This window comes from Mesorhizobium sp. P2_F7 (genome assembly GCF_056403695.1).
Map to the genome: position 1 here is coordinate 607,984 of NZ_JBFUFA010000002.1, position 110,657 is coordinate 718,640.

Annotated in this window: 108 protein-coding genes, 1 tRNA gene and 1 riboswitch (2 of these 110 only partly in view); of the genes, 58 read left to right on the forward strand and 51 right to left on the reverse strand. The window is 63.6% G+C overall.

Translation table 11 applies throughout. From position 1 onward, the window contains the following. The 5 genes from AC1DZ8_RS08335 to AC1DZ8_RS08355 all read left to right on the forward strand — a co-directional run. Positions 1–173 carry the final stretch of a class I SAM-dependent methyltransferase gene (locus tag AC1DZ8_RS08335; RefSeq protein WP_477305825.1) on the forward strand. 628 nt of this gene lie to the left of the window's left edge, so 173 of the gene's 801 nt are visible here — the last part of the coding sequence; the start codon falls outside the window, past its left edge; it ends in the stop codon at positions 171–173. A gap of 27 nt (positions 174–200) precedes the next feature. Continuing rightward, on the forward strand, positions 201–866 hold the full coding sequence (gene betI, locus AC1DZ8_RS08340) for a transcriptional regulator BetI (RefSeq protein ID WP_477305823.1): 666 nt from the start codon (positions 201–203) through the stop codon (positions 864–866). Between the two features lie 51 nt (positions 867–917). Further along, positions 918–2,000: an ABC transporter substrate-binding protein gene (locus AC1DZ8_RS08345; RefSeq protein ID WP_477305821.1), complete on the forward strand. Its 1,083-nt coding sequence runs from the start codon at positions 918–920 to the stop codon at positions 1,998–2,000. 116 nt (positions 2,001–2,116) lie between these two features. After that, positions 2,117–3,193 (forward strand): extracellular solute-binding protein, encoded by a 1,077-nt coding sequence (locus AC1DZ8_RS08350; protein ID WP_477305819.1) that lies wholly within the window; start codon positions 2,117–2,119, stop codon positions 3,191–3,193. Further along, positions 3,190–4,500: a flavin monoamine oxidase family protein gene (locus AC1DZ8_RS08355; RefSeq protein ID WP_477305817.1), complete on the forward strand. Its 1,311-nt coding sequence runs from the start codon at positions 3,190–3,192 to the stop codon at positions 4,498–4,500. The genes AC1DZ8_RS08350 and AC1DZ8_RS08355 overlap by 4 nt, the downstream gene beginning before the upstream one ends. On the opposite strand, the gene AC1DZ8_RS08360 is transcribed toward AC1DZ8_RS08355, so the two are convergent. From AC1DZ8_RS08360 to AC1DZ8_RS08370, 3 genes are read right to left on the reverse strand one after another with little or no spacing between them, the layout of a single operon-like run. Continuing rightward, positions 4,464–5,537 carry an ABC transporter ATP-binding protein gene (locus AC1DZ8_RS08360; RefSeq protein WP_477305815.1) on the reverse strand — a complete coding sequence of 358 codons (1,074 nt, stop codon included), beginning with the start codon at positions 5,535–5,537 and terminating at the stop codon, positions 4,464–4,466. The genes AC1DZ8_RS08355 and AC1DZ8_RS08360 overlap by 37 nt on opposite strands. A 46-nt stretch (positions 5,538–5,583) precedes the next feature. Beyond that, positions 5,584–6,408 carry an ABC transporter permease gene (locus AC1DZ8_RS08365; RefSeq protein ID WP_477305813.1) on the reverse strand — a complete coding sequence of 275 codons (825 nt, stop codon included), beginning with the start codon at positions 6,406–6,408 and terminating at the stop codon, positions 5,584–5,586. Further along, the gene (locus AC1DZ8_RS08370) at positions 6,405–7,322 is read right to left on the reverse strand and encodes an ABC transporter permease (protein ID WP_477305811.1); all 918 of its coding nucleotides are present in this window, start codon (positions 7,320–7,322) and stop codon (positions 6,405–6,407) included. The genes AC1DZ8_RS08365 and AC1DZ8_RS08370 overlap by 4 nt, the downstream gene beginning before the upstream one ends. 292 nt (positions 7,323–7,614) lie before the next feature. Between AC1DZ8_RS08370 and AC1DZ8_RS08375 the strand changes: the two genes are divergently transcribed. Next, complete coding sequence (locus AC1DZ8_RS08375) at positions 7,615–9,027, forward strand: aminotransferase (protein ID WP_477305809.1); 1,413 nt, start codon at positions 7,615–7,617, stop codon at positions 9,025–9,027. 204 nt (positions 9,028–9,231) lie between these two features. On the opposite strand, the gene AC1DZ8_RS08380 is transcribed toward AC1DZ8_RS08375, so the two are convergent. Continuing rightward, on the reverse strand, positions 9,232–10,434 hold the full coding sequence (locus AC1DZ8_RS08380) for an aromatic ring-hydroxylating oxygenase subunit alpha (RefSeq protein ID WP_477305807.1): 1,203 nt from the start codon (positions 10,432–10,434) through the stop codon (positions 9,232–9,234). 515 nt (positions 10,435–10,949) lie between these two features. Between AC1DZ8_RS08380 and AC1DZ8_RS08385 the strand changes: the two genes are divergently transcribed. Then, positions 10,950–11,330, forward strand: coding sequence for a hypothetical protein (locus tag AC1DZ8_RS08385; protein WP_477305803.1), 381 nt, complete (start codon positions 10,950–10,952; stop codon positions 11,328–11,330). Between the two features lie 257 nt (positions 11,331–11,587). Here AC1DZ8_RS08385 and AC1DZ8_RS08390 read toward each other — a convergent pair whose 3' ends face one another. Both AC1DZ8_RS08390 and AC1DZ8_RS08395 read right to left on the reverse strand, forming a co-directional pair. After that, on the reverse strand, positions 11,588–13,675 hold the full coding sequence (locus tag AC1DZ8_RS08390) for a GAF domain-containing sensor histidine kinase (RefSeq protein ID WP_477305801.1): 2,088 nt from the start codon (positions 13,673–13,675) through the stop codon (positions 11,588–11,590). 115 nt (positions 13,676–13,790) lie between these two features. Continuing rightward, positions 13,791–14,567 (reverse strand): response regulator, encoded by a 777-nt coding sequence (locus tag AC1DZ8_RS08395; RefSeq protein ID WP_477305799.1) that lies wholly within the window; start codon positions 14,565–14,567, stop codon positions 13,791–13,793. Positions 14,568–14,612: 45 nt separating this feature from the next. Here AC1DZ8_RS08395 and AC1DZ8_RS08400 point away from each other — a divergent pair, with 45 nt between their 5' ends. Next, positions 14,613–15,317, forward strand: a complete 705-nt coding sequence (locus AC1DZ8_RS08400; protein WP_352766275.1) for a response regulator transcription factor — start codon at positions 14,613–14,615, stop codon at positions 15,315–15,317. Between the two features lie 71 nt (positions 15,318–15,388). Here the strand turns inward: AC1DZ8_RS08400 and AC1DZ8_RS08405 are convergent, their stop codons facing one another. Further along, a complete protein-coding gene (locus tag AC1DZ8_RS08405) occupies positions 15,389–15,559 on the reverse strand; it encodes a hypothetical protein (protein WP_477305797.1) in 171 nt (56 codons plus the stop codon). 34 nt (positions 15,560–15,593) lie between these two features. Beyond that, positions 15,594–15,926 carry a hypothetical protein gene (locus AC1DZ8_RS08410; RefSeq protein WP_477305795.1) on the reverse strand — a complete coding sequence of 111 codons (333 nt, stop codon included), beginning with the start codon at positions 15,924–15,926 and terminating at the stop codon, positions 15,594–15,596. Between the two features lie 345 nt (positions 15,927–16,271). Here AC1DZ8_RS08410 and AC1DZ8_RS08415 point away from each other — a divergent pair, with 345 nt between their 5' ends. Next, entirely contained in the window at positions 16,272–16,733 is a 462-nt protein-coding gene (locus AC1DZ8_RS08415; protein ID WP_477305793.1) for a L,D-transpeptidase, read from the forward strand. A 163-nt stretch (positions 16,734–16,896) separates the two neighbouring features. On the opposite strand, the gene AC1DZ8_RS08420 is transcribed toward AC1DZ8_RS08415, so the two are convergent. Then, positions 16,897–19,980, reverse strand: coding sequence for an efflux RND transporter permease subunit (locus AC1DZ8_RS08420; protein ID WP_477305791.1), 3,084 nt, complete (start codon positions 19,978–19,980; stop codon positions 16,897–16,899). Continuing rightward, positions 19,977–21,281 carry an efflux RND transporter periplasmic adaptor subunit gene (locus tag AC1DZ8_RS08425; RefSeq protein ID WP_477305789.1) on the reverse strand — a complete coding sequence of 435 codons (1,305 nt, stop codon included), beginning with the start codon at positions 21,279–21,281 and terminating at the stop codon, positions 19,977–19,979. Before AC1DZ8_RS08425 ends, AC1DZ8_RS08420 begins: the two co-directional genes overlap by 4 nt. 150 nt (positions 21,282–21,431) lie before the next feature. Between AC1DZ8_RS08425 and AC1DZ8_RS08430 the strand changes: the two genes are divergently transcribed. Beyond that, positions 21,432–21,968 carry a TetR/AcrR family transcriptional regulator gene (locus tag AC1DZ8_RS08430; protein ID WP_477305787.1) on the forward strand — a complete coding sequence of 179 codons (537 nt, stop codon included), beginning with the start codon at positions 21,432–21,434 and terminating at the stop codon, positions 21,966–21,968. Between the two features lie 229 nt (positions 21,969–22,197). Continuing rightward, positions 22,198–23,799 (forward strand): inorganic phosphate transporter, encoded by a 1,602-nt coding sequence (locus AC1DZ8_RS08435; protein WP_477305785.1) that lies wholly within the window; start codon positions 22,198–22,200, stop codon positions 23,797–23,799. A gap of 323 nt (positions 23,800–24,122) precedes the next feature. On the opposite strand, the gene AC1DZ8_RS08440 is transcribed toward AC1DZ8_RS08435, so the two are convergent. Together AC1DZ8_RS08440 and AC1DZ8_RS08445 are read right to left on the reverse strand one after the other, a co-directional pair. After that, the gene (locus tag AC1DZ8_RS08440; protein WP_477400678.1) at positions 24,123–25,283 is read right to left on the reverse strand and encodes a patatin-like phospholipase family protein; all 1,161 of its coding nucleotides are present in this window, start codon (positions 25,281–25,283) and stop codon (positions 24,123–24,125) included. Continuing rightward, entirely contained in the window at positions 25,276–26,058 is a 783-nt protein-coding gene (locus AC1DZ8_RS08445) for an acetoacetate decarboxylase (protein WP_477305949.1), read from the reverse strand. The genes AC1DZ8_RS08440 and AC1DZ8_RS08445 overlap by 8 nt, the downstream gene beginning before the upstream one ends. 220 nt (positions 26,059–26,278) lie before the next feature. On the opposite strand from AC1DZ8_RS08445, the gene AC1DZ8_RS08450 reads away from it, so the two are divergent. The 5 genes from AC1DZ8_RS08450 to AC1DZ8_RS08470 all read left to right on the forward strand — a co-directional run bounded on the left by AC1DZ8_RS08450 (position 26,279) and on the right by AC1DZ8_RS08470 (position 31,536). Further along, positions 26,279–27,067 (forward strand): 3-hydroxybutyrate dehydrogenase, encoded by a 789-nt coding sequence (locus tag AC1DZ8_RS08450; RefSeq protein ID WP_477305783.1) that lies wholly within the window; start codon positions 26,279–26,281, stop codon positions 27,065–27,067. A 142-nt stretch (positions 27,068–27,209) separates the two neighbouring features. Then, entirely contained in the window at positions 27,210–28,028 is an 819-nt protein-coding gene (locus tag AC1DZ8_RS08455; RefSeq protein ID WP_477400680.1) for a chromate resistance protein ChrB domain-containing protein, read from the forward strand. Then, complete coding sequence (chrA, locus tag AC1DZ8_RS08460; protein ID WP_477305780.1) at positions 28,025–29,425, forward strand: chromate efflux transporter; 1,401 nt, start codon at positions 28,025–28,027, stop codon at positions 29,423–29,425. The genes AC1DZ8_RS08455 and chrA overlap by 4 nt, the downstream gene beginning before the upstream one ends. Before the next feature lie 71 nt (positions 29,426–29,496). After that, entirely contained in the window at positions 29,497–30,423 is a 927-nt protein-coding gene (locus AC1DZ8_RS08465; protein ID WP_477400682.1) for a hypothetical protein, read from the forward strand. 126 nt (positions 30,424–30,549) lie between these two features. Next, on the forward strand, positions 30,550–31,536 hold the full coding sequence (locus tag AC1DZ8_RS08470) for a methyltransferase (protein ID WP_477305776.1): 987 nt from the start codon (positions 30,550–30,552) through the stop codon (positions 31,534–31,536). A gap of 45 nt (positions 31,537–31,581) precedes the next feature. Here AC1DZ8_RS08470 and AC1DZ8_RS08475 read toward each other — a convergent pair whose 3' ends face one another. The 3 genes from AC1DZ8_RS08475 to AC1DZ8_RS08485 all read right to left on the reverse strand — a co-directional run bounded on the left by AC1DZ8_RS08475 (position 31,582) and on the right by AC1DZ8_RS08485 (position 33,746). Next, a complete protein-coding gene (locus AC1DZ8_RS08475; RefSeq protein WP_477400684.1) occupies positions 31,582–32,307 on the reverse strand; it encodes a class I SAM-dependent methyltransferase in 726 nt (241 codons plus the stop codon). 92 nt (positions 32,308–32,399) lie between these two features. Continuing rightward, positions 32,400–32,476 (reverse strand) — tRNA-Arg (locus AC1DZ8_RS08480). 106 nt (positions 32,477–32,582) lie between these two features. Next, positions 32,583–33,746 carry a M20 aminoacylase family protein gene (locus AC1DZ8_RS08485; protein WP_454573183.1) on the reverse strand — a complete coding sequence of 388 codons (1,164 nt, stop codon included), beginning with the start codon at positions 33,744–33,746 and terminating at the stop codon, positions 32,583–32,585. Positions 33,747–33,964: 218 nt separating this feature from the next. Between AC1DZ8_RS08485 and AC1DZ8_RS08490 the strand changes: the two genes are divergently transcribed. Then, complete coding sequence (locus AC1DZ8_RS08490) at positions 33,965–35,143, forward strand: D-alanyl-D-alanine carboxypeptidase family protein (protein ID WP_477400686.1); 1,179 nt, start codon at positions 33,965–33,967, stop codon at positions 35,141–35,143. 1 nt (position 35,144) lies between these two features. Next, a complete protein-coding gene (locus AC1DZ8_RS08495) occupies positions 35,145–36,266 on the forward strand; it encodes a CobW family GTP-binding protein (RefSeq protein WP_477305772.1) in 1,122 nt (373 codons plus the stop codon). A 3-nt stretch (positions 36,267–36,269) separates the two neighbouring features. Here AC1DZ8_RS08495 and AC1DZ8_RS08500 read toward each other — a convergent pair whose 3' ends face one another. From AC1DZ8_RS08500 to AC1DZ8_RS08520, 5 genes are all read right to left on the reverse strand, one after another. Next, the gene (locus tag AC1DZ8_RS08500; protein WP_477305770.1) at positions 36,270–36,503 is read right to left on the reverse strand and encodes a sulfurtransferase TusA family protein; all 234 of its coding nucleotides are present in this window, start codon (positions 36,501–36,503) and stop codon (positions 36,270–36,272) included. Positions 36,504–36,512: 9 nt separating this feature from the next. Continuing rightward, positions 36,513–37,808, reverse strand: coding sequence for a L,D-transpeptidase family protein (locus AC1DZ8_RS08505; RefSeq protein WP_477305768.1), 1,296 nt, complete (start codon positions 37,806–37,808; stop codon positions 36,513–36,515). A 235-nt stretch (positions 37,809–38,043) separates the two neighbouring features. Continuing rightward, positions 38,044–38,994, reverse strand: coding sequence for an acetyl-CoA carboxylase carboxyltransferase subunit alpha (locus AC1DZ8_RS08510; protein WP_112562192.1), 951 nt, complete (start codon positions 38,992–38,994; stop codon positions 38,044–38,046). A 99-nt stretch (positions 38,995–39,093) separates the two neighbouring features. Continuing rightward, entirely contained in the window at positions 39,094–40,005 is a 912-nt protein-coding gene (locus tag AC1DZ8_RS08515; protein WP_477400689.1) for a site-specific tyrosine recombinase XerD, read from the reverse strand. A gap of 24 nt (positions 40,006–40,029) precedes the next feature. Next, positions 40,030–40,182 carry a histidine kinase gene (locus AC1DZ8_RS08520; protein ID WP_112562194.1) on the reverse strand — a complete coding sequence of 51 codons (153 nt, stop codon included), beginning with the start codon at positions 40,180–40,182 and terminating at the stop codon, positions 40,030–40,032. 215 nt (positions 40,183–40,397) lie between these two features. Between AC1DZ8_RS08520 and AC1DZ8_RS08525 the strand changes: the two genes are divergently transcribed. From AC1DZ8_RS08525 to AC1DZ8_RS08545, 5 genes are all read left to right on the forward strand, one after another. Beyond that, on the forward strand, positions 40,398–41,009 hold the full coding sequence (locus tag AC1DZ8_RS08525) for a shikimate kinase (protein WP_477305753.1): 612 nt from the start codon (positions 40,398–40,400) through the stop codon (positions 41,007–41,009). Next, complete coding sequence (aroB, locus tag AC1DZ8_RS08530) at positions 41,006–42,136, forward strand: 3-dehydroquinate synthase (protein ID WP_477305751.1); 1,131 nt, start codon at positions 41,006–41,008, stop codon at positions 42,134–42,136. Before AC1DZ8_RS08525 ends, aroB begins: the two co-directional genes overlap by 4 nt. 1 nt (position 42,137) lies before the next feature. Further along, positions 42,138–43,028 (forward strand): HlyC/CorC family transporter, encoded by an 891-nt coding sequence (locus AC1DZ8_RS08535; protein ID WP_477305749.1) that lies wholly within the window; start codon positions 42,138–42,140, stop codon positions 43,026–43,028. 79 nt (positions 43,029–43,107) lie between these two features. Next, the gene (locus AC1DZ8_RS08540; protein WP_477305747.1) at positions 43,108–43,908 is read left to right on the forward strand and encodes an alpha/beta hydrolase; all 801 of its coding nucleotides are present in this window, start codon (positions 43,108–43,110) and stop codon (positions 43,906–43,908) included. Positions 43,909–44,013: 105 nt separating this feature from the next. Continuing rightward, positions 44,014–45,567: an acetolactate synthase large subunit gene (locus tag AC1DZ8_RS08545; RefSeq protein WP_477400692.1), complete on the forward strand. Its 1,554-nt coding sequence runs from the start codon at positions 44,014–44,016 to the stop codon at positions 45,565–45,567. A gap of 6 nt (positions 45,568–45,573) precedes the next feature. On the opposite strand, the gene AC1DZ8_RS08550 is transcribed toward AC1DZ8_RS08545, so the two are convergent. Then, entirely contained in the window at positions 45,574–45,876 is a 303-nt protein-coding gene (locus AC1DZ8_RS08550; protein ID WP_192258319.1) for a BolA family protein, read from the reverse strand. A 168-nt stretch (positions 45,877–46,044) separates the two neighbouring features. Here AC1DZ8_RS08550 and AC1DZ8_RS08555 point away from each other — a divergent pair, with 168 nt between their 5' ends. From AC1DZ8_RS08555 to AC1DZ8_RS08585, 7 genes are all read left to right on the forward strand, one after another. Beyond that, complete coding sequence (locus tag AC1DZ8_RS08555; protein ID WP_112562202.1) at positions 46,045–46,674, forward strand: J domain-containing protein; 630 nt, start codon at positions 46,045–46,047, stop codon at positions 46,672–46,674. Between the two features lie 123 nt (positions 46,675–46,797). After that, positions 46,798–47,784, forward strand: a complete 987-nt coding sequence (gene cobS, locus AC1DZ8_RS08560; protein ID WP_023776798.1) for a cobaltochelatase subunit CobS — start codon at positions 46,798–46,800, stop codon at positions 47,782–47,784. A 442-nt stretch (positions 47,785–48,226) separates the two neighbouring features. After that, on the forward strand, positions 48,227–50,125 hold the full coding sequence (gene cobT, locus AC1DZ8_RS08565; protein WP_477305742.1) for a cobaltochelatase subunit CobT: 1,899 nt from the start codon (positions 48,227–48,229) through the stop codon (positions 50,123–50,125). Next, on the forward strand, positions 50,122–51,147 hold the full coding sequence (locus AC1DZ8_RS08570) for an esterase-like activity of phytase family protein (protein ID WP_477305740.1): 1,026 nt from the start codon (positions 50,122–50,124) through the stop codon (positions 51,145–51,147). The genes cobT and AC1DZ8_RS08570 overlap by 4 nt, the downstream gene beginning before the upstream one ends. A 133-nt stretch (positions 51,148–51,280) precedes the next feature. Further along, the gene (locus tag AC1DZ8_RS08575; RefSeq protein WP_477305738.1) at positions 51,281–52,585 is read left to right on the forward strand and encodes a calcium-binding protein; all 1,305 of its coding nucleotides are present in this window, start codon (positions 51,281–51,283) and stop codon (positions 52,583–52,585) included. A gap of 178 nt (positions 52,586–52,763) precedes the next feature. After that, positions 52,764–53,132: an ArsR/SmtB family transcription factor gene (locus tag AC1DZ8_RS08580; protein WP_477305736.1), complete on the forward strand. Its 369-nt coding sequence runs from the start codon at positions 52,764–52,766 to the stop codon at positions 53,130–53,132. Beyond that, positions 53,129–53,605, forward strand: a complete 477-nt coding sequence (locus AC1DZ8_RS08585) for an SRPBCC family protein (protein ID WP_477305734.1) — start codon at positions 53,129–53,131, stop codon at positions 53,603–53,605. Before AC1DZ8_RS08580 ends, AC1DZ8_RS08585 begins: the two co-directional genes overlap by 4 nt. 54 nt (positions 53,606–53,659) lie before the next feature. Here the strand turns inward: AC1DZ8_RS08585 and AC1DZ8_RS08590 are convergent, their stop codons facing one another. From AC1DZ8_RS08590 to rpmB, 3 genes are all read right to left on the reverse strand, one after another. Continuing rightward, on the reverse strand, positions 53,660–54,337 hold the full coding sequence (locus tag AC1DZ8_RS08590; protein WP_477305732.1) for a hypothetical protein: 678 nt from the start codon (positions 54,335–54,337) through the stop codon (positions 53,660–53,662). A gap of 2 nt (positions 54,338–54,339) precedes the next feature. Next, positions 54,340–55,020, reverse strand: a complete 681-nt coding sequence (locus AC1DZ8_RS08595; RefSeq protein WP_477400696.1) for a queuosine precursor transporter — start codon at positions 55,018–55,020, stop codon at positions 54,340–54,342. 123 nt (positions 55,021–55,143) lie between these two features. Beyond that, positions 55,144–55,440 carry a 50S ribosomal protein L28 gene (gene rpmB, locus AC1DZ8_RS08600; RefSeq protein ID WP_023670682.1) on the reverse strand — a complete coding sequence of 99 codons (297 nt, stop codon included), beginning with the start codon at positions 55,438–55,440 and terminating at the stop codon, positions 55,144–55,146. A 262-nt stretch (positions 55,441–55,702) separates the two neighbouring features. Here rpmB and AC1DZ8_RS08605 point away from each other — a divergent pair, with 262 nt between their 5' ends. The 3 genes from AC1DZ8_RS08605 to AC1DZ8_RS08615 are packed head-to-tail and all read left to right on the forward strand — an operon-like array spanning position 55,703 to position 58,108. Beyond that, complete coding sequence (locus tag AC1DZ8_RS08605) at positions 55,703–56,503, forward strand: DUF3108 domain-containing protein (protein WP_477305728.1); 801 nt, start codon at positions 55,703–55,705, stop codon at positions 56,501–56,503. 43 nt (positions 56,504–56,546) lie between these two features. Further along, entirely contained in the window at positions 56,547–57,434 is an 888-nt protein-coding gene (yddG, locus tag AC1DZ8_RS08610; RefSeq protein ID WP_477305726.1) for an aromatic amino acid exporter YddG, read from the forward strand. Continuing rightward, positions 57,431–58,108 (forward strand): lysoplasmalogenase, encoded by a 678-nt coding sequence (locus AC1DZ8_RS08615; RefSeq protein ID WP_477305724.1) that lies wholly within the window; start codon positions 57,431–57,433, stop codon positions 58,106–58,108. Before yddG ends, AC1DZ8_RS08615 begins: the two co-directional genes overlap by 4 nt. 119 nt (positions 58,109–58,227) lie before the next feature. On the opposite strand, the gene AC1DZ8_RS08620 is transcribed toward AC1DZ8_RS08615, so the two are convergent. Together AC1DZ8_RS08620 and gloB are read right to left on the reverse strand one after the other, a co-directional pair. Next, entirely contained in the window at positions 58,228–58,656 is a 429-nt protein-coding gene (locus AC1DZ8_RS08620; RefSeq protein WP_477305722.1) for a cupin domain-containing protein, read from the reverse strand. Between the two features lie 24 nt (positions 58,657–58,680). Beyond that, a complete protein-coding gene (gene gloB, locus AC1DZ8_RS08625) occupies positions 58,681–59,448 on the reverse strand; it encodes a hydroxyacylglutathione hydrolase (RefSeq protein ID WP_477305720.1) in 768 nt (255 codons plus the stop codon). Between the two features lie 134 nt (positions 59,449–59,582). Here gloB and AC1DZ8_RS08630 point away from each other — a divergent pair, with 134 nt between their 5' ends. From AC1DZ8_RS08630 to AC1DZ8_RS08640, 3 genes are all read left to right on the forward strand, one after another. Then, entirely contained in the window at positions 59,583–60,365 is a 783-nt protein-coding gene (locus AC1DZ8_RS08630; RefSeq protein ID WP_477400787.1) for a class I SAM-dependent methyltransferase, read from the forward strand. A gap of 129 nt (positions 60,366–60,494) precedes the next feature. Beyond that, positions 60,495–62,318 carry an ABC transporter ATP-binding protein/permease gene (locus AC1DZ8_RS08635; RefSeq protein WP_477305718.1) on the forward strand — a complete coding sequence of 608 codons (1,824 nt, stop codon included), beginning with the start codon at positions 60,495–60,497 and terminating at the stop codon, positions 62,316–62,318. Between the two features lie 62 nt (positions 62,319–62,380). Beyond that, positions 62,381–63,175: a DUF1194 domain-containing protein gene (locus tag AC1DZ8_RS08640; RefSeq protein WP_477305761.1), complete on the forward strand. Its 795-nt coding sequence runs from the start codon at positions 62,381–62,383 to the stop codon at positions 63,173–63,175. A 28-nt stretch (positions 63,176–63,203) separates the two neighbouring features. On the opposite strand, the gene AC1DZ8_RS08645 is transcribed toward AC1DZ8_RS08640, so the two are convergent. Together AC1DZ8_RS08645 and AC1DZ8_RS08650 are read right to left on the reverse strand one after the other, a co-directional pair. Further along, positions 63,204–64,139 (reverse strand): glycosyltransferase family 2 protein, encoded by a 936-nt coding sequence (locus tag AC1DZ8_RS08645; protein WP_477305716.1) that lies wholly within the window; start codon positions 64,137–64,139, stop codon positions 63,204–63,206. Position 64,140: 1 nt separating this feature from the next. Further along, positions 64,141–65,136: a glycosyltransferase family 2 protein gene (locus tag AC1DZ8_RS08650; protein ID WP_477305714.1), complete on the reverse strand. Its 996-nt coding sequence runs from the start codon at positions 65,134–65,136 to the stop codon at positions 64,141–64,143. 279 nt (positions 65,137–65,415) lie between these two features. On the opposite strand from AC1DZ8_RS08650, the gene AC1DZ8_RS08655 reads away from it, so the two are divergent. Further along, positions 65,416–65,736, forward strand: coding sequence for a DUF1330 domain-containing protein (locus AC1DZ8_RS08655; RefSeq protein ID WP_477305713.1), 321 nt, complete (start codon positions 65,416–65,418; stop codon positions 65,734–65,736). A gap of 8 nt (positions 65,737–65,744) precedes the next feature. On the opposite strand, the gene metW is transcribed toward AC1DZ8_RS08655, so the two are convergent. Together metW and metX are read right to left on the reverse strand one after the other, a co-directional pair. Continuing rightward, the gene (gene metW / locus AC1DZ8_RS08660; protein ID WP_112562220.1) at positions 65,745–66,359 is read right to left on the reverse strand and encodes a methionine biosynthesis protein MetW; all 615 of its coding nucleotides are present in this window, start codon (positions 66,357–66,359) and stop codon (positions 65,745–65,747) included. Positions 66,360–66,417: 58 nt separating this feature from the next. Further along, entirely contained in the window at positions 66,418–67,587 is a 1,170-nt protein-coding gene (gene metX / locus AC1DZ8_RS08665) for a homoserine O-acetyltransferase MetX (RefSeq protein ID WP_477305711.1), read from the reverse strand. A 60-nt stretch (positions 67,588–67,647) separates the two neighbouring features. Next, positions 67,648–67,725: riboswitch (SAM riboswitch) on the reverse strand. 134 nt (positions 67,726–67,859) lie between these two features. Between metX and hisC the strand changes: the two genes are divergently transcribed. After that, positions 67,860–68,969, forward strand: coding sequence for a histidinol-phosphate transaminase (hisC, locus tag AC1DZ8_RS08670; protein ID WP_477305709.1), 1,110 nt, complete (start codon positions 67,860–67,862; stop codon positions 68,967–68,969). Between the two features lie 4 nt (positions 68,970–68,973). After that, entirely contained in the window at positions 68,974–69,909 is a 936-nt protein-coding gene (locus AC1DZ8_RS08675; protein ID WP_477305707.1) for a prephenate/arogenate dehydrogenase family protein, read from the forward strand. Between the two features lie 7 nt (positions 69,910–69,916). Here the strand turns inward: AC1DZ8_RS08675 and AC1DZ8_RS08680 are convergent, their stop codons facing one another. Further along, on the reverse strand, positions 69,917–70,840 hold the full coding sequence (locus AC1DZ8_RS08680; protein WP_477400701.1) for a sugar kinase: 924 nt from the start codon (positions 70,838–70,840) through the stop codon (positions 69,917–69,919). Between the two features lie 59 nt (positions 70,841–70,899). Then, the gene (locus tag AC1DZ8_RS08685) at positions 70,900–71,898 is read right to left on the reverse strand and encodes a DUF2125 domain-containing protein (protein WP_477305703.1); all 999 of its coding nucleotides are present in this window, start codon (positions 71,896–71,898) and stop codon (positions 70,900–70,902) included. A gap of 122 nt (positions 71,899–72,020) precedes the next feature. Between AC1DZ8_RS08685 and AC1DZ8_RS08690 the strand changes: the two genes are divergently transcribed. Next, positions 72,021–72,566 carry a gamma-glutamylcyclotransferase gene (locus AC1DZ8_RS08690; protein ID WP_477305701.1) on the forward strand — a complete coding sequence of 182 codons (546 nt, stop codon included), beginning with the start codon at positions 72,021–72,023 and terminating at the stop codon, positions 72,564–72,566. Here the strand turns inward: AC1DZ8_RS08690 and AC1DZ8_RS08695 are convergent. Continuing rightward, positions 72,556–73,536, reverse strand: coding sequence for a quinone oxidoreductase family protein (locus AC1DZ8_RS08695; protein WP_477305699.1), 981 nt, complete (start codon positions 73,534–73,536; stop codon positions 72,556–72,558). The genes AC1DZ8_RS08690 and AC1DZ8_RS08695 overlap by 11 nt on opposite strands. Before the next feature lie 170 nt (positions 73,537–73,706). Here AC1DZ8_RS08695 and AC1DZ8_RS08700 point away from each other — a divergent pair, with 170 nt between their 5' ends. The 3 genes from AC1DZ8_RS08700 (at position 73,707) to AC1DZ8_RS08710 (ending at position 76,478) form a co-directional block, all read left to right on the forward strand. After that, positions 73,707–74,651 (forward strand): GlxA family transcriptional regulator, encoded by a 945-nt coding sequence (locus tag AC1DZ8_RS08700; RefSeq protein WP_477305697.1) that lies wholly within the window; start codon positions 73,707–73,709, stop codon positions 74,649–74,651. A 159-nt stretch (positions 74,652–74,810) separates the two neighbouring features. Then, entirely contained in the window at positions 74,811–75,758 is a 948-nt protein-coding gene (locus AC1DZ8_RS08705; RefSeq protein WP_477305695.1) for an aldo/keto reductase, read from the forward strand. 93 nt (positions 75,759–75,851) lie between these two features. Then, positions 75,852–76,478: a LysE family translocator gene (locus AC1DZ8_RS08710; protein WP_477305693.1), complete on the forward strand. Its 627-nt coding sequence runs from the start codon at positions 75,852–75,854 to the stop codon at positions 76,476–76,478. A gap of 18 nt (positions 76,479–76,496) precedes the next feature. Here AC1DZ8_RS08710 and AC1DZ8_RS08715 read toward each other — a convergent pair whose 3' ends face one another. Both AC1DZ8_RS08715 and AC1DZ8_RS08720 read right to left on the reverse strand, forming a co-directional pair. Then, a complete protein-coding gene (locus AC1DZ8_RS08715; protein WP_477305691.1) occupies positions 76,497–77,297 on the reverse strand; it encodes a lysophospholipid acyltransferase family protein in 801 nt (266 codons plus the stop codon). A gap of 116 nt (positions 77,298–77,413) precedes the next feature. After that, entirely contained in the window at positions 77,414–78,319 is a 906-nt protein-coding gene (locus tag AC1DZ8_RS08720; RefSeq protein WP_477305689.1) for a LysR family transcriptional regulator, read from the reverse strand. 114 nt (positions 78,320–78,433) lie between these two features. On the opposite strand from AC1DZ8_RS08720, the gene AC1DZ8_RS08725 reads away from it, so the two are divergent. Continuing rightward, positions 78,434–79,066 carry a pyridoxamine 5'-phosphate oxidase family protein gene (locus AC1DZ8_RS08725; protein ID WP_477305688.1) on the forward strand — a complete coding sequence of 211 codons (633 nt, stop codon included), beginning with the start codon at positions 78,434–78,436 and terminating at the stop codon, positions 79,064–79,066. Between the two features lie 10 nt (positions 79,067–79,076). Here the strand turns inward: AC1DZ8_RS08725 and AC1DZ8_RS08730 are convergent, their stop codons facing one another. From AC1DZ8_RS08730 to ftsE, 3 genes are all read right to left on the reverse strand, one after another. Next, positions 79,077–79,802 (reverse strand): YdcF family protein, encoded by a 726-nt coding sequence (locus AC1DZ8_RS08730; protein ID WP_477305686.1) that lies wholly within the window; start codon positions 79,800–79,802, stop codon positions 79,077–79,079. Between the two features lie 134 nt (positions 79,803–79,936). After that, complete coding sequence (locus AC1DZ8_RS08735; protein ID WP_477305684.1) at positions 79,937–80,923, reverse strand: cell division protein FtsX; 987 nt, start codon at positions 80,921–80,923, stop codon at positions 79,937–79,939. Then, the gene (ftsE, locus tag AC1DZ8_RS08740; RefSeq protein ID WP_023685344.1) at positions 80,916–81,575 is read right to left on the reverse strand and encodes a cell division ATP-binding protein FtsE; all 660 of its coding nucleotides are present in this window, start codon (positions 81,573–81,575) and stop codon (positions 80,916–80,918) included. Before ftsE ends, AC1DZ8_RS08735 begins: the two co-directional genes overlap by 8 nt. 180 nt (positions 81,576–81,755) lie before the next feature. Between ftsE and AC1DZ8_RS08745 the strand changes: the two genes are divergently transcribed. The 3 genes from AC1DZ8_RS08745 to AC1DZ8_RS08755 all read left to right on the forward strand — a co-directional run bounded on the left by AC1DZ8_RS08745 (position 81,756) and on the right by AC1DZ8_RS08755 (position 83,546). Next, positions 81,756–82,394: a hypothetical protein gene (locus tag AC1DZ8_RS08745; RefSeq protein ID WP_477305682.1), complete on the forward strand. Its 639-nt coding sequence runs from the start codon at positions 81,756–81,758 to the stop codon at positions 82,392–82,394. 172 nt (positions 82,395–82,566) lie between these two features. Further along, a complete protein-coding gene (hpt, locus tag AC1DZ8_RS08750; protein ID WP_477305680.1) occupies positions 82,567–83,109 on the forward strand; it encodes a hypoxanthine phosphoribosyltransferase in 543 nt (180 codons plus the stop codon). A gap of 65 nt (positions 83,110–83,174) precedes the next feature. Then, a complete protein-coding gene (locus AC1DZ8_RS08755; protein ID WP_477305678.1) occupies positions 83,175–83,546 on the forward strand; it encodes a response regulator in 372 nt (123 codons plus the stop codon). Between the two features lie 3 nt (positions 83,547–83,549). Here the strand turns inward: AC1DZ8_RS08755 and AC1DZ8_RS08760 are convergent, their stop codons facing one another. Then, entirely contained in the window at positions 83,550–84,500 is a 951-nt protein-coding gene (locus AC1DZ8_RS08760; protein WP_477305676.1) for a DMT family transporter, read from the reverse strand. Positions 84,501–84,781: 281 nt separating this feature from the next. Here AC1DZ8_RS08760 and AC1DZ8_RS08765 point away from each other — a divergent pair, with 281 nt between their 5' ends. Beyond that, a complete protein-coding gene (locus tag AC1DZ8_RS08765; RefSeq protein WP_112562313.1) occupies positions 84,782–85,645 on the forward strand; it encodes a LysR substrate-binding domain-containing protein in 864 nt (287 codons plus the stop codon). 20 nt (positions 85,646–85,665) lie between these two features. On the opposite strand, the gene AC1DZ8_RS08770 is transcribed toward AC1DZ8_RS08765, so the two are convergent. From AC1DZ8_RS08770 to AC1DZ8_RS08780, 3 genes are all read right to left on the reverse strand, one after another. Beyond that, on the reverse strand, positions 85,666–86,037 hold the full coding sequence (locus AC1DZ8_RS08770) for a glyoxalase superfamily protein (protein WP_477305674.1): 372 nt from the start codon (positions 86,035–86,037) through the stop codon (positions 85,666–85,668). Between the two features lie 41 nt (positions 86,038–86,078). Further along, positions 86,079–88,679: a TIGR02302 family protein gene (locus AC1DZ8_RS08775; protein ID WP_477400707.1), complete on the reverse strand. Its 2,601-nt coding sequence runs from the start codon at positions 88,677–88,679 to the stop codon at positions 86,079–86,081. Positions 88,680–88,816: 137 nt separating this feature from the next. Beyond that, complete coding sequence (locus AC1DZ8_RS08780; protein WP_477305670.1) at positions 88,817–89,758, reverse strand: threonine/serine dehydratase; 942 nt, start codon at positions 89,756–89,758, stop codon at positions 88,817–88,819. 50 nt (positions 89,759–89,808) lie between these two features. Between AC1DZ8_RS08780 and AC1DZ8_RS08785 the strand changes: the two genes are divergently transcribed. Next, positions 89,809–90,111 (forward strand): ArsR/SmtB family transcription factor, encoded by a 303-nt coding sequence (locus tag AC1DZ8_RS08785; RefSeq protein WP_477305668.1) that lies wholly within the window; start codon positions 89,809–89,811, stop codon positions 90,109–90,111. Between the two features lie 21 nt (positions 90,112–90,132). On the opposite strand, the gene lysA is transcribed toward AC1DZ8_RS08785, so the two are convergent. From lysA to argH, 3 genes are all read right to left on the reverse strand, one after another. Then, a complete protein-coding gene (gene lysA / locus AC1DZ8_RS08790; protein WP_477305666.1) occupies positions 90,133–91,401 on the reverse strand; it encodes a diaminopimelate decarboxylase in 1,269 nt (422 codons plus the stop codon). Between the two features lie 65 nt (positions 91,402–91,466). After that, on the reverse strand, positions 91,467–91,673 hold the full coding sequence (locus AC1DZ8_RS08795; protein ID WP_477305664.1) for a hypothetical protein: 207 nt from the start codon (positions 91,671–91,673) through the stop codon (positions 91,467–91,469). Positions 91,674–91,765: 92 nt separating this feature from the next. Further along, entirely contained in the window at positions 91,766–93,166 is a 1,401-nt protein-coding gene (gene argH, locus AC1DZ8_RS08800) for an argininosuccinate lyase (RefSeq protein WP_477305662.1), read from the reverse strand. A gap of 33 nt (positions 93,167–93,199) precedes the next feature. Between argH and tlpA the strand changes: the two genes are divergently transcribed. Next, entirely contained in the window at positions 93,200–93,895 is a 696-nt protein-coding gene (tlpA, locus tag AC1DZ8_RS08805) for a thiol:disulfide interchange protein TlpA (protein ID WP_477305660.1), read from the forward strand. A 98-nt stretch (positions 93,896–93,993) separates the two neighbouring features. On the opposite strand, the gene AC1DZ8_RS08810 is transcribed toward tlpA, so the two are convergent. Beyond that, entirely contained in the window at positions 93,994–96,441 is a 2,448-nt protein-coding gene (locus tag AC1DZ8_RS08810; protein WP_477305658.1) for a bifunctional diguanylate cyclase/phosphodiesterase, read from the reverse strand. Between the two features lie 129 nt (positions 96,442–96,570). Further along, on the reverse strand, positions 96,571–96,738 hold the full coding sequence (locus tag AC1DZ8_RS08815; RefSeq protein WP_477305656.1) for a hypothetical protein: 168 nt from the start codon (positions 96,736–96,738) through the stop codon (positions 96,571–96,573). Positions 96,739–97,030: 292 nt separating this feature from the next. Here AC1DZ8_RS08815 and AC1DZ8_RS08820 point away from each other — a divergent pair, with 292 nt between their 5' ends. The 5 genes from AC1DZ8_RS08820 (at position 97,031) to AC1DZ8_RS08840 (ending at position 102,347) form a co-directional block, all read left to right on the forward strand. Then, positions 97,031–98,383: an extracellular solute-binding protein gene (locus AC1DZ8_RS08820; protein ID WP_477305654.1), complete on the forward strand. Its 1,353-nt coding sequence runs from the start codon at positions 97,031–97,033 to the stop codon at positions 98,381–98,383. A 167-nt stretch (positions 98,384–98,550) separates the two neighbouring features. Next, positions 98,551–99,435 carry a carbohydrate ABC transporter permease gene (locus tag AC1DZ8_RS08825; RefSeq protein ID WP_477305652.1) on the forward strand — a complete coding sequence of 295 codons (885 nt, stop codon included), beginning with the start codon at positions 98,551–98,553 and terminating at the stop codon, positions 99,433–99,435. A 7-nt stretch (positions 99,436–99,442) separates the two neighbouring features. Beyond that, a complete protein-coding gene (locus tag AC1DZ8_RS08830; RefSeq protein ID WP_477305650.1) occupies positions 99,443–100,357 on the forward strand; it encodes an ABC transporter permease subunit in 915 nt (304 codons plus the stop codon). A 10-nt stretch (positions 100,358–100,367) separates the two neighbouring features. Beyond that, on the forward strand, positions 100,368–101,468 hold the full coding sequence (ugpC, locus tag AC1DZ8_RS08835; RefSeq protein ID WP_477305648.1) for a sn-glycerol-3-phosphate ABC transporter ATP-binding protein UgpC: 1,101 nt from the start codon (positions 100,368–100,370) through the stop codon (positions 101,466–101,468). Between the two features lie 75 nt (positions 101,469–101,543). Next, positions 101,544–102,347, forward strand: coding sequence for a phosphodiesterase (locus AC1DZ8_RS08840; RefSeq protein WP_477305646.1), 804 nt, complete (start codon positions 101,544–101,546; stop codon positions 102,345–102,347). Positions 102,348–102,413: 66 nt separating this feature from the next. On the opposite strand, the gene AC1DZ8_RS08845 is transcribed toward AC1DZ8_RS08840, so the two are convergent. The 3 genes from AC1DZ8_RS08845 to AC1DZ8_RS08855 form a co-directional block, all read right to left on the reverse strand. Next, positions 102,414–103,496, reverse strand: a complete 1,083-nt coding sequence (locus AC1DZ8_RS08845; RefSeq protein WP_477305644.1) for an ABC transporter ATP-binding protein — start codon at positions 103,494–103,496, stop codon at positions 102,414–102,416. Next, on the reverse strand, positions 103,493–105,064 hold the full coding sequence (locus tag AC1DZ8_RS08850; RefSeq protein ID WP_477400712.1) for an ABC transporter permease: 1,572 nt from the start codon (positions 105,062–105,064) through the stop codon (positions 103,493–103,495). The genes AC1DZ8_RS08845 and AC1DZ8_RS08850 overlap by 4 nt, the downstream gene beginning before the upstream one ends. 153 nt (positions 105,065–105,217) lie before the next feature. Beyond that, the gene (locus tag AC1DZ8_RS08855; protein ID WP_477305640.1) at positions 105,218–106,225 is read right to left on the reverse strand and encodes an iron ABC transporter substrate-binding protein; all 1,008 of its coding nucleotides are present in this window, start codon (positions 106,223–106,225) and stop codon (positions 105,218–105,220) included. 205 nt (positions 106,226–106,430) lie between these two features. Between AC1DZ8_RS08855 and AC1DZ8_RS08860 the strand changes: the two genes are divergently transcribed. The 3 genes from AC1DZ8_RS08860 to AC1DZ8_RS08870 all read left to right on the forward strand — a co-directional run bounded on the left by AC1DZ8_RS08860 (position 106,431) and on the right by AC1DZ8_RS08870 (position 109,767). Beyond that, complete coding sequence (locus tag AC1DZ8_RS08860) at positions 106,431–106,967, forward strand: sigma-70 family RNA polymerase sigma factor (RefSeq protein ID WP_142866419.1); 537 nt, start codon at positions 106,431–106,433, stop codon at positions 106,965–106,967. Between the two features lies 1 nt (position 106,968). Beyond that, complete coding sequence (locus AC1DZ8_RS08865; RefSeq protein ID WP_477305637.1) at positions 106,969–107,607, forward strand: NrsF family protein; 639 nt, start codon at positions 106,969–106,971, stop codon at positions 107,605–107,607. Between the two features lie 165 nt (positions 107,608–107,772). Beyond that, the gene (locus AC1DZ8_RS08870; RefSeq protein ID WP_477305635.1) at positions 107,773–109,767 is read left to right on the forward strand and encodes a PAS domain S-box protein; all 1,995 of its coding nucleotides are present in this window, start codon (positions 107,773–107,775) and stop codon (positions 109,765–109,767) included. A gap of 29 nt (positions 109,768–109,796) precedes the next feature. Here the strand turns inward: AC1DZ8_RS08870 and AC1DZ8_RS08875 are convergent, their stop codons facing one another. After that, on the reverse strand, positions 109,797–110,657 hold the 3' portion of the coding sequence (locus AC1DZ8_RS08875) for a 3-hydroxybutyryl-CoA dehydrogenase (protein ID WP_477305633.1). Its footprint extends 18 nt past the window's final position; the window shows 861 of its 879 coding nt (coding positions 19–879); its start codon lies off the right edge, out of view; its stop codon occupies positions 109,797–109,799.

The window sequence follows — 110,657 nt, forward strand, 5'->3', positions numbered from 1 at the left end:
GCGGCGAGCTGGAGAGGCTGAAAGGCCCGCTGTATCAGACGGCTGCTGCCGCGGTCGGGGCCGCCTATGTCGACAAGAACATCAAGACCTGGGAAGCCATGCAGAAGGTGCTTGACAGTGGCGAGCACCGTCCCACTCATCTTCGCGGGTGGAAGCCGGCTATGGTGGGGTAGCCGGCAATGTGGAGCATGACGGCACCGATGAAAGCTGCAGCGCGCGACGAGCGATCCTCCGACACGTCTGGAAAAACCGAACCGGAAAAACGCGGCCGCAAGGCGTCGAAGGAGGTCAGGCAGCTGCAACTGATCGAGGCGACCATCGATTCGCTGGCCAAGCGCGGCTACGCGGAGACGACGATGGCCGATGTCGCCGATGGCGCCGGCCTGTCGCGCGGCATCGTCAACTTTCATTTCGAGAGCAAGGAGAAGCTGCTGATCGCCACGCTGCAGCATATGTATGACGAGTATTCGGCGCATTGGCGTGCTTCTCTCCAGAAAGCCGGTGATGATCCAGCCCGACAACTGCAGGTGCTGGTGTGGGCCGACTTCGACCGCTCGATCTGCAACAAGCGCAAGCTCGCCGCCTGGCTCGCTTTCTGGGGCGAGGCCAAGTCGCGGCCGGTCTATCAGGCGCTGAGCAGTTCTCGCGACGCTTACTACCAGCAGGTCTTCATCGATCTTTGTGCGACGCTCAAAGAGAGCGGCGGCTATGGCTATGAGCCGCAGGTCATGGCGCTGGCGCTGTCGGCCATGCTGGAAGGCTTGTGGCTGCGGCTGATGATGGGAACCGAAGACACGACGCGTGAAACCGCGCTGCAAGCGGCGAATGCCTTCCTCGCGGCGGCCTTTCCCAAGCACTACGGATAACCAGAAGCCGGCCAGTCGAGCCGGCAACAACGACAAAGAGGATGGAACAGCATGAAAAGAATAACCCGACGCCTGACGCTGACATTGGCGCTGACAGCAACGCTCGCGGCTTCGGCTGCGGCGCTAGCTGTTGCCGCCGACAAGGATCTGATCGTGTTCGACTGGTCCGGCTATGAAGACCCGAGCTTCCACCCGAAATATGTCGAGAAGAACGGCGACTCGCCGACCTTCGCCTTCTTCGGCGACGAGGACGAAGCCTTCGAGAAGGTGCGCTCCGGCTTCAAGGCCGATCTCGGCCATCCCTGTTCGCAGAGCGTGACGAAGTGGCGTGAGGCAGGCCTGCTGCAGCCGCTCGACACGTCGAAGATCACCGGCTGGAAGGACCTCAATCCCGGCATCATGGCGATGAAGGATCTGGCCACCACATCGGATGGCAAGGCGTGGTTCATGCCCTGGGACTGGGGCAACACCCAGCTCACCTATAACGCCGACAAGATCGACGCCAAGGATGTGCAGTCGCTAAAGGCCTTCGCCGATCCCAAGTTCAAGGGCCGGGTCTCGATCGGCGACAATGTCGACGACGCCTATGCGCTGGCCAGCCTTGCCATCGGACTTAAGGACTGGACCAAAATGACGGACGACCAGTTCAAGCAGGCATCCGACTTCCTGCGCCAGGTGCACAAGAATGTCCGCTCCTACTGGACCGATACAACCGATGTCGTGCAGCTGCTCTCCGGCGGCGAGGTCGATCTTGCCTGGGCGTGGAACGACGCGACGGTGCAGTCGGTCGCTGCCGGTGTACCGATCAAGGCCAAGAAAGACACTGACGAAGGCATCTCGACCTGGGTGTGCGGCTATGTCCTGTTCAAGGACGCGCCCGGCAACATCGATAAGGCCTATGACTATCTGAACGCCATCAACGATCCGGAAACCGCCAAGGTGCTGGTCAAGGACTGGGGCTATGGCCAGGCCAACGCCAAGGGTATGGCCGGTGTCGACCAGGCGATCCTGAAAGAAAAGGGCTATGACGACGTGCAGAAATTCGTCGACAAGACCCTGTTCCAATCGCCGGTCCCGTCTGCGCTCAAGCTCAAGATGATCGCCGAGTTCGAGAAGATCAAAGCGGGCTACTAAAGTCCTGTCCGGCCTCATCCGTCTGCCCGCCACTCAGGCGGGCAGACGGTCTCGCCAAGGTCGCTGAAATTCCGTAACGTCGCCCGGCCGCCTTTAGCGATGAGGAGTTTCGCACCATGAATTCCATGCTTCGCCGCCTTGCCCTTGCCGCTGCCTTAACAGTGGGCGCCGGCGCCGTGCTGGCTTATGCCGAGGGTGGTGGCGACCTCGTCGTGTTCGACTGGTCGGGCTATGAGGATCCGCTGCTGCATCCCGACTACACCGCCAAATACGGCGCCGAGCCGACCTTCGCTTTCTTCGGCGACGAGGAAGAAGCCTTCCAGAAGATGCGGGCCGGCTTCAAGGCCGACATCGCGCATCCCTGTTCGCAGAGCGTGGTCAAGTGGCGCGAGGCCGGCATTCTGCAGCCGCTCGACACCAGCCGCATTGCCGGCTGGAAAGATCTCAATCCCGGCATCATGGCGATGAAGAACCTCGCCACCACCGCCGACGGCAAGGCGTGGTTCATGCCGTTCGACTGGGGCAACACATCGCTGCTCTACCGCACCGACAAGGTGACGGCTGAAGAGGCGCAGTCGCTGAGAATATTCGCCGACCCTAAGTTCAAGGGCCGCGTCACCATAGGCGACAATGTCGACGACGCCTACGCGCTGGCAAGCCTGGTCATCGGCCTCAAGGACTGGACCAAGATGACCGACGCGCAGTTCCAGGAAGCGTCCGCCTTCTTGCGCGACGTGCACAAGAATATCCGCTTCTACTGGACCGACGACACCGATCTCAACCAGGCCTTTACCGGCAATGAGGTCGACCTCGTCTGGGGCTGGAACGAGACCTTCGTGACGCTCAAGGGTCAAGGCATGCCTATCGCCATGAACCGCGACACCAAGGAAGGCATTTCGACCTGGGTGTGCGGCTATGTCCTGATGAAGGACGCGCCGGGCAAGCTTGATCAGGCCTATGATTTCCTCAGCGCGGTCAACGCGCATGCCGTGTCCGACTATCTGGTCAAGACCTTCGGCTACGGTCACGGCAACAGCGCCGGCATGGCGGCGATCGACCACCAGGTGCTGACCGACCGCGGCTTCGACAATCTCGACAAGTTCCTCGACAAAACCCTGTTCCAGCAGCCGGTGCCGCCCGAGCTCAAGCAGCGCATGGTCACGGAGTTCGAGAAGATCAAGGCCGGCTATTGAGCGACAAGATCGAAAGAACCGACGTCGTCATCGTCGGCGCCGGTTTCACCGGCCTGTCGGCGGCGCTTGCGCTGAGAAAGGCCGGCATCGATTTCGTGCTGCTCGAGGCGCGCGACCGTGTCGGCGGCAGGGTCGAAGCGGTTCGCAACGGGCTTGGCGAACGCATCGACAGCGGCGGCCAGTTTTTCTGCGAAGACATGCCGGAGGTGACGGCGCTGGCCGCGGCCCGCGGCAAGGCCTTCGTCGAGACCTATGTGGATGGGGATTTCATCACCCATCCATCACTGTCGGTCGAGCAGGCCGAGCGGACCTATTACGGCGCGATGGCGATCCGCGAGCGCATGAATGCGATCGAGCCGGACGATCCTTCGATCGCCGGCATGAGTGTTGCCGCCTGGCTCGAACGCCAGCCTGATCCCACTGACGCCAAGACGGCTTTCCGGTCGATGATCGAAGGCCTGTGGTGCCTGGCGATGGACAGAGTGCCGCTGTGGCACCTGATCGACAATGACCGCCGTATCACCAACGAGGTGCCTGAGCTGCAGTATTCTTTGCGCGAGACCATGCAGTCGCTGGCCGAGGATCTGGCCGGCGATCTCGGTGACCGGGTGCGGTTGAACGAACCGGTGACGCGCATCGAGCACCGGCCGCAGGGGGTTCGTGTCGTCTCGGCAAGCGGTGCCATCGAAGCACGAAAAGTGCTGGTCGCACTGCCGCCGGTCACGGCCGCAAAGCTCGATTTCGCGCCGGCCTTGCCGGCGGTCCTCGAGAAGGCGCTTGGCGTCTGGGAAAGCGGCGCGGTGATCAAGATTCTCGTGCGCTATGCCAAGCCGTTTTGGCGCGAGCGCGACCTGTGCGGCATGGTGATGTGGCGCGATTTGCCGGGCCTGTTCGCCTGTGACGCCAGCAAGGATATCGACCATGCCGCGCTGGTCGTCTTCGTCGGCGGACCGTTGGCACTGCGCTGGCGCCCACTCGACGATGCTGCGCTGCGCGCGGAAGTGACGGCAAGGCTGGTGAGCGCCCTTGGTCCGGACGCGGTCGACATTATCGATTTCAGCCAGCGCGACTGGATCGATGACCGCTGGAGCGGCGGCGCCTACAGCGACCTCATTGTCGATGTGACGGCACGGGATGCCGAACGCACGATCCGTGCCGGCGCGGCTCCTGTCCATTTCGCATCATCGGAACTGTCGCCGTCCTTTCCGGGCTATGTCGAAGGTGCGATCGTGATGGGGCGCATTGCTGCCAAAGAGATCGTAGCCGAGCTTCAGTCCGCCATAGCCACCAGGGCCTCGGGATCGTAGGCGAGGCGGATGGAGGTGCCGACCGGGATATCATCGGCGCCGAAATCATTGGTCTCGGTCACCGACAGCGGCTTTTCCAGTCCCGGTATCTCGACGATCAGATGGGTGATCTCGCCGAAATAGTGGCGCTCGACCACCTTGCCGGCGACCTCGAATTTGGCCGTCGTATTGTCCCACAGCACACGCAGGCGCTCCGGTCGGATGCCCAGCGTGGCGGCGCCGCCATTGCGCACGAAGGCCTTCGGCTTGTCGGTCCTGACACGGCCGAAGCCCAGCGTGTCGACGACCAGCGAGGCGGCATTCTCCTCGACGATCTGAGCCTTGACGAAATTCATACCGCCGAGGAAGTCGGCGACCTGGCGGTTGACCGGCCGCTGGTAGATTTCCTTGGGCGATGCGACCTGGGCGATCTTGCCGCCGAACATCACCGCGATGCGGTCGGACATGGCCAGCGCCTCATACTGGTCGTGGGTGACCAGCACGAAGGTGATGCCGACCGCCTGCTGCAGGCGGCGCAGCTCGACCTGCATCTGCTCGCGCAGCTTCTTGTCCAGCGCCGACAGCGGCTCGTCGAGCAGCAGCACCTTGGGCCGCATCACCAAGGCGCGGGCGAGCGCCACGCGCTGGCGCTGGCCGCCGGAAAGCTCGGTGGCGAGGCGCTTGCCGAGGCCGGTCAGCGACACCTGCGCCAGCGCCTCCTCCACGCGGCGCTTTTCTTCAACCGCGCCCAGCTTCAGCCGCTTCAGCCCATAGGCGACATTCTGCTCGACGTTGAGATGCGGGAAGATGGCGTAGCTCTGAAAGACCATGTTGGTCGGCCGGCGGTTGGCCGGGATGCCTTCCATCGACTGGCCGCCGACCGAGATCGAACCGCTGGTCGGGTTGTCGAAGCCGGCAATCATGCGCAGCAGCGTTGTCTTGCCGCAGCCGGAGGGGCCGAGCAGCGAAAAGAACTCGCCTTCCCTGATGGTCAGTGTCGCGTCGTCGAGCGCCTTGAAGGCGCCGTAGCTGCGGGTGACGCTGCGAATCTCGATCATCGCTCGGTCAGTTTGGGATCGATCAGATTGGGGCCGCTCGGGCTGATCAGGCATAGAGGCCTCCCTCGTTTTGGGTGCGCCTGGCCGCACGGCGGCGCAGGATCTCGGCAACGGTCATCAAGACAAAGGATGCGACCAAGAGCAGCGTGCCCAGCGCCAGCACGCCCGGCAGCTTGGCGGCAAAGCGCAACTGGCCCCAGATATAGATCGGCAGCGTGGTCTCGGTTCCGGTCAGGAAGAAGGCGATGACGAACTCGTCGAGCGAGATGGTGAAGCAGACCAGCAGGCTGGAAATGATCGCCGGCGCCACCATCGGCAGCGTCACCCGCCGGAAGGTCCCGAAGGCGCTCTCGCCGAGGTCGGCGGAGGCCTCTTCAAGGCTGCGGTCGAAACCTTCGAAGCCCGCGGTCAGCACCGTCATCGAATAGGGGATGCAGATCAGGACGTGGCCCAGCACGACGGTGAACAGCGACAGGCTGAGGCCGAGTTGCAGCATGACCAGCAGCATGGAGATGGCGAGGATGATTTCCGGCAGCACCAGCGGCGCCATGATCAGGCCGTTGATGGTGCGGCGGCCGGGATAGCGGTAGCGTGTGATGGAACGGGCAGCGAGGACGCCCAGCAGCGTCGCCAGCACGGATGCCGAGACGCCGACGATCAGGCTGTTCCAGGCGGCGTCAAGCAGGGCCGGCGTCTTGGGCAGGTCTTGGTACCATTTCAGCGTATAGCCGGTGAGCGGAAACTTCGGCGTCGGCGCCGTGTTGATCGAGAAGATGGGCAGGAAGATTACGGGCAGATAGAGAAAGACGACGTAGAGGAAGGCGTAGGCGGACAGCCAGCCGCCGCCAAGGAAGCGCCGCACCGCCGTCATCGCGCCAACCTCTGCGCTGCGCGGATGATGAGCACCGTGGCGCCAGCCATCAGCGTCACGACCAGCATGGTGGTCACCGACAGTGCCGCGCCGAGCGGCCAGTTGGAAGCTTTGTGAAACTGCGATTCGATGGCATTGGCGATCATCACGCCATCCTTGCCGCCGACCAGCCTCGGGGTGACGTAGTCGCCGACGGTCGGGATCATGACGATGAGCGCGGCCGAAATGACGCCCGGCGCCGACAGCGGCAGCGTCACGCGCAGGAAGGAGCGCAGCGGGCCGTCGCCGAGATCGGTGGCAGCTTCGACCAGAGTGCGGTCGACCTTTTCCAGCGAGACGAAGATCGGCAGGATGGCGAAGGCGGCCCAGGCATGGGTCAGCGTGATGATGACGGCGCTGGAATTGTAGAGCAGTGCTGTCGACGGTTCGTCGATGATGCCGAGGCCCATCAGACCGGAATTCAGCACGCCATTATAGCCGAGGATCACCTTCCACGACATCACGCGCAGCAGATAGCTGGTCCAGAACGGGATGGTGATTAGGAACAGCCACAGGCTCTTGTGGCGGCCACCGTGGAAGGAAATGAAATAGGCGATGGGATAAGCGAGGATGACGGTGAAGAAGCTCACCGTCAGCGAGATGTAGAGCGAGCGCCAGAGCAGATCGCGATAGATCGGCTCGGTCAGCGCGATGCGGTAATTTTCCAGCGTGAATGTGTGGTCGATGGTGAGGTAGTTCTGCGTCCAGAACGAGTGGGCGAACACCACCAGGATCGGCACCAGCAGCAGGATCAAAGCATAGATTAAGGTCGGGCTGATCAGGGCAAGGCCCTGGACGGATTCGGACTGCAGAAGGGCGTTTCGCCTGGCCCGCGTCATGCCGAATACGGGCGACCCTTCGGCCGCCGCCGTCATTGCAGCGCTCCGGGCGTGATCTCGGTTGCTGGCTCGAACTGTCCCGCCATGATGCTCCCATTGACCGGGCCGGCGGCCTGTTCCCAATTTTTGCGGAGCGCGATTTCTGGTCGCGCTCCAAGCTTGCCGGCTTTCTTTCATCATGAGCGCATCCGTGGATTGAAATCAAGCGCTATTTCTGCAATATTGATTGAACGGACATTCAAAATGAAGTGAAGAAAGCCCGCTTTTCAAGGCTTGGCGCTTCGTTTCGGGTCCGGCGAAAATTGCGTTCCAGACCTGCGAGGCAATGATGGCGGCTGCAAGAGACTTAAGAGCGATTGAACTGGCTGGCGACGACGATGCGGTCGAGCTGGCCAAGCGTCACCTTGTCCAGCCCTGGCCCTATGCCGGCTCGGTCGGCAATGAAGCACGCGCGCTGATCGGCGAAGGCGACGGCATCTACATCACCGACGTCACAGGCAAGCGGCTGATCGACGGGCCGGCCGGCATGTGGTGCATCAATGTCGGTCACCGCCGCGAGGAACTCGCCAGGGTCATGTACGACCAGGCGATGATGCTGTCCTATAACACGCCCTGGTACACGATGAATGCGCCTTCGGCCGAACTCGCCAAGCGCATTGCCGACCATGCACCGGGCGATCTCAGCCACACCTTCTTCACCACCGGCGGTTCTTCGGCTGTCGAGACGGCGCTGCGGTTCATGCAGTTCTACAACAATGTGCGCGGACGCCCGGAAAAGAAGCTGTTCCTCAGCCGCGGCGGCGCTTATCACGGCTCGACCTATCTGTCGGCTTCACTCAACGGCCGGCCGCGCGACCGCGACTGGATGGACGGCGCCGACGATTTGGTGGTCAAGCTGTCCTCGCCCGACCCGTTCCGGCGGCCGAAAGGCATGAGCATAGCAGCCTTCACCGATTTCCTGGTCGATCAGTTCCGCGACACGGTCGCCCGCGTCGGACCTGAGAAGATCGGCGCTTTCGTCGGCGAGCCGGTGCAGGCATCGGGTGGCGTCGTGGTGCCCCCGGATGGCTATCTCAAGCGCATCCGCGAGATCTGCCGCGAGAACGATATTCTTTATGTCTCCGACGAGGTGGTGACCGGCTTCGGCCGGCTCGGCCATGTCTTTGCCTCGGGTGACGTGTTCGGTATCGACCCCGACATGATCACCTTCGCCAAGGGCGTCACCTCGGGCTATTTCCCGCTCGGCGGCGTCATCATCTCCGAACGGCTGCTTCAGGACATGCGCCGCTCCAACCATCCCGACGCGCTGTTCGGCCACGGCCTGACTTACACAAGCCATCCGATCGGCTGCGCGGTGGCGCTGAAGAACCTCGACATCCTCGAAGACAGCGTGCTTGCCCATACGCGCGATGTCGCGCCGTATTTCCAGGCGCAGCTGAAGACGCTGGAGGAACTGCCGCTGGTCGGCGAAGTCCGCGGCATGGGGCTGATGGGCTGCGTCGAATGCGTCGCCGACCGCGAAAGCAAGGATCCGCTGCAGCTCGACAAGGATGTCGGCAAGCGCATCGACGCGCACTGCCATGAACTCGGCCTTCTGGTGCGACCGCTGATCAACATGTGCGTGATGTCGCCGCCGCTGATCATTACGCGCGAGCAGATCGACGACATGGTGGCCATCCTGCGCGAGGGGATTTCGCGGACCATGGATGATCTGAGGAAAGAAGGGGTCTGGCAGGGGTGACGGCTAATCTCCCCCCTTGTGGGGGAGATGCCCGGCAGGGCAGAGGGGGGCGCTGTCCCGCCGGCTTCTCTGCTGCTCCACAGCGCATGTTCGCTAGTTCACGAGAGGTCGCAAGGTGGGGAAGGCTCGCGTTCCTTCGCGCCCCCCTCTGTCCTGCCGGACATCTCCCCCACGAGGGGGGAGATTAGCAGCGTCGCCGCCGCCCTACACCTGAGACCGCATCGCCTCGTTGAGGTTCCACATGTCCTTTTCCTCAGGCGCTGTTTCCAGGCCCAGAACCGGGATCTGCTTGCGAAGATGGTCGTGGTGGGTGCGCACGCCATATTCGAGGTCGGAGAGATAAAAACCCTCGAAGGCGTCTGAAATCATCGACTCGTTCGACCACACGGAAAGCTGCACATCCTCGTTCATGGTGTCGCGGTCGATGCGGTAGGCGAGGTAGCGGGCTGCCGCCTGTTCCCTGGTCTCGTCGGGGTAGCGGTAGATGGCGCCGCGCAGCAGCGTCTCGCCGGTCGACAGCGGGAACTCCTGATAGAACTGGACCGATTCCGGCATGATCGACAGCGCGTTGTTGGGGAAGATGCCGTAATAGATCCAGGCCCTGCGCAGATGCTCCGGCAGATGCGACGCATCGGGCGTGAGCTTGATGTATTCGCGCACGCTCCAGCGCCGGCCGGCATGCGGATTGTAGGTGGCGAAGGAGCGCGACACGCCGTTGATGAACGGCTCGTCGAAATAGGTCGCGCCATAGAGATCCTGCAGCGCCGGGTGCGCCATGGCGACGTGGTAGCCTTCATTGTCGACGTCGCGCACCGACTTCCAGTTGACCGGCGACTTCTGCGTCCAGATACCCCAGGACGGCACCATCTCTGCGACATTGTAGTGCGCCATCTCGGCCTCGATCGGCTTCAACAGCTCGGCCACCGAGGGCTGCGGGCCACCCTTGCGGAAGCGGATGAAGATGAAGCCCATCCAGATTTCGAGGTCGAGCGGCATCAGGCCGAATTCGGTCTTGTCGAGTTCGGGGAAGGAGCGCGGGCGGGCGGCGCCGCGCAGCGTGCCGTCGAGATTGTAGACCCAGCCGTGGAATGGGCAGACCAGCGCGTTCTTGCAGGTGCCCTGGCTGTCGGCGACGACGCGGCTGCCGCGATGCCGGCACATATTGTTGAAGGCGCGCACGACGCCGTCCTTGCCGCGCACGATCAGCGCCCGCTCGCCGACCACGTCCATGGTCAGATAGTCGCCGGCATTCGGCACGTCGGAGACGTGTCCGGCGATCTGCCAATGGTTGCGGAAGACGTATTCCTTCTCGAGTTCGAGAAGGGCGTCGGAGTGATAACTCCAGCCCGGCAGACCCCGCCGGTCCCAATCATTGGGGATCGCCACGTCACGGAGGTGCGGGTTCATGGAAAGCTCTTCTTTTGTTGAATACTCATTCAATAAAATCATATTTTGCATTGAAATGCAATGGTTTGTGGAAATAGTGAGCTTTCAGAACAGAGCAATAGCGTCGATCTGAAGTCACCGCGAGGGAAGAAAATCTCGGAAAATCCGGGCGTTAACCAGGGTCGTGAAATGGCCGTCCCGCATGTGGATACGACGGCGCCGCACCGGCAAAACCGGGCCTCGCCCATGACGAAAAATGCCTGCCGTCGCAAATTCAATCCGCAGTGTGAGCTTGTTCATAGTTCAACTGGCCAACAATAGGCTTTGCTGCGTTCACGGCCCGCCTGTCGTCAACGTTTTGATTGCGCGCATGAAACAGCACCGCAAACGAACCCTGCCGTCGGCGCATGACCGGATCTGCCCGGACATGCCCGAATTTCTTGTTTCAAACCTGTTACGCGGGCAAGCCAAGCGCATCATTCGCCCGTTACCAGGCGCGTTTAAGTTCGTTTCATAAGAAAGCGAAGGGGAGCAACATGTATACGAAGGCCGAGATCGCCAGCAATGAACGGCGCGCCAAACTGGCGCTGCGCAAGCGCGCCAGCGACCATCCGGTCGCGATGTTCTCTATGCTGGGCGCCTGCGCCCTTGCCGTCCTGTTCCTGACGCCGGCCTCCGGCCCGGCCTTCGCTTCGCTCAACCCGCCGGCCAATGTCGTCGAGGGCGCGCCGACCACCATCAAGACCGCCCGGCTGCCAGAGCCGGAAATCGATTTTGCCTGCAAGGGCCAGGCCTGGGGCGCCGAGAGCGCGGAGTGCCTGCGCGTCATTGCCGCCCAGTCCGGCGTGCACAAGGCGCGCGCCATCCGCATGATCGCCAACGCTGCGCCGCTGACCACGACACCCAACGTTTTCTGAACCTCCCGAGCGCTTCCTCCCGCGCTCTTTCTTGGCTCCCGACGGCCCCTGCCGGTCGGGAGCCTCTTTTTTGGGGGCAGTCGATATTCAGGTGAGGCCAGGCTGCGAATGGTTGATACCTGCGCTTCCGGTGCTCACGTACTTAAGTACGCTCCGCTCCGGTTCTCGGTATCAACCATTCTCGCCGCGGCCTGACCTGAATCTCGGCTGCCCCCAGTCGGCGCCTCGACAAGAACTCAGCCCGCAGCTCGAAGAGTTCAGCCGGCGGCGGCGACCTGGTCGGCGATGGCGGAGAGCACGCCGCGGACGTCCAGCGTCGAGAACGGCTTTTCCAGGATCTGCGGCCGCTGCTGCACCGGCAAGGCTTCGATCTCGGCCTTGGCGCCGATCAGGTCGCCGGTGACCAACACGAAGCGTTTGGCGAGCGCCGATTGCTCGACCAACAGCTCGCGGTAGATGGCTATGCCGCTGGTGCCGGGCATGCGCAGGTCGGAGAAGACGATGTCGGGTGGCATGTGGCCGGTCAAGGTCGCCGCCGCGGACGTCCAGGCCGGTACGATCCGCGATTTGATGCCCATCAATTCCAGGATGTCGGAGAGCGAGCCGGCGACGTCGGGTTCGTCGTCGATGATCAGCGCATGGCGCAAGCCGCTGGAGCGGGTCGGGCTGTCGCCGACCGCAGCCGCGCCGCTGGTGATCGCCGGCAGCTGGACGACGAAGCGCGCGCCGCGCGGCAGCACCTCCTCGAACCAGACATTGCCATTGTGCCGCTCGATGATCGACTTCGAGATCGACAGGCCGATGCCGGTGCCGACGCCGACCGGCTTGGTGGTGAAATAGGATTCGAAGATGCGGCCGCGGATCGCCTCCGGAATGCCCGGTCCATTGTCCTCGACCGAGAAGCCGGGATTGCCGCGGTCGCTGCGGAATGTACGCACCTTGATCAGGCGGTCGCCGCCGATGCCGGCCAGAGCGTGCTGGGAGTTGATGAGAAAATTCGCGGCCACCTGCGTCACGTGGTCGGCATCGGCCATCGCCAGCAGCGGGCCGGGCGCGAAATCGGTGTCGATGATGATGCCGCTCGAGCGCGCGCCATAGGCGGTCACTTCGAGCGCAGCACGGATCACCTGGTTGAGATCGGTCTCGGCCTGCGCCGCCGGATGCAAGCGCACCATCGACAGGAAGCTCTTGACGATGCGGCCGCAGCGCTCGGCGGCGGCGCGCACTTTTTCGGCGCGCACCTTGGTCTGCGGGTCGGTGGCGAATTCATGCAGCAGCGTCGATTGCGCGACAACCACGGCGAGCGGGTTGTTGAGCTCGTGCGAAACGCCGGCCAGCAGCGAACCCATCGCCGCCATCTTCTCGTTCTGGTGCAGTTTCTCGCGCTGGCGGTTGATCTCCTCTTCGGCGCGCAGCTTGTCGCGCAGGTCGCGGATCGAGCCGAAGATGAGGTGGCGATCGGCAACCCGCATCTCGGTTGCGGTCAGTTCGATCGGAAACACCTCGCCGGCGGCATTCTGGGTCACCGTCTCCAGCCGCTGGCCGACCATCGGTGCGCCGCGGCCGGACATGTACTCGGCCCCCGACACATAGCCCTTGCGGTAATATTCCGGCACCACCGTATCGAGCAGGTCCTTGCCGAGGATGTCGCTGCGCTGGAAGCCGAACATCTTTTCGGCGGCCGGATTGAATTCGATGATCGAGCCGGTCTCGTCGATGACGATGATGGCGTCGAGCGAGGCCTGCAGCATGGTGCGGCGAATGACTTCGCTGGCATGGGCATCCGACGGCGACCGCTCGATGGCGTCGCCGATGGCGAGCGCGATGATGTGCAGCGCCGCCTCTTCCTCGTCGGTCCACTCACGCTCACTGACGCAGTCATTGACCGCAAGCGTGCCCCACAGATGGCCGTGGGCGAACACCGACACCGACAGGAACGATTTGATGTGCTGCTTTTCGAAATCGGTCCTGAGGAAGCCGTCGAGGTTGCGCGTGTGGCCGGCGAAGATCTTGCCTTGCCGCTCGTCCTCGGCAATCCGCTCCAGCAGGGGGTCGTTATCGACGATCGATTGCATGATCACGGTCGGCGAGGCCAGCTCGCCACCGAAGCGCGGGTCGATCCAGTAGGCGGCGACCGACTGGGCAAAACCCTGGCCGGGCAATTCGCGCAGCCTGAACAGAATGCCGCGCTGGCAGTGCATGGCCACGCACAGCGTCTCCAGGATGGTATCCATCTCGCGCTGCCAGTCGCCGGCTTCGCGCAGCCGGCGCACGACACGCACGGCCGCCATCGCCGCGCCCTGGCGAACGCCCTTCAGGTCCATGCGTACTGGGTCAGCAGTCATGTCAGCCATTTGTACAGGGCCGTGGGTGGTAGGGCTCCAGAACGGTGCACCGTTCCATCTCTTTGTTCCGACGCAACTCCGGACAGAAAACCGCTACGCACTTTTCCTGGAATTGCTAGTGTCCGTCGCCGGTCGGCAGCGAAAAGATATAACCTTCGCCGCGCACCGTGCGCAAAAATTTCGGATTGGCCGGGTCGGCCTCGATCTTTTTGCGCAGCCGCATGATGCGGATGTCGACGGCACGCGACGATTCCGGGTCTTCGACAAAGCCGATCGCCTCGGAGATCGCCGCCCGCGTCAACAGCCGGTTGGCGCGGGTCAGGAAAACCTCCAGCACGTCGAACTCGCTCTTGGCCATGTCGATGACGGCGCCATTGGCGCCGGTGACAAGCCTGCCGTCAAGGTCGGCCTGAAATTGACCGAAGCTCAGCCGGCGACCGCCATCGGCTTGCGCCTTCGCGGCCTGCGGCGGGCTCGGTTGCGGAACCCGGCGCAGCACGGAGCGGACCCGGGCCAGCACCTCGCGCAATTCATAGGGCTTGACGATATAGTCGTCGGCGCCAAGCTCCAGCCCGACAATGCGGTCGAGCGCGGTGCCGGCAGCCGTGGCATAGATGATGCCGATCGGCATTTTCGAGCGCAGCCAGCGGCCGAGCGACAGACCGTCCTCGCCGGGCATGGCGATGTCGAGGATGGCCAGATGGAATGATTCGGTCTCCAGCAAGGTGCGCGCCTCGGCAGCGCTTCCGGCCTGGGTCACATCGTAACCATTGGCGCCGAGATACTCGGCGACCGCATCCCTGAGATCGGGCTCGTCCTCGACGATGACAATTCGTGCCCGCACTATGGCCTCGCTCCCGCTTTCAGCAGAAAGTAGATTGGGTATAAACATGATGTCCAGCACTCATATCCGGTTGCAGGGGCAGGGGAAGAAAATATGGCTGCACGATCCGTCATCGCGCTGGTTTCCGTCGCCGATGTGGTGGCCGGCGATCTCGCCGACCATCTCGACCGGCGCGGCCATGACGTGCGTGAGGCGCGGCAACCCTGGGAAGCCGAATCCCTGCTCTCGGCCGGGGGCATAGATGTCGTCATCGTCGGCGACAGCGTCAGTCAGGCGGAGGGGCGGGACCTGCTCAGGCGTTATGGCGGCGGCCAGAGCGTGGACGGGAAGGCCGGACCGGACTTCATCCTGATCTGCCGGCCGGCCGATCTGGTCGACAAGGTGCTGGCGCTCGAGCTTGGCGCCGCCGACGTCGTTGAAAGCCCGCTCAATGTCAGGGAACTTGCCGCGCGCATCGGCGGCCTGCTGACGCGGCGCGGCAGGTCCGCCCAGGAACTGATCGTGCTGGAAAATGCCACCGTCGATTTGCGGTCGGCCATCGTCATGCACCGCTCGGGTGCGGAAGAGCAGCTGTCGCCGGGTCAGGTGGCGCTGCTCAGGCTGTTTCTGGCCAGCCCGCGCAAGGTGCTGACGCGCGACGACATCATTGCGGCGGCGCCGGCTGAAAATGCCGATGCCTTCGACCGCTCGATCGATTCGCGCATCGTGCGGCTGCGCCGCAAGCTCGACACCGAAACCATCATCACCATACGCGGTGCCGGCTACCGTTTCGACCCGCCGACGCAGCGCGCCGACTGAGAGCAGTAAGGCTGGATTGTTTCGCGGCTCGCCCAAAAAAGCTGCGCACTTTTGGGCGGCATGCATAGGCGTCAGCGCACCACCAGAAGCGACGGCCCCGGCGGCAATTCGTTGGCGACCACGATTTCGCTGGAAGCCTGCGCGCGGTCCTTCAGGAGAACCGTGACGAGACCGGCAAAGCCGAGCAGGCCCTGTGCGTAGAGCAGTGCCGAAAGCACCGTGGCAGCAGATTTCGTCTTCATCGGTTATTCCCCCAAAATCAAAACCGCGGGTGCTTCAGGATAAACCCGAAGTGCCCGCGCCGCCCACGGAGCCCCCCGCTGCGGCGCGGGCCTTCGGTCCTCTCGGCAGCAAGTTGCCGGAGGGGCCGCGCATCCACTTCAACCCAGGGCCGACCCGCCAGAAGGCCCGGAGACGGTTGATGCGCAGACTGGAGACGATCCAGACCAAGGCTATGAACAGCGCGGCATGCAGCGTCGAAACCTCACCCGAATTCATGACCGCCAGTTTCGTCATCGGGGTGCCGGCGACTGTGCCGATGCCGCCGACGACAAGTGCGGCAATGCTGATCCTGAAAAGCCAGGACAGGGTGATCGATCTGATGCTCATTTTCGTTTTCGCGCCGGCTGTTCTCGTTGGGATGACTGTGCCGTTGGCCTGTAACCACATCATGCCGCCCGGGCCGCGCTTTGTTGCAGGTGGGTTTCGAGCGAAGCTAAACGGCTGTCATATATGGATATTCGCACTTTCGTTTGGCGGTATGGTCGCAGCCCTGAGTGCCCCCGGACAGACGGGAAGCTCCTCCTTGGCCTCTCCCCTCGACCTCTTGCTCGTTAACCAGAGGAAACAGATTCGAAACACAAACGAGCATCAAGCGAAGTCTGCCTGAAACATGACGCAGGGATAAGGCGGTCATCGAATTGACGCCGGCCGGGCCGGCAAAGGGGAGCCATCATGTACAAAGCCATTTCCGCCAAACTCATCAACGTCACCGCCGCCGCTGCCGGCGCCACGCTCCTGCTTGGCGCCGCCAACAGCACGGCCCATGCCGCGGCAAGCCAGATCGTGGCGCGTGTTTCGCTGTCGCAGCAGACCATGGAAGTGCTGGTCGACGGCCGGCCGACCTTCGCCTGGAAGGTCTCGACCGGCGACAGGGCGCATGTCACACCGACCGGCTCTTTCAAGCCGACCCGCATGCACGAGATGTGGTATTCGAAGAAATACGACAACGCGCCGATGCCGCATTCGGTGTTCTTCAGCGGCGGCTACGCCGTGCATGCGACCAACGCGATCAAGCGGCTGGGACAGCCGGCATCGCATGGCTGCGTGCGGCTGCATCCCGACAATGCCGCCGACTTCTACCAGCTGGTCGAAACCTTCGGGCCGACCAACACCAGCATCGTCATCGTCAAGTAGCAGACTGCGGTTGGAGCAGTTGTGAGGTCTGGCCAACGCCGCGCTTCACCGCAGGCTCCCTGAAGCTCCAGCAGGAGCTTTGCGGTAATCAATCCAGTCAAAAAAAGAGGCCGGAAGTTTCCGGCCTCTTTTTCTTTTTGCACTTGGCAGTTCCACCGAGTGCTTAGTCCACAGGGACCGGCATCAGTTTCGGGTCGGGCTTTTCGGCGTGGTGCGGCAGGTCCTTGCTGGCGATGTAGGTGTAGAACATCGGCACCACGAACAAAGTGAACATGGTTCCGACCAGGATGCCGGTGAAGATCACCAGACCCATCGAATAGCGCGCCGCCGCACCGGCACCGCTGGACACGATCAGCGGCACGACGCCGAGCGCCATCGCCGCCGTCGTCATCAGGATCGGCCGCAGCCGCACCTTGGCTGAGGCGATGATGGCCTCCCTGCGTGACATCTTGTGCTTCTCGCGTTGCTGGTTGGCGAACTCGACCAGCAGAATGCCGTGCTTGGTGATGAGGCCGATCAGTGTGATGAGGCCGACCTGCGTGTAGATGTTGAGCGTTCCAAGCCCCAGATTGAGCGGCACGATGGCGCCGAAGATCGACAGCGGCACCGCCATCATGATGATCAGCGGATCGCGGAAGCTTTCGAACTGCGCCGCCAGCACCAGGTAGATGACGATAACGGCGGCGGCGAACGCGATCAGGATCGTGTTGCCCTGCTCCTTCTCCTGCCGGGACTGGCCGGAATAATCGATGAAGAAGTTTTCGGGCAGGCTCTCCTTGGCAAGGTTCTCCAGGCTCTGCAGCCCGTCGCCAGTGGTGACGCCTGGAAGCGGCAGCGCCGATATCGTCGCCGAATTCAGCTGGTTGAACTGCTCGATCGCGGCCGGCGAGGCGTTGGTCGAAATCTTCACCACGGCCGAAAGCGGCACCATCTCGCCGGTCACGCTGCGCACGAAATACTCGCCGAGCTTTTCGGGATTGGCGCGGAATTCCTTCGGCACCTGCGGGATGATGTCGTAGCTGTTGGAGTCACGGTCGAACTGCGCCACTTCGGCGCCGCCGACCAGCAGCGTCAGCGTCTGCCCGATGTCGGCGATCGGCAGGTTGAGAGCCGCGGCACGGTCGCGGTCGATGGTCACCGTCACCTGTGGCGCGTCAAAGGACATCGAGTTCTGCACGACGATGAAGCGGCCGGAGGCCTGCGCCTTGTTCTTGATCTGCTCTGCCGCCTCGTAGACCTCGGCCGAACCGCCGGTCGAACGCACCACCATGGAGATCGGCAGGCCGCCGCCGGAGCCGGGCAGCGTCGGCGGCGCGAAGACGAAGGCCTCGACGCCGGCAACCTTGGCGAGGCGTCCCTGGATGTCTTCCTGGATTTGCTTCGAGCTGCGCGTGCGTTCGGCCCAGTCCTTGAAGGCGAAGCCGACAAAGGCGCTGTTGGTCGCGCCGCCAAAGGCGACGGCGGAGAACTGCGCCCTGGTTTCGGGAATGTCCTTCACCAGGCCGAGGATTTGGTTGACGTAGGTCTCGGTGTAGTCGGACGTCGCATAGCGCGGCGCTGTCACGATCGACAGCAGGAAGCCCTGGTCCTCTTCCGGCGCCAGTTCGCTCGAGGTCTTGGTGAACATGAAGCCGGTGAGCGCAACCAGTGCCACGACCATCAGCAGTGTCACCGGCCGATTTCTCAAGGAGGCGGTGACCGCCCGCTCGTAGACGTGCTCGACACGGCTGAAGGTGCCGTCGACGATGCGCTGGAAGCGGCCGGGAGCGCCGGCCTTCAGCAGGCGCGCCGACATCATCGGCGTGATGGTGACGGCAATGACGCCGGACAGCACCACCGAGCCGGCCAGCGTGACCGCGAACTCGCGGAACAGCGCACCGGTCAGGCCGCCGGTGAAGGCCAGCGGCGCGAACACGGCGGCCAGCGTGATGGTCATGGCGACGATGGCGGAGAAAATCTCGCGCATGCCGTTGAAGGCCGCCTGCATCGGCGACATGTGGTCTTCCTCCATGTGGCGATGGATGTTCTCCACCACCACGATGGCGTCGTCGACGACAAGGCCGATGGCCAGCACCATTGCCAGCAGGGACAGAAGGTTGATCGAATATCCCACCGCAAACAAAAGGAAGCAGACGCCGACCAGCGACAGCGGGATGGTCACGATCGGCATCATCACCGAACGGAACGAGCCGAGGAACAGCAGGATGACCACGATGACGATGGCGACCGCCTCGGCGATCGTCTTGAACACCTCGTCGATCGAAGCGCTGATCTGCTCGGTGGAATCGTAGACGACCTCGATGGTCATGCCTTTCGGCAGCGTGTCCTGGATCACCGGCACAATCTTGGTGATTGCATCAGCTGTGGTCAGCGGGTTGGCGGCTGGCGTCGGGAAGATGGCGAGGAAGGTGCCGGGCTTGCCGTTGAAGCTCACCCTGGTGTCGGTGCTCTCCGCGCCGAGTTCGACGCGCGCGACGTCGCGCAACCGTACCACCTGGCCATCGACCGAACGCAACGGCAGCTCGGCAAAGGCCTCCGGCGTCTGCAATGTCGAGCGCACGGTGATCGACGACACGACATATTCGTTCTCGGTGTTGCCGGGCGCCGACAGGAAGTTGGAGTTGTTGATCGCGGTCAGCACTTCGGCCGCTGTCACGCCGCGCGCGGCGAGCTTGATCGGGTCGATCCAGACCCGCATCGAATATTCCTCGGCGCCGAAGATCTGCACGTCGGCGACGCCTTCCACCGTCGATATGCGCGGCCGCACCACCCGCTCGATATATTCCGTGAGCTGCTCCTTGCTCATGTTCGGATTCTGCATCGAGATGTACATCATCGCGAATTCTTGACCGGTGCCCTTGACGATGACCGGGTCCTTCGAGGCATCAGGCAAGGTACCGCGCACGCCCTGCACCTTGGACAGCACCTCGGTCAGCGCGACATCGGGGTTGGACCCGAGCTTCATCTGCACGACCACGGTGCTCGAAGACGGCCGGCTCGACGAGGTGACGTAGTCGATGTTTTCGGTTGAGGCGACGGCGCGCGCGATCGGCGCCGAAATGAAGCCCTGGATCAGGTCGGCACTGGCGCCCGGATAGGCGGTCGTGATGGTGATCGCCGTCTCGTCGACCTTGGGATATTGCCGGATCGACAGGTTGAAGATGCCCTGGAAACCCAGGAGCAGGATCATGCACGCCAGCACGGTGGAGAGCACCGGCCGGCGAATGAAGATGTCGGAAACGTTCATTGCTGAGCCTGCTGGTTAGCCGACTTGCTGGGGTCAATGGTGTTGTCGACAGCAACGGACATGCCGTTGAAGAGACGGTTTTGGCCGGCGGTGACGACCTCGTCGCCGGCCTTGATGCCCTCGATGATCTCGACCATGCCGTCGTTGCGGCGGCCGGGCTTCACGAACACCTGCGACAGGACGAGCGCCGGCTTCTCCGGTTCTGCCGCGGACTTCGCGGGGTCGACAGCCGGCTTGTCCGCGGGCTTCGCCGCGGCGTCTTCGGCAGCCGGTTTCGCGTCGGCCGGCTTTGCATCTGCCGCCGGCTTTGCTGCGTCGGTCCCTGCAGCAGGCTGTTCCTCGGGCTTCGCGGCCGGGGCGCCTTCCGCCGGCTTCGCCGGAACGACCACGAAGACGAAGTCGCCGTAGAGGCTCGACGTCAATGCCGTCTGCGGCAAGGACAGGACATTTTTCTCCTGCGGCAGCTCGACGCGAACCTGGACGAACTGGCCGGGTGTCAGCTTGCTGTCAGGATTGGCGACCTCGCCACGGACGGAGACCAGGCGGCTTGAAGCGTCGATCTTGGGATCGATGCCGCGAATGGCGCCGGCAAACGGCATGTCGGCGCCGCCGCCGCTGCCGCCGATGCCGAGCCGCACCGTCTGGCCGATCTTGAGCAGCGGCAGTTGCTGTTCGGGCACCGAGAAGTCGACCCGCATTGTATCCAGATCCTGCAAGGTCACCACGGCCGTGCCGGGCGAGAGATATTGGCCGAGGTCGATCTTGGGAATGCCAACGGTGCCGGCGAACGGCGCCGTCAACTGCTTCTGATCGAGCACGGCCTGCAGCTTGTTGACCTGCGCAGCGGAGGCCGATGCAGCGGCTTGCGCGGTATCGAGCGTGGCGTCCGTGCCGACGCCGCGCCGCTGCAGTTCCAGCGCGCGTTTAAGCGCCGTCTGGTCGGATACGGATTGCGCCTGCGCCGAGGCGAGATCCGCGCGCTCGACGGCGTCGTCAAGCTGCAGCAGGACAGAATCGACAGGCACCTTCTGGTTGGCGTGGAAAAGGATGTCCTTGACGATGCCGCTGGTCTCGACGGTCAGGTCGACGCCGCGCACGGCGCGCACCGTGCCGATCGCCTCGACGCCCGGCGTCCAGTCCGAAGGCTTGACGACAACCGTCGACACGGTCGTCGCCGGTGGCTTCATCGTGGCGAAGAATTCCTTGATCATGTGGTCGCGGAACAGGTTGAAGCCGACAACGCCGGCGCACACCAGAGCGAGTAGAAGCAGAATTGCGGTAATGGTGATAAAGCGCTTCACGAACTGTCCCCTCGGCGGTGTCCGGCAAAATAGCCGTATATCGGGACACCTATCCGCGGGCGGGTCCCGATTACAAATGACGGCGAACTTACTGTACCGTCTGGACGGTCTTGTCAATTCCGCCTAGGCTCTTGCGGGGGGAAGGGATCGATGAAAACCCGAAGGGCAAATTCACGCGAGAAGATACTCGCCGCCGCCGCCGACGTAGCACGCGAGGCCGGCCCCGGCAGCCTGTCGCTGGACGCCGTCGCCAGTCGCGCCGGCGTGTCGAAAGGCGGCCTGCTTTACAACTTTCCGACCAAGGCCAAATTGATGCAGGGCTTGGTGGAGAATTACCTGCGCGCCTTCGAGCTGGCGTTGGAATCGGGCCGCGTCGCCGGCGCCAGCGGCGAGAGCCTGCTTGCCACCTATATCCGGCTCTCGGCGGATGACTGCGAGGAGCCGAAGCCGACGGCCTCGTGGATCTTCTCGGCGATCGCCGAGGATCCGGATTTCCTGACGCCGATAAAAGCCTTCAAGTCGCAGCTGCTGCAGCGGCTGAAGAGCGAGACGCCGGATCTCAAGGCGCTGCTGGTTTGCTTCCTGGCCATCGAAGGGCTGCGCAGCATGAACCTGTTCGATTCCGACGTGCTTTCCGCCGACGAACGCCGCTTGCTCGTATCGGCGCTGCTTGAGATTGCGGGTTAGTCTAGGCCCGCAATCCGGTTCATCCGCCTCTCCGCTGATGAACCGGATCGACGATCCTTCGCTCACTCGTCTTTTGCGCCGGCAAAGAAACGTGATCCGCATCGCGCGCCGGAACAAGGGCTGCAGCGCCCCTTGCGCGATCAAAAGACCATAGCCGTCACACCAGCTTCATCGACCAGCCATAGCGTCATTCCGAGTTCTTTGCTGCAGTGCAAAACGGAGTGAGACGATGGTGGACGTTGTTTCTAGCGAAGCGGGGATTCCGAGACCGGACCATCCGCTCAATCAATCGGGCGGCGCGAAGTGGTTCCTGCCGGCCTTCGGCGTGCTGGTGCTCGTCGGTGTCATCTATGTCGGCTACGCGCTCAGCCAGGATCTGGCGGTGGCCAAGACCGTGCCGTGGATCCTGCTCGGCATTGCCTTGCTGATTGCGTTGGGCTTCGAGTTCGTCAACGGCTTCCACGACACCGCCAATGCGGTGGCAACTGTCATCTACACGCGCTCCATGCCGGCCGAATTTGCCGTCATGTGGTCGGGCGTCTTCAACTTCCTTGGCGTTTTGACCTCGAGCGGCGCGGTTGCGTTCGGCATCCTGTCGCTGCTGCCGGTCGAGCTCATCCTTCAGGTTGGTTCTTCCTCGGGTTTCGCCATGGTGTTCGCGCTGCTCGTCGCGGCGATCCTGTGGAATCTCGGCACCTGGTTCCTCGGCCTCCCGGCGTCCAGCTCGCACACGATGGTCGGCTCGATCATCGGCGTCGGTCTTGCCAATCAGTTCATGGCACCGGCCGGCAGCGCCACCAGCGGCGTCGACTGGGGGCAGGCGACCAATGTCGGCATCACGCTTCTGGTGTCGCCGATCATCGGCTTCTTCGCCGCGTTCGCCCTGCTCTATGTGATGAAGCTGCTGGTCCGCAATCCCGCTCTCTATGAAGCGCCGAAGGGCAACACGCCGCCGCCATGGTGGATCCGTGGCCTGCTGATTTTCACCTGCACCGGCGTCAGCTTCGCGCACGGTTCCAATGACGGTCAGAAGGGCATGGGCCTGATCATGCTGATCCTGATTGGCGTCGTGCCGACGGCCTATGCGCTCAACCGCACGCCCGACATCAACTATCTCGAGGCCTACAAGGCGGCCTCGGTCAGCGTCGAGACGGCGCTCGGCAAATACGCCAAGCCGGGCGTCACCGTCACCGACGCCAAGGCGGCCGTCCAGGATGCCGTACGCACCCGGACCTGGAGCGACCAGACGACCGTTGCGCTGCAGACCTACATCCACAACACCACGACTTCGCTGCAGCCCTATGCCTCGGTCGACAATGTGCCGACGGATCTGGTGAGCAACGCGCGCAACGACATCTATCTGATCGGCGAGGCGCTGAAGCTGATCGACAAGAAGAAGCTGCTGCCGATGGAAGCGGCCGACCTGAAAGCGGTGACGGACTATCACAAGGCGGTCGACAACGCGACGAAGTTCATCCCGCTGTGGGTCAAGATCGCGGTCGCGCTGGCGCTCGGCCTCGGCACCATGGTCGGCTGGAAACGCATCGTCGTCACGGTCGGCGAGAAGATCGGCAAGAGCCACCTGACCTATGGCCAGGGTGCCGCCGCCGAACTCGTTGCGATGATCACCATCGGCATGGCCGACCGTTTCGGCTTGCCGGTGTCGACCACCCATGTGCTCTCCTCGGGCGTTGCCGGCACCATGGCGGCCAACGGGTCGGGCCTGCAATGGTCGACGGTCCGCAACCTGCTGCTGGCCTGGGTGCTGACCCTGCCGTGCTCGATCACGCTTGCCTTCGTGCTGTTCATCATCTTCCGCCAGGTGTTCTGAGCCGAGCAGAGTTTTGACGAGAAAGCAGCGCCGGGCGACCGGCGCTGCTTTTTTGTCGTATGGATGTTCTACGGAGCTTCGAAGTGTGGGAGGGACAGCACCCCCCTCTGGCCTGCCGGCCATCTCCCCCGCAAGGAGGGAGATTAGCAGCTTCGCCGGCCGCTCTCTTCCTGCACCGCTGGTGATTGGCGAAAGCACTCGCGACAGCCAATCTCCCCCCTTGAGGGGGAGATGTCCGGCAGGACAGAGAGGGGTGTGAAGGAACTCGACTGTGGTGATTGCCAATACTGGACAGGCCCGTTCGTGTTTCCTTCTGCCAGGCCTTAGGTCGGATCCTCGCGGTGCAGATCGTGGATGGTGACGCCGTCGGCATTGGTCGGCAGCATCAGCCACTTCTTGTGGCGCAGCGTGCGTTCCGTATCCTCCAGGCCCATCTCCCAGTGCTCGCGCATCGACGTGCCGGAGAATTCATAATCCTTGGCGTGGCCCTCGTAGCCTTTGTGCTGGTAGATCAGGTGGACGATGTTGACGACGCCGGCATCCGAATAGTCGGCGATCAGCTCTTTCTCGCCGTCCTTCAGCTGCTCGGGCGGCACGCGCTTCAGCGCATCGAGCAACTTCATCTTCAGCGCATGGATGCGCTGGAAATTGTCCGTGTTCTGCCGCGTGCGGCTCGAATACATGATGTCCTTGTGGCGCGACAGCACGTCGGCCATGCCGCGCGGCAGCACGCCGCGGGCGCTGAACAGGTCGACCTGGAACACCAGCGAGGAGCGGTCCTCTTCCTGGTCGAGCAGATATTGCAGCGGCGTGTTGGAGACGATGCCGCCGTCCCAGTAGTATTCACCCTCGATGCGGATCGATGGGAAGGCCGGCGGCAGCGCACCGCTGGCCATGATGTGCTCCGGCGCGATGCGCACCTTGTCGGTGTCGAAATAGACGAAATTGCCGGTGCGGACATTGACCGCGCCGACGCTCAGCCGCTTCTTGCCGTCGTTCAGCACATCGAAGTCGATCAGGCTCTCCAGCGTGTCCTTGAGCTCGGCGGTGTCATAGAAGGAGGTGGCGCCTTCGGCGCCCGACAACTGGAGCCAGGGATTGGGCGAGCGCGGCTTGAAGAAGCCGGGCTGGCCCATCGCCATCGTCATGAAGGACGAGGTCTGGTTGCGGATATCGCGATAGATGTCGCCTTCCGGCGTATAGGGCCAGATCTTGCGGCCCGAGACCGTCTGCCAGAACTGTTCCAGCCGCTGCAGCCGGCGGCTCGGCTCGTTGCCGGCAATGATGGCGGCATTGATCGCGCCGATCGAGACGCCGGACAGCCAGGTCGGCTCACAGCCGGCATCGGCCAGCGCCTGATAGACGCCGGCCTGATAGGCGCCGAGCGCACCGCCGCCCTGGAACACTAGGGCGATGCGATCGTATTGCGCGGTGATTTCCGCGATCGTGGCGGCAGCTGCCTTGCTGCGGTTACGCTCAAGCACTGACTTTCTCCAGTCTGGTCGTGCCGGCAGCAGACTGGTCGGCGAGGTAATCATGCACGACTTCGCCCAACCCAAGTGTCAGATCGGCTTTGAAATGAACGGCCGAGACGATGTCGAGGACCGGCAATTTCGCCACGTCGGCCATGACGTGTGGGCGAAGATCGAGCGCAGCCGGCGCCGTCCAGGCTTCCTTCAGCGTGATGTCGGTCAGGTAATAGCGCACCAGCTCGCAGATGCGCGGGCTGCCGTCGACATGCGGGATGATCTTGATCAGGAAGTTGGGCGCGGCGAGCGAGGCGAGCACCTGATCGTGGTCGGCCTCGCGATGCTTGTAGCCCATGGTGCCGGTGGCGCACAGAACGCTGCCGTAATGCAAGGTGCCGACGATAACCTCGCCCTCATGCACGATCTTGGGGTTGGCGAGCTTCTTCGGAAACCCCCAGAGCTCGCGGCCGCCGGCGATCGGCGCATCGTCGTCGAGATACATGGAATGGACGTAGCCGCCATGCTGGCCCTTGTACTTCACCGGGATGACCTGGCCGGTCTCGGTGTAGTCGCCGAAGCCGGTTGAGTCAGGCATGCGGATGAATTCGTATTTGACCAGCGGCTCGTCGATCTCCAGCGGCGCCGGCACCACGGCCTCAAGCGCCTCGCGCGTCGTGCGGTAGGTGATGATGACGTATTCGCGGTCGAAGAAGCGATACGGGCCGGGCGGGAAGGACGGGTTGGTCAGCGGCATCGCATAGGCGCGCTTCACGACATCGGCGATTTCCAAATTGCTCACCCGTCGGTTCAGGAACGATCTTGCGGACGTGCAGGACGATTATGTTGCACGGCAGCATGACAATGCCATGTCGTGTCACTTCGATGCCAGCGCAAGGCGTGCGTGGAGGATCACAACATTGTAATCGCAATGACATATGGTCATGCCATTGTTATGTTGCGGTGCACAAACCATCTGCGTCAAAGCTCCTCCCACCAGTCGCGAGATCTCCATGGGTTCCCTGTCTTCGAAGAATGCGCTCGTCACCGGCTCGACCAGCGGCATCGGCCTGGCCATTGCCCGCGCCTTTGCTGCCGAAGGCGCCAACGTCACCATCAACGGCCTCGGCGATGCCGCCGCGATCGAACAGGAGCGCGCCGGCATCGAGAAGGATTTCGGCGTCAAGTGTCGCTACTCCGGCGCCAACATGATGGACGGCGCGGCCGTGACCGCCATGGTGCATGACGCCGAGGCGGCCTTCGGCAGCCTTGACATTCTGGTCAACAATGCCGGGATACAGCATGTCGCGCCGATAGAAGAATTCCCTGACGACAAATGGGAAGCCATCATCCGCATCAATCTGCTGGCTGCCTTCTATGCCATCAAGGCTGTGGTGCCGGGTATGAAGGCGCGCAAATGGGGCCGCATCATCAACACCGCCTCGGCGCATGCGCTGGTCGCCTCGCCGTTCAAGTCGGCCTATGTCTCGGCCAAGCACGGCATAGCCGGCCTGACCAAGACGGTGGCGCTCGAAGTCGCGCAGGACGGCATCACCGTCAACGCCATCGCGCCCGGCTATGTCTGGACACCGCTGGTCGAAAAGCAGATCCCCGACACCATGAAGGCGCGCGGCATGACCGAGGAACAGGTCAAGCACGACGTGCTCCTGGCGGCGCAGCCAACCAAGGAATTCGTCACCGTCGAGGAGCTTGCGGCGCTGACGCTGTTCCTGTGCTCGGATTCGGCCAGGCAGATCACCGGCACGACCTTGCCGATGGATGGCGGCTGGACGGCGCAGTAGGCGTCCGAGGGCCGAGCGCTGCTCTGTCCTTGACAATCAGCGTCGATCGATCCAGCATCAAGGCAAGGGGTTCCTTCGCGACGACCCCGTGAGGCGTCAGCCCAATGATCGCGTCCAAACTCTCACTCTGGAGGTGGACGCCATGCCGTCAACAACCGCAATCACCGCAGCGCAGCTTTCCCGTCTCATCGGCCTGCCGGAAGCACCTGTTCTTGTCGATGTCCGCATCGACGAGGACTATGACGCCGATCCACGCCTGCTGCCGGCCTCATCCCGGCGCGACTTCAAGTCTGTTTCGACCTGGGCGGCCGAGTTCGCCGGACGCCACGTCGTCGTCATCTGTCAAAAGGGCCAAAAACTCTCGCAAGGCGTTGGCGCATGGCTGCGCCATGAGGGCATCGCCGCTGAATCGCTGGAAGGCGGTTTCGAGGCCTGGCTGGCGGCCAAGGGGGTTCTGGTCACGGCCGAGAAGATGCCGCGCCGCGACGACAAGGGCCGCACCGTCTGGGTGACGCGCGCGCGCCCCAAGGTCGACCGCATCGCTTGCCCGTGGCTGATCCGCCGCTTCATCGATCCTTCGGCGGTGTTCCTGTTCGTCGAACCGGCCGAAGTGCTGGCTGCCGCCGACCGGTTCGCGGCGATCCCCTTCGACATCGACGATGTATTCTGGAGCCATCGCGGCGAGCGCTGCACCTTCGACACCATGATCGAGGAATTCGGGCTGCGCTCCGAAGCGCTCGACCGTCTTGCTTTGATCGTGCGTGCGGCCGACACGGCACGCCTTGATCTCATACCGCAAGCGGCGGGGTTCCTCGCGGCATCGCTCGGCCTGTCGCGCATGTTTCGCGATGATCTCGAACAGCTCGAGGCCGGCATGCTGCTCTACGATGCGTTTTTCAGGTGGTGCCGCGACGCCACCGACGAAACCCATAACTGGCCAAGCGGGGGCAAAACGCCATGAGCGCCCTTGCAGCGGACGACAAGGCGCGTCCTGTCGATGCACCTGCCGCGCCGACCTTCAGGCAAGCCACAAAACTGTGGGCGAAGATCGGCCTGCTCTCCTTCGGCGGGCCGGCAGGGCAGATTGCGCTGATGCACAAGGAACTGGTCGAGGAACGGCGCTGGATCGGCGAGCAGCGTTTTTTGCATGCGCTGAACTATTGCATGCTGTTGCCCGGACCCGAGGCACAGCAGCTGGCGATCTATATCGGCTGGCTGCTGCACCGGACCGCCGGCGGCCTTGTGGCCGGCATCCTGTTCGTGCTGCCCGGCGCCCTGGTCATGCTGTGCCTCAGCACCTTCTATGTGCTCTACAATGATGCGCCTGTCATCGAGGCGCTGTTCTTCGGCATCAAGGCGGCGGTGCTGGCCGTTGTCGTCGAAGCGGTCATCCGCATCGGCAAACGGGCGCTCAAGAACCGGGTGATGGTGGCGATCGCGGTGGTCGCCTTCCTGGCCATCTATGTCGTCGGGCTGCCGTTTCCGCTGATCATCCTGGCTGCGGGGCTGACTGGCTGGATCGGCAATCGCCTGGCGCCGGGGCGGTTTTCCGGAGCCGCACATGGCAAGGACAATTTGCCTGATGTCAGAGGCGCGGTCGACCTGATGTTCGAGCGCGGCGAACTCGCTCATACCAGACCGACGAAATGGCACGCGCCGCGCACCATTGCGATCTGGCTGCCGATCTGGCTCGGACCGGTCGTGCTGATCCTGGCGCTGACCGGCCCTGCCAGTGTGTGGACGCAGCTTGGTGGCTTCTTCAGCCTGATGGCGGTGGTCACATTCGGCGGCGCCTATGCGGTACTCGCCTATGTCGCGCAAGCAGCTGTGACCTCGTTCGGCTGGCTGGCACCCGGTGAAATGGTCGACGGCCTTGGCCTTGCCGAGACGACGCCGGGCCCGCTGATCCTGGTGCTCCAGTTCGTCGGCTTTGTCGCCGCCTATCGACATGCAGGTGCGATGGGTCCGCTCGTCGCCGGATCGCTTGGCGCATTGCTGACGCTCTGGGTGACGTTCGTGCCTTGCTTCTTCTGGATTTTTCTCGGCGCCCCCTACATTGAGGCGCTGCGCGGCAACAAGGCGCTGTCGGCGGCGCTGAGCGCGATCACGGCGGCTGTCGTCGGGGTGGTGATGAACCTTGCGCTGTGGTTCGCGCTGCATGTCGTCTTTGGCGGGGTGCACCGTGTTGGCCTGGGCATGGAGGTGCCGGTGCTGTCGTCGCTGGACTGGCGCGCCGCACTGCTGGCGGCAGCCGCCATGGTCGCAATGCTGAAACTGAAGATCGGCATGCTGCCGACATTAGCCGGCTCAGCACTGGCCGGGCTGGCGCTGCTGGCTTTGGCTGACGTACTGCCCTGAAAGGGGCACCAGTTGTTCGGTAAATTGATTGTCGTCTAATATCGCCGCGATGGGGACGCGGGAGAGCGCCTTTGACGACGGTGGTGTTGGTCGTACCGGACGAGAATCCGAAGACGAAGCAGGATTTTCACCGCATCGCAGAGGCAATCAGGTCGGAGGGAATTTCTGCCCGCCTTGTCCGTCACAAACGATCGGAGCAGATTGCGCTTTTGCCCCTTTGGCTTTCTCAATCCATGTCCGTCGCCATGGTTCGGCGGACCGACCGCAAGTTGCTCCCAGGCAAGTTCTTTTCAGGTGTGAAAGGCAGCAAGATAGACGAGTACAGGACGCTTTCCGCTGCCGGTGTATCGGTGCCACGGTGGGAAGAGCTGCGCCCGGATACCAAACTCGACCCGGCTGAATGGGGGCCTTACGTCGTCGAAAAGCCGTCTGTCGGACGGGCCGGCGCCAATGTCAGGATCAGGAAGATCGGAAGGGTGAAGTTTGCTGACCGCGCTTCATACCCGCCGGACCATCTCGGCCGGCGCGGACCGATGATTGTTCAGAAATTCGTCTACACGGGCGAATGGCCAGTCAGCTATCGTGTGATCACCGTCTTCGGCGAAGTCGTCCTTTGCATCCGGCAAACCACGCGGCGCGGTGAACCGCTGAAGGCGAGATGGGATTTCGGCAAGGGCGGCGGCACGGCCATAGTCTCCAACACCCGAAGTATGGAAGTTGTGTTGGACGCCAATCCGGAGATGATGGAAACCGCCAGGTCAGCCCACCGTTCCGCTTTTCCGGATGTTCCGCTGCTGACCTTCGACATGGCCAGGGACATCGAGACCGGTGAGGTTGGCATATTCGAATGTCATCCGTACTTTCCCTATTGGCCGTTCTCGAGCGCAATCCAGGCCTCGATCCAGAAGGCGAACGGGATCAACTACGAGAATCAGTTCGACATCATGGCAACCATAGGCCGGGCTATCGCCAAGAAGGCGGTTAAAACATTTCCGTGACGGGGGACAGGAGTTTTCGGCATCGACGGCGCGCATCGACTGGCAAAAGCTTGCGGTTGGTGCCGGTTCGGTCGAATCCGATCCGCCGGGTCGCTTTCGGCTCCGGATCGAGGAAAGGGATGTGACATGGTGGATTTTGAGCGGATCGACAAGCTGATCGCAGGGGTGCCTTCTGCCCTCGCGCTTCGCGCCGGGCTGGACCTTGGCATCTTCACCCAGCTCGGCGGCAGTGCAATGACCGCCGGCAGCCTCGGGGTCGCGCTCAAAGTCGAGCCCGATCGTCTGTCGCGGCTCCTCTATGCGCTCGCCAGCGTCGGTCTCCTCGACGTCGAGGATGGTCAATTTCGCAACGGCGCCGAAGCGGCGGAGTTCCTCGACGCGTCCAAGCCGACTTATCGCGGCGGCGATCACGCGCTGCTGCGCGAGCTCTGGGGAGCCGACCTTTTGACCGCAGACTCGCTGCGGCAGAACCGGCCGGCTGCGCTGCACGACTTTGCCGAGGCAGGGCCTGAGTCCGCGGCGGCCTTCAGCCGCATGCTCGCCCCCGGCGGAGTGATTTTCGGCCGACATCTGGCCCGCGCGTTGGACCTCTCGACGATCGGTTCGGTGATCGACATCGGCGGCGGCGCCGGGACGATTCTCGTCGGACTTCGCGAGCGCTGGCCGCATATTGCGTCGACGCTGATGGAACTGCCGACGGTCGCAGCGGTCGCGCCAGCCATCCTGGCGGAATACGGCGCCAGCGACGTGGTTGTCGAAGAAGGCGACATCACGGTCGCGCCATCGGTCGGCCAGCACGATCTGGCGATCCTGAAAGCCGTCGTCCAGGTGCTGCCGCCGGACCAGGCGCGCAGTTCGATCCTGAACGCGGCACGTTGCCTGACACAAGGAGGCGAGATCGCAATTGCCGGGTGGGGTGTCGTCGATGACGACCGTCTCGGCCCGCCTGACGGTGTCTTTCTCAATCTCACCTTCCTGAACCTCTATCGCGCAGGCGAATCCTACACTGAAGGTCAGTATCGCGCGTGGATGACCGAGGCTGGATTCCGGGACATTTCCAGGTCGCGCCTGGCGGACGGCACCACGTTGTTTCGTGGGCGCCTCACGGGCTGATAGGTTTCGGAGCAAGGCTGCCCGACGCACCCGTCGCCGTGGCTCTCAGAGCCAGCCCTGAATGGATTGCACAAAGGTCCTGAGACGGCGTGAGCCGATTTTTCCCCTTACCGGGCAGCGCGGGGTATCGGCAGTCTTCTTCACGATGAGCTGTTTGGTGCGCGAGATCTCTTGAAACTCTTGCGCGTAGGCGACCAGGAAGCCATCGACGGCGGACGTGGGACGCTCCCAATTTGCCTTGTTGTCCTTGTAGTCGGTGTAGTCGTCCCAAATGAGCATGCCGCCGTGCTTGAGCATCCCCCATGCCAGGACACTATCCATCATGACGCTTTCGCGCTCATGACAACCATCGATATAAACAAGGTCAAATTCCGCTCCTGCCTGGCGCAGCCTGATCAGCGCAGGCAGCGAGAAGTCGCGAATCTTCGTCACCCGATCGGCGTAGCGCTTCAAATTCCTGTCGAACCTTTTCTCCCGTTTGTGGAAGGGATCGACGCAGGTGATGATGGCCTTAGGCAAGTAGCTGGCAAAGAAAAGGGCGGAGCGGCCCTCCATGGAACCAATTTCCAGAACTGAAAGCGGCGTATCCCGCAGCGGTTCAAGAATGGGCATCCATATCGAGAGCTTGTTCGTCACATAGTCGCGCTCGGCAAACGACCCTGAAGCGTTGATGCTCTGCCAATCAAAATCCATTCCGATCAGACGCCCCTTCAGTGTAGTCGTGATTGCCGTTCCGGCATCGCTATCATCTCGGATAGTGGCGATTTGCAAGTTCCGAAAGAGGCCGATCAGGTGCCATGAGACGCTCTCGGCCGGTCGGCGATCAGGTGGCCTGAGCTTCGCGGATGCGATCTACCTGTTATTGGTGATCCCGACAGGAATCGAACCTGTGACCTACAGATTAGGAATCTGCCGCTCTATCCTACTGAGCTACGGGACCACGCGGCCCGACACATAGCCGCTTCGGATCGTTTCGCCAAGAGGCTCGCCGAAGGCAATCAAGAGGCCGGCCGAAGGCAATTCGGCCGGCCTCTAGGCGGCATAGGTCAGGCAGCGAGCGCCGTTTCGGCCAGTTTCACCCAGTAGCTCATGCCGTGCGGGATGACTTCGTCGTTGAAGTCATAGGCCGGGTGATGGAGGCCGGCGGTCTCGCCATTGCCGATGAAGATGAAGGCGCCGGGCCGGGCTTCCAGCATGTAGGAGAAATCCTCGCCTCCCATCACCGGCTGGATGGCACGGTGAACCTGGGTGTCACCGGCGACACTCGCCGCGACATCGCTGGCAAAGACGGTTTCTTCCGGATTGTTGAAAGTGACGGGGTAATTGGCGTCATAATCGACAGTGATCGTCGCGCCGAAGGCGGTGGCAATGCCGTCGCAAATGGCGCGGATGCGCTCTTCCGACTTCTTGGCGATCTCCTTCTTCAGCGTGCGCACCGTGCCGGCGATCTCGGCGGTCTCTGGAATGACGTTGTAGGCGTCGCCGGCGTGGAATTTGGTCACCGACACCACCACGGCCTCGACCGGGTCGGTGCTGCGCGAGGCAACCGTCTGCAAGGCGCCGACCAGCTGGCTGGCGATGACGATCGGGTCGATCGTGCCGTGCGGCATAGCCGCATGGCCGCCGCGTCCCTTGACGGTGATGGTGAATTCGGCCGTTGCCGCCATGATCGGGCCCGGCCGGATGGCGAACTGGCCGACCGGCAGGCCCGGCATGTTGTGCATGCCGAACACCCTGGAAATGTCGAAACGCTCCATCATGCCGTCCTTGACCATCTCGTTGCCGCCGCCGCCGCCTTCTTCCGCCGGCTGGAAGATGACCGCCACCGAGCCGGCGAAATTGCGCGTTTCTGTCAGATATTTGGCGGCGCCCAGCAGCATTGCGGTGTGGCCGTCATGGCCGCAAGCGTGCATTTTGCCGGGAACGGTCGAGGCGTAGGGCTTGCCGGTGATCTCGTTGATCGGCAGCGCGTCCATGTCGGCCCGCAAGCCTATGGTCGCGCCTTCGCCCTTGCGGCCATGGATGATGCCGACGACGCCGGTCTTGCCGAGGCCCGTCACCACGTCATCGCAGCCGAATTCCTTCAGCTTCTCGGTGACGAAGGCGGCGGTCTTGAAGACATCGAAGTTCAGTTCTGGCGTCTGGTGCAGATGGCGTCGCCAGCCGGCAACTTCATCCTGCATCTCGGCGGCGCGGTTGAGAATCGGCATTATGGTTCCATCTCGCTGTTGGAGCAGACGGTGTTGGCCCGCTGCTTTGCAATCGTGATTGCCAGGCACTTTGCCATCTTGGCGTCACATAGGGTAAATAGCACCGCAAACAATGTGATCCGGAAATTGAGGGCCGGATCTCATCATGCTGGCCATCGCGTAACGAAATCTTACGGAGCCAGGGGCGACTACGGCAAGAGGTGATTTCGGATTCCATGATGCGGCACAGCCATATCCTCAAATTACTGCTAACGGGAACCCTGGCGCTGCCGATGCTGGCCGGGCCGGCTCTGGCCAATCCGATTGTCCTGTTCGACCTGAACAGCGGCAAGGTCCTGCAGCACCAGGACGCCTTCAGCCGCTGGTATCCGGCTTCGCTGAGCAAGCTGATGACCGCCTATGTCACCTTCCGGGCGATTGCCGCCGGCGAGGTCCAGCTCGACTCGCCGATCAAGGTGACCAAGCATTCGGCCGGCGAGCCGCCCAGCAAGATGGGCTTCAAGCCGGGCTCGGTGATGCGGCTCGACAATGCGCTGAAGATGATGCTGGTCAGATCGGCCAACGACATCGCCATGGCCATCGGCGAGAATATCGGCGGCTCGCAGGCAGGCTTCGCCATCCGCATGAACGCCGAAGCCGCGCGGCTCGGCATGACCGGGACGCATTTCGTCAACCCGAACGGGCTGTTTTCGCCGGAGCAGTATACGACGGCGCGTGACCTTGCCTTGCTGGTGATGGCGATCCGCAAGGAATTCCCGCAATACGCGCCGTGGTTCTCGATCGAAGGCCTTGCCGTCGGCAAGAAGGCGATCCCCAACTACAATCTTCTGATCGGCCGCTATCCCGGCGCCGACGGCATGAAAACCGGGTTCGTCTGTCCATCGGGCTTCAACATGATCGGCTCGGCAACGCGCAATGGTCGCACGCTGGTCGCTGTCGTGCTTGGCGAAAAATCGGCGGTCAGCCGCGCCGAGACCGCGGCAAGGCTGCTCGACCAGGGCTTTGCCACGCCCGATCCGAACGCGATCACGGTCGCGGCCATGCCAACCTATGGCGATGCCGTGTCGACCAACGACATGCATGACGAGATCTGCAAGAAGAAGGCGCCCGAAGAGCAGTCCGAGGCGGCACCGCCGGTCGCCGCGAAGGGCGCCGATGTGCCGAAATCGCCCTATCAGGAAAAGCTGGACCACGTGCCGACGCTGGTCGCCGTCGGTCTTGGCGGCGCCACCGGGCCAGCGCCAAAGGCGATGCTCGACCAGGGCGGCCAGGAATTCGCCGATGTGCCGCTGCCGAGCTGGCGGCCCGACATCCCGGCGCCAAAGGGTTCGGAACCGGTCGTGGTGGGTTCGGCAACCCCGGTGCAGGGCGACCAGTCGGTCAAGGCCGCGAACTAGGATGGCGGGCTTTCCGATACCCGTCACGGTGCTCACCGGCTTCCTCGGCGCCGGCAAGACGACATTGCTCAACCGGTTGCTCAAGGACCCGGCGCTGGTCGATACCGCCGTCATTATCAACGAGTTCGGCGAAGTGGCGATCGACCATCTCTTGGTCGAACAGGCCTCGGACGGCATCATCCAGCTGTCCGATGGCTGCCTGTGCTGCACGGTGCGCGGCGAACTGGTCGACACGCTGGCCGACCTCGTCGACCGGCTGCAGACAGGTCGTATAGCCCGCCTTGCGCGCGTCGTCGTCGAGACCACGGGGCTCGCCGATCCGGCGCCGGTGCTGCAATCGATCATGGCGCATCCCGCCCTGGTCCAGGCGTTCAGGCTCGATGGCGTCATCACGCTGGTCGACGCGGTCAACGGTAATGCCACGCTCGATGGTCATGTCGAGGCGGTCAAGCAGGTTGCGGTCGCCGACCGCATCGTGCTGACCAAGGTCGATCTGGCCGGCGATCCCGCCGATCTCGAGGCCCTGCGGGCGCGGCTGCGTCAGCTCAATCCGGGCGCGAAAGTGCTGGAGGCCGGTGACAGCCAAACCGGCGTCGCGGCGCTGTTCGATTGCGGCCTCTACAATCCGGCGACCAAATCCGCCGACGTCCAGCGCTGGCTGGGCGAAGAAGCCGCGCACGACCACCACCATGATCAGGGCGACCACCATCACGGCCAGCATGAGCACGGCGAGCACGACCATGCGCATCGCCACGATTCCCGCGTGCGCTCCTATTCGCTAGTGCATGACGGGCCGGTGCCGTTTTCGGCGATCGAGATGTTCCTCGACCTGCTGCGCTCGGCGCATGGCGACAAGCTCTTGCGCATGAAGGGCGTCATCGAGCTTGCGGAAGACCCGTCGCGGCCGCTGGTCGTTCACGGCGTGCAGAAGATTCTGCATCCGCCGGCGCGGCTGCCGGCCTGGCCGGACGGTCAGCGCGGCACCAGGCTGGTCCTTATCACCCTCGACATGCCGGAAGACTATGTGCGCCGGCTGTTCGCCGCTTTCACCAACCGGCCGTCGATCGACACACCGGATCGTGCGGCGCTGGAGAGCAATCCGCTGGCGATTGCCGGGGGTTGATACTCAGGGTTGCGGTTCGCCGCGCTCGACCAGAAAGCGATGACCGCCGGTGACGGCCGCTGTTTCAACCAGCTGATGGCCGGCGTCGGCGCAAAAGGCGGGGATGTCGATGACCGCCAGCGGGTCGGTGGTCTCCAGCCACAGCCGGCTGCCCGGCTGCATCGCCGCCAGGCGTTTTTTCGCCTTGAGAACGGGCAGGGGGCAGTTCAGCCCCTTGAGATCGTAGATCGCGGCCAAGGTGAAACCTCAGCCGCCGAACATGCCGAGCAGCTTGTTCTTGATCTTTGACATCCGGCTCTCGTCGGCCGGCGGCTCGGCAGGCGCCGCCTCGACACTCGCAGTGGCGACCGGCTGCTGGGCAGCCTGCTTGGCTGCTTCCTTCTCGGCCAGCGCCTGGGCTTTGGCGGCTTCCTTTTCGGCCAGTGCCTGGGCCTTGGCGGCTTTCGCGGCCTCGATGGCCGCAAGCCGCTGTTCCTCGGCCTTGCGCTTGGCTTCCTTCTCGGCGTCGAGCGCGGCCATCTTGCGGCCGGCGGGCGAATCGATGCGGCCCATGCGCGCCGTCTCGGTCACCGTTCCGTCGGAATTGAGCGACGGCGGGTCGATCGGCACGCGCTCGCCGCGGGCGCGGCGCTTCGACCAGTCGGAAACGATGCTGGCTTCCTTGATGCCGGCAATGGTCGGCTTGGGCGCCGGCACGCTGGCCTTGACCGCGCCGCTGAAGGCCGCGTCATAGCTGCTCTGATAGGCGTTGTAGGCGCTTTTCAGCGAATCCGGCTGCGTGGTTGGAGGGCAGGCGCCCGTCGGATCGAAGGTTGTGCCTTCGGGCGCCACCTGGTTGAAGACATAGCGCTTCTCGCAGACGTCGACCTTCGGCGGCACCTTGGTGATCTCGAAATTGTCGTAGCCGACCTTCAGCATCTTCCAGAACTCGTAGTTCGGGTCGTTGCGATAGCGCGCCATGTTGGCGGCGGTCATGCGGAACGGGAAGGCCTGGATCTGGAACTCGGTCTGGCCACCCTGGAAGGCGTCACGGCCGAAAGCATAGATCTGCTCGATCTGCGGGTCGGTCATCGAATAGCAGCCCGATGATGAGCAGGCGCCGTGCACCATCAGATTGGCGCCGGTGCGGCCATTGGCCCGGTCATAGGCGTTGGGATAGCCGATGTTGAAGGACAGGTGATAGTTCGAGCGCGGATTCATCTGCGATGGGCGAACGGTATAGAACCCTTCCGGCGCCTGGCGGTCGCCCTCGGTGTATTTCGGGCCGAGCTTGCCCGACCATTTGCAAATGTCGTAGCTGGCGACCATCTCGTAGCGGCCGGTGGTCTTGGCCTTCCAGATCTCGAGCTTGCCCTCTTCCTTGAAGATGCGGGCCATCACCGAGGAGGTGCGGACCATGCCCTTGGCCTTCATATCGGCGAGTATCTTGTCCGGCAGCGGCTTGTTGGCCTCCGGCGCGAAATCCTTCATCGAGGAATCGTTGCAGCCGGCAACGCCGAGGGCGGCGATCAGGATTCCGGTGCGGGCAAGCTTGGCGAACATGGTTACGGCTATGTCTTTTTTCTCGGGGCCAGGGCTTCGGCTGCGCCGGCCAGCACACTAAACCTTCACGGACCCTAAGCCCGTTAACCTTGAAAATTCCTTACCGCAAGCTCCGGGCGGCTTCCCCACGGCAATTCGTCCCGTTTCACGGAGTTTTCATTGAACCGAATGCGGCGGCATTTTTGTGGCGAAATTGCTCACTCGCGCCACATTGYGGCGCGCAACCGGTCCGAAATCAGAGGCTGCGGCCCATCGCCAGGTATTTTTCACGGCGCTGCTCGCGAAAATCGGTGTTGGCGCCGGCAAAATCCTTCATCGTCTTTGCGATGAGGTCGCCGGTGGCGGCGATCACCGTTTCGGGCGCGCGCTGGGCGCCGCCGAGCGGTTCGGGGATGATGGCGTCGATGATCTTCATCTCCAGAAGATCCTGGGCGGTGATTTTCATGTTGGTCGCCGCATCCTTGGATCGCGTGGTGTCGCGCCACAGGATCGAGGCGGCGCCCTCCGGCGAGATCACCGAATAAATGGCATGTTCCAGCATGTAGACGCGGTTGGCGGTGGCAATCGCAATGGCGCCGCCCGAGCCGCCTTCGCCGATGACGACCGAGATCGACGGCACTTTGAGGCCGAGGCAGGCCGAGGTCGAACGAGCGATGGCTTCGGCCTGGCCGCGTTCCTCCGCACCGACGCCGGGATAGGCGCCGGCGGTGTCGACCAGCGTCAGAAGCGGGATCTTGAAGCGGTCGGCAAGCTCCATCAGCCGCACCGCCTTGCGGTAACCTTCAGGGCGCACCGAACCGAAATTGTGCTTGAGCCGGCTCGCCGTGTCCGAACCCTTTTCCTGGCCGATGACGGCCACCGGTTCGCCGCGGAAGCGGGCGAAGCCGCCGATGATCGCCTGGTCCTCGCCGAAATTGCGGTCGCCGGCGAGTGGCGTGAAATCGCTGAACAGGCCCTTGATGTAGTCGAGGCAATGCGGCCTGTCGGTGTGGCGCGCGACCTGCACCTTCTGCCACGGCGTCAGCGCCTTGTAGATGTCGCGCAGCGCGTCGCGCACGCGTTTCTCGAGCCGGCTGATTTCGTCACCGACATCGACCGCCTCGCCATTCTCGGCAAGCTTCTTCAGCTCGAGGATCTTGAGTTCAAGGTCCTGCACCGGCTTTTCGAAATCGAGGTAATTGTACATTCTTGAGCGGACCGATGCGTCGGAAGGCAAAGACTTGGCGGGACCCGGGAAATGGCGGCTCCGCGCGGTGGAACGTGCCTTCACATAGCGATATGAGGCCTAGTCGGCAAGCGGATGATGATCGTTGACCAACCGCACCAGCCGCTCTTCCAGCACATGCGTGTAAATCTGCGTGGTCGAGATATCGGCGTGGCCGAGCAGCTGCTGCACCGCCCTGAGATCGGCGCCGTTCTGCAGGAGATGGCTGGCAAAAGCATGGCGCAGCACGTGCGGCGATATTTTCGCTGCTGATATGCCGGCCCGCGCGGCGAGGCCCTTGAGGTCGCGGGCAAAGACCTGCCGGGAGAGATAGCCGCTGTCGCCGGCGGCCGGAAACAGGAACGGGCTGTCGGCGAAAGCCGGCACCGTGGCCCGGGCCGTGAGCCATGCCCGCATCGCCGTGCGCGCCTTGGCCGACAGCGGCACCATGCGCTCCTTGTCGCCCTTGCCACGCACCATGAAGAAGCGGTCGTCGCGCTGGGCGACGGTCACCGGCAGGCCGACCAGTTCGGAGACGCGCAGGCCGGTGGCATAGAGCACCTCCACCAGCGCGTGGAGGCGCAGCGCCGCCAGCCGGTCGCCATTGACGCCATCACCTGCTTCCAGGGCCGCGCGGTCGAGCAGCCTGCCGGTATCGGCCTCGCTCATCGTCTTGGGCAGCGGCCGGCCCTTTTTCGGACTGTCCAGCGTGCCGGTTGGGTCGTCACTGCGCAGCCCCTCGGCGTAGAGGAACTTGAAAAACTGGCGGATCGCCGACAGTTTGCGCGCCTGCGACGTCGGGGCAAAGCCACGCGCGGCGATGTCGTCGAGATAGGCGCGGATGTCGGCCGCGGCGGCGGCTGCAAGCCCGCCGCCAATCTGCTGCGAGGCGTCTTCGAGATCGCGACGATAGGAGGACAGCGTGTTTTCGGCGGCACCGCGTTCGGCGCTCATCATTTCGAGAAAGGCTTCGATGCGAGCCGCGCTGTTCATGTCCCTGCGGTCAGTTTCTTCGGGTCAGTTTTTCTTGGGGTTCAGCTTTTCCGGCGGAATGCGCACGGTGATTTCCGCCTTTTTCGGCTCGACGAACATCGCCAGCGCCACCATCATACCATAGGCAATGCCGGCAAGAATCATCAGTGTCACGACAAAGCGGAACAGTGTCGGCATCAATTTTCGCCCGTCTTCTTGTTCTGCGATTCCAAACCCTGTGCCCTTATGGGACGCCAATCCGGCCAATTCAAGGACGAAGGGTTTTGCCTAACGCAGGTCGATGCGGGAAAACCACTGCACTTTCCGAGACCTGCTCAGGGCGCGATGCTTGACGCAAACCGGCTTTTGATGTCGATACGCCGGCAAAGACGGCCTAGAAACAGCATGGTCTCATGAACGCGTTACCAGCAAATCCTCCTGGCGAGAGCCATGCCGCGCTGCTCGACAGGCTGGGCAACCGCTCGATTGTCTTTGTGGGCCTGATGGGCGCCGGCAAGACAGCGATCGGCCGCAAGGTGGCGGCCATGCTGTCCCTGCCGTTCATCGATAGCGACCAGGAGATCGAAAGCGTGTCGCGCATGACCGTGCCGGAACTGTTCGAGCGCTATGGCGAGACCGAATTCCGGGCGCTCGAGCAGCGCGTCATCCTGCGCCTCCTGGAAAACGGCCCGCAGGTGCTGTCGACCGGCGGCGGCGCCTTCATGAATGCGCAGACGCGCGACGCGATCGCGTCGCATGGCGTCTCGGTGTGGCTGAAGGCCGAGCTCGATCTGTTGATGGAGCGCGTCTCCAAGAAGCAGAACCGGCCCTTGCTCAAAAACCCCGATCCGCGCGCCGTGCTCGAGCGATTGATGGGCGAACGCTATCCGGTCTATGCGACCTCCGACGTCACCGTGGCGACACGCGACGACCGCAAGGAGGTCATTGCGACCGAGGTCGTCGACGCGCTGTGCGGCCATTTCGGCATTCCGGCCACCACGGCGCCGGACGAGGTGAGGCCATGAGCGAGCCGGTCACTGTCGAGGTTGGCCTTCGCGAGCGCGCCTATGACATCCTGATCGGCCCCGGCCTTCTGGCGCGCGCCGGCGCCGAGATATCGCGCCGCCTGCCCGGCACGAGGGCGGCGGTGGTCACCGACGAAAATGTCGCGGCGACACATCTCGACGCACTGAAGGCCGGTCTGGAAAAAGGCGGCATCCAGCCTGCTGTCATCACTCTGCCGGCCGGCGAAAAGACCAAGAGCTTTGCCCATCTCGAAGAGGTGGTCGACGGCGTGCTGGCCGCCAGACTGGAGCGTGGCGATGTCGTCATTGCGCTCGGCGGCGGGGTCATCGGCGACCTCACCGGCTTTGCCTCCGGGATCGTGCGCCGCGGCATGAATTTCGTCCAGATTCCGACGTCACTCTTGGCGCAGGTCGATTCCTCGGTCGGCGGCAAGACCGGCATCAACAGCCCGCGCGGCAAGAATCTGGTTGGCGTCTTCCACCAGCCGAAGCTGGTGCTGGCCGACACCGAGGTGCTCGACACGCTGCCGATCCGCGAATTCCGCGCCGGCTATGCCGAGCTCGCCAAATACGGGCTGATCGACCGGCCAGCGTTTTTCGCCTGGCTGGAAGAGAACTGGACAAAGGTATTCGCCGGCGGTGCGGAGCGGGCCGAGGCGATTGCCGAAGCCTGCCGCGCCAAGGCCGATGTCGTTGCCCGCGACGAGTTCGAAACCGGCGACCGCGCGCTGCTCAATCTTGGGCACACATTCGGCCATGCGCTGGAAGGGGCAACACAGTATGACGGCGCTCGTCTTGTCCATGGCGAAGGCGTCGCCATCGGCATGGCGCTGGCGCACCGGTTCTCCGCGCGGCTCAACCTGGCAAGCCCGGACGACGCGGCAAGGGTCGAGGCGCATCTGCGCGCCGTCGGCCTGCCCTGGCGGATGTCCGACATCCCTGGCGAACTGCCCGACGCCGAGGCGCTGCTTGGCTTCATCACACAGGACAAGAAAGTGTCGCGCGGCGCGTTGACCTTCATCCTGACGCGCGGCATCGGCCAGGCTTTTATTGCCAAGGATGTGCCGGCGTCCGAAGTGCTGTCGTTCCTCAGGGAAAACCATCCGGCCAACGGGAAAGCCGGCTGAGATGGACACCGGCTGGATCGTCGTCGCCGTTCTCGCCATCCTCATCCTGTTTTTCATTGCCGTGCGCACGCGCCTGCTTGCCATGTTCGGCTATGAGCTGTCACGCATCGAGCCGCAGCGCTCCACCCAGGATGAGTTGCGCGGTGCGGTCGACGATTTCCGCCGTGACGGCCAGATGGTGCGCGAGGACCGCGACCGTGTCGGCGGCCTGTTCGACCTTGACGAGCTCGAAGTCTCCGACATCATGGTCCACCGCACCAATATGCGCTCGGTCAATGCCGACAATGCGCCGGAAGCGGTGGTGCGCGAGATCCTGCAGAGCCCGCACACCCGCATGCCGCTGTGGAAGGGCTCGCTCGACAACATTGTCGGTGTGCTGCACGCCAAGGACCTGCTGAGATCGCTGAACGAGGTCGGCAACGACTTTACCAAGATCGACGTGATGAAGATCGCGTCCAAGCCATGGTTCGTGCCCGACACCACGACCTTGCAGGAGCAGCTCAACGCCTTCCTGCGCGCCAAGGCGCATTTCGCCATCGTCGTCGACGAATATGGCGAGGTCGAAGGGCTGGTGACGCTGGAGGACATCATCGAGGAGATCGTCGGCGAGATCGCCGACGAGCACGATGTCGACATCCAGGGCGTCAAGCAGGAAGCCGACGGCTCCGTCGTCGTCGACGGCACGGTGCCGATCCGCGACCTCAACCGGGCGCTCGACTGGAACCTGCCGGACGAGGAAGCCACCACCATTGCCGGCCTGGTCATCCACGAGACGCAGTCGATCCCCGAGGAAAAGCAGGCCTTTACCTTCCACGGCAAGCGCTTCGTGGTGATGAAGCGCGACAAGAACCGGATCGCCAGGATCAGGATCAGGCCGGCGGGCGACGCCTAGCTCGGCCCGCATTACCAATCCTTCATTGGAACTCGACGACGCCAAGGTGCATCTTCGCCGGGGCGGTCAGGAGACGATGATGATAGACCGGCGAACCCTGCTTCTAGCCTTGATCGCAGCGCTGCTGCCGGTAGGTGCTGCAAAGGCCTCGGAGCGGCCATCTCCGCAGACGCTCGACTACGGCCCGGCCAAGCTCGACATCTATGCGCCCGAAGGTGCCAGTGGCCTGCCGGTGGTCTTCTTCGTCCATGGCGGCACCTGGCAGTTCGGCAAACGCAGCCAGGTCGGCGCCAAACCGGCTTTCCTGCTCGCCAATGGCTTCTGCTTCGTCTCCATCGACTACCGCATGCTGCCCGAGGCCGATGTCGCGACCCAGGCCGGCGATGTCGAGAAGGCCTATGCCTATGTCAGGGCCAACATCGCCCGATTTGGCGGCGACCCCCGCCGCATCGTCGGCATGGGCCATTCGGCCGGATGCCACCTTATTGCGTTGACCGGCATGCGCGGCGGGTTGCCCGGCGTAGCAGCGCTGATCCTCGACGATACCAGGGCCTATGATCTTGCGGCACTTGAGAAAAGCGGCGGCATGGTGCGGGCCTATGCCCGTGTGTTTTCCGATCCTTCGCAATGGGCGGCCTTATCGCCGGCCAGCTATGTCGACGGAAAGAAGCATCCGCCGACCTTCATCGCCTATTCGCGCGCCGATGGCCGGGACGAGCAATCGACGGCCTTTGCCAAGCGCCTGCGCGTTGCCGGGACGGCGGTGACGCTGTTCGACGGCAGCGCCTATACGCATATGTCGATCAATCATGATTTCGGCGAGGATGGCGACGCATTGACCGCTGCGGCACTGGCCTTCCTGAAATCGACAGTCGGCTGATCGCGGCGAGGCCCTGGATCAGACCAAAAATCCCGGCAGGACATTGCCGCACCGGCTTCTATGGGTGCATTTGCCTGGCAGATTGTCGAACCGGGGAAGAATTTCATGAATGGCGCCGACCTGCTGTGTGACGTGCTGCTGGCCAATGATGTCACCGTCTGTTTCGCCAACCCCGGCACGTCGGAAATGCATTTCGTTGCCGCACTCGATCGCAAGCCTCAAATGCGCTGCGTGCTCGGCCTGTTCGAAGGTGTGGTGACGGGTGCCGCCGACGGCTATGCGCGCATGACCGACCGTCCGGCGGCGACGCTGCTGCACACTGGACCGGGCCTGGCCAATGGGCTGGCCAACATGCACAACGCAAGGCGCGCGCGCAGCCCGATGATCAACATTGTCGGCGACCACGCCTCCTACCACCTGCCGCTCGACGCGCCGCTGACCAGCAACATAGAAGGCCTGGCGGCGCCGATGTCGAACTGGGTCGGCCGCGTCAAGGGTCCGGCCGACATCGCACCGGCCGCGGAGGCGGCTTTCCGTGCTTCGCTGACCCCTCCTGGCGTCACGACGCTGATCCTGCCGGCGGATGCCGCCTGGGGCGAGGTCGACGCAATTTCACCTGGCAAGGTCAAGCTGGCGCCGCCGCCCGCCGTCGACATGGAGGCCGTGCACAAGGTCGCCGAAGCGATCCGCACCCGCCCGGGCCGCGTCGGCATGGTGGTGCGCGGGCTAGCAGCGCGCGTCGATGCGCTTGAAATTGCCGGGAAAATCTCGGCGGCGGGCAATGTCAGCCTGTTCAGCGAGGTGCTGATCGCCCGCATGCAGCGCGGTCGCGGGCGGTTCGCGCCGACACGCATTCCCTATCCGGTCGACGCCGCAACGGCCACGCTCAGGGATATCGACGTGCTGGTGCTGGTCGGCGCCAAGGAGCCGGTCGCCTTCTTCGCCTATCCGGGGAAACCGGGGCGGCTGGTCCGAGACGATTGCGAGGTGCTTTCGCTGGCGGCGCATGGCGAGGATTTGAAAGCGGCGCTGGAGGCGCTCGCCGACGAGCTTGGTATCAAGGCAACCCAGAAATTCACCGCAGCGACCGCCTTTCCCGACGAATTAACACCAAGCGGCAAGTTGACCGACGACGCGATCGCTCTATCGGTGGCGCGCAAGCTGCCAGAGAACGCCATCGTCTGCGACGAGGCGGTCACCTCGGCAAGGCGGTTCTTTGCGCTGTCGGCCTATGCGGCGCCGCACGATTACATGATGGGCACGGGCGGATCGATTGGCGGCGGCATTCCGATGGCAACAGGGGCGGCGATCGCCTGCCCGGACCGCAAGGTGATCAATCTCGAAGCCGATGGCAGCGGCATGTACACGGTGCAGGGCCTATGGACGCAGGCCAGGGAAAAGCTCGACGTGGTCACGATCATCTTTTCCAACCGGACCTACGCCATCCTGCATGGCGAGATGAAGAATGTCGGCGTGAATTCGATCGGCGAGAACGCCAGGCGTATGCTCGATCTCGACCATCCGGCGCTGGACTGGGTTGCGCTGGCCAACGGCATGGGCGTCGAGGCTGCACGGGCCGAAACCTGCGAGCGGTTCGACGCGCTGCTCGACAGCGCACTCTCGCGCCCGGGACCGTTTCTGATCGAAGCGGTGATCTGAGGCGGCCTACCAGCGGGTCTTTTCACCGGGTGCTGCCGGTTCGATGGCCAGCGCATGGACGCCGGCCTTCAACTCCGCCGCCAGCAACTCGTTGACGGCGCGGTGGCGGTCGATGCGGCTCATGCCGGCAAAGACGGGCGAGACGATGCGGACGCGAAAATGCGTCTCGCCGGTGCCGTCATAGGCGCCATGATGGTCGGAGCCGTGATGGTGATGACCGGCATGGAGATGGCTTTCATTGACGATCACCAACCGCTCCGGCGAAAACGCCTTGTTCAGCTTGTCTTCCATGGTCGCCTGTATGGACATCGCGGTCTCCCTTCACCATATCTGCATGGCGTGATCGGGAAATCGGGATCGATCTCGCCGGGCCGCCTCAAAAATCACCATTCGCCCTGCTTTATGCCGCGATTCAGCGGTTAGGGCGATCATCGCGAAAATGTCAATTCTTGTTTCGCACGTGCGAACAGCCCATAAATGGGTGAGATGAAATCGTACCCCAAATATTTCGAGAAGATTCGGATCCGTCCCGAAAAGGACGCGGAGCTTAAGTCGCGCTCGCCGATCTGCCAGTGGGACGGCTGCAAGGAGGCCGGCACCCATCGCGCGCCGGTCGGGCGCATGAAGGAAGGCGAGTATTTTCAGTTCTGCTTCGATCATGTGCGCGAATACAACAAGGGTTTCAACTACTTCTCCGGCGTCCCGGACACCGAGATCGCCCGCTTCCAGAAGGAAGCGATGACCGGCCACCGGCCGACATGGAAGATGGGCCTCGCCGGCGCCTCGACGCGCTCCTCGCCCGATATGGCGCAGATGCGCTCCGGCCGCGCCGGCTATTACAACCGCATGCGCGACCCGTTCGACCTGTTCAAAGGGCCGAAAGACCCGCGCGAGGCGCGCGAACGCAAGGCCAAGCCGCTTGAGGCCAAGGCGCTGGAAACGCTTGGCCTTGATACAAAGGCGACTGGCAAGGATATCAAGGCGCGCTATAAGGAACTTGTGAAGCGTCACCATCCGGATGCGAATGGCGGCGACAGAGGTTCGGAAGACCGGTTCCGCGATGTGCTGCAGGCCTATCGCGTGCTCAAGCAGGCGGGTTTGTGCTGAGCGACCCAACGGTTCGTGTCGTTTTCCAACTTTCATAAGGGTGGAAAAGGCTCTAAGACCGCCCCCGGACAAAATCGATTGCCGGCGAAATGAGGCATTTCGCCCGTGGAGACGTGGATAGAGATGAACAAGGTCGATCGCGACATCGCCAATTTGCCCGACACGACAGTCTCGGTGAAGGATAAATTCGGCTTTGACTCCAAGATGGTGGTGCCGGCCTATTCGGTGACATCAGAGCATGTGCCGGACGTCGATCCGGACTATCTGTTCGACAAGGCGACGACGCTGGCGATCCTTGCCGGCTTCGCCTACAACCGCCGCGTCATGGTGTCGGGCTATCACGGCACCGGCAAGTCGACCCATATCGAACAGGTTGCCGCCCGCCTCAACTGGCCGTGCGTTCGCGTCAACCTCGACAGCCATGTCAGCCGTATCGACCTCGTCGGCAAGGACGCCATCGTCGTCAAGGACGGCTTGCAGATCACCGAATTCCGCGACGGCATCCTGCCGTGGGCGTACCAGCACAATGTCGCACTGTGCTTCGACGAATATGATGCCGGCCGTCCGGACGTGATGTTCGTCATCCAGCGCGTGCTGGAATCGTCGGGCCGTCTCACGCTGCTCGACCAGAGCCGTGTTATCCGTCCGCATCCGGCGTTCCGGCTGTTTTCGACCGCCAACACGGTCGGGTTGGGCGATACGACCGGCCTTTATCACGGCACGCAGCAGATCAACCAGGCGCAGATGGATCGCTGGTCGATCGTCACCACGCTGAACTATCTGCCGCACGACAATGAGGTGAACATCGTTCTGGCCAAGGCCAAGCACTATCGCGACGGCAAGGGCAAGGACATCGTCAACAAGATGGTCCGCGTCGCCGATATGACGCGCTCGGCCTTCATCAACGGCGATCTGTCGACCGTGATGAGCCCGCGTACCGTCATCACCTGGGCCGAAAATGCCGAGATCTTCGGCAATATCGGCATGGCGTTCCGGCTGACCTTCCTCAACAAATGCGACGAGCTGGAACGTTCGGTGGTGGCCGAGTTCTACCAGCGCGCCTTTGGTGAGGATCTGCCGGAAAGCGCCGCCAACGTGGTGCTGGGGTAACAATTTGGATCGGCGGCTTCTACCGAGGCTGATTGCGGGTGTTGTTCTCGCAGTTGTGGCTGGCTGTTCCGTTGCGGCGATCCGGCCCGGTACCGATCATGGTTACTTTTTGAACCTAAGCAAACCTGACGGCAGCGCTCGGCTAAAGCAACTGGGCCAATCGCCGAGCTTCTTCACTCGGGAAATGACAGAGCGCGGTGCCTCTTGTGGTGACGCACGGAAGAATAACGTTACGGTCGGAGTGGTCTGCGTCTACTCGCATTGTCTCAATGGCGACGCATGGTCGGACTCCTGGCATCTTGATGTGCGGACAGGCGTGGTCTCAACACAAGAAGACGTCCCCACGCCCGGTCGTGGGGGCTGCGTTGCCGAGCAGCTTCTGACTATTCAGCAAGCTGCTGTGAAGAGACTGATACTCACTGCCGGAGAAGAGGTATTGTAAGTGGCGGGTCCGGGCGACAACACGCGCAACAAGTCGAAGACGGGGTCTGAGGCCGACAGCTTCAAGCGCGCCGTCACCGTCTGCATGCGCGCCATTGCCGGCGACAAGGAACTCGAAGTCGGGTTCGCCAAGGACAGGCCGGCCCTTGCCGGGAGCCGTGCCCGGTTGCCGGAACTGCCGAAGAAAGCCTCGAAAGAGGATATCGCGATCACCCGCGGGCTCGGCGATTCCATGGCGCTGAAGCGCGCCTGCCACGATCAGCGCATCCACACCAAGCTGGCGCCGGAAGGCAAGCTGGCGCGCTCGATCTATGACGCTGTCGAACAGGCGCGCGTCGAGGCGATCGGCAGCCGCGCCATGCAGGGCGTCGCCGACAATATCGGCTCGATGCTGGAGGACAAATACGCCAAGGCCAATCTTGTCGACGTCAGGGACAAGGCCGACGCGCCGATCGAGGAAGCACTCGCCCTGATGGTGCGCGAGAAGCTGACCGGACGGCCGATCCCGAAGAGCGGCGAGCGGCTGGTCGAACTCTGGCGCCCCTGGGTCGAGGAGAAGGCCAAGGCCGATCTCGACGGTCTCTCGGCCAAGCTCGGCGACCAGCAGGCCTTCGCCCGCGTCGTGCGTGATATGCTGGCGTCCATGGAGATGGCCGAGGAACTCGGCGACGACCAGGAGACTGAAGACTCCGAGGACAATGACGAGAACCAGCCGCAAGGCGAGGAGCAGAGCGAGGAGGGCGGCGAAGACGATTCCGGCTCCGAGCAGTCGCAGTCCGAGGATGCCGAGGCGTCGGCCGACGACGAACAGTCGTCCGAGACCGAGGCCTCCGACGCCACGGCCGACGATCTCTCCGACGATGACGATGCGGATGCCGAGACGCCGGGCGAAGCCCGCCGCAACGACAACCCCTTCACCAACCTGCCGAAGGAGATCGACTACAAGATCTTCACCACCGCCTTCGACGAGACGGTCGGTGCGGAGGAGCTGTGCGAAGAGGAAGAACTCGACCGGCTGCGCGCTTTCCTCGACAAACAGCTGGCCAATCTTTCCGGCGTCGTCGGCCGGCTCGCCAACCGCTTGCAGCGGCGCTTGATGGCGCAGCAGAACCGCTCCTGGGATTTCGACCTCGAGGAAGGCTATCTCGATCCGGCACGACTGGTGCGTGTCGTCATCGATCCGATGCAGCCGCTGTCGTTCAAGCAGGAGCGCGACACCAAATTCCGCGACACGGTGGTGACGCTGGTGCTCGACAATTCGGGCTCGATGCGCGGCCGGCCGATCACGGTGGCCGCGACCTGCGCCGACATATTGGCGCGCACGCTGGAGCGCTGCGGCGTCTCGGTCGAGATTCTCGGCTTCACCACGCGGGCGTGGAAGGGCGGGCAGGCGCGCGAAAAATGGCTGAAGGACGGCAAGCCGCCGAACCCCGGCCGGCTCAACGACCTGCGCCACATCATCTACAAATCCGCCGACCATCCGTGGCGGCGCGCCCGGCGCAATCTCGGACTGATGATGCGCGAGGGCCTGCTCAAGGAAAACATCGACGGCGAGGCGCTGCTGTGGGCGCACAACCGGCTGATCGCCCGGCCCGAACAGCGCAAGATCCTGATGATGATCTCGGACGGCGCCCCGGTCGACGATTCGACGCTGTCGGTCAATCCGGGCAATTATCTCGAGCGGCATCTGCGCGCTGTCATCGAGCTGATCGAGACGCGCTCGCCGGTTGAGCTTTTGGCCATCGGCATCGGTCACGACGTCACCCGCTACTACCGTCGTGCCGTCACCATCGTCGATGCCGAGGAACTGGCCGGCGCCATGACCGAGCAACTGGCCTCGCTGTTTGCCGAGGAAAACGCGCGCGACACACGCCGCGGCGGCTACCGGCGCGCCGGATGATCCTTTTGCCAGCCTGCCTCCGGCAGACGCTTTTCGCCTCCGCAGCTCTGCTCGGCTTGGCTTTGGTGCCGGCTATCGCCGCCGGGCCAAATGCGGTCGAGCCGGTCGAAGTCTCGGCACGGCCGATCACCGCCTTCCATATCGGCAGCACCGACAAACAATTCGGGCCGCTGGAATTTGTCGGCGGGCTGGAAATGACCTCGCCGACGCGCGATTTCGGCGCGCTGTCCGCATTTCGCTTCCTCGAGCCCGGCGGTGATTTCGTCGGCGTCGCCGACACTGGCTTCTGGTTCTTCGGCGCGCTGACCCACGATGCCGAGCGGCGTCCGTCGGGTATCCAGAATTTCCGCATGCAGCAGATGGTCGATGAGCAGGGCCGGCCGATCGACAAGAAATGGCAGGTCGACGCCGAGGGCCTGGCGGTCAAGGACGGCATTGCCACGGTCGGCTTCGAGCGCAACCACCGCGTCGCCCAGTTCAAGATCGATCCCGACAATATGAAGGCGCCGTTCAAGCAGCTGAATTTTTTGGTTCCGGCCCATGAACTTCGGCAGAATCGCGGCTTCGAGACCGTCACCCACGCCAATCCTTATGGCCAGCACGAGGGCGGGTTGGTCGTGGTCTCGGAAAAGAGCCTCGACAAATCAGGCAACATCTATGCCGCCATTATCGAAGGACCGCACAAGGGCGTCTTCACCGTCAAGCGCAATGGCGATTTCGACATCACCGACGGCGCCTTCCTGCCGGACGGCGACCTGCTGCTCCTGGAGCGCAGTTTTTCGATGGCCGGCGGGGTGAAGATGCGGCTCAGACGCATCTATGGCGAAAGCGTCGAGAAGGGCGCGGTTGCCGACGGACCGGTGCTGATGGAAGCCGATATGGGCTACCAGATCGACAATATGGAAGGGCTCGACGTCTGGACCCGCGACGACGGCGCGGTGATGGTGTCGCTGATCTCGGACGACAACCATTCGATCCTGCAGCGCAATCTCTATCTGGAATTCATCCTGCACAAGGATTGAACGGCCGGATTTTACGCTTTCCCGTCTGCAACCCATGCACGGTTTGGTAACGCCGAATCGGCAAACTGCCTTGCAATCCCTGGTTTCAGTCGGGCGACGCCTGTCTGGAATCGTGCAACCGGTTCCGGACCCCATGACAAGCGTCTCATCCGTATCTCGACAGCAGGTGGCCCTGCAATTGCTGCTCAGAGGAGATTCCGGTGAAAAGCCGAAGCCGGTCGGCCTGCTGACCGATGGCCCAAGCCTTCGCAGAGGCGACAGCGCCCAGCAAACTGCGCTGGAGAGAATCATCAAACTGTCGATCGGAGGCGCTGGGAGTAGCGACGGCTTCCTGCTCGTCATGCCCGTCAATGCAGAGTTCATCGAAAGCGGATCCGGCAACGACGTCGTCAACATTATGTCGTCCGGCGATGACACCGCCCCGAACTACATTTCCCTGGGCGACGGAAACGATCGGCTCAACCTTGTGTCCACTGAAGACGCCACCGCCGATTATTGGCAGGGAAAAACGGCGTCGGGCGCTGTGGTGACGAACGCGATGGTGGGCGGCAAACAAATCGCTGTTGTCATACCCAGCGGTCGCGGCATCTTCACTGGTGCCGGCAATGATGTCGTCAACATTGCTGCCGGACGGGATGCCTACAACGTCGAGGCGGGCGAGGGTAACGATGTGCTCACCGTCGCGGCGGGACGGGATATCTCGGGAATCTGGGGCGGYGCCGGGCGAGACGTGCTTACCCTTGCGGGCGGAATGAACATCGACAACATAACCGGCGACGCCGGCGACGACATCGTCACCGTTGCTGCGGGCAACGAAGCGCGCGGTGTTTCAGGCGGTCAAGGCCGCGACATCATCACAGTCGCCGCCGGGCAAAGGGTCGATGGCATTTCCGGCGGCCAGGGCGCCGACATCATCACCATCGCGAGCGGTCAGGCCGTCTTTGGCGTCTATGGAGGCGATGATGACGACGCCATCGCCATCGCCGCCGCCAAGGTCGATCGCGTCGAGGGTGGCAGCGGCGACGACACAATCAGGATCAACGCGCGCACCGCCGACGCGATCTCGGGCGGGCAAGGCGACGACCGGATCGATCTCACCGGCACGGGCAAGGCCAAGCTGTTCTTCGATCGCGGCGACGGCAAGGATGTCATCAACGTTGCGGGAGAGACGACGATCGTCTTCGCTGAGCGTTCGATCGACGACGCCGACATCAGCTATGGCGACGGCAAGATCACCATCTCCTTTGCCGATACGGGCGACTCCGTCACGCTGGACTACAGCGCGGCGTCGTTGAATGGACCCACGCCTGAGTTGAGCTTCTCGGACACAGACCACGTCGATGTCCGTCGCGAAGCGCCGCATGGCTGGAATGCTTCCACCTTGTACCGGTATTTCGACGCGCACGGCGCGGGCGGATTCTCGCTCACCTTGAGATAAGGCCCGCGCCTTTCGTTGTTCCGTGTCTCCTGAGGCAGTTTCGAATGGCGCAGCGTACTCCGCGTCTGCCCTTCCGTTTGTCCCTCCGCTTTCGATTGCTTGGACGGCTGACCGTATTGCTTGCGAAAATACTTTAGTCGTGGCTTGACAATTTTCTGATGACGCAATACTCAAGTCCATGCTTAACTATTCCGAGATCGACAGCATCCTGCGGGCTCTTGTCGAGCCCACCCGCCGCCAGATCCTGGAAAGGCTGAGCCGCGGACCGGCGACCGTCAGCCAGCTGGCGGAACCGTTCGGCATGACGTTTGCCGCCGTGCTGCAGCATCTGCAGGCGCTGGAAGCCTGTGGGCTGATCCGCAGTGAAAAGATCGGGCGGGTGCGCACCTGCCGGATCGAACCGGGCGGGCTCTCTCCGCTCGCCGACTGGATCGCGCAACGCCGCATTCCGGCCGAACGCCACCTTGATCGTCTTGGCCAGATCCTGGCCGAGACGGACCCCGAAGACCAATCCCCCAAGAATCAAGACAAGGACCAAACATCATGAACCAGATCGCCCCCGTAGAGGAGCACTCCGTCATCCACTCGACCTTCACCATCGAGCGGACCTATCCGCAGTCGCCGGCCAAGGTCTTCCATGCCTTTGCCGACAAGGCGACAGTGCGGCGCTGGCGGGTCGAAGGCCACGGCTTCACCATCGCCGAATTCAGCTTCGACTTCCGCGTCGGCGGTGCCGAGGTGTCGCGGTTCAGCTACGAGGGCGGCCCGGAGATCAGGCTCGACGCGCAGTTTCAGGACATCGTTCCCGACCAGCGCATCGTGTTCTCCTACCGGATGGCAATCGGGTCGCAGCCCATGTCGGCATCGCTGACCACCGTCGAGTTGTCACCCTCCGGTGACGGCACCCGCCTGACCTTTACTGAGCAAGGCGTTTTCTTCGACGGCGTCGATTCGGCGCAAGGCCGCGAGGAAGGCACGCGCGGACTTTTGGAGGCTCTTGCCGCCGAACTGTCGAGATAGCTTCCATCCATGGCGGGCGGGATCAAGCGATCCGCCCGTCTTTTCTCGCAAGCGTCAGCTAGACGGGTTCGTAGCAATCCAGATGACGTGGCGGGCGCCACGCTTGCCATTGGCGCGCGTCTTCACTTCGTCCACGGCGAAACCCGCCTGCTTGAGCCTGCGCGTAAAGCCGCTGTCGGGTCCTTGCGACCACACCGCCAGCACGCCGCCCGGCTTGAGCGCGGAGCGAGCGGCGGCGAGGCCGGCGGCGCCATAGAGGGCGTCGTTACCCTTGTAGACGATGCCTTCAGGGCCGTTGTCGACGTCGAGCAGGACGGCGTCCCAAGCCGCCTTGTCGGACCTTATGATGTGCCCGACATCGGCCTCGCGGACACTCACACGGGGATCGTCGAGACAGCCGTCAAACAGCGCTGCCATCGGGCCGCGCGCCCAGGCGATGACCGCCGGGACAAGCTCGGCGACGGTGATGCTTGCATCGGCGCCAAGCTCGGCAAGTGCGGCGCGCAGGGTAAAACCCATGCCGAGGCCGCCGATCAGGATTCTTGGTTGGCCGCGGCCGGCAATCCTGTCGCAGGACAGTTTTGCCAGCGCTTCCTCGGAACTGCTGAGGCGGCTGTTCATCAGCTCGTTGGTGCCGAGCATGATCGAGAATTCGCTGCCGCGCTGTTTGAGGCGCAGTTCCTGTCCACCGTCAGGCGTTTTGGCCGAGTCGAGCTGGACCCAGGGGATCACGCCTAGACCGCGATCGCCGGCTGGCTCCAGCGGGCGGCGAGCAGCCGGTAGGGGATCAGCGCCACCACGGCGATGATCAGCTTCACCGAGAGGTCACCAAGCGCCCAGGAGACCCAGCGCATGGTCTCGACCGGCAGCACGCCCATCAGCGGTGCTGCCTCCAGCGCGAAGCTGTCATTCGGGCCGGCGAAGGCGAAGAGGGCGGAAAAGGCGACGCTGAAGAACACGACGGTGTCGAACACCGAGCCGACCAGCGTGCCGACGATCGGGGCGCGCCACCAGCTCTGCCGGCGTAGCCGGTTGAACACTGTGACGTCGAGCAATTGCGCGCAGAGGAACGCAGCACCAGAGGCCGCCGCAATCCGCACCAGCCGATCGGCAGCGGTCTCGAACTCGATCAAGCCGTGGCGAAACAGGAAGGGCGGGATGAGGATCGAGCAGATCACCGCGGTCATGAAGCCGACGAAGACGATGCGGCGCGCGACGATCGGGCCATAGCGGCGGTTGGCAAGGTCGGTGACCAGGAAGGAGAAGGGATAGGTGAAGGCGCCCCAGGTCAGGATGTCGGCCAGCGACAGGCCGCCGACCTGGCCCTGCATCGGGAACTGCACGAGGATGTTCGATGCCACGACGACAAGCGCCATGGCGGCCACAAAGGGCAGATATCGCGAGAAGGAAGTCATTTTTTTATCCTGGGTAATGGAACCAGCCAGGCGCTATCCGAAATGCGGATCGCGCTGCCTTGCAAGTTTTTGAGCACCGGATCGCTCCGATGCTCAAGGCGGTCGTCCCCCGCCTTAAAGTCTTTAAGCGGCGGGCTGGTCGGCCAGCTTCTTGGCGATCTGCTTCTTCAACAGGCGCGCGCGCTGCGACAGTTCCTTGGCGTCGGCCTTGGCCAGGAAGGCGTCGAGGCCACCGCGATGCTCGACCGAACGCAGCGCGTTGGCCGAAATGCGCAGGCGCACATTCTGGTTCAGAGCTTCCGAGATCAGCGTCACATTGACGAGGTTCGGCAGGAAGCGACGCTTGGTCTTGTTGTTGGCGTGGCTCACATTGTTGCCGGTCTGGACTGCCTTGGCAGTGAGTTCGCAGGTACGGGACATGGTTCTAACCTTCAGTTCTCGCTAAGCCTGCCAAACCATTTTCGCCCGCGCCGGGCGGCGCGCGGTTTTAGTCAGGCGGCCTTATGGAAAAGTTGGCGTTCCATAGTTGCATTTCGCCAATGCGTCAAGCTCCGGCTTGCCCATGCCTGTGACGGGCATTTCATATAAAGGCCGGAATTCAGCCTATAAGCGGTCGCATAGGGACATGCCAGGCCGGAGTTGCCCCGTCTCCGGCTTTAAAATTCAAGGACCGACCCCCGCCATGCTTCGTCCGTCTCATGCCGTTGTCGCTATGCTTGCCGCTGCCTTGCCAACCTCAACCCTTGCCGCAGCGCCGGCAGCTGCCCCACAGTCCTTCAAGGGCGAATACACCGTGTCGTTCCTCGGCCTTTCGGTGGCCAGGGCGAAATTCAACAGCCACTACGAAGGCGATAGCTATTCCATCGACGGCACCGTCTCCAGCGCCGGTATCGCCACTTTGTTCGACGATACGAGCGGCACGATCTCGTCAAAGGGCAAGATTCTGGGCAAGCAGATGCAGCCGCAGGCGTTTCGCGCCGATTACAAGTCCGGCAAGAAGGCCTCCGTCGTCGACATCCGCTTTGCCAATGGTGCGGTTACCGCCACCCAGGTCATCCCCGAGCCGAAAAAGCGCAACCCCAAGACCTGGATACCGCTGGGTGGCAACGATCTGACATCGGTTCTCGACCCGATGGCCGCCACCGTCATCCATGCCGACAGCATCGACCAGGTCTGCGGCCGCAAGGTGAAGTTCTATGACGGCGAGATGCGCGCCGACCTGACATTGACCTACGCGTCGAAAGGCTCGATCTCGGTCAAGGGCTACAAGGGCGACACCGTCACCTGCAAGATGAGCTTCGAGCCGGTGGCGGGCTACCGCAAGGGCCGCAAGGCGCTGAACTACCTGAAGAACAAGAGCAAGATGATGGTGACGTTTGCACCGCTCGGCCAAACCGGCGTATATGCGCCGATCCACGCCACGGTCGGGACGCAGATTGGCACCTTGACCGTCAGCGCGGGGCGGTTCGAAGCAGCTGAATAGGCGCCCACCCGAATTGAAATGGGGCGCGCCGCCGGAGACGAGCATGGGGCGCGCAACACTGATCGGCTTCTCGGCGGTTGCCATGTGGGCGCTGCTGGCGTTGCTCACCGACGCCTCGGGCGCAGTTCCCCCGTTCCTTTTGTCGGCCATCACCTTCACCATCGGCACCGCGGTCGGGCTGGTCGCCCGGCTGTTCATGCCGGCCTCCGACAAAAGCCAGAAGATCCCGCGCCAGGTCTGGCTGATCGGCATTGCCGGCCTGTTCGGCTACCACTTCTTCTACTTCACAGCGCTGCGCAACGCGCCGGCGGTGGAGGCAAGCCTGATCGCCTATCTGTGGCCGCTGCTCATCGTGCTCGGCTCGGCGCTGATGCCGGGCGAAAAACTGGCCTGGAACCATGTCGTCGGCGCACTGCTCGGTCTGGCAGGGACCGTCCTCATCGTCACCATGGGCGGCGGGCTTGCCTTCGATGCGCGCTATGCCTTCGGCTATGCGATGGCGGCGGTCTGCGCACTGCTGTGGTCGTCCTATTCGCTGCTGTCGCGGCGTTTTCCGGCGGTGCCGACCTCGATCGTCACCTGGTTCTGCGCCGCCACGGCGGCGCTTTCCCTCGTGTGCCATCTCCTGCTGGAAAAGACAGTGCTGCCCGACGGTCCCGGCCAATGGCTGGCCGTGCTCGGTCTGGGGCTGATGCCGGTGGGGGCGGCCTTCTACGCTTGGGACATCGGCGTCAAGCGCGGCAACATCCAGGTGCTCGGAGCTGCCAGCTATGCGGCGCCGCTGCTATCGACGCTGGTGCTTATCGCCGCCGGCGTTGCCGAGCCGTCGCTGCGTATCCTCGCCGCCTGCGTGCTGATCACCGGCGGCGCGGCCCTGGCGGCGAAATCGCTGTTCCTGCGCAAGCCGGCAACTGGTGAGGCAAGCGCATGACGATGCCGTTTGCCGGCGGTATCGACGCCAACGCCAATGCAACATTGATTTTTTCGCTGGTGGCGGCGGTGATCTACGCCTTCACCCTGGACATGCGGCCGACGCTGGCCCGCTCGGCGGCAAAGACGCTGTCCGTGGCCATGCTTGCGGTGCTGGCCTTCATGCAAGGTGGGCCGCTGCTGCTCGTCGCTGCGCTGGCGCTCAGCGCCGTCGGCGACGCCTTCCTGTCGCGTGACGGCGAAAAGGCCTTCCTCGGCGGACTGGCCAGCTTTCTTGCGGCGCATATCCTCTATGTGCCGCTCTTCTTGCGCAGCGGCGGCGGGCTGGATGTGCTGGGCACCGAGACATGGCGCGGTGCCATCGCACTCGCCATGGCCGCCTTCGTGGTCGTCATGCTGGCAGCACTCTGGCGCCGTGTCGGCCCAAGCCTGCGGGTGCCGATCGCCGTCTATATCGCGGCCATTCTGGCGATGGGCATTTCGGCGTTGACGCTCAACAATCCGTGGGTCATCGGCGGCGCCGTACTGTTCATGGCGTCGGACGGGCTGCTTGCCACGGAAAAATTCCTGGTGCCGGCAATTGCGCCCTATCGCGCCGGTATCCGTTATGCGGTCTGGGTGCTCTACTATGCCGCCCAGTTGGCGATCACGCTCGGTGTGTTGATATTCAGGTGATGCCGGCTTGCAAAGGGCGGTTTCCTGCGCTTCCGGTGCTCACGTACCCAAAAGTACGCTCCGCTCCGGTTCTCGGAAACCACCTTTTCGACTCGGCCTGACCTGAATCTCAACACACCTTAAAGTGTTCCGGGTTCCCAGCCGGGTTCGGCCATTTCGAAGGCGGAGAAATCGAAGCCCGGCGCCACGGTGCAGCCGACCAGGGTCCATTCGCCGAGGCTGCGCGCCGATTGCCACCAGCCGGCCGGCACCACGATCTGCGGCCGCTCGCCCGCCGCAAGTTCAATGCCGAGCACCTGCTCGATCACGGCACCGCCTTCCTCGCACATCGACAGTGCCAGCGGCGCGCCGGCATGGAAATGCCAGACCTCGGCCGCGTCCTTGACCCGATGCCAGGCCGAAATCTGGTCCTGTTCCAGCACAAAATAAATCGCCGTCGAATGGCCACGCGCGCCGCCGGCGCCGTCGCGAAAGGTCTCGGCATACCAGCCGCCTTCCGGATGCGGCTTAAGGCCGAGCGTGGCGATGATTTCAGCGGCGCTGGTCATGGCTTTCCGCAAACGTCACGATGCTCAGAAATTGTCCTTGCGCTTGCGGATCTCGGCGAACACGTCGGCATCGCTGGCCTTCTCCATGCCGAGATGCTTGCGGATCGCCGGGTCGTGCCAGCGCAGGAACGGATTGGTCGACAATTCCTCGCCGATCGTGGTCGGCAGCGTCGCCTTGTTGTCGGCGCGCAGCGTCTCGATCTTCGCCGCCCGCTCCTTCAGCGCAGAATTGGTCGGGTCGACGGTCAGCGCGAAGCGGGCATTGGAGAGCGTGTATTCATGGCCGCAATAGATGACCGTGTCGGCCGGCAGTGCGGCGAGCTTCTTCAGCGAGTCATACATCACCGGCGGCTTGCATTCGAACAGCCGGCCGCAGCCGAGTGCGAACAGCGTGTCGGCGGTGAACGCCACTTTCGAGGCCGGAAAATGATAGGAGACGTGGCCCGCCGTGTGGCCGGGCGTGGCGATGACGTCGATCCGCTCGCCGCCGAGATGGACGACCGAGTCCTGGCCGACGGTCTCGTCGATGCCGGGGATCTTTTCCTTTTCCGCCTCCGGTCCGACGATGCGCAGTTTGAAGCGCTCCTTCAGCGCCAGATTGGCCTCGACATGGTCGACATGGTGGTGGGTGGTCAGGATCAGCGTCGGCTTCCAGCCGGTGCGCTCGATCGCGGCCAGGATCGGCGCCTCTTCGGGCGCGTCGATGATGGCGGTCTCGCCGCTCTTGGGGTCATGCACCAGCACCCCGAAATTGTCGCTGCGGCACATGAACTGTTCGATTTCGACCGGCATTTCTGATCTCTCCATCTGTCGCCGCAGACATAGGGCGCTTGGCCCCCGATGTCATCCGGCTTTGTTGAACTTCGCTTCTGTTCGGCTTGGCGCCTTTGTTGAACTTGAGCGGCATCGCAGCTACCGTCCGGCGCATGCATTCCGATATCGTCGATCTCCGTTCCTTCTATTCGACCACGCTCGGCCGCCTGGCCGAACGCTCGATCACCATGGCGCTGTCCTCGCTATGGGCGACCGTGCCCAATGAGCGGCTGGTCGGGCTCGGCTATACCTTGCCGTGGCTGGAGCGATTCGGCACCGATGCCGAGCGGGTCTTTGCCTTCATGCCGGCCACCCAGGGTGCGGTGGTCTGGCCGGCGAACGGACCGACGTCGACGGCGCTGGTCTTCGACGAGGAATTGCCGCTGGTCGATTCCTGCATCGACCGTATGCTGCTGGTGCACTCGCTCGAACATGTCGAAAACCCGCGCGAGACGCTGAACGAGATCTGGCGGGTGCTGTCGCCGGCGGGGCGTGTCGTCATCGTCGTGCCCAACCGGCGCGGTGTCTGGGCTCGGTTCGAGCACACGCCGTTCGGCAATGGCCGGCCGTTCTCGCGCGGCCAGCTGACCGAATTGCTGCGCGAGGCGAACTTCACGCCGGCGTCCTGGTCCGACGCGCTGTTCTTCCCGCCATCGCCGCGGCGCTTCATGATGCGCTTCCACAATGTGCTGGAGCGCGCCGGCCGGCGGTTCTGGCCGATCTTTTCCGGCGTCATCGTGGTCGAGGCGCAGAAGCGGCTCTATCAGGGCGTGCCGGTCGCGCAGCGCGCCTCGCGCCGCGTCTTCGTGCCGGTGCTGTCGCCGCACGGCGCGACAAGGCTTGGCCGCCAGGCCGAAGCGGTCACCTCGACCACGCGTCGGGTGACACCTTCGTGATCATGAGGTGTTGCGCGGGGTTTTCCCACCTATCTGTCGCAGATGCATCCGTAGGCCGTTTGAGCGGCGGATGCCTTCAAGTCTCTCCATCCGGCTTCAGCACCGCTTTTGAACGCAAGGATCCAGGCCATGGCTGATCAACCGGACACGAACGTCGCAGCCCAGCCGGTAACTGTCGAAGCCAGCAGCCTGCGCGACCAGGTGGCGACGATCAAACGCGCGCTGGTAAGCTCGCCGGTCCGCAAATGGCTGCTGTGGACGTCGGTCGGCATCATGGCCGTCATTGTCGCGACGTCGATCGGCCAGGTTCTGCTCAACCGCTGGAACCAACCTTTCTACGATGCGCTGGCGCGCCGCGACATGGCGGCCTTCCTGCACCAGCTCATGATCTTTGCGATGATCGCCGGCACGCTGCTGGTGCTCAACATCGCTCAGACCTGGCTCAACCAGATGATCCGGCTGAAGCTGCGTGAGGCGCTGACGCTCGACCTGATCGACCAGTGGATGCGGCCGGCGCGGGCCTTCCGGCTGGCCAATGCCGGCGCCATTGGCGTCAATCCCGACCAGCGCATGCAGCAGGATGCCGCGCATCTGTCCGATCTGACGACGGACCTCGGGGTCGGCTTGCTGCAGTCCTTCATCCTGCTGGTGTCCTTCGTCGGCGTGCTGTGGCAGTTGTCGTCGGGCTTCGTCTTCCACATCAACGACTGGGCGCTGGCGATACCGGGCTACATGGTCTGGGCCGCGTTCCTCTATGCCGGCATCGCCTCATGGCTCAGCTGGCTGGTCGGGCGGCCGCTGATCCACCTCAACAGCGATCGCTACACGCGTGAGGCCGAGCTGCGCTCCTCGATGGTGCGGGTCAACGAAAATGTCGACGCCATTGCGCTCTACCATGGCGAAGCCGATGCCAAGCGCCGGCTCGAAATCGACCTCGGCACGGTGCTGGGTGCCATGCGGCGCATCTACACCGCGCAGATCAACCTGTCCTGGGTGACCGACACCTATGGCTGGATCACCGTGGTGGCGCCGATCCTGGTGGCATCGCCGGTCTATTTCTCGGGCGATATAACCTTCGGCGGGCTGATGATGGCGGTCGGCGCCTTCAACCAGGTGCACTCGTCGCTGCGCTGGTTCATCAACAACATCGGCGGCATCGCCGACTGGCGCGCCACCCTGATGCGTGTCGCCGACTTCCGCATCGCGCTCGATGAAACCGATGTGCTGTACGACAAGGAAAGGCGCATCGAATTCGGCGACAACGCCAATGGCAGCCTGACGTTCGAAAAGCTCCAGGTGGCCTCGCCGGAGGGCTGCACCAAGCTTGCCGACAGCCATGTCGAAATCCATCCCGGCGAGCGCGTCATGATCACCGGCGACCCAGGCGCCGGCAAGACGCTGTTCTTTCGCGCCATCGCCGGCCTGTGGCCATGGGGCAGCGGACGCATCGGCCTGCCGGCGGGAGAGGTCCCGATCTTCGTGCCGCGCGTCCCATATTTCCCGGTCGGCACGTTGCGCGAGGTCCTCGACCACCCGAATGGACCAGCGCCGGCGAGCGATGCCGACATTTCAGCGGTGCTTGCCGAGGTCGGTCTCGAGCGGCTGTCGTCCTCCCTCGGCCGCACCGCCCGCTGGGATCACGAACTGGGCGATGACGAACAACGCGCGCTCGCCTTCGCCAGGCTTGCCTTGCGGCAGCCGAGATGGGTGATCATCGACGAGGCGATGGATGCGTTCGACGGTCCGTCGCTGCGGCGGGTGCTGTCGATGCTGGAGAAACGCCTGCCAGATACCGCGATCCTCAACATCGGGCGCGGCCTGCACAACAGTCATTTCTTTCCCCGTGCGCTGAGCATCGAGAAGGATACGGGCGCACCGGCGCTGAAGCGCGCCCACGTCAGGGCCGGCGCCATCGACCCGCCGCCAAAGGCGACCCACCGGCGAAAGAAGTAGCCGTGGCTTTATTTCGCCGCGATCGCGGCGAAGATTCCGATGGAAACATCGTGGGTCCGGCCATGCTCGACGCGCTCAGCCTGCTTGCCTGCCTCGCCTGCACCACGTCCGTGGCTGCCCCGGCCAATGCCGTTGCCGTGGATGTTGAACTGGTGCTGGCCGTCGACATCTCGCAGTCGATGGACGAGAGGGAGTTCGCCTTGCAGCGCGCCGGCTATGTTGAGGCGCTGAGGCATCCCGATTTCATCAAGGCTGTGCGCTCGGGCACGACCGGCCGCATCGCGCTTGCCTATTTCGAATGGGCTGGCGTCGTGCGCGAGGATGGCGTCATCGCCTGGCAGGTCATCGACAGCGCAGAAAGCGCCAACGCCTTCGCCGACAAAATAGCCGCGCGGCCGTTCCGCAGCTTTCGCGGCACCTCGATTTCGGGCGCGCTGGCCTTCGGCGCCGGGCTTTTCGACGGCACCGGCTTCGACGCGCCACGCAGCGTGATCGACATTTCCGGCGATGGCCCCAACAACACCGGGCTGCCGGTCGCCATCACACGCGATGCCGCGGTGGCCAAGGGCATCGTCATCAACGGCCTGCCGATCCTGATCAGCCCGTCGCCGACCTTCAGCCATCTCGACCAGTATTATGACGACTGCGTCACCGGCGGACCCGGCTCCTTCGTGTTGCCGATCTACGCGGCCTCCGAATTCGCCACCGCCATACGCCGCAAGCTGATCCTGGAGGTGAGCGGCATTGCCGATGCGACCGTGGTCCCGATCGACGCGGCAGCGCCTCTGGACTGCCTCCAGGGCGAGCGCGACAGGCGGCTCTATTCCGATCCGTATTTCCCGGAACTCGACAAATGAGGCTTAGAGACAGTTCCCGAGGGAAGCTCTAGGCCGGCCGAGCACCGTATTTGTCGCGAAATTCGGCGTAGAGATCGCGGCGCCAGCGCCGGCCGCCGACATAGCCGCGAAACAGCTGCGGCAGCGAATATCCGAGCGCCTTCGACGACCGGTTGGCCAGATAGCCGGAGAAGGCCTGCGAAACCCTGCCCTTGAGCGCGTCGGCGATCAACTGCCGGGCGATCATGTAAGGCGGAATGTGGGGGTAGCGGTCGGCGATATAGGGATGCTTGTCGATCAAACTGGCATAGGCTTCGACATAGCCATCGCGGCGGCCGGAGATCGAATTCTCCGAATTGTATTTTTTCCAGTCGATCACCTCGGACAATTGCGCGCCGCTGCGCCGGGCAAAGCGCAGCAACAATTCGCGATCCTGCATGCGCGTGACGTCGCTGTCGTAGCCGCCGATGGCCAGCAGCGATTCGCGCCGGGCGGTGATCGCCGAGCCGGCAATGAAGATTGTCTGCCCAACCAGAGCCCGCTCCAGCGTGTCGCGGTTGAGGAACGCATCGCGATTGACACAATTGGTGCGGCGATTGCCTTTCAGCGAGACGAAGGAACTGATCAGCACTTCGAGCGAGGGATTGGCCTCGAACCACTCCAGCGTTCGCTCCAGCCGGTCCGGCAAGTAGACATCGTCGGAATCGAGGAAGGTCACCACCGGCGCCCGCGCCCGTTCGATGCCGGCGTTGCGGGCAGCATTGGCGCCGCGCCATTTCGCGCCGACATAGATCAGCCGTGGATCGCGGATTTCGGCGAGTGCGGCGGCCGTGCCGTCGGTCGAGCCGTCATCGACGACGATGTGCTCGAACCGGGCAAAATTCTGCGCCAGCACGCTCTCGACGGCGCGCACCACCTTGCTGCGGCGATTGTGCGTCGGCGTGATCACCGTGATGAGGGGCTCGATTTCCAAGGTCTTGGCCATTTCAGCTATGCACTACATAAAGGGGCACGTGTTCCGGTTCGTCCCGGATCAGACCAAGCGCCATGGCCGCCTGGGCAAGAAAAACCAGAGTGCAAAAGACCAATCCGACGATCAGGGCAAACGGGATCTGCCAGATTGGCATTCCGACTTGTGGGGCATGGGCAATGAGGCGTTTGCTCACTCGCCAGGACGTCGAAAACCAGCGCCTTGTTGCCTTCAGCGCGCGTTTGCCTCGGGATGTCGATTCCAGCGCCATATATTTGCGGTCCGCATCGCGACCGGTGACTAGGGCACGCCAGAAGAAAAAGCGCCAGCCGCGCGGGGGATAGTGGCTGGCCCGTGCATCGACCCTGACGAAGTCATATCCGCTTTCTCGCAACTGGTTCGTGAGCAACGTGCAAGAAACCTTGAAACCGTTGTTGGCCGGATAGGGGTGGCTGGCCAACCAGAGTCTGCGAAAGGCGCAATTGTTGGCGTTCATTGCTCGCCTGGAAGCAAAACGTTGATCGCCATCGCGCAGCGGGAAGAACCATAGAAGGGCAAAGGTGCGCGAGGCGAAATCGTCGAATCCGAGATAGGTGTAGCCGTTCACGGCAGTCGTCTTCGGGTCCTGTAGCGGTTTGAGGAGCGCCGACAGCCAGCCGTGCTCAACCGTCGTGTCAGAATCGGTGAAAATGACGACGTCGCCCGTGGCCAACTCGGCGCCTTTGTTCTTGACCTCGTAGTACCGGCCACCGGTGCAAGCGCCGAAAACCAGATTTGCAACTGCGCCAAGTCGCGGGACAAGGTCGCAGATTCGTTGCTGGAGAAGCGGCGTGTCGGTATCCTGTCCGTTGTGAACGATTATAACCTCCGGTCTGGCGTATTGATCGTCCGTCGTTGCCCTTCCGATCTCTCGCGCCAAAGCGGTGAGCGAAACGCCAACCTCATCTTCGTTGATGTACTTGGCGTTTTCCATTTCGACAACAATCGAATACGTCTGCTTCTTCCGTTCCATGCTCCGCTCAGCATCATGTTGGCAGGCGACGCTACAAAGAACAGGTCCCTATGTCATCAGAAGATGCGAGAGGCGATCCGTCCGCAATAACGAATTTCAGGCCCCGCGCTCCAATGGCAACACCCTCGCGGGTTCGGGCAGCGTGCGCTCCAGGGTAGGTTCGCGGGTCGCCTTGATCCGCGTTCCTATTACCTCAGGCGTAATCGACCGATGGCCGTCATTTCCCCAGATTGCGCCTACGAAGCCGGTTTGCGCTTCGATCGAACACGGAGTTCAGCCATGACCGCCTACGCCGTCGCCCATATGCGCCAAGTCACAATAGGCCCGCAGATTGTCGAGTACCTGCAGCGGATCGACGCCACGTTGGAGCCGTTTGGCGGGCGCTTTCTTGTCCATGGCGGCGACATGGAGGTGCTCGAGAACGAATGGCCCGGGCATCTCATCGTCATTGAGTTTCAGGACAAGGAGAATGCGCGCGGCTGGTATAGTTCGCCTGCCTATCGAGAGATCCTGGCCTTACGGACCGACAATTCCTGCTCCGATGTGGTCCTCGCCGAGGGTGTCGGGCACCCGCACAAGGCAACCGACGTGCTGGGATAGGTGAAACCTCAGCGCTTCAGCAAGAACACCGCCTGCTGGCCGAAGAAATTCCAGAACCACCATGGCATCGACAGGCCGATCTTCTGGCCGTTGCCGTCGAGCGCGGTAGCTTTCTCCACCGAGGCGCCGAGCTCCTCGACCAGGTTGACGAAGTCGCGGATGGTGCAGAAATGGATGTTGGGCGTGTCGTACCAGGAATAGGGCAGGTCCTCGGTCACCGGCATCCGACCCTTGAAGAACAGCGACAGACGCACCCGCCAATGGCCGAAATTGGGGAAGGAGACGATGGCTCGGTTGCCGATCCTCAGCAGCTCGTCGAGCACCAGCTTCGGGTTGCGGGTTGCCTGCAGCGTCTGCGACAGGACGACGAAGTCAAAACCCTTGTCGGGATAGAATTCGAGGTCGGTGTCGGCATCGCCCTGGATGACCGAGAGGCCGCGTGCCACACATTCGTTGACGCCGCGCTGCGACAGTTCGAGCCCGCGGCCGTCGACCTGCTTGGTCTCCTGCAACAGTTCGAGCAGCAGGCCGTCGCCGGAGCCGACGTCGAGCACCCGCGAGAGCGGCGGGATGAGGCCGGCGACGACTTCGAGGTCGACGCGCTGGGCGCGGTTGACGCTCATGGCTTTGCCTCTTGCCTGGCGCATGATCCCGGTCCGAAAAGTCTGCAACTTTTCGGGGTCATGCGCTGAGCCCTCTCGCCCTTGCAGCTGAGCCGATGAAGCCGTTGATGGCGGCGAACAGTTCCGGCTCGTCGAGCAGGAAGGCGTCGTGCCCGCGGTCGGTGTCGATCTCGACGAAAGAGACGGAGGCGCCGGCGGCGTTGAGTGCATGCACGATCGAGCGGCTCTCCTCGGTCGGAAACAGCCAATCCGAGGTGAAGGAGACCAGGCAAAAGCGCGTCTTGGTGCCGGCAAAGGCATCGGCCAGCCGGCCGCCATGGTCGGCGGCGAGGTCGAAATAATCCATCGAACGGGTCATGTAGAGATAGGAGTTGGCGTCGAAGCGGTCGACGAAGGTCATGCCCTGATGGCGCAGATAGCTCTCGATCTGGAAGTCGGCGTCGAAACCGAAGGTCAGCGCGTCACGGTCCTGCAAATTGCGTCCGAACTTCCGGTGCAAGGCGGCTTCCGACAGATAGGTGATGTGGGCGGCCATGCGCGCCACCGCCAGCCCTTTTTCCGGGCGCGCGCCATGCTCGAAATACTTGCCGCCATGCCAATCCGGGTCGGCCATGACGGCCTGGCGGCCGACCTCGTGGAAGGCGATGTTCTGCGAGGAATGGCGTGCGCCGGTGGCGATCGGTAGCGCCGAGAAGACGCGCTCGGAATAGCATGATGCCCATTCCAGCACCTGCATGCCGCCCATCGAGCCGCCGAGGACGCAAAACAGCTTCTCGATGCCGAAATGGTCGACCAGCATTAGCTGCGCCCGCACCATGTCGCGGATGGTGATGATTGGCAGGTCGAGCCCGTAGGGCTTGCCGGTGGCCGGGTTGGTCGAGGCCGGGCCGGTGGAGCCGAGACAGCCGCCGATGACGTTGGAGCAGATGACGAAGAAACGGTTGGTGTCGATGATCCTGCCGGGGCCGATCAGCACTTCCCACCAGCCGGGCTTGCCGGTTACCGGATTGGTGTTGGCGACATGCTGGTCGCCGGTCAGCGCATGGCAGACCAGAATGGCGTTGGAGCGGGCGTCGTTCAGCGTGCCGTAGGTTTGGTAGGCGATCTGAAACGGCGACAACAGCGTGCCGGCGTCGAGCTTCAGCGGCTTATCGGGGCCGAAACGCAACACCGGGCTCGACGGGTTGTCGGCCTCGTTGTTGGTTTTTGCAGCGCGGAGCGCGATCATGTGACTCTCCTTGCCCGCCGTCAGGCAATAAAAAACCGGCAATGCGATCGCAAAGCCGGTTACGTCACGCAAACGGCCCTTTAGCGAGTTGTTTAACGTGGCTGCAAGCCGACCGGCCAAATCACCACGGGACTGTTACGTTCTTCTAGAACTCGCGCGGCCTGGCGTCAACGGCAAGCTATTGCCGCCGCAGGCGCCTCTCGACATTCGCGGCCACGGCTTGTATTTCCGCAGCGGCCTTCGGACGGAGGCATTCTCGACGGATTTGCGACATGGACAAGACAGCGGACAAGGCACGGCCGACGCCCCGCGCGGGCATCATGGACATAGAAGCCTATGTGCCGGGCAAGAGCACGGCGCCGGCTGGCGTCGCCAAGGTCCATAAGCTGTCGTCGAACGAGAACCCGCTCGGCCCGTCGCCGAAAGCAATCGAGGCCGCGCGTGAAGTCGCGGCCAGGCTGGATGTCTATCCCGACGGCACCGCAAGGCGGCTGCGCGAGGCGATCGCCGAAGTGCACGGCCTCAACCCGGCAAACATCATCTGCTCCAACGGTTCGGACGAGATTTTGGGCCTGCTGGCGCAGACCTACCTGGCGCCGGGTGACGAGGCGATTTTTACCGAACACGCCTTCATGGTCTACAAGATCTACATCCAGTCGGCGGGCGCCAGGCCGGTTGCGGTGAAGGAAACCGACGAGCGTGCCGATGTCGACGCGATCCTGGCTGCGGTGACGCCGCGAACCAAAATCATCTTCCTCGCCAATCCCAACAATCCGACCGGCACCTATTTGCCGTTCCAGGAAGTGCGGCGTTTGCATGCTGCCCTGCCGGGCAACGTGCTTCTGGTGCTGGACGCGGCGTACGCCGAATATGTGCGGCGCAATGACTATGAGGCCGGTATCGAGCTGGCGGGCAGCGCGCAGAATGTGGTCATGACCCGCACCTTCTCCAAGCTCGGCCTTGGCGGCGCGCGCATCGGCTGGATGTATGGCCCGCTGCACATCGTCGATGCCATCAACCGCATTCGCGGCCCTTTCAACGTCAATGCGACGGCGATCGAGGCCGGCATTGCCGCCATCCGCGACCGCGCCCATGTCGAGCGCAGCGCGGTGCACAATGAGACATGGCTGACCTGGCTGAATGAAGAGCTGACGAAGCTTGGTCTCAGGGTGACGCCGAGTGTCGGCAATTTCGTTCTCATCCATTTCCCTGAGGACAAGAAGCATTCGGCGGAGGCGGCGGACGATTATCTCACCCAGCGCGGCTATATCTTGCGACGGGTTACTGGCTACGGGTTTCCCAACGCGCTGCGCATGAGCGTCGGCACCGAAGAAGCCAATCGCGGCGTCATCGACGCCCTCACGACATTCCTGAAAAGCTGAACCAATGACATCACCGATGTTTGAAAAGATCGCGCTGGTCGGCATCGGCCTGATCGGCTCGTCACTGGCCCGCGTCATCCGCCGCGAAGGCCTGGCCCGCCATGTCGCCATCGCGACGCGCAGCCCGACCACGCTGGCGCGGGCGAAGGAACTCGGTCTCGGCGAGAGCTACACCACCGACGCCAGGGAAGCGGTTCGCGATGCCGATCTGATCATCGTCTCGGTGCCTGTGGGATCGTCGGGCGAGGTGGCGCAGGAGATCGCACCGGCGCTGAAAAAGGGCGCCATCCTCACCGATGTCGGTTCGACCAAGGCCTCGGTGATTGCACAGATGCAGCCTTACGTGCCGGACGGCGTTCATTTCATCCCGGGCCATCCGCTGGCGGGTACGGAAAAATCCGGTCCCGATGCCGGTTTTGCCGAGCTGTTCGAAAACCGCTGGTGCATCTTCACGCCGCTGCCGGGCACCGATCCAGCCGCGCTGGAAAAGCTGTCGGAGTTCTGGCGGCGCTGCGGCTCCAACATCGACACGATGGACCCGCAGCATCACGACATGACGCTGGCCATCGTTTCGCATCTGCCGCACATCATCGCCTACAACATCGTCGGCACCGCCGACGATCTGGAATCGGTGACCAAGACCGAAGTCATCAAATATTCGGCCTCGGGTTTTCGCGACTTCACCCGTCTCGCCGCTTCCGATCCGACCATGTGGCGCGACGTGTGCCTGCACAACAAGGATGCCATCCTCGAAATGCTGGCACGCTTCTCGGAGGATCTGGCCTTCCTGCAGCGGGCGATCCGCTGGGGCGACGGCGACAAGCTGTTCGACCTGTTCACCCGCACCCGCGCCGTACGCCGCTCGATCATCGAGGCCGGCCAGGACATTGACGTGCCGGATTTCGGCCGCCAGGCGGTGGAGCATCCAGCCAAGAGCTAAACCTGCTTCAGCCAGGCCAGGTCGCCGCAACCATGGCCATTGTCTCGGCCCGGTCCGGCGCGCCCAGCCGGCCGCCGAAGCGCTGGCATTTGAGCGCGGCGGCGGCGCTGGCAAAGCGCAAGGCCTGCTCGATCGGCATGGCTTCGGCGAGCCCGACGGCAAAGGCGCCGTGGAACACGTCGCCGGCAGCAAGCGTGTCGACCGCCTTGATTTTCGGCGCAGCGATGTGGCGCACGCAGCCGGCCGACCGGTCATGCCACCAGCTTCCCGCCGCGCCGCCGGTGACCGCGACGAAGGCATCGGTGCGGCTGGCAAGGTCGGCGCAGGCGGTTTCCGGGTCGAGCGCGTGGCCGCAGACGATGCGGGCCGCCGTCTCCGACGCGACGATGTGCGACGCCAGCGGCAACAGACGCTCCAGCACTTCGAGCGGCGCGGTGTCGGCGTCGAGGATCGCCGGACGGCCGGCGTCGCGCGCTGCGGTCAAGGCGAGCGCGGCAGCACCCGGCCAGCGCACATCGACCAGCACGGCGTCGAAGGCGGCGAGGTCGGCTATGGGCAGCGCGCCGGGGTCGGCCTGCGCCTTCGGGTCGTAGAAGGGCACGATGATGCGTTCGCCATGGGCGTCGACCACGATCGAGGCCAGTGCCGAGCGTGCGCCTTTGACGCGGCGGACAAAGCTGCAATCGACGCCCTCGGCTTCGACGCCGGCCAGCAGCTGGTCGCCGACGGCATCGTCACCCGCACTTGCCCACAAAAACACTTCGGCGCCGAGACGGCGTGCCGCGCAGGCAGCACTCGTCGCCATGCCGGCAGCGATCTGAACGCCGTCCGAGGCGATGAACTTGCCCTGATGCGTGGGCAAGGTTTCGACGAGCAGAATGGTGTCCAGCGTCAGCGCGCCAACGCTTAGCAATCTCACCGGTCGGCTCATGCGTTGGCTTGGCTAGGCATGATCTTCCCTCTAAGCGGTTCCCGCCTTGGGATCATGGTCTAATCGAGCGGCTTGATCTTGCCCAGCGGAATGAAGCCGAGCGAGGCCTTGCCCTTGACCACCTTGAGCGGCATCGACGGTTCGTTGCCGAGCAACGCCAGGCCGGCAAAGCCTTGCTCGATCTGGCTCTTCTGCTCGGGGATTGCGGTGGCAAGGATTGCCGCCACGGCTTTCGGATCCTGCAGCTTGATCGTCAGATCGGCATTGACCAGACCATTTTCATCGACCGATACCGGGCCGGAGACGGTGATGCGTGCGGTTCCGGACGACAGGTCGAGCTTGTGGATGTCGACCGCCTGGCCGCGCAGGCTCCTGGCCTCAGTCTTCATCAGCGCCACGCCGTTCTTCAGCGTCGCATCGCCGCTGCCGTCGAGCGGCGGCAGCACGCGCCCGCCGATCGCGTCGGCGTCGATCTCAAGGTCGGTGAAGCTGCCGACATAGCCGATGTCCTGGCCGTCGGGCCGCAGCTCTCCCGCTGCGGTGCCGGCGCTGAACAGCGAGACCGGGTCGGTGTCGTCGGCCGGATCGGTCTGGCCGGACAGGCTGTCGGCTCGCAGCGAAATGCTGCGGGGTAGGGGCCAGGAGAGTTTTGCGTCGGCCTGCAGATTGCCCCAATCGATCCATAGCGGCGTCATTCCGGGCACCGAGGTACGCAGCGGTCCGCGCAACTCGGCGACAGGCGACAGAGGCTGGGTGATCGCGGCCACGAAGTTGAAGCTGCCGGCCGAGGCGGCGACGTTTCTGGTGTCGTCCTCGTAGGCAAGATTGCTACAGGAGATGGCGAAGCTCAGGGGGTAGCCGCTGACAGTGAGATCGGCACAGCCGGCCTCGATGCCTTTGTCCTTGAGCGCGGCCACCGCCTTGTCGGCTTCGCTGCTGACGCGGCCGGCGACATAAAACCAGACCGCGCTGTAGAGGCCGAACACAACCGCGATGAAAGCGGCGAGCCACAACAGCCGGCGGGGCAACTTCGACGGGCGCTCGTCACTTGACGTCATGCTGCGGCTTTCATTAACGCGGCGTGTTGCGGGTGGACTGTGGTTTACGCAACAAGCAAAAAGACAGAAGAGCACCGATTCCGATGCGGCGGCGTCACTCTCGTGCATTCAGGCTTGGCGATATGGGCGATTTTTGGGTTTTTGGCTACGGCTCGCTGATCTGGCGGCCGGGATTCGCGCATGTCGAGACCCGGCGCGCGCGCCTTTACGGCTACCGGCGGTCGCTCTGCGTCTATTCCTTCGTGCATCGCGGGACGCGTGAGCGGCCGGGCCTGGTGCTCGGCCTCGACCTCGGTGGCTCCTGCATCGGGCTGGCTTTTCGCGTACCGGGCGAATTGCGCGATGAGGTTCTGACCTATCTGCGCGAGCGCGAACTGGTCACCAGCGTCTATCTCGAGCGTGTTCTCGACATCAGGCTCGACGGGAACGGCGCGGCTGCGGGCGAGAGCGTGAAAGCGGTCGCCTATATCGTCGACCGCCAGCATGAGCAGTATGCCGGCGGGCTCGACGCGGCGCATGCGGCAAGCGTTATCCGCGGCGCCATCGGCCAGTCCGGAAACAATGAGGACTATGTGCTGAGCACGGTCGAACACCTCGAAGCGCTCGGTATCAGCGATCACTGGCTGGAAGAGGTGGCGAGACGGGTCGCAACCAACGCTACATCGTGAAGATCTGTTTCCCGAGATCGGCGCGATCCAGGCTGTTTGCGACGGCAAGCTTGAACTCGCTTAGCGGATGGATGCCGCCAACAGGGATGTGGAAACCAGGCTGGCCGAAGATGTCGACGATCTCGCGCAGCATTGGCCGGTCGGCTTCGACAGGCGGCGAAAAGAAGTAGCGATAGATGTTTGCCCTGATTTCGGCGCCGCTCAGCAGCACGTCGAAATTGTGCAGTTCGAAACGCTCGGCGCTCATGCCGCCGTTGATGACCATCTGCCCGCCAAGAGCAAGGGTGCGGATCAACTCGCCGCTGGCTGGCCCGCCGACATTGTCGATGATGCCGTTCAGTCCTGCGCCGCCGGTCATGTCCATGACAGCTTCCCTTATGTCGCCCTTCACGTCCGACAGGTCGAGGATGGCGGTGGCGCCAAGCTCCTTCAGATCCAGCCTTTGATGCTGGCGTCGCACCACCGCAATGACGTTGATGCCGCGCCGTTGGGCGAACTGCATCACCATGGTTGAAATCGATGAGTAGCCGGCCGTGACAGCCAGCCACTGGCCAGGCTGCACCCTGGAATCCACCAGCAGGTCCCAGGCGGTGATCGGGTTCACCATCTGCCCGGCGCGTTCGGCGGGATAGTCGGCGGGCAAAGGGATCAGCCATTCAGCGGGAATGGCCGCGTACTCGGCCCAGGTGTTGTAGTGGCTGAAGGCGACAAGGGTGCCTGGTTGCAGCGCGACACCTGTCCCTGCCGCCTCGACGATGCCTGCACCATGATTTCCGGCGATCTGCCGGGGAAAATGCGGCTTCTTCGGCTCGGGATAGAGGTTCTGGATGAACAGAAAATCGCCCGGGTTGACCGAGGCCGAGACCATCCTGACCAGCACCTCGCCGTCGCCGATCCGTGGCGTGGGGACATCATCGAGATAGAGGACGTCCCGCGGCGAGCCGATCTCGTCGAATACGATTGCTTTCATGTCGGTCTCCAAAACTGTAGCGGCTGGAGGCGACCAGACCGCGAGCGCCGACATTTGCATCGGCGCCGCGGACTCTAGGAACTAGAATTGGCAGAATTGACAATCTATGTGCTAAACTTGCCATATAGTTAGTTCGAGGACGAACCCTGGAAAAACGCCCTGTCCACGCCGTGATCTGGCTGCCGTCGACTTTCTATTCGGCAGTCGCTGCGACGCTGGTCGAAATGTTCGATCTGGTGAACACCCTTCGCGGCGCGCCGGCGATTTCCTTCGAATTCGTGGCGCGGCAGGCAGACGCCACGACGACGCCCGGAATTTCCTTTCACACCAGACGCGAACCCTCGCAGCGAATGGATCTGCTGATCCTGCTTGCCATGCCCGGCATGCAGGTGCCGGAACTGGTTGCCGCACTGGAGGAAGAGAGCCGTCATGCCGCGCCGCTGATCGCCAGGGCGCAGCGCGACGGCGCCATCATAGCCGCGCATTGCGGCGCCGGTTACTTCCTGGCCGATGCCGGCCTCCTCGATCGAAAACGCGCGACGATCTCATGGTGGCTAAAGGCCGATGCCCAGCGCCGCTTTCCGAAAGTGCGCTGGGACGCTTCCCGTGTCCTGGTCGGGGACGGCCGGATCTATACTTGCGGCGGTGGGTTTTCAGGCCTGGAGCTCGGCAAGGCGCTTCTGAAGGATCTAGGCTTCGTCAAGGAGGAGCGGCTGGTTCGCAAACTCTTGGTGCTGCCGCCATCGCGCCAGAGCCAGGCGCCCTATGAGTTCCCGCTCACCGATCTGCTGCCCTTGCATGAGCCGTTGCGCGACCGCCTCGACGCCCTGGCAAGAAACCAGATCAGAACGCTCGACCTTGCCTTGCTTGGCGCGCAACTCGGCCTGTCGCCGCGAACGCTGGCGCGCCGGTTTGCCGACGAGTTGCACACGACTCCCGGCCGATGGATCCAGGATCAGCGGCTCGAGGCCGCCAAGTCGCTTCTCGAAAGCACCAGGCTTGGAATTGCGGAGATATGCTATCAGGTCGGCTATCAGGATGCGGCCTCGTTCAGTCGGCTTTTCAACCGCACGGTCGGACTGCCACCCGGTGAATACCGGCGTCAAAGCCAGTAGACAATGGCCAGCTTATAGGCGAGCAGGTCGCGCCTTTGTGAAGCGCTGGTCCGCTGGAAAATTCACCGAGGCCTTTGACCTCGACGCGGCGAGACCTAGCTTAGCTGCGGCCCGAAGCATTCGGGTTCGCCGCCGCCGCCAGCCTCACGGAGCCAGATCTTGCAGAAACGCCGTCTCGGTCAAACCGACCTTTCCATCGCGCCGCTGGTTCTGGGCGGTAATGTCTTCGGCTGGACCGCCGACGAGAAGACCTCCTTCGATCTGCTCGACCGGTTCGCCGGCGCCGGCCTCAACGCCATCGATACGGCAGATGCCTATTCGCGCTGGGTGCCGGGCAACAAGGGCGGCGAGTCCGAAACAATCATCGGCAAATGGATGAAAAGCCGTGGCAACCGCGACAAGATCGTCGTCATCACAAAGGTCGGCTCGGATATGGGGCAAGGCAAAAAGGATTTGTCTGCCGCTCATATCGAAAGGGCGGTGGAGGCGTCGCTGAAGCGGCTGCAGACCGACGTGATCGACCTCTATCTGTCGCATTGGCCTGACCCGACCACGCCTTACGAAGAGACGCTCGGCGCCTATCAGAAGCTGCTCGCCGCCGGCAAGGTCCGCCATATCGGCGCCTCGAACCTCGATGCCGGCCAGTTGCGTGCGGCGCTCGATGTGGCCAGCCTGCGCGGCCTGCCGCGCTACAGCGTGCTGCAGCCCGAATACAATCTCTACGACCGCTCTTCCTTCGACGGCCCGCTGCATGATCTGTGCGTGGCCGAGGATATCGGCGTCATCACCTATTTCGCTCTCGCCAAAGGGTTTTTGAGCGGCAAATACCGCAGCGAGGCCGATCTTGGCAAAAGTGAACGCGGCGGTGGCGTGAAGGGTTATCTCAATGCGCGCGGCATGCGCATTCTGGCGGCGCTCGACACTGTGTCGGCGCGGCATTCGGCCAGCCAGGCGGAAGTGGCGCTCGCCTGGGTGATGGCGCAGCCCGGCATCACCGCACCGATCGCCAGCGCGACGACGCTCGAGCAGGTCGACAGCCTGGTGCGCGCAGCGTCGTTGAAGCTCGCCGCTGAGGACGTGGCTGCGCTGGACAAGGCCAGCGCCTAGCGAAGGCTGCCGATCAGGTTCGGCACGATCGTTCAAGACGACGGCAGTCCGGCTCGCCACACTGCTCTCCACTATCGTGGGAGAGGGAGCAGCATGGCCGCAGAAATCCTTTCGCAGTCGCAGCCCTGGCAGCAATTGCTGGCGCTGGTGCTGGCGGCAACCGTCGTCATGGGCAGTCCGGGCCCGGCGACGATCAGCGTCACGGCGATAGGCGCCGCCTTCGGCCTGCGCAATTCGCTACGCTACACATCGGGGATCATTCTTGGCACAGCCGCGGTGCTGCTGGTGGTGGCCACCGGCATCACCGCGGTGCTCGCCTCGATGCCGGGGGTGGCGCCGGTGCTGGCGGTCGCTTCTGCCGCCTACATCCTCTATCTCGCCTATAAAGTAGCGACGGCGCCGCCGCTGGCGGCACGCGAGAGCGGGGCGGCGCTGCCAACCTTCCTCGGTGGCTTCCTGCTCGCTGTCGCCAACCCGAAGGCCTATGTGGCGATTGCAGCCGTCCTTGCCGGCTCCGCGACAGCGGCCGGCACTGACGCTCTCGGTGTCCCAGCGAGACTCGCAGTTCTTACCCTGATGATCGTCGCCATCCATGTGGTGTGGCTACTGGCCGGAGCAGCATTCGCGCAGTATCTGCGCCAGCCGCTGGCGTCGCGGATCATCAACCTGGTGTTCGCGGCAACGCTGGTGGTGACCACAGCATTGGCCGCGTGGCCGTAGCTCAAGCGGCGCCGAAGATCAGGCCCTGGTTTTCGTGGCCGCAGCGAGTTCGGCCAGTCGCTTGACCGCCGTCGGCGGCATTGGCGGCGGGTTCGGCGCTCGGGAAGCTTCGATCAGCAACTGATCGCAGGCGGCTTCAGTCTCGCCGATCAGCCGGTCCATGAATTCGTCCTTGCCCAGCCCGGGCGGGATCGGCGGCAGGAAACGGGCCTTGATGGTGCCGGGATAGCGCATGAATTTGCGGCGCGGCCAGTAGAGCCCGGCGACATGGGCGACGGGCACCACCGGAACGCCAAGCTGCGCGTAAAGCTCGACAATGCCATATTTGTAGGCCGGCTCGTCGCCCGGCGCGCGGCGCGTGCCTTCGGGATAGATGATCAGCTGGCGCGGATTGCGTGCCATTTCCTCCCGGGTCGAGGCAACGACCTGCTTCAGCGCCTTGGAGCGGCTGCCGCGGTCGACCGGGATCATCCGCATCTTCATGATGTACCAGCCGAAGAAGGGGATCCAGGTAAGCTCGCGCTTGAGGATGTAGAGTGGGTCCTGAAGAAGCGGAAAGAAGGCGATCGCGTCCCAGAACGACTGGTGTTTCGGCGCCAGGATGAAGGAGCCCTCCGGCAGGTTCTCGACGCCGGTGATGTCGCTCCTAGTGCCGGCGATCTTGTCGTAGAGCCACAGGCTGGTGCGCGACCAGAATTTCGGCACGAACCAGGCGCGGTGGCGCGGCGACAGGAAATAATACGGGGTCCAGAGGATCATCTGGACGATCAGGTTGACGTAGAAGACGAAGTTGAACGCCAGCGAGCGGATATAGAGCATGCGGGGAAGGGCCCGTTGAGGAGGTGTGCGTTGGTTACACCAAGCGCGGGCAAAAAGGAAACGCCGCAATGGCCTCAGGCCGGGCGCTTCGCCACAGGCCCGCAGCCAGCCTTAGCTCACCAGGCCGCCTGCAGCAGCCGCTGCTTCAGCCGGGGAGCGGCGAAATCGAGGAATGCCCTCAGTTTCACCGGCAGCAAGCCCTGGCCGGCATGGACGAGGCTGACCGGCCAAGGCGGCGGCTCGAACGACTGCAAGACAGGGACAAGCGCGCCCGAACGCACTGCATCCGCGATCTGATAGGACAGCACCCGCGTCAGGCCGGTGCCCACAATCGCGGCATCGATCGCCGCTTCCGCTGTGTTGATGCGAAGGCGTGAGCGGATTGGCACGATGATCTCTCGCTTTTCGCCCGCAAAGCTCCAGCTGGCGAGGGGGGAGGGCCCTTCGAAACTGATGCATTCATGCGCAGCCAGATCCTCCGGCGCCTGTGGCATGCCGTGCGTGGCGATATAGGCGGGGCTGGCACACACCACGCGACGGATCGCGCCGACTCGGATGGCGACCAGGCTCGAAGGCGCAAGCTCGCCAATGCGGAGGGCGAGATCGAGATGCTCCTCGGTCAGCTGTGTGATCCGGTCGACCAGCGTCAGGCGGATGTTCACCTCGCGGTAGGCGGCAAGGAACTCGGTGACGACCGGCAGCACGTGCAGGCGGCCAAAGACGACCGGCGCGGTGATGAACAGGTCGCCGGTCGGCGCGCTGTATTCGCCGGCGGCGGTGCGCTCGGCCTCGCCGACCTCGCCCAGGATGCGCCGGCAGGCGGCGAGATAGGCCTGGCCGGCATCGGTCAGCGTCAGCTGCCGGGTCGAACGGTTCAGTAGCCGCGTGTTCAAGTGCTTTTCGAGGTCGGAAACCTTGCGGCTGACCGTCGCCAGCGGAATGCCGAAACGGCGGCCGGCAGCGGAAAGGCTGCCAGCCTCCACCGCGGCGACGAACAGCGACATGGCTTCGAGGCGATCCATCACTTGTTCCATAAAATGGGAGGATAGGTTGCAAATATGCCATCTACATCCGGAAGATGGAAGCCTCTACATCCGGTGTACAACGGCCAGAGGTTTGGCCTCGAGGAGGCTTTCATGAACGCTCACACCTTCACCAGCGATGTCGCCTTTACGCCGACGGTCAAGGCGATCCAGACCCGCAAAGGCTCTCGCAAGGGTTATGCCAGCGCCGAGGAGCGCGGCGGATGGCGCGCCCATATCACGCCCGACCTTGCCGGCTTCATCGAGGCGCAGACCAGCGTCTTCCTGTCGACGGCCAATGGCGAGGGCCAGCCCTATATCCAGCACCGCGGCGGGCCTGCCGGCTTCCTCAAGGTGTTGGACGAGAAGACCATCGGCTTTGCCGATTTCTCGGGGAACAGGCAGTTCATCACCCAGGGCAATCTTGCCGACAACAACCAGGCTTTCCTGTTCTTGATCGACTATGCGCACCGGCAGCGCGTCAAGATCTGGGGCACGGCGCGCGTCGTCGAGGACGATGCAGAACTTTTGGCCAAGCTGATGCCGGAGGACTACAAGGCACGCCCCGAGCAGGTCATCCTGTTCACCGTCTCGGCCTGGGACGCCAATTGCCCGCAACACATTCCGCAGCGTTTCGAGGCTGCCGACGTGGCGGCGGCGCTTGCCGAACGTGACAAGCGCATTGAGCGGCTCGAACAGGAGATTGCGCGGCTGCGCGGCGTCGCGGACGGCGCGGCCAAGGGATAATTGGCTGCCGTCAGTCCTTGGCGGTCGAAACCTCGGCCAGCGCGACACTGTCGGCGGTCTGGCGGACCGGGACAATGCCGCGCGCCAGCGCCAGCAGGTATTTGCTGTATTCGGTCAGAAGCACGCGCAGCGCCTCCGGCTTGGTCAGCCAGTCGCCATTGTCGAGATTGGTATTGACCACCGGATAGGGCTCAAGCTTCGCGCCGTGCAGCAGGCGGCCCATTTCCAAGAGGCTGCGCGGCATATGGTAGTTGTTGGTGACGAGGATGACGCTGCCATAGGCGTGGCTCTCCACCCATTTGGCGCTTTCCTCGGCATTGCCGATCGTGTCGAGCGCGGCGCGGTCGATGTCGACGCAGCAGGAAAACAATGCCTTGTCGCCGCCGGTCGCGGCCTGCAATTGGCGGCGGCTGGCGGAGGGATGGACGCCCGAGATCAGCAGTCGCTCGCCCTTGCCCGAGGCAAGCAGGTCGAGTGCGGCGTCGAGGCGCGCCTGGCCGCCGGTCAAGACGATGATCGCGTCGGCCTTGGCCGGATTGGCCGGGGTGGTCATGTGGCTGACCTTGCTGGCGAACCAACCGAAGCCACCGGCAAACAGCGCCACCAGCAGCAGCAGACAGAGGGAGGCGAGACGCAGCGCCGTCCGCAGACGACTCGGGCCGGTGCGCACACGCGAAAGCGCACCCACCACTGGCATCTGTCCAGCCGTCCCGGTCGAGTTCCGCGCGTCCATCATCCTATGGTTAATCCTGAAATGCCGCTTTGATAAGGAAAAAAGCGCACATTGCGTTACGTCGGTTTTCGATCCGTGATCGCCCCTTTGTTCCTGTCGTTGCCTCCCGGGGCCGTTTTCGCTTCTGCTGTCACTGCTCAGCCCGCATCCGGCTGGCGGACATCGATGTCGCTGAGGTAGGCGACCACGGTGGCGTGCGATGTCGCCGCCGTCAGCCCGCCGATCACCAGCACCATCAGGCCGACGCCGAGATAACCGGCCGATCCGATGGCGAAATTGCCGAACAAAGCGGTCGCCTGGTCGGCCTGCGGCGTTGCCATGTTGCGGGACGACCACCAGGAAAAGACGATGAAAACGAGGATCGCCGCGGTGCCGCCCGCGGCAGCGCCCTTCATGCCGGTGACCAGGAAATGCCAGCGGAATTCGCGCGCGATGAAGCGCGCCTCGGCGCCGACGAAATGCAGCACCTCGATGATATGGCCGTTGCCGGCCATGGCGCCCCGGGTGGCGAACACCACCGTCAGCACCGTCGCCGACAGCATCAGCACCAGCACGGCGATGCCGATGGTGACCGTGGTGCGGGCCATGGCGACCAGCCGGTCGACCCAGGTGCGGTGATCGTCGAGCGAGGCGCTCGGCAGCTTGGGCGTGATCGCCGCGCGGATGGCGGCAAAGTCGGGCGGGCTGGTCTCGTCTATGGTGACGATGATCAGCCGCGGCACCGGCAGTTCGTCGATGTTGAGGCCGGTGCCCAGCCATGGTTCCAGCAGGCGGGCCGTTGCGTCGCGGTCGATGATCTTGGTCGCTTTTACGCCAGGGAATTCACCGGCGATCTGCGAGGCCTCGGCAAGGGCTGCCTCCATGTCGAGGCCGTCGACCGGCTTGATCTGGATCGTCGCCTCGCGCGAGATCTGGTTCTCCCAGACCGAGGCGGTATCGCGCACCAGCGTGACGGCGCCGAAGGTCAGGCAGGAGAGGAAGGTCATGATGGCAATGACCAGCACCAGAGCGCGGCCGGCAATGTTCTGCGCCGGCACGATCGGCGCCATGCGGCGCTGGACGCGCTGCGTCGTCGCCGGCTCGGCGGCCTCTTCATGCAGCTGTTCGGCGGATAGCTCAGTCATAGATATCCAGCCTTCCGCCGGCCAGGATCATGCGGCGCGCGTCGACCTGCTCCATCAGGCCGAGATCATGGGTGGCGATCACCACGGCGGTGCCGAGACGGTTGAGCTCGATGAAGAGCCTGAGCAGCCTACGCGCCAGCGGCGGGTCGACATTGCCGGTCGGCTCGTCGGCCAGCAGGATCTCGGGCTGTTCGATCAGCGCGCGGGCAATCGCGGCGCGCTGCTTTTCGCCGCCAGACAGGACCGGCGGCAGCACATGCATGCGCTCGCCGAGACCAACCCATTTCAAAAGTTCGGTGACGTCGGTGCGGTAACTCGCTTCCTCGCGGCCGCGCACGCGCAGCGGCAGAGCGACATTCTCATAGGTGGTCATGTGGTCGAGCAGGCGGAAATCCTGGAACACCACGCCGATGCGGCGCCTGAGATGCGGCAGTTCGGCGCGCGAGATGCGCGAGCGGTCCTTGCCGAAGATGGTGATCAGCCCGCGCGTCGGCTTCAGCGACATGAACAGAAGGCGCAGCAGCGTCGTCTTGCCGGCGCCGGAGGGCCCGCTCAGGAACTGGAAGGAGCTCTCCGGAATGTGCAGGGAGATGTCGCGGAGGATTTCCGGACCCATGCCATAGCGGAGGCCGACATTTTCGAAGCGGATCACGTGCGACGACCTGGAATCTGTGGCGGCGGCGTGCCAGCCCTTTCTGTCAAACGACCATCGGCCGCCATGGTTAACCGTCGGTTAATTTTCGCTGCTTTTGAATACGTCACAAGGGTTCCGGTGGGGAAGCGTTAACCATTTCCATTTACGCAAAAGAAACGAAGAGCGAACAGCGGGGCCATGATGGCTGAGCAACGAACCGCGCGCCCGGTTTCCGGCGAAATCATGACCGGGACAAGTGTCGCGCCGGAATTGCGTCCTTTGGCGACCGACATCGTCGATGCCGATTATGAGGTGCTGCCTCGCAGTGTCTCGAAGGCGGATGCTATCCAGCCGTCCGCGCGCAGCATGGCCACACCGTCGATCGGAGGCATGGAGATGCTGCGCAAGCCGGAAGCCGCAACCGTGCGGCCGCCGGCATCGCGAGGCGGGCCGATCTTCTGGATCGCCGGCGTCGGTGCGGCGCTCGCTGCCTTCTGGGTCTCAGGCGGCCACGCGCTGGTGCGCCAGACGCCGTTCTGGACAGTCGACCAGCCGGCGGGCACCGTACTCAGCATTGCCGGCGTCACCTCGCGTGTCGACGCGTCTGGCGCCACCCCGGTGCTGTTCGTCGATGGCGAGGCGGTCAATGACGGGGTGAAAGCCGGGCCGTTGCCGCCGCTGGAAATCCGCGTCACTGGCAATGACAGCCGCATCACCCGCTATACGTTGGGGACATCCAGCCGTTCGCTGGCGCCCGGCGAAAGATTCGGCTTTTCCAGCCGCCTCGATGTGCCTAGAACCGGCGTGAGGGCCGTCGCCGTCACCTTCGCCGGCTAGGTGTGCTGATATTCAGGTGAGGCCGGCCTGCAAATGGCCGATACCTGCGCTTCCGGTGCTCACGTACCCAAAAGTACGCTCCGCTCCGGTTCTCGGTATCAACCATTTTCGACTCGGCCTGACCTGAATCTCAACACACCGCGACCGGTGTTCCATTTTGAAGGGGCAATAAATGCCAATCGTGCGCGGCAAGGACATTGAAGTGCTGTTTTCCGCGTCGACTATCGCGCGGCGCAATCTCGAACTCGCCAAGGAGATTGCCGAGCACGACTATCACGACCTGCTGGTGATTTCGGTGCTGAAGGGCTCCTTCATCTTCGCCGCCGACTTGATCCGCGCCATGCACGATGTCGGGCTGTCGCCGGAGGTCGAATTCATCTTCATTTCGAGCTATGGCGCCGGCACCACCAGCGGCGAGGTGAGGGTGCTGCGCGACATCGACAATGAGGTCGCCGGCCGCGACGTGCTGCTGATCGACGATATTCTGGAGTCGGGCAAGACGCTGTCCTTCACCCGCAATCTGATGCTGTCGCGCGGCGCCAAAAGCTGTTCCATCGCGGTGCTGCTCGACAAGCGCATGCGCCGCCAGACCGAACTCAACGCCGACTATGTCGGCTTCGACTGTCCCGATTATTTCGTCGTCGGCTACGGCATGGACGTCGCCCACGCTTTTCGTGAATTGCCATTCGTAGGCGTCGTCAAAGGCGACGCCTGAGAAAAGGCTTCTCGACGCTTCAAATTTTCAGAAAAAGTCAACTTTTGCCCGCCAAATTCCGGCCCATGGCAAAGCTTCTGATCGTCGAGGACGATGAGTCCGTCCGCACCCTCGCCGCCCGCGCGCTCGAACGCGCCGGGCATTCAATCGACATTGCCGCCGACGGTGCGCAAGGGCTGGCGATGATCAGCGCGGCGGGCGGCGGTTATGACCTCGTCGTCTCCGACATCCGCATGCCGGAGATGGACGGCATCGAGATGGCGATCGCGGCCGCCAGGCTTTTCCCTGACATGAAAATCCTGCTGATGACCGGTTATGCCGACCAACGCGAACGCGCCGAGGAGTTGAACGGCATCATCATCGATGTCGTGCAAAAGCCGTTCACGCTTGCCGAAATCCGCTCCCGCGTCGACCAGGCGCTGGCCTGCTTCGCCTGACTTTCAAGCCGCATCCTGGCTTGCGGCCAGGACTGGGCTGGCGCCCTTGCGCCGTTCGGTGTTGAGCGCCAGCAGCCCGGCGCCGATGATCAGCGCGGCACCGATGGCGGTGGTCGAGCGCGGCACCTCGTCGAAGAAGAGGAAGCCCCACAGCGGCGACCAGATGATCCCGGTGTATTCGAAGGTGGCGACGCGGTTGGCGGGCGCCAGCCGGTAGGCTTGCGACAGAAGGATCATGCCGGCCGAGGCAACGAAACCGCAGGCTGCCATCTTGAGGAAATCCGGCATCGTCGGCCAGACCCATGGCCGCACCAGGAATTCGAGGCTGGGGTGGACAGCGTGGGTAATGCCGGCAAGCCAGAACGTGCCGGCGACCGCGGCGGCGCCGACGAGGTAGGCGCCGTTCTGGTAGAAGGCCATGACGGTGGAGGATTCGGTGTCGCCGATCTTGCGCGCCATCAGCTGCGAAAAGCCGTAGAGCAGCGCCGAACCCAGCGACAGGAAGGCCGCCCAGTCGAACAGGCCGGCGCCCGGGCGCAGCATCACCACGACACCCAGCATGCCGATCAGCACGGTGGCGAGCGTCTGCCAGGAGACGCGTTCGCCGAGATAGGGCCCGGCCATCGCCATGATGAACAGCGGCGCCATGAAGTAGAGCGCCACCGCGTCGGCCAGCGGCAGAGCGGCTATCGCCAGATAGTAGACGGTATAGGAGCTGAACTGGATGAAGGCGCGGATCGTCAGCAGGCCAAATCGCTTCGAGGCGATGGCCCGCAGGCCGACATCGGCGTGGACGAGAATGATCAGGATCGGCAGAGCGACGATCGAGCGGATCCACATCACCTCGGTGACGGGATAGCCGCCTGACACCGCCTTGACGAGCGGGTCCTGGAGCGAGAACACCAGCACGCCAAGGCACAGGCTGATGATGCCGAGAACGATCCGGTTGCGCATGCGTTGTTGCCGGCCCCTAGAGCATGATGCCGAAAAGTGTGAAGCGGTTTTCGGACGACATCATGCTCTTTCCATTTGAACTGCCCGCAGCCGCCCGGCAGCGGGGTAAAAAGAACCCGCCACCGTTTCGGGCAGCGGGTATGAGTGAGGACTCTTCGATTGGTCCGCAACCGATTTCGCGGCCGCATATCCAATGGGTAGGCTGACTATCGTCCGGCGTTTGACATGTTGCAAACGAATTGGAATGATACCAGCGATCAAATTTGCTTATGACGGATTCGATGCGGCCAACCCTCGACAGCGATCTTCTGCGCACCTTCGTCGCCATTGCCGAAGCGGGCAATTTCACGCGGGCGGCCGAGCAGGCCGGCCGCACCCAGTCGGCGGTGTCGATGCAGATGAAGAAGCTCGAAGAGCTGGTCGGCGACAGCCTGTTCGAACGCGGCTCGCGCGGCGTCGCGCTGACGCGCCGTGGCGGCGAGCTGATCGTCAATGCCCGCCGCATCGTCTCGCTGCTCGACGAGACGGCGGCCTCGATGGCGGCAGCACCCCTCGGCGGGCCGGTTCGCATCGGCATTCCCGAGGAATATGGCCATGCCATCCTGTCGCGCGCGCTCGGTGCTTTCTCCAAGCGTCACACCAAGGTCGAGGTCACGGTGCGCTATGCGCATTCAGGCGCGCAGCTGGCGGCGCTGGCCGCCGGTGAGCTCGATCTCGCCGTGGTGTTCGAATGGCAGGATCCTGGCGGCGGCGAGGTGCTGATGCACGATCCGACGGTGTGGGTGACATCGAGCCTGCATCACATGCATGAGGAGCGGCCGGTGCCGATCGCGCTCTACAACAGGGCCGGCTGGTGCAAGGACTTTGCCATCAAGTCGCTGGAGCAGCGCGGGCTGGCCTATCGTGTCGCCTATACCAGCGACACCACCGGTGGCCTGAAGCTCGCCGTCACCTCCGGTCTGGCGATCGCGCCGATCTCGCACAGCAACATTCCGGACGGCTGCCGCGAGCTCACCGCCGCCGACGGATTCGGCCACATCGATTCCTCGAATGTGGTGATGCATCGCAACCCCAACGCGTCAGGCGAGGCGATCGACGGCATGCAGGAAGCGATCCGCGACGCGTTCGTCAACAGGTCCGATTAGAGCAGTTGTTTGCTGCATGCCTAGCCTGCCGCATCCTCGTAGAAATGCAGGCGGTTGCCGAAGGGGTCCGCGACCGATACTTCGCGGCTTTGCCAGGGCGTGGTTTCGAGACCCGGCCGGGCGAAGCGGTATTTCTTGCCGATCAGTTCGCGATGCAGCGCCGCTATATCCTCGACCTCGATGCGCACCGCCACGCCCGGCGCGCCGTCACCGTGGTGTTCGCTGAGATGCAGCACGCAGCCGTCGCGGATTACGCCCATATAGAGCGGCGCATTGTCGTCGAAGCGGTGCTCGAACTCGACCTTGAAGCCGAGGAAGTCGAGATAGAATTCGCGCGCCTTGGCGATGTCGAAGATGCGCAAGATGGGCGTAACAGTCCCGAGTTTGGGCATGGCGTCACCATTTCCGCTGGATCGGATTTCCCCGGCAGACGCTACTTCAGTTCGAGCAACCGCTCGAGATAGCTGCGCTCGATGTCGGGGCTGAGCGCGTTGCCGAGCCGCTTGCGGATCGCTTCGAGGATCTGGCGGGCGCGCTGCACGTCGATCTCGTCGGGCACCTTCACCGAATCGCCGAAATCAGGTCCACGGCTGGCGCGCGGCCGGCCCAGCGGATCGCGGTCGGCATCCTGCTGGCGGCCGCCTTCCTGGCTGCCGCCCTGGTCGCCCTGCATCGCCTGCAGCTGCTTCATCATCTCCTTGGCGCCTTTGCGCAGCGCTTCCAGCGCGCGACCCTGATGGCCGACGGCCTGGTCGCCTTCGCCTTCGCCAAGCGACTTTTCGGCATTGCCCATGGATTTGCCGGCCTCACCAAATCCTTCATTGGGCTGCATGCCCATGCCCTCCAGGCCCTTCTTCAGCTTGTCGAGCTCGCTTTGCAGTTGGCCCTGACCTTCCTGCAGCTGCTTCATCGCCTCGGCGAATTCCTGCGCCGTCATCGGCTTTTTACGTGCAAGTGGATCGCGATCGTCACCGGGGCTGGGTTTTTCCTGATCCTGTCCGCCGAGCTGCTCGTCGCCATCCTGCTGCTGCTGGCCCTGGCCGCGCTGCATCTGGTCCATGCGGTAGGTGTCGTTCATCATCTCCTGCTGGCGGCGCATGATTTCGCCCAGCTTGTCCATCTGCTGGCGCATCTCGCTGTCCTGCTCGCCGCCTTGCTGCTGACGGCCGGCCTGCAGGTTGTTCATCATGTTTTCCAGTTGCGACAGCAGCTCCTGAGCCTTGTCGCGGTCGCCTGATTTCGCCAGGTTCTCGATCTGGTCCATCATGCGGTCGATGTCGCTCTGGCGCAGCTCGCGGCCGTTCTGCTGCATCTGCGGCGCGTTCGGGTTCTGCTTGGCGCGCTCGGCGAATTCCTGCAGGAATTCGTTCATCGCCTCGCGCAGTTCCTTCATCGCCTTTTCGATCTCTTCGTCGCTGGCGCCACGCTTGATGGCGTCCTGCAGCGCCTGCTGCGCCTGGCGCAGGCGCTTTTCGGCCGCGGAGAGATTGCCTTCCTCGATGCCGAGCGCGATTTCCCAGAGATAGGCAACCTCGTTGCGCAACTGGTCGTCGCTGTCGGACATCTTTAGTCGGCTGCGAGCGCTCATGATGGCGAGGTAATGCGACATGTTGTCGAACGTGTCTTCGGGCCGAAGCGTGATCGCGTCCATCAGGTCGAGCACGCGCGGGTTGGCGTTGGCATCGAGCGCCAGCAGGCGGCGCTGCTCGATCACCGCCCGCGCCAGCGGGTTGGCGAAGGGCCGCTCGGGCATCAAGATGGTCTTGGTTTCACTGGTCGCGGTGTGTCCGGCATCGTCGGTGGCGACAAGCGACAGCTTGACGCTGGCGCCGGCCCAGACGTGTTCGGTGAGATCCTTGGTGGTCTTGGCGGCGTTCGCCTTGCCGCCGCGGCGCGGCAGCGCCAATGGCATGTCAGGCGGACCGTAGAGCGGGTGCGCACCGGGCGCCGCCGGATCGGCCAGCGCGAAAACCGCATTGGCGGTGGCCGCGCCATAGTCGTCGTCGATCTGGTAGTTGAGCTCGAAGGCGCCGTTGACGGCGCGCTTGGGCTCGCCGACGAAGCGGATCGTCGGCGGCTTGTCGGGGATCACCGCGAAGGCCCATTGGCCGAGATCGGCTTCGCCTGATTTCAGCGTCAGCGTGCCGTCGGCCGTCAGCTTGCCGGTGAACTGGCGCAACTTGGGCGTCGCCGGGTTGACCGCCGCTGCCTTGACCGCTGCTGCCTGCGGACCCGTCGGGTCGATGGCGCGGGCATTGCCACCCTTGTCGGCGAAGCTGAGCGTTTCCTCGCCGGAGCCGCCGGTGACGCGCAGCGAGACGTCGCTGCCCTGCGGCACGGTGAAGGTGGCTGCCGCCTGCTTGGCGTTGTTATCGAGCACTGGCGTGGTGAGGAAGATGGGCGGCTTGCCGGTATAGGCCGGCGGGGTCACCCAGGCATCGATGCGCGGCGGCACGATGTCGCGCGCTGCATGGGCACGGAAACCATCGGAGAGCCTGCCGCCCGACGGCCCGAAGGAAAAGGCAAAAGCGGTGACCAAAAGCAGCGCCGCGATGGCGCGCAATCCCCACGGGTCGCGTTCCGGCACGCGGGTACGCGGCACATCAGCACTGAGGTTGCCGAGCTTGTCGGCCATGCGCTTTTGATGTTCGCGCCACAGCGCCTGGGAAAAGATGCTTTCCTTGCCGCTTGGACGGTCGGTCTGCACCAGCACCGGGCTGTGCTGCAACTGGTTGGCCGCCTCGATGCGGCGGTCGACTTCGGCGGCGGACGGAAGCTTGAAGAAACGCAGCGGATAGAGCGCCGCGAGCGTGGCAATGCCGAACACCGCGACCAGAACAATGCGCGCAGCGTCAGGCAGGCGAGGAAAGAGACCGAGCCAGGAGAGGCTGAGGAACAGGCTGGCGACGATGAGCAGCGGCAGAAGCAGCGGCCAGCCGCGCTCGACCGTTATCGAGAGGCGTGTCGCAAGCCGGCTCAGGGCGAGCCGCCCGGCCAGGCTGCGATCGCTGCTGGAAATGGGGCTTTCCGTCATCGGCCCTTCCTGCCCGGGCGGGATAGCCCAGACTCAACGAACCGAAGTTTACCAGCAAACACGGCAAAGGCGAGGCGGTTCGGGAAAACTTGAAGAGCTTTGGCGGGTTTCCACCAGCAATTCAGTCAAAGCAAGGTTCAGAATTTCGCCGGATCGGTGTTCGAGCCGCACACCAGCACGGCAATCCGTTCGCCCGGCGCCGGCGTGTAGCGGCCGGACAAAAGGGCTGCGAAGGCCGCGGCGCCGCCCGGCTCGGCGATGATCCGCACCCGCTCCCACAGCGCCTTCTGCGCGGCGATGATGGCCTCGTCGGTGACCAGGATGGAGCGCTCGACAAAGGCCTCGGCGATCGGGAACATCATTTCGCCGACGCGCTTGGGCGCCAGCGAGTCGGCGGCGACGCCTTCGGCGGGCGCATCGACGGGGTGGCCGGCCTCGAAGGCGCGATGCAATGTCGGCGCGCCCTCGGGTTCGATGGCGATGATCCTGATGCGGCCGGCAAACCAGGCGGCGATGCCGCCGATCAGGCCGCCACCGCCGACGGCAACCAGAAGCGTGTCGATCTCAGGCAGGTCTTGCTCGATTTCGAGGCCGAGCGTGCCCTGGCCGACCAGCGTCTCTTCCTGGTTGAAGGCGTGGATCTGCAGCGCGCCGGACTTTTGCGCAAAAGCCTCGCTGGCGGCCAGCGCCTCGGCATACCGGGCGCCGCCGACGACCAGTTCGGCGCCGTAGCCGCGAATGCGCTGCAGCTTGGCCGGCGGGCTGACTTCGGGGACGAAGATCGTTGCCTTGTGGCCGAGCCGCATGGCCGCATAGGCGACCGCGGCGCCATGATTGCCGCCTGACGCCGCGACGACGCCTACCTCGGGCACCGGCCGTTCCAGCAGATTGGTGAACGCGCCGCGCGCTTTGAACGAGCCGGAATGCTGCAGGCATTCGAGTTTGAGGTCGACCGCCAGCGGCGGCCGGTCGAAATCGGCCATGTCGACGCGCAGCACCGGCGTGTGTCTGACATAGGGGCGGATGCGCGGTTCCATCGCCGCGATGCGTTCGCGCGTGACGGTGTTGCCGTTCGTCATGACGATCTCCTTGGGATTGACAGCAATTAGTAACTTGGCAAAATGGCTAAATGCAAGAGGTTGATGTCTTCAAGGCGATCGCCAACGAACGCAGGCTGCAGATCCTCGACTGGCTGAAGGATCCGCAGGCGCATTTCCCGGCCCAGGCAGACGGTGATCTGGTCGAGGACGGCGTTTGCGCGCTGCTGATCGCGGAGAAGCTCGGCATTACGCAGGCGACGCTCTCCGAACATATGCGCGTGCTTACCCAGGCCGGCCTGCTGCGCCCCAAGCGTATCAAGCAATGGACGTTCTACCGCCGCGACGAGAACAAGATCGCCGACACAAGGGTGCTCATCCAGAACCGGCTATAGGCGCAGCCGGCGCGGCGACTTCTATGCAAGCCAGTCGGGCACCGAGTCCAGGCCAATCAGCTCGTCATAGGTCTGGCGCCGGCGCACGACATGGAAACGGTCACCGTCGACCAGAACCTCGGGCACAAGAAGGCGGGTGTTGTAGGTGCCGGACTGCACCGCGCCATAAGCGCCGGCCGTCGACACGGCAATCAGGTCACCAGACTTCAGCCGCGGCAGGTCGCGGTCGAGGCCGAGATAGTCGCCGGTCTCGCAGACCGGGCCGACGACATCGACCGCCATGCGCGGCGTGTCGGCCGGCGGCTGCACCACCGGCTTGATGTCGTGGAAGGCATCGTAGAGCGTCGGCCGGATCAGATCGTTCATGGCGGCGTCGACGACGAGGAAATTCTTGGCGTCGCCTTCCTTCACGAAGATCACTTCCGAGACCAGGATGCCGGCATTGCCGACGATCAGCCGGCCCGGCTCGAACATCACCTTCACCCCAAGCTTTGTGAGCTGCTTTCTGACAATCTCGGCATAGGCATCGGGCAGAGGCGGTGGGCTGTTGTCGGTGCGGTAGGGGATGCCGAGGCCGCCGCCGACATCGACATGCTCGACGGCGTGGCCATCGGCGCGGAGCGCGCCGACCAGTTCAGCCAGAAGCGCAAAAGCGTCGTCAAAGGGCTGCAACTCGGTGATCTGGCTGCCGATATGGGTGTCGATGCCGATCGGCTTGATGCCCGGCAAGCCGGCAGCGCGGGCATAGACCTGGCGCGCCCTTTGCCAGGGGATGCCGAACTTGTTCTCGGCCTTGCCGGTGGAGATCTTCCGATGGGTTTTGGCGTCGACATCCGGGTTGATGCGCAGCGAGACCGGCGCCACCTTGCCGAGCGCCGTGGCGCGGGCCGACAGCAATTCCAGCTCCGGTTCGGATTCGACGTTGAAGCAGAGAATGCCGGCCTCGAGCGCGAAATCCATTTCGCGCGCGGTCTTGCCGACACCGGAAAACACGATCTTGTTGGCGGGGATGCCGGCGGCGAGCGCGCGGCGCATTTCGCCTTCCGAGACGGTGTCGGCGCCGGCGCCCAGCTTTGCCAGCGTGCGCAGTACCGCCTGGTTGGAATTCGCCTTCAAGGCGTAGCAGACCAGCGTGTCGAGCCCGGCGAAGGCATCGGCAAAGACGCGGAAATGCCGGGTCAGCGTGGCCGTCGAATAACAATAGAACGGCGTGCCGACGCTTGCGGCGATGTCTGGTATCGCCACGTCCTCGGCATGGAGTACGCCGTCGCGGTAATCGAAATGGTTCACGAGAGTGTTTCCGGAAGTTGGAGCACGAGACCTGATTTAGAAAGGCTAAGCCGGTCTCATTGGCTCTAGAGCAGCGGGTCGAGGATGAACTTCTTGTCCACGACCGGTTTTTCCGGCTCCGGCGGCACCGGCTGCTTGGCCCGCGCGGCGTCCTTGCGCGCCTGGACGGCCGCTTCATAGGGCGTGTCGAGACCGGCCTTACGGCCGCAGGCGGTCACGGCAACCATGGCCGTCAGCAGCGTCACCGTCACCAAAATCCTGCTAGCGGTCATCGATCCATCCGTCCGAAACTTTTCACGTGCTGCCGCTTTTAGCCGAGTTTTCGGTGCATTGCACCCCGGATATTGCTGCGCAATATTCGGCATTACGCCTTGGCGATGCGCTTTTTCCAGGCGCGGATCTGCTTGCGCACTTCCGATGGCGCGGTGCCGCCGAAGCTGGTGCGGCTCTTCACAGAATTCTGCACGGCAAGCACCGAGAAGATATCCGATGTGATGCCGGGATTGATCGACTGCAGGTCCTCCAGCGAAAGCTTCTCCAGGCTGACCTTCTTCTCTTCGGCCAGTGCCACCGCGCGACCTGTCACATGATGCGCCTCGCGGAAGGGCAGGCCCAGCGTGCGCACCAGCCAGTCGGCGAGGTCGGTCGCGGTAGCGTGGCCCGATCCGGCGGCTTTTTTCATGGCGGCGGCGTTCACCGTCATGTCGCGCACCATGCCGGTCATCGCCGCCAGCATCAGGTCGAGCGTCTCTGCGGCATCGAAGACCGATTCCTTGTCTTCCTGCATGTCCTTGCCATAGGTCAGCGGCATGCCCTTCATCACGGTCAGCAGGCCGACAAGGTGGCCGGTGACGCGGCCGGTCTTGCCGCGCACCAGTTCGGCGGCGTCCGGATTCTTCTTCTGCGGCATGATCGAGGAGCCGGTGGAGAAGCTGTCCGACAGCCTGACGAAGCCGAATTGCGGCGTCGACCAGATGATGATCTCTTCGGCGAGCCGCGACAGATGGGTGGCGCAGATCGCTGCCAGGCTCAAAAACTCCAGCGCGAAATCGCGGTCTGAAACGCTGTCCAGCGAATTGCGCATCGGTTCGCGGAAGCCGAGCGCTTTGGCGGTCTGGTGGCGGTCGATCGGGAAGCTGGTGCCGGCTAGGGCTGCCGCACCGAGTGGGCTTTCGTCCATCCGCTCGATGGCGTCGCGGACGCGCGACAGATCACGCGCAAACATCTCGACATAGGCCATGCAGTGGTGGCCGAAGGTCACGGGCTGCGCTGCCTGCATGTGGGTGAAGCCCGGCATGACGGTCGCCGCATGTTCCTCGGCCCGCTCAAGAAAGGCTGATATCAGACCCTTCAGAGCTTCGGCGACGCGGAAACATTCATCCTTGACCCAGAGCCGGAGATCGACCGCGACCTGGTCATTGCGCGAGCGGGCTGTGTGCAGGCGGCCGGCGGCCGGCCCGATCAGATCGGCGAGACGGGCCTCGACATTCATGTGGATGTCTTCCAGCCGGGTCGAGAATTCGAACGTGTCGGCCTCGATCTCTTTCAGGATCGTGTTCAGCCCGTGAGCGATTTTTTCTTGATCGGCCGTCGAAATAATGCCCGTTTGCGCCAACATTTCGCTGTGAGCGATCGAACCTCTTATGTCCTGCGCATAAAGTTTGCGGTCGAACGAGATCGACGCGTTGATCGCTTCCATGATTGCGGCCGGACCCGAGGCAAAACGTCCGCCCCACATCTGGTTGCTGGCCTTCTTGTCGCTCATCGCTATAACCCGTGCTCCGGAGCAGTTTAGAAAATGGCAGACGGCAATAGATACTTCCCGGCCCCGCGCCTGATCCTCGCCGCCTTGGTGGCAGGCGTGCTGGCCGGCGCGGTCGCGGTATATGTCAGCGAGAGCGGTTCTGGCAACAACGCAGCCTCCGCCAGCGCGCCAGCGCAAGCTGCAGCCGGCGCCAGCAAGGATGATGTCGCCTGCGCCGCCAAGAGTGACCGCGCCAAAAAGGTCGCCGCCGCGGCCACGGGCCAGGTTGCCGCTCTGTTGCCGGCCGATCCGCCGCAATCGCTGAAAAGTCTCGCCTTCAACGGTCCCGACGGCAAGCCGATGACGATCGCCGACCATGCCGGCAAGACGGTGCTGCTCAATCTGTGGGCGACATGGTGCGCGCCCTGCCGTGCCGAAATGCCGGCGCTCGACGCGCTGCAGAAGGAAAAGGGCAGCAATGCCTTCGAGGTGATCGCGGTCAATGTCGATGCCGGCGACGATGCGAAGCCGAAGAAGTTCCTTGGCGACATCGGCATCGAGAAGCTCGGCTTCTATCGGGATTCGACGCTGGCGCTGTTCAACGACGTCAAGACGCGCGGGCTGGCGCTCGGGCTTCCCGTCACCATGCTGATCGACGGCGAAGGCTGCCTGGTCGCGCATATGAACGGCCCGGCCGAATGGTCGGGGCCGGATGCCAAGCGGCTCGTCGAGGCCGCGCTTGCGCCTTAGAGCGGTTCACCGTTTCGCGGAAACGGCTACCCGCTCTAACTTTTTGTTTTGACGCAATTTCGGACGGAAAACCGTTTCACACTTTTCCTGAAATTGCTCTAGGCCGAGCGAAGAGCGGCTGCCGGTTCGAGCATCAGAATGCTGCCGCCGAGCGGTTTTATCGTGGCGTCGTCCTCAGCTGGCGGTGCAGTGACGCCGGTCAGTTCACTGAACGCCTCGATCGGGCTCGGCCGGCCAATATAATAGCCCTGGCCAATCTCGCAGGCCTCCGCGTCGAGGAATTTCAGTTCGCCCAGCGTCTCGACGCCCTCGGCCAGAACCGGCAGGCCGAGACCACGGCCAAGCCCCAGCACGGCGCGCACGATGGCCGCCACCTGGCCGTTGCTGTCGACCGATTTGATGAACGAGCCGTCGATCTTGATCTTGTCGAAGGGGAAGGCGCGAAGGTTGGACAGCGACGAGTAGCCGGTGCCGAAATCGTCCATCGCCACACGCACGCCCAGCGCCTTGACCTGCCGCAAGGTGGCGAGCGCACGGGGCATGTCCTTGACCAGCGCTGTTTCGGTGATCTCGAGTTCGAGCCTGCCGGGCGAAAGGCCGGAACGGAGCAGGACTTCATGCACGTTGCGGCTGAAATTCGGGTTGTGGAGCTGCACCGCCGAGACATTGACAGCGACGGTCAGAGGGTTCTTCCAGCGCGCAGCCTCGGCGCAGGCGGTCGCCAGCACCCATTCGCCGATCTGGATGATGACGCCGCTGTCTTCGGCCACCGGGATGAAGGTCACCGGCGACACGTCGCCGCGCTGGGGATGGCGCCAGCGGATGAGCGCTTCGAACCCGAGCATCCGCCCGCTGCTGATCTCCTTCTGCGGCTGGTAGACGAGGCGAAACTCATTGCGCGCTATGGCCTGGCGCAGTTCGTGCTCCATCACGCGCCGATCGCGCGCCTCGGCGCCCATCGAGGCCTCGAAGTAACGGTAGGTGTCCTTGCCTTCGGCCTTGGCGCGATAGAGCGCGGTGTCGGCGTGGCTGACCAGGGCTGTCGGCTCGTCGGCGTCGAGCGGATAAAGCGCAATGCCGATGCTGGCCGACACCAGGCCGCCCCCGACCGACTGCCGGTTTTCCTCGCGCATCGCTGCCAGCACCTGCTCGGCAATACGGCCGGCCGCCTGTGGATCGGGAAGGTTAGGGACAATGATGGCGAACTCGTCGCCGCCGAGACGCGCCAGCATCTGCCCATGGCGGAGCACGCCGGAGGCGCATAGCGCCACCTTCTGCAGCATGGCATCGCCGGCGCCGTGCCCGAACAGGTCGTTCACTTCCTTGAAGCGGTCGAGGTCGAGCAGCAGCAACGCAAGATGCTCGCGCTTGCCGCCGCGGCCCATTGCGGAAATTTCGGCCTCGAGCCGGCCGGAGAAACTGCGGCGGTTGGGGAGTCCGGTCAGCGGGTCGAAATGGGCGAGGCGCAGGATCTCCTGCTCGGCCTTTTTGCGTTCGCGGATGTCGCGCACGGCGACGACGTTGTGCGGCTTGCCGCAATAGTCGATGCTCCTGGCGATCAGTTCGACGGGGATGGCGGTGCCGTCATGGGCTCTGAGCTCTGCTTCAAGTGCCTGTCCGCTGCAGTCGGATAAGCCGGCCGCGATGCGTTCGCCGAAGAGGTCGCCGAGCAGCATCGCGTTCAATACTTCCGGCGCCATGCCGGTCAGCGCGGCGATGCTGTCATTGGCGCTGACGATGCGAGCGCCGTCGCAGACGATCAGGCCCTCGACGGCGGCGTTGGCGAGGCCGTGCATGCGCTCGGCCTCGAGCTTGTGACGGCGGAAGCGCAGGTCGATCCACAGCGCCGCTGCTGAAAGCACCAGGATAGCCAGGCTGACTGCAGCGACGGCGAAGGCCTGCGACACCGGTTCGACCGTGAACTGCGATATCTCGATGGAGGAGTCCGGGAAGATCGACACCGCGCCCATGGCGATGAAGTGCAGGGTGCAGATCGCCAGCGTCAGCAGGATGGCGGCGCCAATGGTCGCCTGCATCGACGGGCGCCGCAGCACGACCAGCAGCGCCAGTGCGGCGAGGCTGACGCCTGCCAGCAGCGAGACGGCGACCAGCAGCGGGTTCCAGACGATGCGCCCTTCGACCTCGAAAGCGGCCATGCCGATATAGTGCATGGCGGCGATGCCGGCGCCGAGGACCGCGCCGCCGACCAGGGCGTAGTCGGTGCCCCGGCGCAAAGTGGCAATCCACATGCCGGCGGCGGTCAGGGCGACGGAACCGGCGAGCGAAAGCGCCGACATTTCCGCATTGTACGCGTTGGGGATTCCCGGAGAAAAGGCAAGCATGGCGATGAAATGCGTCGCCCAGATACCGAAGCCGGTGGAAGTGGCTGATATCATCAGCCAGGTATAGCGGTTGCGCTCGCTTGAGCGGTCGACATGGCGAAGCAGATTGACCGCGGAGAAGGAAGAAATACCGCAAATAAGGGCTGCTAGTGCGACCAGTCTCAGATCGTGCTCGTGCACGATGCAATTATAGACCGTCAGCATCTCGCCCCACCTGCTCTCCCGCAGCAATCAGCCATCGACTTGATTAGTACGGGGCGCTTGAAGAATCGGTTATGGGCACTACAACTACAGCGGGTTTTTCCGGTTGTACCTTGCGGCGATCTTTTCTTGTTACAGGCTCTCGTCGGCACTTGCCGATGGCACCGTGCCGCCGACCTCGATCTGGCCAAGCGCGGGAGTGGCGGCTGCATGACGCAGATGAGTGACGCTGTCGCGCGGGCCTTCACGCATCGCCTGGCGGTCGGCGGCGGGCACATGGGTCAATTGCCGGACCAGCATTCATTTCTCCACTCACGTCCCGTCTTCGGGCCCGTCATCTGACCCGTCATCCGGCAGGATACATTAGCCGGATAATCATTCTTTCCGCCGGGTCTTTACGCCATTCCGAGGCGCCCTAGCTACCTAGAGCGCCGATGTGACGGTTTCATGCCGGCGTGGCCGTCGAGGAGGAGAGACCGGCTGTCCACAGGCCCGGAAGGGCACAACAGAACTGTCACATACCTTCTCTATGAGAGCGGCAAGGGACTTGCGCAAAGCCTGATGTCATCAGCCACTCAAGAGGATAAAATCCATGTCGATCTTCAAGCAGGGCCTTGCGGCCCTTGCCGCCGGGGCCTTCAGCATTGCGCTGGCGCAGCCGGCTGCCGCGGAGCCGGTTAAATTCGATTTCTGGTTCGGCCTGTCGGGCGATCTCGCCCGCGTCGTCGATACGCTGTGCAAGAACTTCAACGCATCGCAAGCCGACTATGAAGTCGTCTGCACCAGCCAGGGCAATTACGACGCCACGCTGCAGAACACCATCGCCGCCTTCCGCGCCGGCAAGCAGCCCGCCATCGTCCAGGTCTATGACGTCGGCACCGCCACCATGATGCTGTCGGGCGCCTACAAGCCCGCCGACAAGCTGATGGAAGAAAACGGCTACAAGATCGACTACGCCGACTATTTTCCCGGCATCGCCCGCTACTACGCGACGTCGAAGGGCGAGATGCTCTCGTTCCCGTTCAATTCCTCGACCCCGCTGATGTACTGGAACAAGGACGCTTTCGCCAAGATCGGCAAGACCGAAGCGCCGAAGACCTGGGAAGATGTCGCCGCCGACCTGAAAGCTCTGAAGGACGCCGGCTATGAGTGCCCGATGGCGATCAACATCTCGGCCAATGAAAGCTGGCAGCTGATGGAGCAGTTCTCGGCGCTGCACAACCAGCCGATCGCCACCAAGAACAATGGCTATGACGGTCTCGACGCCCGTCTGGAAGTCAACAAGACCAAGTTCGTCCAGTACGTCACCGATCTGAAGAAGTGGTATGACGCCGGCCTGATCAAGATCAAGTCCAAGGACCTCGGCCAGGATATGGTGCAGTCCTTCGCCACCGGCACCTGCCAGGTCATCCTGACCTCGGTCGGCGACCACGGCACCGTTGGCCGCACGCAGAAGGAAGGCATGAACTGGGATGTCGCCGAACTGCCGGTCTATGCCGGCACCGAGCGCAAGAATTCGCTCGTCGGCGGCGCTTCGCTGTGGGTGCTCTCCGGCAAGTCGGATGCCGAATACAAGGGCGCGGCCGCGTTCCTGAACTTCATCCACGACCCCAAGACCGCCTTGTTCTGGTCCACCAACACCGGCTACATCCCGGTGACCAAGTCGGGCTTCGACTACCTGAAGTCTCAGGGCTTCTACGACAAGGCGCCCTACAAGGGTCGTGAAGTCGCGATCGCCAGCCTGACCGCGTCCGAGCCGACCGAAATCACCCGCGGCATCCGCCTGGGCAATTTCACCCAGATCCGCGCCGAGTTCGGCACCCAGATGCAGGCGATCTTCGCCAACAAGGTCAGCGTCCAGGAAGGCCTCGACACGCTGGTCAAGAACGGCGACGCCATCCTCGAGCGCTTCCAGCAGACCTATCCGGGCAAGACCCTGCCCTAACCCCCGGATACCGGTATGGCCGTCCGCCAAGAATCGACGGGCGGCCATTTCGTATCTGGCCTTTTTTGGAGCACGGTCTTTTCCAAAAACCGGTACCCACTTTTTGGGACCATGCTCTAGTCTCACCCAGGAAAACGGGCCGGCGGTTTAACGGCCTGGGCGGATCGATGGAAAAGCGCGTAACCTTCAGCAGGTGGACTATCGGCATCCTCTTCGCGGTGCCGCAGCTCTTGCTGATCTTCACCTTCTTCTACTGGCCTGCCGGGCAGGCAGTATACTGGTCGCTGACGCTGCAGCAGCCCTGGGGCGGCGGCAACATCTGGGTCGGGCTCGACAATTTTCGCTCGATCCTGTCCAACGCCGACTACTGGAATTCGATCAGCGCCAGCCTCATCTTCGCCGGCATCAGCACCGGGCTGGCGATGTTCATCGCGCTGGTGCTTGCCGCGCTCACCGACCGCCAGCTTGCCGGCTCGCGCCTCTACCGCGTGGTGCTGATATGGCCCTACGGCATCGCCGCGCCCGCGCTGGCGCTGGCGTTCCGCTTCATCCTGGCGCCGGAAGCCGGCTTCATGGCCGTCGTCAACCAGGTCTGGCCCGGCTTCTGGGACCCCGGCCTCGACGGCGCTGATGCCATGGCCTCGATCATCGTTGCCTTTTCGTGGAAATATGTCGGCTATAACTTCATCTTCTTCCTGGCCGCGTTCCAGGCCATACCGCGCTCGCTGATCGAAGCTGCGGCGATGGACGGCTCCGGCGTCATCAGGCGCTTCTGGGATATTCAGTTCCCGCTGATCACGCCGACCATCTTCTTCCTGCTCGTCATCAACATCACCGAGAGCTTCCAGGATTCCTTCGGCATCGTCGACATCATGACCTCGGGCGGCCCGGCAAACGCCACCAATCTGATGGTCTACAAGATTTATTCCGACGGCTTCAAAGGGCTCGACTATTCGGGTGCTGCCGCGCAGAGCATCATCCTGATGCTGCTCATCGTCGTGCTGACCATTTTCCAGTTCCGCTTCATCGAGCGGCGCGTGCACTACAGGTGAGATGACCATGGTAGAGCGCACGCCGTTCCTGAATTTCTTCACGCATGTGATCCTGTTCGTCGGCTTCGTATTTTGCATCGCGCCGTTCGTCATCGTGGCCATCGCCGCGTCGCATAACATCAAGGACGTCAACGACGTGCCGATGTCGCTGCTGCCGGGCAGCGACTTTTGGGTCAACATCAAGACGGCGTGGGTAACGGCCGACCTCGGGCCGAAGCTCTTGAACAGCTTCATCATGGCGACCGGCGTCGCCGCCGGCAAAGTCATCATCTCGGCGCTTACCGCCTTCTCGATCGTCTATTTCCGCTATCCCGGCCGCACCCTCATCTTCTGGCTGATCTTCATCACGCTGATGCTGCCGCTGGAAGTGCGCATCGTGCCGACCTATGCAGTCGTCGCCAATGTGCTCGAACCCTACCAGACGATTATGGATCTGACCGGCCTGTCCTGGCTGATGGAGAAGCTGTCGGGCGTGCATGTCGCGCTCAATCTGGGGATGCTCAATTCCTATCCCGGCCTGATCCTGCCGCTGATCGCCACAGCCACCGGTACCTTCCTCTACCGGCAGTTCTTCCTGACCGTTCCCGACGAGCTGACCGAGGCCGCGCGCATGGACGGCGCCGGGCCGTTGCGTTTCTTCATCGATATCCTGTTGCCGCTGTCGCGCAACAACATGGCCGCGCTCGGCACCATCATGTTCCTGTGGGCGTGGAACCAGTATCTGTGGCCGCTGCTCATCACCACCGACCAGTCGCATGCGACAGCGGTCACCGAGCTCAAGCAGCTCATCCCCAATGTCGGCGGGGCGCCCGAATGGCACATTGCCATGGCCGGCACGCTGATCATCATGCTGCCGCCGCTGGTCGTCGTGGTGCTCATGCAACGCTGGTTCGTGCGCGGCCTGATCGCCACCGAAAAATAAGGAGCAGACAATGGCTTCCATCACCATCCGCGGCGTCAAGAAAAATTACGCCAAGACGCAGGTCGTGCACGGTGTCGACCTCGACTTCGCGTCCGGCGAGTTCGTCGTCATTCTCGGCCCATCCGGTTGCGGCAAGTCCACGCTGCTGCGCATGATCGCCGGGCTGGAAGACATCTCCGGCGGCACGATCGCCATCGACGGCACGGTGGTCAACAAGCTCGAGCCGCGCGAGCGCGGTTGTGCCATGGTGTTCCAGAACTACGCGCTCTATCCGCATATGAGCGTCGCGCAGAATATCGGCTATTCGCTGAAAGTGTCGGGCGTTCCCGCCGCCGAACGCACGCAGCGCATCCAGGCGGTTGCCCGGACGCTGGAGCTCGAGCATCTGCTCGACCGCAAGCCGATGGCACTGTCCGGCGGCCAGCGTCAGCGCGTCGCCATGGGCCGCGCCATGATCCGCGAGCCGAAGGTGTTTCTGTTCGACGAGCCGCTGTCCAACCTCGACGCCAAGCTGCGCGTGCAGATGCGCTCCGAAATCCGCAAGCTGCACCGCCGGCTGGCCGCCACCTCGGTGTTCGTCACCCACGACCAGGTCGAGGCGATGACGCTGGCCGACCGGCTGGTGGTGATGAATGGCGGCCGCGTCGAACAGGTCGGCACGCCGGCCGAAGTCTACAGCCGCCCGGCAAGCCGCTTTGTCGCCACCTTCGTTGGCGCGCCGGCAATGAACATACTTGAGGGCACAGTGACGCTCGACGGCCTGTCGCTGCTTGGCGACAGCCGCAAGCTCAACGTTTCACGCGCCGGCCTGCCGGTCGGCAGCAAGGTCGCGGTCGGCATCCGGCCGGAATCTGTACGGCTTGTTGCGGCGGGCACGCCAGGCGCTCTCGAAGCGACCGTCGATCTCGTCGAGGAACTCGGCGCCGGACGCGTGGTCTATGTCGATCTCGACGGCGCGCCATTCTCGGTGGTGACGTCGGAGACCGTCCACCCGGTGCCGGGCAGCACCGTCGGCCTGCAGTTTGCTGAAGCCGACCTGCATTTCTTCTCGTCCGAAACCGGAGGCCGGCTCGACGTGTTCAAGGCTTCCGTGCCGGAACCGGCGCTCTGATTTTCAGAAGCCATCGGCTAGCGCGTTTCCGCCTGCTCGGACGGACGACAAAGCAATTTCCCAAGGAAATGTCGCATGAAAATCATCCAGGTCACCGATGTCCATCTGGGCCGGCGCGGCGAGATCCGATTTGGCGTCGATCTGCATGAGCGGCTCGACCGCTGCATCGACCACATCAATGCTCGCCACGGCGATGCCGCTCTTTGCGTCTTCAGCGGCGACCTGACCGAGACCGGAGCGCCCGAGAGCTACGCCGATCTCAAAGCGGCCTTGAGCCGGCTTTCGCTGCCGTACCGGCTGCTGCCGGGAAATCACGACCGGCGCGCCAATCTCATTTCGGCCTTCCCTGAAAATCCGGCCGACGAAAGCGGCTTCGTGCAGTCGGTCTTCGATACGCCGGAAGCCTCGTTGCTGTTCCTCGACAGCCTGGCCGAAGGCCGCGTCACCGGCGAACTCTGCGACATCAGGCTGGCCTGGCTCGACGCGCGGCTCACTGAGGCGGCGGGACGGCAGGCCTACATCTTCCTGCATCATCCGCCGGTCGAACTCGGCCTGCCGCTGCTCGACCCGCTCGGGCTGGAACAACCGCAGCGTTTCCTCGAAGTGCTGACGCGGCATGGCAATGCCGGCCATATCTTCTTCGGCCATGTCCATCGCGACATTGCCGGCACGGTCGCCGGCATTCCGTTCACCGCGCAACGCGGCCTGCATGCCCGCTTCATGCTCGACCTCGTCGGCGATGAAGTGGTCGAGCAGGCGCCGCCGACCTACGGCATTGTGCTCATCGACGCTGCAGCCCGACGCGTGGTCGTGCACAACAACGACTTCCTTGAGACTTGGCCGCTCTGGTCGCCGGCGACGGGTCAGAGAGTCCGATAGGAAAATTTTGCTTGCCGCAATTCCCTCCAGGAAAACCGCCGCACACTTTTCCTGGAATTGCTTAGGTCAGGCGAAGACATGTGCCTTGCCGGAGACGGTCAGCCGCACGATCTCGCCGACGGAAGGCGCGTCGATACCTGGCTTGCGCAGCATCAGCGGCGTGTTGCCGATGGCCGCGGCGTCGGGCGGATCGGGGTTGTTCAGCAGCCGTACCGCAATCGTGCACATCGAGCCGGCGAACTCCGATTCCGTCACCTCGGCGAAGATCGTGCCCGGTGGACCCGACATGCCTTCGCGCTCGGTGCGTTTTACCTGCACCTGCTCCGGCCGCAGCATGATGCGGGCTATATCGCGGCGCTCCTTCGAGTCTACTGCAATGCGGCCGAGCGAGGAGGTGGCGAAGCCGCCTGAAATCTTTGCCGGCAGGATGATGGCGTCGCCGAGGAACTCGGCGACCATGCGGTCCTTCGGCTGCAGATAAAGCTCACGCGGCGTGCCGACCTGCGAGAACTGGCCTTCGCGCATGACCGCGACCTGGCTGGCGAAGGACAGTGCCTCGGCTTGGTCGTGGGTGACCAGGATGGTGGTGATCCCGGCGGCTTCGAGCAATTCGGCGACCGCCTTGCGCATCGAGGCGCGCAGGCCGGTGTCGAGCGCCGAGAACGGCTCGTCGAGCAGCATCAGCCTGGGTTTCATCGCCATGGCGCGGGCCAGCGCCACGCGCTGCTGCTGGCCGCCGGAAAGCTGGTGCGGGCGGCGTTTGAGGATCGCTTTGTCGAGCCCGACCGTATAGGCGAGCTCGGCGATGCGCTCGGCGCGCTGATCCTCGCCGCGGGCCATGCCGAAGCCGATATTGTCGGCGATGCTGAGATGCGGGAACAGGGCGCCGTCCTGCGCTACCAGACCGATGCCGCGGCGATGCGCCGGCACCGCATGGCCGCCATTGGCCAGAACCTCGCCGTCGAGCACGACGCGGCCCTGGTCCGGCGCCTCGAAGCCGGCGATGAGCCGCAGCAAGGTGGTCTTGCCGCAGCCGGACGGGCCGACGATCGCAGTGCGGCTGCCGCTGGCGACGCTGAGGTCGACGCCGGCAAGGGCGGCGACCGGGCCGTATCGCTTGGTGAGGCCGCTGATTTCGAGAAAGCTCATCGTCCGGCCATCCGTTTCGACTGGACATAGAGCAGCCAGGTCAGCGGCAGCGACATCGCCACCATGATGAAGGCGTAAGGCGCGGCCGAGGCATAGTCGATCTCGCCGCTATAGGACCAGAACGCCATGGCCAGCGTGCGCGTGCCGTTGGGCGCCAGCATCTGGGTGGCGGTCAGTTCGTTCATGATGCCGAGCGCGACCAGCGCCATGCCGGCGGCGGCGCCAGGCGCCGACAGGCGGATCGTTGTCGACCACAGCGCTTTCAGCGGCGGCCGGCCAAGGCTGGCGGCGGCGCGTTCAAGCTCGACCGGCGCCTGCGCGATCGACGCGCGGAGGCTGATCAGAGCGCGCGGCAGGAACATCAGCGCATAGGCGACCAGGATGGTGAACAGCGTCTGGTAGAGCGGCATGGCGATGCGCACGGTGATGGTGACCAGCGCCAGCGCGATGACGACACCGGGCAGCGAGCCGACGATGTAGTTGCAGCCCTCGAGCAGCCGCTGCAGCGGCCCTGGCGCGCGGATCGAGATCCAGGCCATCGGCATGGCGGCAATTGTTGCCAACAGGGCGCCGGCGAGCGCCAGGAACAGCGTCTGGCCCAGCGCCAGGCCGATCTCGTCGAAACGCCAGACATCGGCACCGCCGGCGATCAGCCAGCGGCCGATGGTGACGAAGGGCACGCCGAGGGCGAGCAGCGTGGTGATGACAGGCAGAGCCAGGCAAGGCAGCGTGGCGCGTCCGAGCCTTGAGCGCTGCCGGTGGCGCGCCGCGCCCGAGCCGACGCGGGCGTAGCGCTCTTCGCCGCGCACCAGCACTTCCAGCGCGAGCAGCACGAAGCAGCAGGTCACCAGGACGCCGGCCAGCATGTTGGCGGYGGGGCCGTTGAAGGTAGACTGGAACTGGTCGACGATCGCGGTGGTGAAGGTGTCGAACCGGATGAAGACATAGAGGCCGTATTCGGCAAGCAGATGCAGGCCGACCAGCAGCGCGCCGCCGCAAATGGCGAGCCTGAGCTGCGGCAGCACGACACGTGCGAACACGCGCCACGGTCCGAGGCCGAGTGCTGCGGCAGCATCTTCCAAAGCGGGATCGAGCCGGCGCAGCGACGCCGCGATCGGCAGATAGAGGAACGGGAAATAGGCAAGCACCGACACCAGGACGCCGGCCCACAGGCCGTGCAGCCCCGGCACCAGGGTAATCCAGGCATAGGAGTGGACGAAGGCGGGGATGGCGAGCGGCGCCACCGACAGCCAGGCCCAGAGGCGAGCGCCGGGCAGGTCGCTGCGCTCTGTCAGCCAGGCCAGCGCCATCGACAGGACGATGGCGATGGGGACGGCAAGCGCCACCAGAAGCACGGTGTTGACCAGGAGCTCGCCGACGCGCGGCCGGAAGACCAGGGCCGAGACGGTGTCCCAGCCGGTCTGCACCGCGATCCAGATGATGAAGGCAAGCGGCAGCAGCGACAGCAGCGAGACGATGACGGCGGCAAGAGCGATCCAGGACATGGGCTGCCGGCGGGACGGCCCGGCTGCCTGGCCTGAACGCGCGAGATCGACCGCAGACTGCATCAGCTCGGCCGCGCCACTGCCGCCGGGGCGAGGGCGCCGCGGGTGCGGCCGGAAACGCAATATGTCGTCATGGACGGTGCCATCTCGAAAACAGAGCGCTCCTGCGAAAGCCTCGCAGGAGCGCAAACGTTGCCCTTTTAGGACGAACGCGCACTAAAGCAAGCCGGCTGCCGTCATCAGGTCGGTCACCTTCTTGGAGTTCAGTGTTGCCGGATCGACCTTCGGCGCCTGCAGATCGACCAGCGGCACCAGTTTCGGGTTGGATTCGGCGCCCTTGCCGACCGCGTATTCGAAGGACGTGCCGGTCTTCAGAACGTCCTGGCCACCCTTGCCGGTGACCCATTTCAGGAACGCCTGGGCTTCCTTCTGATGCTTGCTCGAGGCCAGCACGCCGCCGCCGGAAATCGAGACGAAAGCGCCGGGATCCTGGTTCTTGAAGTAGTGCAGCTCGACGTTCTTGCTGTTTTCGCCGGTCTTGGCCTGATCGCCGAAATAGTAATAGTGGTAGATGACGCCGCCTTCGATCTCGCCGGCATTGACCGCTTTCATCACGGTGCCGTTGCCCTTGTAGGCGGTGAAATTCTCCTTCATGGCCTTCAGCCAGTCGGCGGTTGCGGCTTCGCCCTTGAGCTCAAGCAGCGCGCTGACGATGGCCTGGAAATCGGCGCCCGACGGCGAGGCGGCCCAGCGGCCTTTCCAGCTCGGATCGGCGAGATCGAGCATCGATTTGGGCAGCTTGTCAGCGGTGAGCTTGGTCTTGTTGTAGGCAAAGACGGTGCTGCGCGCCGCGACGCCCACCCATTTGCCGCTGCTCGGCTGGAATTCGGCCGGAACCTGGGCCAGCGTATCGGCGTCGACCGGGGCGAAAAGGCCCGCGGCTTCGACCAGGGTCATGGCCGGGGAGTTTTCGGTCAGGAACACGTCGGCCGGCGACGAAGCGCCCTCGGCGACGATCTGGTTGGAGAAATCGCTGTCGCCGCCATTGCGCAGCGTGACCTTGATGCCGGTTTCCTTGGTGAAACCTTCGACCCATTCCTTGGCCAGGCTCTCATGCTGGGCATTGTAGACGATGATGCCGGCATCCTTGGCCATTGTGGGACCGGCGATCATGCCGATTGCCAGCGCGGTGGCGCCGACCAGGGTGGAAAGGGTGTATTTCATGGCGTCATCCTCAATCTCGGCGGTTCTGGTTTTTGCACGGCTGCACCTACCGATACCTGATTACCATAGTCAACATTGGCGGGCTGCTTCAATCCGTCGCTCGGCCGCAAACTTTCGTGATTTTGCGGCACTTTGGCTTGGACATTATTTCGTTGGCCACGTAACAAATCAGCGCCGAGGCGCGAAGATCGGGGAGTGAACTCTTGTGAGCGGCAAGGATGAGGCCGAGCTTTCCCGGCTGATGCGGGCCGCGATTGCGGGAGATGAAAGGGCCTACGCCGACTTTCTGCACCGGATCGCCGCGCTGGTTCGCGGCTTCGTCAGGCGCAAGATCGTACAGGGCGGGGTCGACCCCGAGGATGTCGTGCAGGAAACCTTGCTGGCCATTCATGTGAAACGGCATACCTGGCGCCAGGATGCGCCGGTGTTGCCGTGGATCTATGCGATTGCCCGCTTCAAGCTGATCGATGCCTTCCGGCGCCGCGGCCGGCGTATCGAGATCGAGATCGACGAGATCGCCGAGACTTTTGCCGAGCCGGAAGCCGAGACCGTCAGCGAACGCGACATCAACCGGGCGCTGGACGGCTTGCCGCCGGCGCAGCGTTCCGTGGTCTCGGCCATCTCGGTCGATGGCCGCTCGATAGGCGAGACGGCGGCCAAGCTCGGCGTCAGCGAGACGGCGGTCAGGGTATCGCTGCATCGCGGGCTTGCCGCTATCGCCAAACGGTTCGGGCGGCAGTGACATGAGAACCGAAGATCTTATCAAGGCACTCGACGCTGATATCAGCAGCAAGGCGATGCCGCTGCGCTCGGCCTGGTGGATGGCTGCGGCTGCGGCGGTGGTGATCGCGGCGGTGGTGTTCTTTCTCACCATCGGTCCGCGTCCCGACATCATGATCGCCATGCACACGATGCGGTTCCTGGCGAAATTCGTCTTCACCCTCGTGCTTGCCATTACCGCCTTTGGCCTGATCCGGGCACTGTCGACACCGGGCGCCTCGACGGCGAAAGCCGCGGCCTGGATGCTTGCGGCGCCGCTGCTGGTGGCCGTGGCCGTGGCTCTTGAACTGTTTATGGTGCCGGAGCCGATGTGGAGCACGCGCATGGTCGGCTCCAACATGATGGTCTGCATGGGCTTCATCCCACTGATCGGCATCGGGCCGCTTGCCGTCTTCCTGTGGATGCTGCGCTACGGTGCGCCGACGCGACCGGTGCTTGCCGGCGCGGTCGCAGGCCTGCTCGCCGGTGGGCTGGCGGCAACCTTCTATGCCGCGCACTGCTTCGATGATTCGCCGCTTTTCGTCGCCACCTGGTATACGCTCGCCATCGCCGTCCTTGCCGGGCTCGGTGCGCTCGGCGGACGGTTCTTCGTGCGCTGGTAATCGGCCCGCCTGAGATAGCCTGCAATAATCACCGATCCTTAATCATGCCGGCAATTGTTTGCGGGTGAACCGTGTTGCCCGTGGCCCCGGCGCAACCTTTCCTTAAAATCGATCATCCAGTGTTTTTTGCAGAAATGTGTTGCGCACGGGGTGGCATGCACAGTGATGCGATGGAAACGCAAAAGCCTGCGGGCTGACAGTCACGTGGCGTTGGTGCTCGCCGCCGGCGGGTTTTGCGCCGCCGTCGTGGCGCTGCTGCTGCTGTCGCGGCTTGACGTCAGCGCCGACGTGCTGAAGCTCTGCTTGCAGATATCGGTGCCGGTCGCCGCCGTGGCGCTTATGCTCGCCGCGCTGTTCATTTACCGGATACTCGACGATCGTCGGCAAATCGCCGAGAGCGAACAACGCTTTCGCCGCGCCATGGAAGATTCGGCGATCGGCATCGCCATTGTCGGCCTCGATGGCCGCATCCAGGAAACCAATCCGGCCTTCGCCGCCATGCTCGGCTACAGCAAGGCAGAGATCGAGGCGCTGACCTTCTTCCAGATCACCCATCCCGACGATGTGCAGATCGGCCGCGAAACGATGGACGGCATACGGACGGGCACCGTCAACGCCTTCCACTTCGAAAAGCGCTACCTCAAGAAGGACGGCACGCCGGTGTGGGCCCATCTTGCCGGTTCGGTCATTCGCGACGAGAAGAGCGGCCGCCCGCTCTACCTCGTCTCGCAGATCGAGGACATCGACGCACGCAAACAATCCGAGGCGCGCATAGCCGAAGCCGAAACGCGCTGGAACTTTGCCCTGGCCAGCGCCGGTCAAGGCGTCTGGGATCTCGACATGCGCAAGGGCGGCACAACCTATTCCGCCACCTGGGTGAAGATGCTGGGCTATGACGAGGGCGAACTCGACGGCGATCCCGACCGCTGGCTGACGATGATCCACCCCGACGATCGCGAAAACGTGGCCGAAGCCGACCGCGCGCATCTTGAGGGCAGGACGCCGTTTTTCGAGGCCGAATTCAGGATGCGCCACAAGGACGGCCACTGGGTCTGGATCCTCGATCGCGGCAAGACGCTCGAACGCGACAGGGAGGGCCGGCTGATCAGGGCCATCGGCAGCCTGACCGACATCACCCAGCGCAAGCAGGCCGAGGAAAGCCTGATCGCATCGGCGGCGGCGCTGGCGGACGAGAAAGAGCGGCTGAGGGTGACGCTGCAGTCGATCGGCGACGCCGTCATCTGCACCGATGCCGCCAATCGCATCACCTTCATGAACCCGATCGCCGAAAAGCTGACCGGTGTTGCAGGCAGCGAGGCGCTCGGCAAGACGCTTGGCCATGTCTACTGGGCGGTGGATGAGGAGACCGGGCAAAGGATCGGCATGACGCGGCCGGCGCTCGGCGGCGCCAGCCCGGCCGACCAGAACAGCCGCGCAGTGCTGATCCGCCGCGACGACACGCGCTGCAGCATTCGCCAGGTGGTGTCGCCGATCATGAACGAGCGCCAGGAGTTCGGCGGCCTGGTCATCGTCTTTCAGGATTTCACCGATGCGCGCGCCTTGCAGCGCCAGCTCGCCTACGCCGCCGCGCATGATGCGCTGACCGGCCTTGCCAACCGCTCAAGCTTCATCCGCACCATGGAAGAGCTGGTCGACCGGAACCGCAAAGCCGGCGCGGCAAAGCCGGTGGGCGGTACGACTGGGTCGACCGGCGAGCATCATTTCATGTTCATCGACCTCGACCATTTCAAGCTGGTCAACGACACGGGTGGTCACGCCGCCGGCGACGCCCTGCTGAAGCGGGTTGCCGGCGCCATTCGCCGCGCGCTTGGGCCGGAGGATATCGTCGCCCGGCTCGGCGGCGATGAATTCGCCGTCATCCTGAAATCCGGCTCGAACGCCGGCGCCACGGTTGCCGCGCGCTCGATCATCGACGCCATCCGCGGCCTGCAGTTCACCTGGGACGGCCGGCCGCATGCGATCGACGCCAGCATCGGGGTAGCGCCGATCCGCAGCGGCGAAGTCGACGAGATCATCGCCCGGGCCGATGCTGCCTGCTATGCGGCCAAGGCCGCCGGCCGCGGTTGCGTTTCCGTGGCGCCTGACGACAGCGGCTCAAAAGGCCAGGCTGAGCCGCCGCCGCTTGCGGCGGCGTCCTGAGCGCGGAACGGACCTAGCGTTCTGATGGGTTAGCGCGTCGGGACCGGATGCTCGCCGCGATAGTCGTAGAAGCCGCGCCCGGTCTTGCGGCCGAGCCAGCCGGCCTCGACATATTTCACCAGCAGCGGGCAGGGGCGGTATTTCGAATCCGACAGCCCGTCATGCAGCACCTGCATGATCGACAGGCAGGTATCGAGGCCGATGAAATCGGCGAGTTGCAGCGGCCCCATCGGATGGTTGGCGCCGAGCTTCATGGCGGTGTCGATGGCGTCGACCGAGCCGACGCCCTCATAGAGCGTGTAGATCGCCTCGTTGATCATCGGCAGCAGGATGCGATTGACGATGAACGCCGGGAAATCCTCAGAGACGGTGATCGTCTTGTCGAGCTGCTTCACATAGGCCTTGGCCGCTTCGAAGGTCTGATCCTCGGTGGCGATGCCGCGCACCAGTTCGACCAGCTTCATCACCGGCACAGGGTTCATGAAATGAATGCCGATGAAGCGCTCGGGACGGTCGGTCTGCGCGGCCAGTCGGGTAATCGAGATTGACGACGTGTTGGTCGCCAGGATGGCTTCCGGGTTGAGCTGGGGGCAGAGCTGCGCGTAGATCTTGCGCTTGACCGTCTCGTCCTCGGTCGCTGCTTCGATCACCAGATCGGCACCGGCGAGATCGGCCATGGCGGGAGCCGCCGATATGCGTGCCATCGCATCGTTGCGCAGCTTTTCGTCAAGCTTGCCGGAGCCGACCTGGCGGGCCATGTTGCCGCTGACTGTGGCGATACCCTTCTCGATACGGTCGGGCGAGACGTCGTAGATCAGCACCTTGAAGCCCGAAAGCGCGGACACATGCGCGATGCCGCCGCCCATCTGGCCGGCGCCAATAATGCCGAT

Excerpts from the sequence above, each read along its gene's own strand:
- argH (WP_477305662.1), bottom strand. The coding sequence starts at position 93,166 with ATGAGCGACAAGAAGGCCAGCAACCAGATGTGGGGCGGACGTTTTGCC.
- AC1DZ8_RS08780 (WP_477305670.1), bottom strand. The coding sequence starts at position 89,758 with ATGACGAACGGCAACACCGTCACGCGCGAACGCATCGCGGCGATGGAA.
- hpt (WP_477305680.1), top strand. The coding sequence starts at position 82,567 with ATGCCAATCGTGCGCGGCAAGGACATTGAAGTGCTGTTTTCCGCGTCG.
- AC1DZ8_RS08785 (WP_477305668.1), top strand. The coding sequence starts at position 89,809 with ATGCAAGAGGTTGATGTCTTCAAGGCGATCGCCAACGAACGCAGGCTG.
- AC1DZ8_RS08690 (WP_477305701.1), top strand. The coding sequence starts at position 72,021 with ATGGGCGATTTTTGGGTTTTTGGCTACGGCTCGCTGATCTGGCGGCCG.
- metX (WP_477305711.1), bottom strand. The coding sequence starts at position 67,587 with ATGATCGCGCTCCGCGCTGCAAAAACCAACAACGAGGCCGACAACCCG.
- AC1DZ8_RS08380 (WP_477305807.1), bottom strand. The coding sequence starts at position 10,434 with ATGAACCCGCACCTCCGTGACGTGGCGATCCCCAATGATTGGGACCGG.
- AC1DZ8_RS08455 (WP_477400680.1), top strand. The coding sequence starts at position 27,210 with ATGCCGTCAACAACCGCAATCACCGCAGCGCAGCTTTCCCGTCTCATC.
- AC1DZ8_RS08570 (WP_477305740.1), top strand. The coding sequence starts at position 50,122 with ATGATCCTTTTGCCAGCCTGCCTCCGGCAGACGCTTTTCGCCTCCGCA.
- AC1DZ8_RS08520 (WP_112562194.1), bottom strand. The coding sequence starts at position 40,182 with ATGCCGACACTGTTCCGCTTTGTCGTGACACTGATGATTCTTGCCGGC.
- AC1DZ8_RS08735 (WP_477305684.1), bottom strand. The coding sequence starts at position 80,923 with ATGACTGAGCTATCCGCCGAACAGCTGCATGAAGAGGCCGCCGAGCCG.
- AC1DZ8_RS08680 (WP_477400701.1), bottom strand. The coding sequence starts at position 70,840 with ATGAGCCGACCGGTGAGATTGCTAAGCGTTGGCGCGCTGACGCTGGAC.
- AC1DZ8_RS08555 (WP_112562202.1), top strand. The coding sequence starts at position 46,045 with ATGGGTGAGATGAAATCGTACCCCAAATATTTCGAGAAGATTCGGATC.
- AC1DZ8_RS08855 (WP_477305640.1), bottom strand. The coding sequence starts at position 106,225 with ATGAAATACACCCTTTCCACCCTGGTCGGCGCCACCGCGCTGGCAATC.
- AC1DZ8_RS08390 (WP_477305801.1), bottom strand. The coding sequence starts at position 13,675 with ATGACTGCTGACCCAGTACGCATGGACCTGAAGGGCGTTCGCCAGGGC.
- hisC (WP_477305709.1), top strand. The coding sequence starts at position 67,860 with ATGGACAAGACAGCGGACAAGGCACGGCCGACGCCCCGCGCGGGCATC.
- AC1DZ8_RS08820 (WP_477305654.1), top strand. The coding sequence starts at position 97,031 with ATGTCGATCTTCAAGCAGGGCCTTGCGGCCCTTGCCGCCGGGGCCTTC.
- AC1DZ8_RS08535 (WP_477305749.1), top strand. The coding sequence starts at position 42,138 with ATGGACACCGGCTGGATCGTCGTCGCCGTTCTCGCCATCCTCATCCTG.
- AC1DZ8_RS08450 (WP_477305783.1), top strand. The coding sequence starts at position 26,279 with ATGGGTTCCCTGTCTTCGAAGAATGCGCTCGTCACCGGCTCGACCAGC.
- AC1DZ8_RS08685 (WP_477305703.1), bottom strand. The coding sequence starts at position 71,898 with ATGACGTCAAGTGACGAGCGCCCGTCGAAGTTGCCCCGCCGGCTGTTG.
- AC1DZ8_RS08580 (WP_477305736.1), top strand. The coding sequence starts at position 52,764 with ATGCTTAACTATTCCGAGATCGACAGCATCCTGCGGGCTCTTGTCGAG.
- AC1DZ8_RS08765 (WP_112562313.1), top strand. The coding sequence starts at position 84,782 with ATGCGGCCAACCCTCGACAGCGATCTTCTGCGCACCTTCGTCGCCATT.
- AC1DZ8_RS08505 (WP_477305768.1), bottom strand. The coding sequence starts at position 37,808 with ATGTTCGCCAAGCTTGCCCGCACCGGAATCCTGATCGCCGCCCTCGGC.
- AC1DZ8_RS08545 (WP_477400692.1), top strand. The coding sequence starts at position 44,014 with ATGAATGGCGCCGACCTGCTGTGTGACGTGCTGCTGGCCAATGATGTC.
- AC1DZ8_RS08715 (WP_477305691.1), bottom strand. The coding sequence starts at position 77,297 with ATGCTCTATATCCGCTCGCTGGCGTTCAACTTCGTCTTCTACGTCAAC.
- AC1DZ8_RS08350 (WP_477305819.1), top strand. The coding sequence starts at position 2,117 with ATGAATTCCATGCTTCGCCGCCTTGCCCTTGCCGCTGCCTTAACAGTG.
- AC1DZ8_RS08365 (WP_477305813.1), bottom strand. The coding sequence starts at position 6,408 with ATGACGGCGGTGCGGCGCTTCCTTGGCGGCGGCTGGCTGTCCGCCTAC.
- gloB (WP_477305720.1), bottom strand. The coding sequence starts at position 59,448 with ATGCCGGTCGAAATCGAACAGTTCATGTGCCGCAGCGACAATTTCGGG.
- AC1DZ8_RS08435 (WP_477305785.1), top strand. The coding sequence starts at position 22,198 with ATGGTGGACGTTGTTTCTAGCGAAGCGGGGATTCCGAGACCGGACCAT.
- AC1DZ8_RS08470 (WP_477305776.1), top strand. The coding sequence starts at position 30,550 with ATGGTGGATTTTGAGCGGATCGACAAGCTGATCGCAGGGGTGCCTTCT.
- AC1DZ8_RS08770 (WP_477305674.1), bottom strand. The coding sequence starts at position 86,037 with ATGCCCAAACTCGGGACTGTTACGCCCATCTTGCGCATCTTCGACATC.
- AC1DZ8_RS08375 (WP_477305809.1), top strand. The coding sequence starts at position 7,615 with ATGGCGGCTGCAAGAGACTTAAGAGCGATTGAACTGGCTGGCGACGAC.
- AC1DZ8_RS08485 (WP_454573183.1), bottom strand. The coding sequence starts at position 33,746 with ATGCCGATTCTCAACCGCGCCGCCGAGATGCAGGATGAAGTTGCCGGC.
- AC1DZ8_RS08640 (WP_477305761.1), top strand. The coding sequence starts at position 62,381 with ATGCTCGACGCGCTCAGCCTGCTTGCCTGCCTCGCCTGCACCACGTCC.
- AC1DZ8_RS08515 (WP_477400689.1), bottom strand. The coding sequence starts at position 40,005 with ATGAACAGCGCGGCTCGCATCGAAGCCTTTCTCGAAATGATGAGCGCC.
- yddG (WP_477305726.1), top strand. The coding sequence starts at position 56,547 with ATGGGGCGCGCAACACTGATCGGCTTCTCGGCGGTTGCCATGTGGGCG.
- AC1DZ8_RS08720 (WP_477305689.1), bottom strand. The coding sequence starts at position 78,319 with ATGGATCGCCTCGAAGCCATGTCGCTGTTCGTCGCCGCGGTGGAGGCT.
- AC1DZ8_RS08775 (WP_477400707.1), bottom strand. The coding sequence starts at position 88,679 with ATGACGGAAAGCCCCATTTCCAGCAGCGATCGCAGCCTGGCCGGGCGG.
- AC1DZ8_RS08635 (WP_477305718.1), top strand. The coding sequence starts at position 60,495 with ATGGCTGATCAACCGGACACGAACGTCGCAGCCCAGCCGGTAACTGTC.
- cobS (WP_023776798.1), top strand. The coding sequence starts at position 46,798 with ATGAACAAGGTCGATCGCGACATCGCCAATTTGCCCGACACGACAGTC.
- AC1DZ8_RS08650 (WP_477305714.1), bottom strand. The coding sequence starts at position 65,136 with ATGGAACGGAAGAAGCAGACGTATTCGATTGTTGTCGAAATGGAAAAC.
- AC1DZ8_RS08865 (WP_477305637.1), top strand. The coding sequence starts at position 106,969 with ATGAGAACCGAAGATCTTATCAAGGCACTCGACGCTGATATCAGCAGC.
- AC1DZ8_RS08585 (WP_477305734.1), top strand. The coding sequence starts at position 53,129 with ATGAACCAGATCGCCCCCGTAGAGGAGCACTCCGTCATCCACTCGACC.
- AC1DZ8_RS08810 (WP_477305658.1), bottom strand. The coding sequence starts at position 96,441 with ATGCTGACGGTCTATAATTGCATCGTGCACGAGCACGATCTGAGACTG.
- AC1DZ8_RS08550 (WP_192258319.1), bottom strand. The coding sequence starts at position 45,876 with ATGTCCATACAGGCGACCATGGAAGACAAGCTGAACAAGGCGTTTTCG.
- AC1DZ8_RS08540 (WP_477305747.1), top strand. The coding sequence starts at position 43,108 with ATGATAGACCGGCGAACCCTGCTTCTAGCCTTGATCGCAGCGCTGCTG.
- AC1DZ8_RS08620 (WP_477305722.1), bottom strand. The coding sequence starts at position 58,656 with ATGACCAGCGCCGCTGAAATCATCGCCACGCTCGGCCTTAAGCCGCAT.
- AC1DZ8_RS08730 (WP_477305686.1), bottom strand. The coding sequence starts at position 79,802 with ATGATGGACGCGCGGAACTCGACCGGGACGGCTGGACAGATGCCAGTG.
- AC1DZ8_RS08830 (WP_477305650.1), top strand. The coding sequence starts at position 99,443 with ATGGTAGAGCGCACGCCGTTCCTGAATTTCTTCACGCATGTGATCCTG.
- AC1DZ8_RS08825 (WP_477305652.1), top strand. The coding sequence starts at position 98,551 with ATGGAAAAGCGCGTAACCTTCAGCAGGTGGACTATCGGCATCCTCTTC.
- AC1DZ8_RS08870 (WP_477305635.1), top strand. The coding sequence starts at position 107,773 with ATGCGATGGAAACGCAAAAGCCTGCGGGCTGACAGTCACGTGGCGTTG.
- AC1DZ8_RS08385 (WP_477305803.1), top strand. The coding sequence starts at position 10,950 with ATGTATACGAAGGCCGAGATCGCCAGCAATGAACGGCGCGCCAAACTG.
- AC1DZ8_RS08430 (WP_477305787.1), top strand. The coding sequence starts at position 21,432 with ATGAAAACCCGAAGGGCAAATTCACGCGAGAAGATACTCGCCGCCGCC.
- metW (WP_112562220.1), bottom strand. The coding sequence starts at position 66,359 with ATGAGCGTCAACCGCGCCCAGCGCGTCGACCTCGAAGTCGTCGCCGGC.
- AC1DZ8_RS08410 (WP_477305795.1), bottom strand. The coding sequence starts at position 15,926 with ATGAGCATCAGATCGATCACCCTGTCCTGGCTTTTCAGGATCAGCATT.
- AC1DZ8_RS08755 (WP_477305678.1), top strand. The coding sequence starts at position 83,175 with ATGGCAAAGCTTCTGATCGTCGAGGACGATGAGTCCGTCCGCACCCTC.
- tlpA (WP_477305660.1), top strand. The coding sequence starts at position 93,200 with ATGGCAGACGGCAATAGATACTTCCCGGCCCCGCGCCTGATCCTCGCC.
- AC1DZ8_RS08760 (WP_477305676.1), bottom strand. The coding sequence starts at position 84,500 with ATGCGCAACCGGATCGTTCTCGGCATCATCAGCCTGTGCCTTGGCGTG.
- AC1DZ8_RS08605 (WP_477305728.1), top strand. The coding sequence starts at position 55,703 with ATGCTTCGTCCGTCTCATGCCGTTGTCGCTATGCTTGCCGCTGCCTTG.
- AC1DZ8_RS08495 (WP_477305772.1), top strand. The coding sequence starts at position 35,145 with ATGGCGGGCTTTCCGATACCCGTCACGGTGCTCACCGGCTTCCTCGGC.
- AC1DZ8_RS08360 (WP_477305815.1), bottom strand. The coding sequence starts at position 5,537 with ATGATCGAGATTCGCAGCGTCACCCGCAGCTACGGCGCCTTCAAGGCG.
- AC1DZ8_RS08645 (WP_477305716.1), bottom strand. The coding sequence starts at position 64,139 with ATGGCCAAGACCTTGGAAATCGAGCCCCTCATCACGGTGATCACGCCG.
- AC1DZ8_RS08400 (WP_352766275.1), top strand. The coding sequence starts at position 14,613 with ATGGCTGCACGATCCGTCATCGCGCTGGTTTCCGTCGCCGATGTGGTG.
- AC1DZ8_RS08595 (WP_477400696.1), bottom strand. The coding sequence starts at position 55,020 with ATGACTTCCTTCTCGCGATATCTGCCCTTTGTGGCCGCCATGGCGCTT.
- chrA (WP_477305780.1), top strand. The coding sequence starts at position 28,025 with ATGAGCGCCCTTGCAGCGGACGACAAGGCGCGTCCTGTCGATGCACCT.
- AC1DZ8_RS08630 (WP_477400787.1), top strand. The coding sequence starts at position 59,583 with ATGCATTCCGATATCGTCGATCTCCGTTCCTTCTATTCGACCACGCTC.
- betI (WP_477305823.1), top strand. The coding sequence starts at position 201 with ATGAAAGCTGCAGCGCGCGACGAGCGATCCTCCGACACGTCTGGAAAA.
- aroB (WP_477305751.1), top strand. The coding sequence starts at position 41,006 with ATGAGCGAGCCGGTCACTGTCGAGGTTGGCCTTCGCGAGCGCGCCTAT.
- AC1DZ8_RS08725 (WP_477305688.1), top strand. The coding sequence starts at position 78,434 with ATGAACGCTCACACCTTCACCAGCGATGTCGCCTTTACGCCGACGGTC.
- AC1DZ8_RS08415 (WP_477305793.1), top strand. The coding sequence starts at position 16,272 with ATGTACAAAGCCATTTCCGCCAAACTCATCAACGTCACCGCCGCCGCT.
- AC1DZ8_RS08345 (WP_477305821.1), top strand. The coding sequence starts at position 918 with ATGAAAAGAATAACCCGACGCCTGACGCTGACATTGGCGCTGACAGCA.
- AC1DZ8_RS08840 (WP_477305646.1), top strand. The coding sequence starts at position 101,544 with ATGAAAATCATCCAGGTCACCGATGTCCATCTGGGCCGGCGCGGCGAG.
- AC1DZ8_RS08845 (WP_477305644.1), bottom strand. The coding sequence starts at position 103,496 with ATGAGCTTTCTCGAAATCAGCGGCCTCACCAAGCGATACGGCCCGGTC.
- AC1DZ8_RS08525 (WP_477305753.1), top strand. The coding sequence starts at position 40,398 with ATGAACGCGTTACCAGCAAATCCTCCTGGCGAGAGCCATGCCGCGCTG.
- rpmB (WP_023670682.1), bottom strand. The coding sequence starts at position 55,440 with ATGTCCCGTACCTGCGAACTCACTGCCAAGGCAGTCCAGACCGGCAAC.
- AC1DZ8_RS08370 (WP_477305811.1), bottom strand. The coding sequence starts at position 7,322 with ATGACGGCGGCGGCCGAAGGGTCGCCCGTATTCGGCATGACGCGGGCC.
- AC1DZ8_RS08615 (WP_477305724.1), top strand. The coding sequence starts at position 57,431 with ATGACGATGCCGTTTGCCGGCGGTATCGACGCCAACGCCAATGCAACA.
- AC1DZ8_RS08405 (WP_477305797.1), bottom strand. The coding sequence starts at position 15,559 with ATGAAGACGAAATCTGCTGCCACGGTGCTTTCGGCACTGCTCTACGCA.
- AC1DZ8_RS08795 (WP_477305664.1), bottom strand. The coding sequence starts at position 91,673 with ATGACCGCTAGCAGGATTTTGGTGACGGTGACGCTGCTGACGGCCATG.
- AC1DZ8_RS08710 (WP_477305693.1), top strand. The coding sequence starts at position 75,852 with ATGGCCGCAGAAATCCTTTCGCAGTCGCAGCCCTGGCAGCAATTGCTG.
- AC1DZ8_RS08490 (WP_477400686.1), top strand. The coding sequence starts at position 33,965 with ATGCGGCACAGCCATATCCTCAAATTACTGCTAACGGGAACCCTGGCG.
- AC1DZ8_RS08745 (WP_477305682.1), top strand. The coding sequence starts at position 81,756 with ATGATGGCTGAGCAACGAACCGCGCGCCCGGTTTCCGGCGAAATCATG.
- AC1DZ8_RS08510 (WP_112562192.1), bottom strand. The coding sequence starts at position 38,994 with ATGTACAATTACCTCGATTTCGAAAAGCCGGTGCAGGACCTTGAACTC.
- AC1DZ8_RS08420 (WP_477305791.1), bottom strand. The coding sequence starts at position 19,980 with ATGAACGTTTCCGACATCTTCATTCGCCGGCCGGTGCTCTCCACCGTG.
- ugpC (WP_477305648.1), top strand. The coding sequence starts at position 100,368 with ATGGCTTCCATCACCATCCGCGGCGTCAAGAAAAATTACGCCAAGACG.
- AC1DZ8_RS08815 (WP_477305656.1), bottom strand. The coding sequence starts at position 96,738 with ATGCTGGTCCGGCAATTGACCCATGTGCCCGCCGCCGACCGCCAGGCG.
- AC1DZ8_RS08655 (WP_477305713.1), top strand. The coding sequence starts at position 65,416 with ATGACCGCCTACGCCGTCGCCCATATGCGCCAAGTCACAATAGGCCCG.
- AC1DZ8_RS08395 (WP_477305799.1), bottom strand. The coding sequence starts at position 14,567 with ATGTTTATACCCAATCTACTTTCTGCTGAAAGCGGGAGCGAGGCCATA.
- AC1DZ8_RS08695 (WP_477305699.1), bottom strand. The coding sequence starts at position 73,536 with ATGAAAGCAATCGTATTCGACGAGATCGGCTCGCCGCGGGACGTCCTC.
- AC1DZ8_RS08675 (WP_477305707.1), top strand. The coding sequence starts at position 68,974 with ATGACATCACCGATGTTTGAAAAGATCGCGCTGGTCGGCATCGGCCTG.